The 115,343-nt window shown below is 35.0% G+C and carries 115 protein-coding genes, 1 riboswitch and 3 other annotated features (2 of these 119 only partly in view); of the genes, 90 read left to right on the top strand and 25 right to left on the bottom strand.

The window, feature by feature from the left end; translation table 11 throughout:
* Both CS937_RS12600 and CS937_RS12595 read left to right on the top strand, forming a co-directional pair.
* A protein-coding gene (locus CS937_RS12600) for a DUF948 domain-containing protein (protein WP_099158802.1) crosses the window boundary here: on the top strand, window positions 1-320 show its 3' portion. Its footprint begins 88 nt before the window's first position; 320 of the gene's 408 nt are visible here — the last part of the coding sequence; its start codon lies beyond the left edge, outside the window; the stop codon is at window positions 318-320.
* 22 nt (window positions 321-342) lie between these two features.
* The gene (locus CS937_RS12595; protein ID WP_099158801.1) at window positions 343-756 is read left to right on the top strand and encodes a YtxH domain-containing protein; all 414 of its coding nucleotides are present in this window, start codon (window positions 343-345) and stop codon (window positions 754-756) included.
* Between the two features lie 49 nt (window positions 757-805).
* Here CS937_RS12595 and CS937_RS12590 read toward each other — a convergent pair whose 3' ends face one another.
* A complete protein-coding gene (locus CS937_RS12590; RefSeq protein WP_099158800.1) occupies window positions 806-2,935 on the bottom strand; it encodes a cell division protein FtsA in 2,130 nt (709 codons plus the stop codon).
* Between the two features lie 301 nt (window positions 2,936-3,236).
* Here CS937_RS12590 and CS937_RS12585 point away from each other — a divergent pair, with 301 nt between their 5' ends.
* The 4 genes from CS937_RS12585 (at window position 3,237) to motS (ending at window position 7,086) form a co-directional block, all read left to right on the top strand.
* Entirely contained in the window at window positions 3,237-4,313 is a 1,077-nt protein-coding gene (locus CS937_RS12585) for a bifunctional 3-deoxy-7-phosphoheptulonate synthase/chorismate mutase (protein WP_099158799.1), read from the top strand.
* A 109-nt stretch (window positions 4,314-4,422) separates the two neighbouring features.
* Window positions 4,423-5,424 (top strand): catabolite control protein A, encoded by a 1,002-nt coding sequence (gene ccpA / locus CS937_RS12580; protein ID WP_099158798.1) that lies wholly within the window; start codon window positions 4,423-4,425, stop codon window positions 5,422-5,424.
* 74 nt (window positions 5,425-5,498) lie between these two features.
* Window positions 5,499-6,323, top strand: coding sequence for a flagellar motor protein MotP (gene motP, locus CS937_RS12575; RefSeq protein WP_099158797.1), 825 nt, complete (start codon window positions 5,499-5,501; stop codon window positions 6,321-6,323).
* Window positions 6,313-7,086, top strand: coding sequence for a flagellar motor protein MotS (motS, locus tag CS937_RS12570; RefSeq protein ID WP_099158796.1), 774 nt, complete (start codon window positions 6,313-6,315; stop codon window positions 7,084-7,086). The genes motP and motS overlap by 11 nt, the downstream gene beginning before the upstream one ends.
* A gap of 52 nt (window positions 7,087-7,138) precedes the next feature.
* Here motS and CS937_RS12565 read toward each other — a convergent pair whose 3' ends face one another.
* The 4 genes from CS937_RS12565 to CS937_RS12550 form a co-directional block, all read right to left on the bottom strand.
* Window positions 7,139-8,296, bottom strand: coding sequence for an acetoin utilization protein AcuC (locus CS937_RS12565; RefSeq protein WP_099158795.1), 1,158 nt, complete (start codon window positions 8,294-8,296; stop codon window positions 7,139-7,141).
* Window positions 8,293-8,943 carry an acetoin utilization AcuB family protein gene (locus CS937_RS12560; RefSeq protein WP_099158794.1) on the bottom strand — a complete coding sequence of 217 codons (651 nt, stop codon included), beginning with the start codon at window positions 8,941-8,943 and terminating at the stop codon, window positions 8,293-8,295. The genes CS937_RS12565 and CS937_RS12560 overlap by 4 nt, the downstream gene beginning before the upstream one ends.
* Complete coding sequence (locus CS937_RS12555) at window positions 8,943-9,596, bottom strand: GNAT family N-acetyltransferase (RefSeq protein WP_099158793.1); 654 nt, start codon at window positions 9,594-9,596, stop codon at window positions 8,943-8,945. The genes CS937_RS12560 and CS937_RS12555 overlap by 1 nt, the downstream gene beginning before the upstream one ends.
* A 152-nt stretch (window positions 9,597-9,748) precedes the next feature.
* The gene (locus CS937_RS12550; protein ID WP_099158792.1) at window positions 9,749-12,607 is read right to left on the bottom strand and encodes a transglycosylase domain-containing protein; all 2,859 of its coding nucleotides are present in this window, start codon (window positions 12,605-12,607) and stop codon (window positions 9,749-9,751) included.
* 154 nt (window positions 12,608-12,761) lie between these two features.
* Window positions 12,762-12,968 (top strand) — a binding site (T-box leader).
* A 58-nt stretch (window positions 12,969-13,026) separates the two neighbouring features.
* On the opposite strand from CS937_RS12550, the gene tyrS reads away from it, so the two are divergent.
* Complete coding sequence (tyrS, locus tag CS937_RS12545; protein ID WP_099158791.1) at window positions 13,027-14,298, top strand: tyrosine--tRNA ligase; 1,272 nt, start codon at window positions 13,027-13,029, stop codon at window positions 14,296-14,298.
* Window positions 14,299-14,795: 497 nt separating this feature from the next.
* Here the strand turns inward: tyrS and rpsD are convergent, their stop codons facing one another.
* Entirely contained in the window at window positions 14,796-15,398 is a 603-nt protein-coding gene (rpsD, locus tag CS937_RS12540; RefSeq protein ID WP_099158790.1) for a 30S ribosomal protein S4, read from the bottom strand.
* Window positions 15,399-15,778: 380 nt separating this feature from the next.
* Between rpsD and CS937_RS12535 the strand changes: the two genes are divergently transcribed.
* A complete protein-coding gene (locus CS937_RS12535; protein WP_099158789.1) occupies window positions 15,779-17,665 on the top strand; it encodes a sensor domain-containing diguanylate cyclase in 1,887 nt (628 codons plus the stop codon).
* Window positions 17,666-17,738: 73 nt separating this feature from the next.
* Here CS937_RS12535 and CS937_RS12530 read toward each other — a convergent pair whose 3' ends face one another.
* Window positions 17,739-18,221, bottom strand: a complete 483-nt coding sequence (locus CS937_RS12530; protein WP_099158788.1) for a GAF domain-containing protein — start codon at window positions 18,219-18,221, stop codon at window positions 17,739-17,741.
* Between the two features lie 115 nt (window positions 18,222-18,336).
* Here CS937_RS12530 and refZ point away from each other — a divergent pair, with 115 nt between their 5' ends.
* The 6 genes from refZ to CS937_RS12500 all read left to right on the top strand — a co-directional run bounded on the left by refZ (window position 18,337) and on the right by CS937_RS12500 (window position 23,900).
* Window positions 18,337-18,939, top strand: coding sequence for a forespore capture DNA-binding protein RefZ (gene refZ, locus CS937_RS12525; RefSeq protein WP_099158787.1), 603 nt, complete (start codon window positions 18,337-18,339; stop codon window positions 18,937-18,939).
* Between the two features lie 229 nt (window positions 18,940-19,168).
* The gene (gene ezrA / locus CS937_RS12520; protein ID WP_099158786.1) at window positions 19,169-20,860 is read left to right on the top strand and encodes a septation ring formation regulator EzrA; all 1,692 of its coding nucleotides are present in this window, start codon (window positions 19,169-19,171) and stop codon (window positions 20,858-20,860) included.
* 1 nt (window position 20,861) lies between these two features.
* Window positions 20,862-21,131, top strand: coding sequence for a hypothetical protein (locus CS937_RS12515; RefSeq protein WP_099158785.1), 270 nt, complete (start codon window positions 20,862-20,864; stop codon window positions 21,129-21,131).
* A gap of 103 nt (window positions 21,132-21,234) precedes the next feature.
* On the top strand, window positions 21,235-22,374 hold the full coding sequence (locus tag CS937_RS12510; protein ID WP_099158784.1) for a cysteine desulfurase family protein: 1,140 nt from the start codon (window positions 21,235-21,237) through the stop codon (window positions 22,372-22,374).
* A gap of 6 nt (window positions 22,375-22,380) precedes the next feature.
* Entirely contained in the window at window positions 22,381-23,583 is a 1,203-nt protein-coding gene (gene thiI / locus CS937_RS12505) for a tRNA uracil 4-sulfurtransferase ThiI (protein ID WP_099158783.1), read from the top strand.
* A gap of 116 nt (window positions 23,584-23,699) precedes the next feature.
* Window positions 23,700-23,900: an alpha/beta-type small acid-soluble spore protein gene (locus tag CS937_RS12500; protein ID WP_099158782.1), complete on the top strand. Its 201-nt coding sequence runs from the start codon at window positions 23,700-23,702 to the stop codon at window positions 23,898-23,900.
* A gap of 132 nt (window positions 23,901-24,032) precedes the next feature.
* Here CS937_RS12500 and CS937_RS12495 read toward each other — a convergent pair whose 3' ends face one another.
* Complete coding sequence (locus tag CS937_RS12495) at window positions 24,033-24,833, bottom strand: NAD kinase (RefSeq protein ID WP_099158781.1); 801 nt, start codon at window positions 24,831-24,833, stop codon at window positions 24,033-24,035.
* 244 nt (window positions 24,834-25,077) lie between these two features.
* On the opposite strand from CS937_RS12495, the gene CS937_RS12490 reads away from it, so the two are divergent.
* From CS937_RS12490 to CS937_RS12465, 6 genes are all read left to right on the top strand, one after another.
* Window positions 25,078-25,668: a DUF2953 domain-containing protein gene (locus tag CS937_RS12490; RefSeq protein WP_099158780.1), complete on the top strand. Its 591-nt coding sequence runs from the start codon at window positions 25,078-25,080 to the stop codon at window positions 25,666-25,668.
* Between the two features lie 15 nt (window positions 25,669-25,683).
* On the top strand, window positions 25,684-26,178 hold the full coding sequence (gene ytfJ / locus CS937_RS12485) for a GerW family sporulation protein (protein ID WP_099158779.1): 495 nt from the start codon (window positions 25,684-25,686) through the stop codon (window positions 26,176-26,178).
* Between the two features lie 115 nt (window positions 26,179-26,293).
* Window positions 26,294-26,794, top strand: coding sequence for a thiol peroxidase (gene tpx / locus CS937_RS12480; protein ID WP_099158778.1), 501 nt, complete (start codon window positions 26,294-26,296; stop codon window positions 26,792-26,794).
* A gap of 119 nt (window positions 26,795-26,913) precedes the next feature.
* Complete coding sequence (locus tag CS937_RS12475) at window positions 26,914-27,897, top strand: class I SAM-dependent methyltransferase (protein ID WP_099158777.1); 984 nt, start codon at window positions 26,914-26,916, stop codon at window positions 27,895-27,897.
* A gap of 13 nt (window positions 27,898-27,910) precedes the next feature.
* Window positions 27,911-29,095: an acetate kinase gene (locus CS937_RS12470; protein WP_099158870.1), complete on the top strand. Its 1,185-nt coding sequence runs from the start codon at window positions 27,911-27,913 to the stop codon at window positions 29,093-29,095.
* A gap of 67 nt (window positions 29,096-29,162) precedes the next feature.
* The gene (locus CS937_RS12465; RefSeq protein WP_099158776.1) at window positions 29,163-29,678 is read left to right on the top strand and encodes a MogA/MoaB family molybdenum cofactor biosynthesis protein; all 516 of its coding nucleotides are present in this window, start codon (window positions 29,163-29,165) and stop codon (window positions 29,676-29,678) included.
* Window positions 29,679-29,711: 33 nt separating this feature from the next.
* Here the strand turns inward: CS937_RS12465 and CS937_RS12460 are convergent, their stop codons facing one another.
* The gene (locus CS937_RS12460; RefSeq protein ID WP_099158775.1) at window positions 29,712-30,146 is read right to left on the bottom strand and encodes a universal stress protein; all 435 of its coding nucleotides are present in this window, start codon (window positions 30,144-30,146) and stop codon (window positions 29,712-29,714) included.
* Window positions 30,147-30,278: 132 nt separating this feature from the next.
* Between CS937_RS12460 and CS937_RS19505 the strand changes: the two genes are divergently transcribed.
* Window positions 30,279-30,431: a hypothetical protein gene (locus tag CS937_RS19505; protein WP_176555829.1), complete on the top strand. Its 153-nt coding sequence runs from the start codon at window positions 30,279-30,281 to the stop codon at window positions 30,429-30,431.
* A 138-nt stretch (window positions 30,432-30,569) separates the two neighbouring features.
* The gene (locus tag CS937_RS12455; RefSeq protein WP_099158774.1) at window positions 30,570-31,328 is read left to right on the top strand and encodes an SDR family oxidoreductase; all 759 of its coding nucleotides are present in this window, start codon (window positions 30,570-30,572) and stop codon (window positions 31,326-31,328) included.
* A 139-nt stretch (window positions 31,329-31,467) separates the two neighbouring features.
* Here CS937_RS12455 and CS937_RS12450 read toward each other — a convergent pair whose 3' ends face one another.
* Complete coding sequence (locus CS937_RS12450; RefSeq protein WP_099158773.1) at window positions 31,468-32,565, bottom strand: M24 family metallopeptidase; 1,098 nt, start codon at window positions 32,563-32,565, stop codon at window positions 31,468-31,470.
* Between the two features lie 162 nt (window positions 32,566-32,727).
* On the opposite strand from CS937_RS12450, the gene CS937_RS12445 reads away from it, so the two are divergent.
* The 6 genes from CS937_RS12445 to CS937_RS12420 all read left to right on the top strand — a co-directional run bounded on the left by CS937_RS12445 (window position 32,728) and on the right by CS937_RS12420 (window position 37,479).
* Window positions 32,728-33,237, top strand: a complete 510-nt coding sequence (locus CS937_RS12445; protein ID WP_099158772.1) for a DUF4178 domain-containing protein — start codon at window positions 32,728-32,730, stop codon at window positions 33,235-33,237.
* Between the two features lie 17 nt (window positions 33,238-33,254).
* A complete protein-coding gene (locus tag CS937_RS12440) occupies window positions 33,255-33,923 on the top strand; it encodes a PspA/IM30 family protein (protein WP_099158771.1) in 669 nt (222 codons plus the stop codon).
* 82 nt (window positions 33,924-34,005) lie between these two features.
* On the top strand, window positions 34,006-34,659 hold the full coding sequence (locus CS937_RS12435) for a DUF4247 domain-containing protein (RefSeq protein ID WP_099158770.1): 654 nt from the start codon (window positions 34,006-34,008) through the stop codon (window positions 34,657-34,659).
* Between the two features lie 15 nt (window positions 34,660-34,674).
* Window positions 34,675-35,070: a DUF350 domain-containing protein gene (locus tag CS937_RS12430; RefSeq protein WP_099158769.1), complete on the top strand. Its 396-nt coding sequence runs from the start codon at window positions 34,675-34,677 to the stop codon at window positions 35,068-35,070.
* Between the two features lie 105 nt (window positions 35,071-35,175).
* Window positions 35,176-36,726 (top strand): polyamine aminopropyltransferase, encoded by a 1,551-nt coding sequence (locus tag CS937_RS12425; RefSeq protein WP_099158768.1) that lies wholly within the window; start codon window positions 35,176-35,178, stop codon window positions 36,724-36,726.
* A gap of 72 nt (window positions 36,727-36,798) precedes the next feature.
* The gene (locus tag CS937_RS12420; protein ID WP_099158767.1) at window positions 36,799-37,479 is read left to right on the top strand and encodes a metal-dependent hydrolase; all 681 of its coding nucleotides are present in this window, start codon (window positions 36,799-36,801) and stop codon (window positions 37,477-37,479) included.
* A 42-nt stretch (window positions 37,480-37,521) separates the two neighbouring features.
* Here CS937_RS12420 and CS937_RS12415 read toward each other — a convergent pair whose 3' ends face one another.
* Complete coding sequence (locus CS937_RS12415) at window positions 37,522-38,481, bottom strand: PulJ/GspJ family protein (RefSeq protein ID WP_099158766.1); 960 nt, start codon at window positions 38,479-38,481, stop codon at window positions 37,522-37,524.
* A 62-nt stretch (window positions 38,482-38,543) separates the two neighbouring features.
* Between CS937_RS12415 and CS937_RS12410 the strand changes: the two genes are divergently transcribed.
* The 12 genes from CS937_RS12410 to CS937_RS12355 all read left to right on the top strand — a co-directional run bounded on the left by CS937_RS12410 (window position 38,544) and on the right by CS937_RS12355 (window position 48,435).
* On the top strand, window positions 38,544-38,966 hold the full coding sequence (locus tag CS937_RS12410; protein WP_176555828.1) for a type II secretion system protein: 423 nt from the start codon (window positions 38,544-38,546) through the stop codon (window positions 38,964-38,966).
* Window positions 38,963-39,451, top strand: coding sequence for a hypothetical protein (locus CS937_RS12405; RefSeq protein ID WP_099158764.1), 489 nt, complete (start codon window positions 38,963-38,965; stop codon window positions 39,449-39,451). The genes CS937_RS12410 and CS937_RS12405 overlap by 4 nt, the downstream gene beginning before the upstream one ends.
* The gene (locus CS937_RS12400; protein WP_099158763.1) at window positions 39,448-41,073 is read left to right on the top strand and encodes a GspE/PulE family protein; all 1,626 of its coding nucleotides are present in this window, start codon (window positions 39,448-39,450) and stop codon (window positions 41,071-41,073) included. Before CS937_RS12405 ends, CS937_RS12400 begins: the two co-directional genes overlap by 4 nt.
* An 11-nt stretch (window positions 41,074-41,084) precedes the next feature.
* Window positions 41,085-42,125, top strand: coding sequence for a type IV pilus twitching motility protein PilT (locus tag CS937_RS12395; protein WP_099158762.1), 1,041 nt, complete (start codon window positions 41,085-41,087; stop codon window positions 42,123-42,125).
* A gap of 3 nt (window positions 42,126-42,128) precedes the next feature.
* Window positions 42,129-43,328: a type II secretion system F family protein gene (locus CS937_RS12390; protein ID WP_099158761.1), complete on the top strand. Its 1,200-nt coding sequence runs from the start codon at window positions 42,129-42,131 to the stop codon at window positions 43,326-43,328.
* A gap of 45 nt (window positions 43,329-43,373) precedes the next feature.
* Window positions 43,374-43,457, top strand: a riboswitch (cyclic di-GMP riboswitch).
* Between the two features lie 38 nt (window positions 43,458-43,495).
* On the top strand, window positions 43,496-43,882 hold the full coding sequence (locus CS937_RS12385; protein WP_099158760.1) for a prepilin-type N-terminal cleavage/methylation domain-containing protein: 387 nt from the start codon (window positions 43,496-43,498) through the stop codon (window positions 43,880-43,882).
* Between the two features lie 90 nt (window positions 43,883-43,972).
* Complete coding sequence (locus CS937_RS12380) at window positions 43,973-44,728, top strand: prepilin peptidase (RefSeq protein ID WP_099158759.1); 756 nt, start codon at window positions 43,973-43,975, stop codon at window positions 44,726-44,728.
* 13 nt (window positions 44,729-44,741) lie between these two features.
* Complete coding sequence (pilM, locus tag CS937_RS12375) at window positions 44,742-45,650, top strand: type IV pilus biogenesis protein PilM (RefSeq protein ID WP_099158758.1); 909 nt, start codon at window positions 44,742-44,744, stop codon at window positions 45,648-45,650.
* Window positions 45,651-45,665: 15 nt separating this feature from the next.
* Window positions 45,666-46,199: a hypothetical protein gene (locus CS937_RS12370; RefSeq protein WP_099158757.1), complete on the top strand. Its 534-nt coding sequence runs from the start codon at window positions 45,666-45,668 to the stop codon at window positions 46,197-46,199.
* Complete coding sequence (locus CS937_RS12365; RefSeq protein ID WP_099158756.1) at window positions 46,192-46,725, top strand: hypothetical protein; 534 nt, start codon at window positions 46,192-46,194, stop codon at window positions 46,723-46,725. Before CS937_RS12370 ends, CS937_RS12365 begins: the two co-directional genes overlap by 8 nt.
* Before the next feature lie 104 nt (window positions 46,726-46,829).
* Entirely contained in the window at window positions 46,830-47,057 is a 228-nt protein-coding gene (locus tag CS937_RS12360) for a hypothetical protein (RefSeq protein ID WP_099158755.1), read from the top strand.
* Window positions 47,058-47,127: 70 nt separating this feature from the next.
* Window positions 47,128-48,435 carry a DRTGG domain-containing protein gene (locus CS937_RS12355; protein ID WP_099158869.1) on the top strand — a complete coding sequence of 436 codons (1,308 nt, stop codon included), beginning with the start codon at window positions 47,128-47,130 and terminating at the stop codon, window positions 48,433-48,435.
* Window positions 48,436-48,513: 78 nt separating this feature from the next.
* On the opposite strand, the gene CS937_RS12350 is transcribed toward CS937_RS12355, so the two are convergent.
* Window positions 48,514-48,810: a YtpI family protein gene (locus CS937_RS12350; protein ID WP_099158754.1), complete on the bottom strand. Its 297-nt coding sequence runs from the start codon at window positions 48,808-48,810 to the stop codon at window positions 48,514-48,516.
* Window positions 48,811-48,927: 117 nt separating this feature from the next.
* Between CS937_RS12350 and CS937_RS12345 the strand changes: the two genes are divergently transcribed.
* A complete protein-coding gene (locus CS937_RS12345; protein WP_099158753.1) occupies window positions 48,928-49,875 on the top strand; it encodes a DHH family phosphoesterase in 948 nt (315 codons plus the stop codon).
* 219 nt (window positions 49,876-50,094) lie between these two features.
* Here the strand turns inward: CS937_RS12345 and CS937_RS12340 are convergent, their stop codons facing one another.
* From CS937_RS12340 to ytrH, 3 genes are all read right to left on the bottom strand, one after another.
* Complete coding sequence (locus CS937_RS12340) at window positions 50,095-50,292, bottom strand: YtzJ family protein (RefSeq protein WP_099158752.1); 198 nt, start codon at window positions 50,290-50,292, stop codon at window positions 50,095-50,097.
* 130 nt (window positions 50,293-50,422) lie between these two features.
* Window positions 50,423-50,920 (bottom strand): sporulation membrane protein YtrI, encoded by a 498-nt coding sequence (ytrI, locus tag CS937_RS12335; RefSeq protein WP_099158751.1) that lies wholly within the window; start codon window positions 50,918-50,920, stop codon window positions 50,423-50,425.
* Window positions 50,920-51,249, bottom strand: a complete 330-nt coding sequence (ytrH, locus tag CS937_RS12330; protein ID WP_099158750.1) for a sporulation membrane protein YtrH — start codon at window positions 51,247-51,249, stop codon at window positions 50,920-50,922. The genes ytrI and ytrH overlap by 1 nt, the downstream gene beginning before the upstream one ends.
* A gap of 145 nt (window positions 51,250-51,394) precedes the next feature.
* Between ytrH and dnaE the strand changes: the two genes are divergently transcribed.
* The 8 genes from dnaE to CS937_RS12290 all read left to right on the top strand — a co-directional run bounded on the left by dnaE (window position 51,395) and on the right by CS937_RS12290 (window position 62,069).
* Window positions 51,395-54,748: a DNA polymerase III subunit alpha gene (gene dnaE / locus CS937_RS12325; RefSeq protein WP_099158868.1), complete on the top strand. Its 3,354-nt coding sequence runs from the start codon at window positions 51,395-51,397 to the stop codon at window positions 54,746-54,748.
* 119 nt (window positions 54,749-54,867) lie between these two features.
* Entirely contained in the window at window positions 54,868-56,106 is a 1,239-nt protein-coding gene (ystJ, locus tag CS937_RS12320; protein WP_281251896.1) for an NADP-dependent malic enzyme, read from the top strand.
* A gap of 23 nt (window positions 56,107-56,129) precedes the next feature.
* On the top strand, window positions 56,130-56,738 hold the full coding sequence (locus tag CS937_RS12315) for a FadR/GntR family transcriptional regulator (protein ID WP_245835749.1): 609 nt from the start codon (window positions 56,130-56,132) through the stop codon (window positions 56,736-56,738).
* Between the two features lie 156 nt (window positions 56,739-56,894).
* A complete protein-coding gene (accD, locus tag CS937_RS12310) occupies window positions 56,895-57,749 on the top strand; it encodes an acetyl-CoA carboxylase, carboxyltransferase subunit beta (RefSeq protein ID WP_099158748.1) in 855 nt (284 codons plus the stop codon).
* Window positions 57,746-58,702 carry an acetyl-CoA carboxylase carboxyl transferase subunit alpha gene (gene accA / locus CS937_RS12305; protein WP_099158747.1) on the top strand — a complete coding sequence of 319 codons (957 nt, stop codon included), beginning with the start codon at window positions 57,746-57,748 and terminating at the stop codon, window positions 58,700-58,702. Before accD ends, accA begins: the two co-directional genes overlap by 4 nt.
* 156 nt (window positions 58,703-58,858) lie before the next feature.
* Window positions 58,859-59,818 carry a 6-phosphofructokinase gene (gene pfkA, locus CS937_RS12300; protein ID WP_099158746.1) on the top strand — a complete coding sequence of 320 codons (960 nt, stop codon included), beginning with the start codon at window positions 58,859-58,861 and terminating at the stop codon, window positions 59,816-59,818.
* A gap of 31 nt (window positions 59,819-59,849) precedes the next feature.
* The gene (gene pyk, locus CS937_RS12295) at window positions 59,850-61,610 is read left to right on the top strand and encodes a pyruvate kinase (protein ID WP_099158745.1); all 1,761 of its coding nucleotides are present in this window, start codon (window positions 59,850-59,852) and stop codon (window positions 61,608-61,610) included.
* A 69-nt stretch (window positions 61,611-61,679) separates the two neighbouring features.
* Entirely contained in the window at window positions 61,680-62,069 is a 390-nt protein-coding gene (locus tag CS937_RS12290) for an FxsA family protein (RefSeq protein ID WP_099158744.1), read from the top strand.
* Between the two features lie 3 nt (window positions 62,070-62,072).
* On the opposite strand, the gene ytvI is transcribed toward CS937_RS12290, so the two are convergent.
* Window positions 62,073-63,179, bottom strand: coding sequence for a sporulation integral membrane protein YtvI (gene ytvI / locus CS937_RS12285; RefSeq protein WP_176555827.1), 1,107 nt, complete (start codon window positions 63,177-63,179; stop codon window positions 62,073-62,075).
* A gap of 333 nt (window positions 63,180-63,512) precedes the next feature.
* Between ytvI and citZ the strand changes: the two genes are divergently transcribed.
* The 22 genes from citZ to CS937_RS12175 all read left to right on the top strand — a co-directional run bounded on the left by citZ (window position 63,513) and on the right by CS937_RS12175 (window position 85,591).
* A complete protein-coding gene (citZ, locus tag CS937_RS12280; RefSeq protein WP_099158742.1) occupies window positions 63,513-64,631 on the top strand; it encodes a citrate synthase in 1,119 nt (372 codons plus the stop codon).
* Between the two features lie 312 nt (window positions 64,632-64,943).
* On the top strand, window positions 64,944-66,215 hold the full coding sequence (gene icd, locus CS937_RS12275) for an NADP-dependent isocitrate dehydrogenase (protein ID WP_099158741.1): 1,272 nt from the start codon (window positions 64,944-64,946) through the stop codon (window positions 66,213-66,215).
* Between the two features lie 349 nt (window positions 66,216-66,564).
* A complete protein-coding gene (gene mdh, locus CS937_RS12270; RefSeq protein WP_099158740.1) occupies window positions 66,565-67,503 on the top strand; it encodes a malate dehydrogenase in 939 nt (312 codons plus the stop codon).
* A gap of 128 nt (window positions 67,504-67,631) precedes the next feature.
* Complete coding sequence (locus CS937_RS12265) at window positions 67,632-68,108, top strand: MaoC family dehydratase (protein ID WP_099158739.1); 477 nt, start codon at window positions 67,632-67,634, stop codon at window positions 68,106-68,108.
* Window positions 68,109-68,251: 143 nt separating this feature from the next.
* Entirely contained in the window at window positions 68,252-68,944 is a 693-nt protein-coding gene (locus CS937_RS12260; protein WP_099158738.1) for a response regulator transcription factor, read from the top strand.
* Window positions 68,944-70,311: a two-component system histidine kinase PnpS gene (gene pnpS / locus CS937_RS12255; protein ID WP_099158737.1), complete on the top strand. Its 1,368-nt coding sequence runs from the start codon at window positions 68,944-68,946 to the stop codon at window positions 70,309-70,311. Before CS937_RS12260 ends, pnpS begins: the two co-directional genes overlap by 1 nt.
* A gap of 195 nt (window positions 70,312-70,506) precedes the next feature.
* Window positions 70,507-73,146, top strand: a complete 2,640-nt coding sequence (gene polA, locus CS937_RS12250) for a DNA polymerase I (protein WP_099158736.1) — start codon at window positions 70,507-70,509, stop codon at window positions 73,144-73,146.
* Window positions 73,147-73,188: 42 nt separating this feature from the next.
* On the top strand, window positions 73,189-74,016 hold the full coding sequence (gene mutM / locus CS937_RS12245; RefSeq protein ID WP_099158735.1) for a DNA-formamidopyrimidine glycosylase: 828 nt from the start codon (window positions 73,189-73,191) through the stop codon (window positions 74,014-74,016).
* A gap of 13 nt (window positions 74,017-74,029) precedes the next feature.
* Entirely contained in the window at window positions 74,030-74,629 is a 600-nt protein-coding gene (coaE, locus tag CS937_RS12240) for a dephospho-CoA kinase (protein ID WP_099158734.1), read from the top strand.
* 143 nt (window positions 74,630-74,772) lie between these two features.
* On the top strand, window positions 74,773-75,801 hold the full coding sequence (locus tag CS937_RS12235; RefSeq protein ID WP_099158733.1) for a glyceraldehyde-3-phosphate dehydrogenase: 1,029 nt from the start codon (window positions 74,773-74,775) through the stop codon (window positions 75,799-75,801).
* A gap of 218 nt (window positions 75,802-76,019) precedes the next feature.
* Window positions 76,020-76,397, top strand: coding sequence for an adenosylmethionine decarboxylase (gene speD, locus CS937_RS12230; RefSeq protein WP_099158732.1), 378 nt, complete (start codon window positions 76,020-76,022; stop codon window positions 76,395-76,397).
* 154 nt (window positions 76,398-76,551) lie between these two features.
* Entirely contained in the window at window positions 76,552-76,944 is a 393-nt protein-coding gene (locus CS937_RS12225) for a cytosolic protein (protein WP_099158731.1), read from the top strand.
* A 22-nt stretch (window positions 76,945-76,966) separates the two neighbouring features.
* Window positions 76,967-77,428 (top strand): transcriptional regulator NrdR, encoded by a 462-nt coding sequence (nrdR, locus tag CS937_RS12220; RefSeq protein ID WP_099158730.1) that lies wholly within the window; start codon window positions 76,967-76,969, stop codon window positions 77,426-77,428.
* A 98-nt stretch (window positions 77,429-77,526) separates the two neighbouring features.
* Window positions 77,527-78,876, top strand: coding sequence for a replication initiation and membrane attachment family protein (locus CS937_RS12215; protein WP_099158729.1), 1,350 nt, complete (start codon window positions 77,527-77,529; stop codon window positions 78,874-78,876).
* A 5-nt stretch (window positions 78,877-78,881) separates the two neighbouring features.
* On the top strand, window positions 78,882-79,814 hold the full coding sequence (gene dnaI / locus CS937_RS12210) for a primosomal protein DnaI (protein WP_099158728.1): 933 nt from the start codon (window positions 78,882-78,884) through the stop codon (window positions 79,812-79,814).
* Window positions 79,815-79,971: 157 nt separating this feature from the next.
* Window positions 79,972-80,823, top strand: coding sequence for a putative sporulation protein YtxC (ytxC, locus tag CS937_RS12205; protein WP_099158727.1), 852 nt, complete (start codon window positions 79,972-79,974; stop codon window positions 80,821-80,823).
* Window positions 80,824-80,879: 56 nt separating this feature from the next.
* Window positions 80,880-81,101: a binding site (T-box leader), on the top strand.
* A gap of 52 nt (window positions 81,102-81,153) precedes the next feature.
* The gene (gene thrS / locus CS937_RS12200; RefSeq protein WP_099158726.1) at window positions 81,154-83,100 is read left to right on the top strand and encodes a threonine--tRNA ligase; all 1,947 of its coding nucleotides are present in this window, start codon (window positions 81,154-81,156) and stop codon (window positions 83,098-83,100) included.
* Between the two features lie 147 nt (window positions 83,101-83,247).
* Window positions 83,248-83,373 (top strand) — a sequence feature (ribosomal protein L20 leader region).
* A gap of 80 nt (window positions 83,374-83,453) precedes the next feature.
* The gene (gene infC, locus CS937_RS12195; protein WP_099158725.1) at window positions 83,454-83,957 is read left to right on the top strand and encodes a translation initiation factor IF-3; all 504 of its coding nucleotides are present in this window, start codon (window positions 83,454-83,456) and stop codon (window positions 83,955-83,957) included.
* A 39-nt stretch (window positions 83,958-83,996) separates the two neighbouring features.
* Entirely contained in the window at window positions 83,997-84,191 is a 195-nt protein-coding gene (rpmI, locus tag CS937_RS12190) for a 50S ribosomal protein L35 (RefSeq protein WP_099158724.1), read from the top strand.
* A 63-nt stretch (window positions 84,192-84,254) separates the two neighbouring features.
* Window positions 84,255-84,611, top strand: a complete 357-nt coding sequence (gene rplT, locus CS937_RS12185) for a 50S ribosomal protein L20 (protein WP_099158723.1) — start codon at window positions 84,255-84,257, stop codon at window positions 84,609-84,611.
* 70 nt (window positions 84,612-84,681) lie between these two features.
* Complete coding sequence (locus CS937_RS12180; RefSeq protein WP_099158722.1) at window positions 84,682-84,954, top strand: DUF1294 domain-containing protein; 273 nt, start codon at window positions 84,682-84,684, stop codon at window positions 84,952-84,954.
* 64 nt (window positions 84,955-85,018) lie between these two features.
* Complete coding sequence (locus CS937_RS12175) at window positions 85,019-85,591, top strand: TVP38/TMEM64 family protein (protein WP_099158721.1); 573 nt, start codon at window positions 85,019-85,021, stop codon at window positions 85,589-85,591.
* A 60-nt stretch (window positions 85,592-85,651) separates the two neighbouring features.
* Here CS937_RS12175 and CS937_RS12170 read toward each other — a convergent pair whose 3' ends face one another.
* Window positions 85,652-86,047 carry an aminotransferase class IV gene (locus CS937_RS12170; protein ID WP_099158720.1) on the bottom strand — a complete coding sequence of 132 codons (396 nt, stop codon included), beginning with the start codon at window positions 86,045-86,047 and terminating at the stop codon, window positions 85,652-85,654.
* Window positions 86,048-86,153: 106 nt separating this feature from the next.
* Between CS937_RS12170 and CS937_RS12165 the strand changes: the two genes are divergently transcribed.
* A complete protein-coding gene (locus CS937_RS12165; RefSeq protein WP_099158719.1) occupies window positions 86,154-86,639 on the top strand; it encodes a dUTP diphosphatase in 486 nt (161 codons plus the stop codon).
* Between the two features lie 77 nt (window positions 86,640-86,716).
* A complete protein-coding gene (locus tag CS937_RS12160; protein ID WP_099158718.1) occupies window positions 86,717-87,802 on the top strand; it encodes a M42 family metallopeptidase in 1,086 nt (361 codons plus the stop codon).
* A gap of 283 nt (window positions 87,803-88,085) precedes the next feature.
* Here CS937_RS12160 and CS937_RS12155 read toward each other — a convergent pair whose 3' ends face one another.
* From CS937_RS12155 to sspI, 6 genes are all read right to left on the bottom strand, one after another.
* On the bottom strand, window positions 88,086-88,700 hold the full coding sequence (locus CS937_RS12155; RefSeq protein WP_099158717.1) for a lytic transglycosylase domain-containing protein: 615 nt from the start codon (window positions 88,698-88,700) through the stop codon (window positions 88,086-88,088).
* A 55-nt stretch (window positions 88,701-88,755) separates the two neighbouring features.
* Window positions 88,756-89,427: an ABC transporter ATP-binding protein gene (locus CS937_RS12150; RefSeq protein ID WP_099158716.1), complete on the bottom strand. Its 672-nt coding sequence runs from the start codon at window positions 89,425-89,427 to the stop codon at window positions 88,756-88,758.
* Window positions 89,420-90,541 carry an ABC transporter permease gene (locus tag CS937_RS12145; RefSeq protein ID WP_099158715.1) on the bottom strand — a complete coding sequence of 374 codons (1,122 nt, stop codon included), beginning with the start codon at window positions 90,539-90,541 and terminating at the stop codon, window positions 89,420-89,422. Before CS937_RS12145 ends, CS937_RS12150 begins: the two co-directional genes overlap by 8 nt.
* The gene (locus CS937_RS12140; RefSeq protein WP_099158714.1) at window positions 90,538-91,758 is read right to left on the bottom strand and encodes an ABC transporter permease; all 1,221 of its coding nucleotides are present in this window, start codon (window positions 91,756-91,758) and stop codon (window positions 90,538-90,540) included. Before CS937_RS12140 ends, CS937_RS12145 begins: the two co-directional genes overlap by 4 nt.
* Window positions 91,759-91,836: 78 nt before the next feature.
* Window positions 91,837-93,435, bottom strand: a complete 1,599-nt coding sequence (locus CS937_RS12135) for a flagellar basal body-associated FliL family protein (protein ID WP_099158713.1) — start codon at window positions 93,433-93,435, stop codon at window positions 91,837-91,839.
* 543 nt (window positions 93,436-93,978) lie between these two features.
* Window positions 93,979-94,203: a small acid-soluble spore protein SspI gene (gene sspI / locus CS937_RS12130; RefSeq protein ID WP_099158712.1), complete on the bottom strand. Its 225-nt coding sequence runs from the start codon at window positions 94,201-94,203 to the stop codon at window positions 93,979-93,981.
* A 98-nt stretch (window positions 94,204-94,301) separates the two neighbouring features.
* Here sspI and CS937_RS12125 point away from each other — a divergent pair, with 98 nt between their 5' ends.
* The 3 genes from CS937_RS12125 (at window position 94,302) to pheT (ending at window position 98,848) form a co-directional block, all read left to right on the top strand.
* Window positions 94,302-95,039, top strand: a complete 738-nt coding sequence (locus CS937_RS12125) for a TrmH family RNA methyltransferase (protein ID WP_099158711.1) — start codon at window positions 94,302-94,304, stop codon at window positions 95,037-95,039.
* A gap of 332 nt (window positions 95,040-95,371) precedes the next feature.
* Window positions 95,372-96,406 (top strand): phenylalanine--tRNA ligase subunit alpha, encoded by a 1,035-nt coding sequence (pheS, locus tag CS937_RS12120; protein WP_099158710.1) that lies wholly within the window; start codon window positions 95,372-95,374, stop codon window positions 96,404-96,406.
* Between the two features lie 15 nt (window positions 96,407-96,421).
* Window positions 96,422-98,848: a phenylalanine--tRNA ligase subunit beta gene (pheT, locus tag CS937_RS12115; RefSeq protein WP_099158709.1), complete on the top strand. Its 2,427-nt coding sequence runs from the start codon at window positions 96,422-96,424 to the stop codon at window positions 98,846-98,848.
* A gap of 44 nt (window positions 98,849-98,892) precedes the next feature.
* On the opposite strand, the gene rnhC is transcribed toward pheT, so the two are convergent.
* Window positions 98,893-99,831: a ribonuclease HIII gene (rnhC, locus tag CS937_RS12110; RefSeq protein ID WP_099158708.1), complete on the bottom strand. Its 939-nt coding sequence runs from the start codon at window positions 99,829-99,831 to the stop codon at window positions 98,893-98,895.
* Between the two features lie 134 nt (window positions 99,832-99,965).
* Between rnhC and zapA the strand changes: the two genes are divergently transcribed.
* The 12 genes from zapA (at window position 99,966) to uvrC (ending at window position 113,067) form a co-directional block, all read left to right on the top strand.
* Window positions 99,966-100,229 carry a cell division protein ZapA gene (gene zapA / locus CS937_RS12105; RefSeq protein ID WP_099158707.1) on the top strand — a complete coding sequence of 88 codons (264 nt, stop codon included), beginning with the start codon at window positions 99,966-99,968 and terminating at the stop codon, window positions 100,227-100,229.
* A gap of 3 nt (window positions 100,230-100,232) precedes the next feature.
* Window positions 100,233-100,787, top strand: a complete 555-nt coding sequence (locus tag CS937_RS12100) for a CvpA family protein (RefSeq protein ID WP_099158706.1) — start codon at window positions 100,233-100,235, stop codon at window positions 100,785-100,787.
* Between the two features lie 120 nt (window positions 100,788-100,907).
* Entirely contained in the window at window positions 100,908-102,626 is a 1,719-nt protein-coding gene (polX, locus tag CS937_RS12095) for a DNA polymerase/3'-5' exonuclease PolX (protein ID WP_099158705.1), read from the top strand.
* A gap of 25 nt (window positions 102,627-102,651) precedes the next feature.
* Window positions 102,652-104,994, top strand: a complete 2,343-nt coding sequence (locus tag CS937_RS12090; protein ID WP_099158704.1) for an endonuclease MutS2 — start codon at window positions 102,652-102,654, stop codon at window positions 104,992-104,994.
* A 35-nt stretch (window positions 104,995-105,029) separates the two neighbouring features.
* The gene (locus CS937_RS12085; protein WP_099158703.1) at window positions 105,030-105,437 is read left to right on the top strand and encodes a DUF350 domain-containing protein; all 408 of its coding nucleotides are present in this window, start codon (window positions 105,030-105,032) and stop codon (window positions 105,435-105,437) included.
* Window positions 105,438-105,616: 179 nt separating this feature from the next.
* On the top strand, window positions 105,617-107,314 hold the full coding sequence (locus CS937_RS12080; protein WP_099158702.1) for a long-chain-fatty-acid--CoA ligase: 1,698 nt from the start codon (window positions 105,617-105,619) through the stop codon (window positions 107,312-107,314).
* 129 nt (window positions 107,315-107,443) lie between these two features.
* A complete protein-coding gene (locus CS937_RS12075) occupies window positions 107,444-108,028 on the top strand; it encodes a fatty acid metabolism transcriptional regulator FadR (RefSeq protein ID WP_099158701.1) in 585 nt (194 codons plus the stop codon).
* Between the two features lie 56 nt (window positions 108,029-108,084).
* Complete coding sequence (locus CS937_RS12070; protein WP_099158700.1) at window positions 108,085-108,858, top strand: enoyl-CoA hydratase; 774 nt, start codon at window positions 108,085-108,087, stop codon at window positions 108,856-108,858.
* A gap of 33 nt (window positions 108,859-108,891) precedes the next feature.
* On the top strand, window positions 108,892-109,665 hold the full coding sequence (locus CS937_RS12065) for an electron transfer flavoprotein subunit beta/FixA family protein (RefSeq protein WP_099158699.1): 774 nt from the start codon (window positions 108,892-108,894) through the stop codon (window positions 109,663-109,665).
* A gap of 26 nt (window positions 109,666-109,691) precedes the next feature.
* Window positions 109,692-110,660: an electron transfer flavoprotein subunit alpha/FixB family protein gene (locus tag CS937_RS12060; protein ID WP_099158698.1), complete on the top strand. Its 969-nt coding sequence runs from the start codon at window positions 109,692-109,694 to the stop codon at window positions 110,658-110,660.
* Between the two features lie 150 nt (window positions 110,661-110,810).
* Window positions 110,811-111,125 (top strand): thioredoxin, encoded by a 315-nt coding sequence (gene trxA / locus CS937_RS12055; RefSeq protein ID WP_099158697.1) that lies wholly within the window; start codon window positions 110,811-110,813, stop codon window positions 111,123-111,125.
* Between the two features lie 163 nt (window positions 111,126-111,288).
* On the top strand, window positions 111,289-113,067 hold the full coding sequence (gene uvrC, locus CS937_RS12050) for an excinuclease ABC subunit UvrC (RefSeq protein ID WP_099158696.1): 1,779 nt from the start codon (window positions 111,289-111,291) through the stop codon (window positions 113,065-113,067).
* 55 nt (window positions 113,068-113,122) lie between these two features.
* Here uvrC and CS937_RS12045 read toward each other — a convergent pair whose 3' ends face one another.
* On the bottom strand, window positions 113,123-113,560 hold the full coding sequence (locus CS937_RS12045) for a YslB family protein (protein WP_099158695.1): 438 nt from the start codon (window positions 113,558-113,560) through the stop codon (window positions 113,123-113,125).
* Window positions 113,561-113,883: 323 nt separating this feature from the next.
* On the opposite strand from CS937_RS12045, the gene CS937_RS12040 reads away from it, so the two are divergent.
* Both CS937_RS12040 and sdhA read left to right on the top strand, forming a co-directional pair.
* Window positions 113,884-114,501: a succinate dehydrogenase cytochrome b558 subunit gene (locus CS937_RS12040; RefSeq protein WP_099158694.1), complete on the top strand. Its 618-nt coding sequence runs from the start codon at window positions 113,884-113,886 to the stop codon at window positions 114,499-114,501.
* A 27-nt stretch (window positions 114,502-114,528) separates the two neighbouring features.
* On the top strand, window positions 114,529-115,343 hold the beginning of the coding sequence (gene sdhA / locus CS937_RS12035) for a succinate dehydrogenase flavoprotein subunit (protein WP_099158693.1). Its footprint extends 937 nt past the window's final position; the window shows 815 of its 1,752 coding nt (coding positions 1-815); its start codon is at window positions 114,529-114,531; its stop codon lies beyond the right edge, outside the window.

The raw sequence follows: 115,343 nt of genomic DNA, 5'->3' as shown, positions 1-115,343 counted from the left end.
GTACACGTACGTTGAATAACGTAGCAAATACGCTTGAGGGTCTAGAAAAGCAAATGCAGGGCATTACAACAGAAACAACAGCATTACTAAATAAAACAAATAAGTTAGCTGAAGACATCAGTGAGAAATCTACAAAGTTGAATGGACTTTTTGATGGTGTAAAGGGTATAGGAGAAACAGTTAAGGAATTTAACCAGTCACTAAATCAAATTGCAACTAGCATCTCCAAATCAGCATCACAAAATCAGGACAAAGCTACACAAGCGGTAAAGTGGGGATCTGCAGTAGTTGATTTGTGGAAAAAGAAAAAGAATAAATAAAAATATTTGAGGAGGAATTGGAATGGGAAATCAACAAGATCAAAATATTAACAGTAAAGATTTTATAATTGGTACGTTAATTGGTGGAATTGTTGGAGCATCCGTGGCATTGTTATATGCACCAAAAGCTGGTAAAGAATTACGTGGGGACATTAACCAAGGCGCTTCTCAATTTAAAGATCGTGCAAATGAATGGAAAGACACTGCATTTGAAAAAGGTTCTGACTGGAAAGAGAAAGCATATGTGAAAGGCTCAGATTTTAAAAGTAAAGCATTAGACTCCGCAAAAAATGTTTCACAAAAAACACAGGGTTTAACCAAAACGGTACAAACAAAGTTACAGGAAAAAAGAAATAAGGAAGAGGAAGCACTTGAGGCAGCAGAAGAAGTTGCAGAGGCAATTGAAGAAGCATCAGATCAAGTAGAGAAAAAATAAGTCTATTAAGAGATACATAAAGGCTAGGGATTTGCATCCCTAGCCTTTACTAATCCCATATAATTTCTAAATCATCGCCATTGTGAATTGGCTCATAAAATGTTGTGGTTTGTTTATTATTATATAATTGAAATTTACCATTTGCATTTGATAGATCAAGATCAATATATCGAAAAACATCTTGAAAAATAAACGACTCTTGTGCTTCTTCTTTTATTTCTATACGATCATTTGGGTTAATTATAGTATCAAGGCTAATTTCAGTTTTATTTCTAAAGATATGGATACGCTGTTGTTTTATTACGACTGGCTTTTGATTAAACGTGACGTTAATTGTATCCCAATAGGTTTGATTAGCATAATTTACTATATCTTGTGCAGTTATTTTTGTAGCGCGTGATATATTCAATTGATCACCATGTTTTAGGACCTGATTTAAACTGGCTTCTTTATCGTTTAAGAATATATTCGTTTTGCCTTCATTGATTTTAATTTCTTTGTTATTCAAATAAACAATAAATGGTTTAATTGTATGCAATTTTTCGGAGCTCACTAATGTTAGAAAATCCTGAATCGTTTTAGGTTGTTTTATATCTATTATGTCATTATCTTTAACGATATAATCCTTATCCTTTCGATTATCATTTACGTAGAATTCCGGTTTTATCTTAACTGGATTACCATTGAAATAAACGGTAGATGATGGAATTTCACCAATCAGTTGATCAATTGTAATAGAAGGCTCTTCACCATCTATTCCTTTATCAATCGATATCACATCATCGTTATGAATGACAGTTTCAACACTTGCTCTTTTCTTGTTTAACGTAAGAGTAGGAGCCTTGCCATATCCTCCTGGTAATGTTACTTCTTTTCCGTTAACAGTTACTATTATAGCAATACCTGGTTTTCCATATAATTTATTAATTTCAATTCCAGCTTGTACTAAACAATCTCCAATAGTTAATTGTTTCATTTCGAACATGCGGATTACTTTGTGATTAACGGTGACACTTACATACTGAACTGGACTCTGTTTTGCTGCAATGGCAATACCAATTGGTGTTACATAGTCCGGACCTGTCGGCAGGTTTTCCGTTTTTGTTAGATTTTGTATTGCTTCAATTCCCCGTACTGCTACCCGGTTTTCCGGCAATTGTAATTTCTTAGCTACTGATTTTGTTATTTCAGGGGTTAAACTTCCACCACCGACAAGCATGACTGCTTTTGGAGGTTTAGAATTTAACATTATAATTTCTTCAGCTATCGCATCCGCCAATTTATCAATATGCAATCTAATATCATGAACTAATGTTTCATATGTGATGGTAGTTTCAAAGCCTAGTATATCCTGTACGATGTCTTCTCCGGCTTCAACGATCATTCGCTTAGTTTGTTCTGCCCTAGGAAAGTCTAATAAATATTGTTCACTTATTGCCTCTGTAATTTCGTCTCCTGCAATTGGGACCATGCCATAGGCTACAATTGTACCTTTATCTGTAATGGCAATATCACTCGTTCCAGCCCCTATGTCAACTAAAGCAACATTAAGCCTTCTCATGGACTCTGGAATTAACACATGGATAGCAGCAATAGGTTCTAGAGTCAATGCTTCCATTTCAAGATTAGCTCTATTTAGTGCAGCAAGTAGAGATTCCACAACTACTTTTGGCAAGAAAGTCGCTATGATTTCAACTGTTGCAGTGTCACCACTTTGATCAATAAGCGAACCAATTAATTCTCCATCAAGCTTATAGTGTAAAATAGAGTAACCAACACAATAGTAGTTTGTATAATCATTATTTTGTTCTTCAGAAGATAATTTTAGCTGAGCAGTTTGGACTGCACTCAATTCCAAATGCTTGATTGTGTCACTTTCCATAATAGGTTGTTGGTTTAAATCGATACTAGCCTCTGCTTGTGTTGTTTTTAAAGCTCGACCGGCTGCAGCTACACAAACAAATCGAAGCTCACCGTATGTTTCTTCTAGTGCAGCTTTTACCTCCTGGATTACCTCTGCAACTGCAACTACGTTATGTATCTGTCCATCAAGCATGGACCTTACCTTATGTTCTTTTGTATAAAAATCAACAATAGAAAATTTATCATTCTGTTTTTCTAGTATAATTCCAGTTACAGATCTGGTGCCAATATCCAATGCAAATACGCGATCTTCCATAATAAAAAGTTCCTTTCAAGAAAGAATATACTCATTATTATAAACTTTTTAATGACAAAGGGAAAATTTTTAGCTATAATGGTCTCTAATTATAAAAAAATATAGTATATTTTTTCTATAAGAGGGATGTTCAAAAAGTCACCAAGTGATAAGCGTTGAATCTCTTCGTTGGCTTGCTTCTCTGCTCCTTATGTACCTTCATGTACACTTCGGGGCTCGGAGCTACGCTGCCTTGATTTTCTCTTCTAATTTGGCAACTTTTTAAACACAACTATAATAAACTGTATTAGGGGGCGGAAAAATGAGTGAAATGGAACAATTACGGAAACAATTAGATGACGTAAATTTAGAATTACTAGAATTAATTAATCGTCGTGCTAAGCTTGTACAAGGAATTGGAAAGATTAAGAACAAACAGAGTATCAAACGATTTGACCCTGTTCGTGAGCGGGATATGCTTAATCAAATTACTGCACACAATGATGGCCCTTTCGAGAATTCAACAGTTGAACATATTTTTAAAGAGATTTTTAAAGCTAGTTTAGAATTACAAGAGGATGACCATCGAAAGGCATTGCTCGTTTCAAGAAAGAAGAAGCCGAATGACACTGTAATTGATATTAAAGGTGAAAAAGTTGGTGATGGTACGACAAGTTACGTTATGGGACCATGTGCGGTTGAAAGTTATGAACAGGTTGCCCAAGTAGCTCAAGCGGTTAAAAAACGTGGAATTAAATTACTTCGAGGTGGAGCATTTAAACCTAGAACCTCACCATATGATTTTCAAGGTCTGGGCCTTGAAGGATTACAAATATTAAAACGAGTAGCTGATGAATATGATTTAGCGGTTATCAGTGAAATTGTAAATCCAGCTGATATAGAACAGGCAATAGATTATGTAGATGTTATACAAATAGGTGCACGTAACATGCAGAATTTCGAATTGTTAAAAGCCGCTGGTGACGTTAATAAACCTGTATTATTAAAACGAGGATTATCTGCAACGATCTCTGAATTTATCAATGCAGCTGAATACATTATTTCCCGCGGTAATGGAAACATCATTTTATGTGAACGTGGTATCAGAACTTATGAAAAGGCGACACGAAATACACTTGATATCTCAGCAGTACCAATTTTAAAACAAGAAACGCATTTGCCGGTAATGGTTGATGTTACACATTCAACGGGACGCAGAGATTTATTACTACCAACTGCAAAAGCAGCACTTGCAATTGGTGCAGACGGGGTAATGGCTGAAGTGCATCCAGATCCTGCAGTTGCGCTTTCAGATTCGGCACAACAAATGGATATTCCATCGTTCAATTCATTTTTGGATGAATTATCTAAATACGCTACAATTGCTTCCCATTCATAAATTTTAAAGGCTGATCTACAATTGATCAGCCTTTATATTTTTTTAATGCTTGTTTTGTGGTAAAGTATGATATATAAAATAGTGCGCTGTACACGGGAGGTTAAGCAGAATGAATGTAACAATATATGATGTAGCAAGAGAAGCAAATGTATCAATGGCAACGGTGTCAAGGGTTGTCAATGGAAATCCAAATGTTAAACCAGTAACGCGTAAAAAAGTATTAGCTACAATTGAACGATTAGGATATCGCCCTAATGCTGTAGCAAGGGGACTAGCGAGTAAGAAAACAACAACGGTAGGTGCCATAATTCCAGATATTTCGAGTATCTTTTTCGCTGAGCTAGCGAGAGGTATTGAGGATATTGCGACAATGTACAAATATAATATTATTTTAAGTAATTCGGATCAAAACAAAGATAAAGAATTACAATTGATTAACACGATGCTGGAAAAACAAGTTGATGGTATTTTATTCATGGGTGGGAACGTTACAGAAGAGCATGTACAACAGTTTAAAAGTGCATCTGTTCCTGTAGTATTGGCAGCGACATATGATGATACAGATACCATTCCATCGGTGAATATTGATTATGAAGAAGCAGCATATGAAGCAACAAAGTTTTTACTTGATCAAGGCAATGAACATCCAGCATTTGTATCTGGACAAAATGATACCCTTATAAATAAGCAAAAATATGAAGGTTATCTAAGAGCAATGAACGAGGCTTCTGTCACATTAAATGAAGCGTATATAATTAAAGGTGATTATTCGTATGATTCAGGGCTAGAGGCGATGGAACAGCTATTAGCATTAAATGAAAAACCAACAGCTGTTTTTGTAGCTTCTGATGAAATGGCTCTTGGAGTTATTCATGGTGCACAGGACCAAGGCTATTCAGTCCCTGAAGATATTGAAGTGTTTGGTTTTGATAACACTAGACTTGCAACAATGGTACGGCCAACTTTGTCTACAATTGTACAGCCAATGTACGATATTGGGGCAGTTGCAATGCGGTTATTAACGAAATATATGAATAAGGAAGAAGTCTCAGAAAATAAGGTTGTCTTACCACATAGAATTATTGAAAGAAACTCAACAAAAATTAAATAATGTCGATATAAGAATAAATCATAGAGATAGATGTAATTTAATGATTTATGTATCTTAGTTTGGGGAGAGAGCGTATGAGAAAAAGAGATATATTAACTCCAATCGGCATTACTTTAGGATTCATCATGATTATGCTTGCAATTTTAACAAAAGGTGGTAGTCAAGGGGTCACTTCCTTTCTCGATGTTTCTTCCATCTTCATTGTAATTGGTGGGCTTGCTGCTTCATTGATGATCAATTTTAAAATGGAACAGATGAAATTGGCGTTGAAAGTGATCAAAGAAGCATTCCATAAAAATGATCAGGAGCTTCCTAGTCTTATTCGATTATTTGTTAAATTATCGGAACGAGCAAGACGTGAGGGAATCCTAGCTTTAGAAAATGAATTAGACGAAGTTGATGATACATTTATTAAAAAAGGTATTTTACTTGCGGTTGATGGAATAGAGCCTGAAGTAATTAATGATATTATGAATGCAGAAATTACTGCGATGGAGGATCGTCATTATAAAGGACGGGCAATCATCGAGAAGGCTGGTGAATACGCACCAGCATGGGGGATGATTGGAACACTAGTCGGTTTAGTTCTAATGTTAAATAATTTGCAAGATCCAACAACACTAGGACCTTCCATGGCAGTGGCATTACTAACCACACTTTATGGAACAGTACTTGCAAATTTGGTATTTATTCCGATGGCAAATAAGTTAGAGAGTAAAACGGAAGAAGAAATATTTATGAAACAGATTATTATAGAAGGTGTAATAGGCGTCCAATCGGGGCAAAACCCAAGAATTCTTGAGGAAAAACTAAGCGCATTTCTTTCCAATGAAACGAAAAACAAAGAAGAAGAAAATGAGGAAACCGCCTTTGCGGGGGAGAGCGTAAATGAAGCGTAGACCGATCAAACGAAAGAGGGATAAGGGCGCTCCTAAATGGATGGTTACCTATTCAGATATGGTAACATTAATTCTTGTCTTTTTTATTCTATTATTTTCAATGTCACAAATTGATCTAGTAAAGTTTGAAGCTATTTCTGAATCATTTCGTAATCGAATGATTTTTGACTTTAATCCATCACCAGTACCAATGGATAATCCAACCGAGAATACGAGCGATCAAGAGAGTAGGAAAAATTCTAATGAATTTGAAAGTACAAAGCAATTAAGTGATCGTGATGACAATGCAGGTGAAGAAGATTCGTTAAATAAATTAATGAACGACGTCGAAATATACTTAGATAAAAATAAATTAAATAACGTCATTTCTGCTAGCAGAAATGAACGAGGTGTTGTATTAGTTTTACAGGAATTAATTCTGTTTGATCCTGGTGAAGCAACCATACTTAAAAAAGGTGAACCGTTCTTGAATAAAATTGGTTCATTACTATCAAAAATACCAAACAGAATAAAAGTAGAAGGGCATACAGATAGTAAGCCGATGGAAAGCTTCAGGTATCCATCTAACTGGGAGTTATCAGGCGCCCGTGCAAGTAGTGTAGTCCGATATTTAGTGGACAAAAACGGTTTTGATGAGTCTAGGTTTACAATTGTTGGCTATAGTGATACAAAACCCTTGGTTCCTAATGACAGTCCTGAAAATATGAGCAAAAATAGACGAGTGGAAATTGTTATATTAGAAAATGATGAAGAAGTTAGCTAGTATAATAAAAGAGAGGGGAGTCTCATGATATGAGACTCCCTTTTATTGTTGATTATATTTTATTCTTCGTGTATTTCAATGCACTTAGTAGGATTTTGTAGTTTTTTTCACTAATTTCTGCTTTACGTGGAATTGTTGGTACTATATTCTCGGAGTCCTGCCATGTAGTTGGTAATGTTACTGGTGCTTTTTTCTGCCATTTGCTCAGCCAGGATTCTGGTATAGAACCCAGTTTTACATTACTATTTTTCATTACATTCCATATTTGCGACCAAGCTCGTGGAACAACTCGCCAGATGTCATAGCCACCCCCGCCTAATGCGACCCATTTTCCATCACAATATTGATGGGCTAATTCATGGGCAAGCTCGGGTATTCTTTGATAGATTTCCATTGTCCCACATAAATGTGTTAATGGATCGTGTGTGTGTGCATCCGCACCGTTTTGGGTTATGATAATATCTGGTTTATAAAAATCTGCAATTTCCTTGAAAGCGGATTCATATACTTGTATAAACGATTCGTCTTCCGTGAATGCATCAATAGGTAGGTTGAAGGAAAATCCATGACCTTCTTTAATCCCTCGTTCATTTACATTTCCCGTTCCTGGAAAAAGATATCTACCAGTCTCATGTATGGAGAATGTACAAACGTTTGGATCATCGTAGAAAGCCCACTGTACACCATCACCATGATGGGCATCTGTATCCACATATAAGACTCTTAAATTATATTTTTCACGTATATACTTAATAGCTACTGCACCATCATTATACACACAAAAGCCTGATGCTTTTCGTTTAAAGCCATGATGAAGACCACCACCTAGGTTAAGTGCATGTAATGAATTTCCTTGTAATACTGCATCCACAGCAGCGAGTGTTCCACCTACTAAGTAACTTGATGCTTCATGCATATTTTTAAAGATAGGTGTATCTTCTGTACCGAGTCCATACTCTAGGCCCTCTTCCTCAGACAAATTTCCAATACTTGCTTTTTTAACCGCGTTAATATATGCCTTGTCATGAAAAAGTGCTAGTTCTTCTTCAGTTGCCATCCTAGGTTCAATGATATCACTTACAGATAAAGTGTCTGATGCTTCTAATAATTCTTTTGCCAATAATACTCTTTTTTGGTTAAAGGGATGATCCGAATGAAAATGATAATTTAAAAATGCATCAGAAAAAACAAAAGAGGCTTTACAGGTCATGATTTTGGCCCCATTATATTATTTGGCCACATTAACTCATAACCCTCATCTCTTATATCTTGGATGACGGGCATTGGATTCATTGTCTGTATTCTGAAAACTAGAATTTTATAATTCGGATCATCATGATACGGATAAACTAAAACGGATGTAATATTTGTTTTTCGCTTGCCAAATATGGAAGCAACCTCAGGTAAAATACCAGGTTTATGAGGAACCTTAACCTCAATATGTGAGCTTTGTACATTAGTACCTGTTAATTGGATGAGCGTGTGCAGCATATCTTTCTCAGTAACAACGCCAATAAGTTTGTCATTACTTACAACAGGAAGGCAGGCAAATTCCTCTTCGTAAAAAATCCCGGCAATTTCTTCCACAAAATCTAATGGATGAACTGTAACAACTGGTGTGCTCATAATCGATTGAATTTCGTTTTGTAGTACATTTTGGTCTGTGTCTTTGCTAAAAATAGATGGACTTGCATCTCTAACGTCTCGATCTGAAACAATACCAATGACACTTCTATCAGAATTTATGATAGGGATATGTCTAATACGGTGTTCATGAAGTAACTGTAATGCCTCGGCTATCGTTGCTTTTGGTGATAGTGTAATGACACGAGTATTCATAATTTTTTCTACTTGCATTATAAACCCTCCCTCATGTTTCGATAGTTATGTCTTTGTAAAAAACGAAGCGTATCGAATTGTTTAATGGATTCCTTTGGTACATGTTCACCAATTCGTACCATCAAGCAGTTAGCTGGATGTGAAATAATCTCTGGATCATCAGTTGGTGCGGGTAAAAGACCACCGGCTGCCATCATTTTCTCCATGACTTTACGGTAATTCCAGATACTTAATTGTGTACCTTTTAAATCCCAATGCCAATAATATTCAGTAGAAATAATAATATAATTTTCCATGTAATCATCCATCATAGAAACCTGTAATAGTCCTGAAGCAATTTTTGCACCACGATATGCAGGAATAACTTCAACTGCACCCAATTCAATAAGGTCTTCCATATTAAATTTGGACCATCGTTCTAGAGGATCCGGGTGTAAATAGGTTACATAACCGATGATTGTCTCCTCTGTTCTAGCAATAATAATACGTCCCTCTGGAAAATCAGCAATGCTTTTAACAGCTTCAAATTGCTTATCAGCTGGACGAAAAGCAGTTAACTGTTCATGGAAATGATAGTTTTGTAATTCTAATGATGAAAGGGGACCTTCAATCTTGATTGGTCCATTTGCGGAATTCCGTGTTAATGAATGGTAGGTTTTGCTATGGTTCATTAATTCACCACCTATCGAGAGATTACCAATCGTTATATTTTTTATTATACAGGATAATAGATATTATTTTTAGTAAAAGACTGAAGAATACGAACGATAAAGGGTAGTGCTTGTCGCACTACCCTTTAGTATGATTCATTATTATTTTCCGTTTAAGATTGTTCCGAATCACCATTGTCAGGTTCATCTGGTTTGTTAGGTTTATCGTTATCTTTCTTAGGTTCGTCAGGTTTATCGTTGTCCGGGTTAGGTTTATCTACTGGTTTTGAAAAATCGCCGACCTTAACCTCTTTTGAAGCACCTGATTCTAATCCAAAATAATCTACTGCTTTGACGGTGTAAACTGCTTTGCCATCTGGTATTGAAAAACTAGTTTCTGTAGTGCTGCCAACAGCAGAGAATGAAGCTCCTGGTTTAGCTGCACGATATACCCGATATCCAATAACATCTTTACTTCCTGGTTTTTTCCATGTCAACTTACTTCCTGACGTCGATACAGATGTTGGAGCTTTAGGACTTTTCCCGTCATTCTTAATTGTTCCCCCAATGTCAGAACTTGGTACACTTATCTTCTCCCAGGCACTTCTGTTAGTACTTGGAAATAATTGTGTTATATCAGATAGTCTGTCATAACCGTTTCGCTTTAGGAATTCAGGGTTGAAAGTTAACCCATCTCCTCTTGTAAATTCTTTCGGAGTATTTGGTCCAGCTATGACTGCTTTACCATCAACCATTACATACGTACCTTCAATAAGACTGTCATCCGTTTTCGTTGGTACATATTTAGCATTGAATAAATCGGATGTCACTAAGCCCGCTTTTTTACATAAATCGGACGGTAGCATTCCAGAAATAGCACAATAACTCCGCGATACAATACCATCAGGACGTTCGAATTTAGAATTAGGTGCCATTAACTCTGGATTTATTTCAGTTGCTTTGTTAACAAGTTGTGCCCAAAGTTTTTGATTTCGTTGGCTGTAGCTTAAAGGATAATTGCTAAGTTTAAGACTCTTAGGTGTGTCATATCCCATCCAAGTCCCTAAAGTTACATTAGGGTTAATTCCTACAAACCAGGAGTCTTCCCAGTTTTGTGATGTACCTGATTTACCTGCCCAATCAACACTTTGATCTTTTATTTGTGATTGTAAGTAGGTAGCTGTTCCATATTCTATAACATCACGCAATACATCTACAGTTAGATATGCAGTCTGTGGTGAAAATACTTTAACTGGTTCTGATTTATGTTCATAAATCACATCACCATCATTGGTAGTAATTTTGTCAATCATATAGGCATCGATAAATTTACCTTTGTTTGCAAAGGTAGTATATGCATTAACGTTTTCCTCAACAGTTATACCATATTTTGGTCGTCCAAGTGCAAGCGATGGATTCGTATGATCTTCCTCTACTAATGATGTAATTCCCATTTTCTCTAAATACTCAGTAGCTGGGTCTTCGTTAATAATTTTCATATAAGTTTTTGCTGCTGGTATATTAAAGGACTCTGCCAGCGCTTTACGAGCAGATACTATACCATGATAATTTGACGTATAGTTACCAACGTCCCAAACACCACCAGAATATTTAATTCCTCCAGGTATATCGCCGATTGTTGACCCTGGTTGCATAGCTCCTTTTTCAAATGCCGGACCGTAATCAAGCAATGGTTTCATCGTACTACCATTGGAACGCTCACCTTGTGTAGCGTAATTAAAATCTTTAATATCATAACCACGACCACCGACAAAGCTAATTATCTTCCCAGTCTTATTCTCTATTAACATTCCAGCAACTTGAACAGGTTCCTTCCCATTGTCAGGGCCGTAATATTTATAGTCTTTAGCTATTTTTTGGAATGCATCATACGTTTTTTTATCAATGGTGGTATGAATTTTATATCCGTTTTGTCTTAAATTACGATCCGCTAGAATCATATATTCTTCGTTCAATTTCTCATCATTCTCGAGATCCTCTAGTGTATATCCGTCCTCTTTTGCTATTATTGCTGCAATCTTTTCTTTTGCTCGTTTTTCAATTTCTACTGTTAGATACGGATATTTTTCAAGAGGTGATTCCTTTGCTTCTGTAAAATCAGCTATAATATCATAATTAATTGCTTTTTCATATTCCTTTTTTGTAATATATTCTGCTTCGTACATTCGTTCAAGAACTGTTTTCATTCGATTAATCCCTGGCTGTAATCCTTCCTTACTTTTCAATCCACCACTGTTCACGAAAGGTGTGTAATAAGATGGACTTTGAGGTAGACCTGCCAAGTATGCAGCTTGAGGTAGATTAACGTCTTTAGCATCTATTCCAAAGATACCTTGAGCAGCGGTTTGAATACCAGCGATATTTTGACCTGAGGCATCACGACCGTATGGAATAATATTTAAATAAGCTTCGAGTATTTGATCTTTATCAAAAAATCGTTCTAGTCGAAGCGCTAAAAGAATCTCTTTTGCTTTACGCTCAAACGAAACCTCATTGGTTAAAATCTGGTTTTTAATAAGCTGCTGTGTTAATGTACTTCCGCCAGTTTTAATAGGAGCGTTTGTAGCCTCTTGAACTACTGCACGAATAATTGCCTTAGGAACAACACCATGATGCTCTTCAAAATTTCTGTCCTCTGTAGCAATAACGGCATTAAGCAGTGTTTCTGATACATCTTTTAGGTCAATTTCTTCTCTATGTATATCGGAACGAATATTCCCAATGTATTTATTCTCGGCAAAGTACAATTGTGACGTTTCCTCGTAATTGTAGATGTCTTTTTCCATGCTGGCATATGTTCTAACTGGTTCGTCTTTTACCAGGGAGGCGAAATATCCTGCACCGACACCGCCGGCAAAAAAGAATCCTATAACACCAACAATGATAAAAAATAATATAACATTCCAAAATACATCATACGAAATGCGCGAGGAACGTTGAATTTTTCCAGTGTTCCATAGTGATTTCAATTTCTGACCATATTTATGGAGCAATTGTTTAAAATCGTTCATATAATACCTCCTAAAATTCCATCTTATATTATAGCATATTCACTTTTTATGTAGTATAGAAAATAGTTATTTTTTGAAAATTTAGACCAAACTTCTATAGATAAATGTTGCATTTAGCTCACAGATATGATAGAAATAAATAATAATACTATATCTACATGCGTTGAAGGATCGAAGTAGTTGAGCAAATCACTATTATAGAGAGCTGGCGGTTGGTGAAAGCTAGTATATATTTGCTGACGAATTACAATCTTGGAGCTTTTTTCTTTATAGAAAAACGGTGAAGCCCACCGTTAACAACCCCAAAGTGGCATACATATGCAACAAGGGTGGTACCGCGAGTTAAAATCTCGTCCCTTTTTAGTCAAAAGGGACGAGATTTTTTGTTTTATTTAAAAAATTAAAAGGAGATAGAAGTAATGGAGATTTTAAATGATTTACAAAATCGAGGATTAATACACCAAACAACGGATTTTGAAGGATTAGAAAAACATTTACGTGATAATCAGGTAACATTATACGCTGGTTTCGATCCAACTGCTGACAGTTTACATATTGGCCATCTTGTTCCTGTGTTAATTTTAAAGAGATTTCAGCGAGCAGGACATCGACCAATTGCGTTAATCGGTGGTGGTACAGGAATGATAGGGGATCCAAGTGGCCGCTCAGCAGAACGCTCATTAAATGAAGCGGCTGTTGTTGAAGGGTTCAGTAATAAAATTAAACAACAATTAGCTAAGCTACTTGATTTTGATAATGGGGAGAATGCAGCCGTTGCTCGAAACAACCATGACTGGTTAGGAAGTATGACAGTTATAGACTTTTTACGTGATGCAGGAAAACACTTTGGAATTAACTATATGTTAGCGAAGGAATCTGTTTCAGCACGAATTGAACAAGGTATCTCCTTTACAGAATTTAGTTATATGATTTTACAATCACTTGATTTTCTAAAATTGTATGAACAGGAAAACTGTACACTTCAAATAGGTGGTAGTGACCAATGGGGAAATATTACTGCAGGGATGGAGTTAATTCGTAGATCTAGCGGGCAGGACGAGGAAGAAACAAAGGCTTACGGTTTAACAGTTCCGCTAATAACAAAAGCAGATGGTACAAAATTTGGTAAAACTGCCGGTGGTGCTGTATGGTTGGATTCGGAAAAAACATCTCCATATGAATTTTATCAGTTTTGGATTAATACGGATGACCGTGATGTAATAAAGTTTTTACATTACTTTACGTTCCTTGAACAAGAAGAGATGGAACAGTTACAATCGGAAGTGGAAAACCATCCTGAAAATCGGTTGGCGCAAAAACGTCTTGCGGAAGAGGTTACAAGAATAGTTCATAGCCAAGACGCAGTAGAACAAGCGCAAAAAATTTCAGCATCATTATTTAGTGGTGACTTAAAACAACTATCCGCAAGTGAAATCAAACAAGGGTTTAAAGATGTTCCAACGTACGATATGACCAAAGAAGATATCGGGCTAATAGACTTACTAGTTAATGCATCTATCTCATCATCAAAACGACAAGCGAGAGAAGATATTAAAAATGGTGCTATTTATATCAATGGTGAGAGAAACCAAGATATGCAATATACAATAAGTTCAGAAGATCGAATTGAAGATCAGTTTACAATCATTCGTCGTGGGAAGAAGAAATACTTTATGATTAGTTATAAGTAACAGCGATTCTCTCACAAGTAATATAAATAAGACACTCATGTGAGTGTCCTATTTATATTGGAATTGTATTATATTATCGAGATTATTGCCGCTTCCTTAATAAATAAAATAAATAGAATATCTTAAAAGGAGGTGAAAATATATCGTATAGAATATTTTGATACAATGTACGATTCGACTAATAAAAAGAAAGAAGGTTATTGTTACAGAGATGGGCGCGATCGCATGTCCAATAGAGATTGAATAGAAATATAGCTGGTTTAGATTGTGGTAAGAGAAGAGATACTTCATTGTTAACTGGATAGAACTAGTGCTTATTCTTTGTATCATTAAGCACAAGAATTGGGATTAAACTTGCGTCTTCCACCAAAACGTATGGCTTAAAAACTCATCTAAATGTGTTTCGATACGATACAAGAGACAGTTGTTTAAATCATAAAAATAGAAAAACCCTAGAACTCAACATTCTAGGGTTTTTCATAGTACTATAAAAATTATTAACGAGAGTAGAATTCAACAATAAGCGCTTCGTTGATTTCTGCTGGAAGTTCTGAACGTTCTGGGTAACGAGTGTAGCTACCTTCTAATTTATCTGCATCGAAAGATAGATATTCAGGTACGAAGTTATTTACTTCTAGAGCTTCCTTAACGATGTCTAGATTTTGTGATTTTTCACGTAAACTAATCACTTGACCTGGTTTTAAACGGTATGATGGGATATCAACACGTTTTCCGTCAACAGTCACGTGACCATGGTTTACAAGCTGACGTGCTTGTCTGCGAGTACGTGCTAAACCAAGACGGAATACTAAATTATCTAGACGTGATTCTAGTAAACCCATGAAATTTTCACCATGGATACCTTTCATTTTACCAGCTTGATCAAATAGGTTACGGAATTGACGTTCGTTCAACCCGTACATAAAGCGTAGTTTTTGTTTTTCTTGCTGTTGCAAGCCATATTCAGAAATTTTCTTGCGTTGGTTTGGTCCATGTTGACCAGGAGCGTAAGGACGTTTATCTAGTTCCTTACCAGTTCCAGTTAATGAAATGCCGAGACGACGTGATTTTTTCCATACTGATCCAGTAAATCGTGCCATTAGACATTTCCTCCTTTATTATTTTATTTGCATAAAATAGAAGACCGTGTTCCTGTACGTTGCTCATTTTGTTTTCATGTACCATCGCTCCAGCAGCAGAGAGTTACACGATACACCTCTCTTAATTAGAGGAACAAAATGATAACAATCGTCGGTTCACATAGGCTACCTTTTTATTTTACACAAAGCATAGTATATAATTTTTAACAACGGAAGTCAACACATATATGAATATAAACAACATGACTTTATAATTTATTTTTCATCTAATTATATAGGAAAAAACCTTCATTTCCTATATAATTAGATTAGAATTAGAAAAATTCACAAATTCATTAATAGAAAAATTAAATAATAGATCCTCATGAGAGGTGTATTAGATGGCAAGCCAAAAAAAATTAATAGAAAAATTAAGGAGTATCTTTTTTGAGCTAATTTCAGATGTAGCAACTTATTCTTATGATGAACTTCTCTTTATGCTTGCTCAGCAACTGAACAGTTTACTTCATACCAAACATGCGGCTATTTATGTTTACAACAATTGGGATAAAAAATATGAATTATCAACAAATGGTAAACACGGAGATGAACTATTGGATGAAATCATGTCACAATTTATCAATCAAAATCTCTCTTTTATCGAGAGAAATCAAATAGTTCAAGGGACAGTTAATTACAAAGAGACATATATTATTCCATTACAATTGGATAAGGAACTGGCTGGCTTTTTATTATTTTCTGTCGATAAGGATATCACAAAAGAACTAGTTGATTCGTTAAAATGTGAAATAGAACAATTTTTAAAAATAATTAATTATTATCAGGTGGGGAAGGATAATGAACGGAAAAGTAAGTTTTTATATGATTTAACGTCACATTTTTATTCTTCCATTAATAAAAATGACATACTTACAGAAACAACACGAACCCTCCGCAAGTTGTATCCAAGATTCACATTCTATATTCTGCTATCTCAAGATTACAAGGCTGATAGTACTTTGCCAGTTAAGGAGATTGAATATAGTGATGATGCGACTAAGCGAGTAAGTACACAAGCGTTTATCACGGGAGAAGTACAGCTTGAAGATCGCGTAAAAGAGAAAAAGTCGTGCTTATATGCACCACTAAGAGGAAATCAGGGCGTCTATGGCGTGATTCAATTTGTTGCACCACAAACGGTAGATTATTCTCAGGAGGAAATTGAATTTATAACGGAAATAGCAAATATAGTAGGAAAAGCTATTGAAAATGCAACATTATATCAACACTCAAGACATCTTGTTAAAGATTTGAAACGAATAAATGATGCTACACATCAATTGAATTCAAATTTAAAAATAGCTGAAATAACTGAAGTCATGCGACAACAAATAATGGATACATGTAACGCCACACAGGTTGGATTTATTTATAGTAATGAAGAATCAGATAAATTATTTGATGTTTTATCCGGTAGTACTGATTATTTTTACACCAAACAGGGACAAGCTTTTGCAGAATATCTCATTAATCAGATGAACACGGAGAAAGAAGCAATATTTTCAGGAGATTTATCTAAGGACTTCAATGGTCTGCCATATCGCTCCGTTATGGCAATTCCGATGTTACAATCTGCTAAAATCTATGGTGTGATAGTAATTATGCATGATGAATCTTATTACTTCTCCTTTGAAAATTTTAAATTAATGCAATCATTAATTCAGCACTCTACGTTAGCTCTAACCAATTCGATTTTAAAAGAGAAACTGGAAAATGCAGTTATCAAAGATTATTTAACTAAGCTATACTCAAGAAAATATTTAGATGAGAAAATACAATTGCATATGGAAACGGATGAAAAAGGGACGTTGATTTTGTTTGATATTGACGATTTTAAAATGGTAAACGATACATATGGACATCATGTTGGGGATGAAGTGATTATTCAAGTGGCCCAAATTATTACACTTCATTTAGGACAAAACGATATCCCAGCAAGGTGGGGTGGTGAAGAATTGGCCATCTATCTTCCAGATGTGTCAATTGATGATGGTGTCTTTTTGGCGAGTCAGATTCGAAAGCAAGTGGAAAACTTTACTAACCCTTTGATTACGCTTTCTTGTGGTGTATCTACATGGTCTGGTAAATCGAATGATTCGGTAAGAGACGTTTTTCTAAGAGCGGATAAAGCTTTATATGAAGCAAAAAAGATAGGTAAAAACTGTGTTGTGAAAGGGGAGTGGAATTCGCAGTTTTCTTTGACTGAAGAAAGCGCTCCAAATCAATAGTAATCAACCGATAAGCCAAGGAATATTTCAAGGCTTTTCGGTTGATTTAGTTTCGTCGCCTAGTTGTTCTGCTTTAGCTTAAGAATTTTTCTACTATTTTAGCGAACTTTTCAATGTAAATCTGATCTGTCTCATCAAATCTGTTTGTCATAGGGCTATCGATATCAAGTACACCATAGATTTCATCGTTGACAATAAGTGGGACAACAATTTCCGATCTACTTGCTCCATCACATGCTATATGACCGGGAAATTGCATGACGTCTGCAATTCGTTGGGTTTTACGTTCTTTAACGGCAGCCCCACAAACACCTTTTCCAAAAGGTATTCGAATACAGGCAGGTAATCCTTGAAATGGACCAAGAACTAATTCATCTTCTTTCCAAAGGTAAAAACCTACCCAGTTAACTTCATCTAAGAATTGATTCAATAAAGCTGATGCATTAGATATAATTGCTATAGCGTCTTTTTCTCCTTCAGATAAAGCTTCAAGCTGTTTTAGAACTAATTCATAATCCTTTTCTTTATTTCCGGAATAATTTTTAACTTGAAACATATACATTTTCCTTTCAATTGATGGATTTCGACATTCGCTTGCACTTATTGTCGAGAAGTAATTGCAGGATAATTACCTGCTTTGTCGTATTTGTGAAATAAGGAGTTGAAATACCATGAAAAAGAATCCGTCAAAACTAAAAGTAATGGATGCGGCATCTGCATTATTTTTTCAAAAAGGCTTCCATGGCACTTCTGTACGTGATATAGCCGAGAAAGCAGCTGTGAATGTGTCGTTGATCAGTTACTACTTTAATAGTAAACAAGGGTTGTTGGAATATGGTGTAACCCAATATTACGAAACATATCTTAAAGCGATTGAAGAAACATTGCAAAAAACTGAAAATGACACCGAGTTGGAAAGATTAAAAAAGTTAATAAACACCATTATACAGTACAAACAAATTAATCATCAATTTTCCTGTTTTATTCATCGTGAACTATCGCTTGATTCAGTTTTTGTGAGGGAAATGGCTGTTACATATATTGCTAAAGAAAATTACTATATTAGAGAAACTTTTTATGCCGTTTTAAAACCACAAAAACAGTTGGCAATGGATCGTGACTTTCTATTAATGCAACTAAAAGGAATGATTATTACTCCGTATGTATTACAGAATGAGTGGAAAAATCAAGTTGTTGGGGAGGAGTCCCATAAACTATTTGTGAAAAAATATGTTCATTCCATTAATAATTGGCTAGATTTTATTGTTCAGTAATTGATAAAGGTTGCATCTGGCGACCTTTTTTTATAAACGTATAAAAAAATTTGTCAAATCGTTAATTTATTTGATTTTTTTTAGCAAAAAATGTTGTTTACATGGTATCATAAGTATAATAATAACTGAATTGACGGATTTAATAGTTGTTTTTTTATTGATACCTGTCTTCAAGAGAGCATATTGTTAAAACATCCTCTTACACAGGAATAGAGTTAGGAGGCTTTATATGGCATATTTCATTGGAATAGTACTAGTAATTATAGCATTAATTATTGTTGGCCTTATATTGCGGAAGCGGATATATGATATTGTAGATCGGCTAGAAAGCTGGAAAATGGATATTATGAACCGTAATGTTGCATCGCAGATTTCCCAAATAAAAAGTTTAAATTTGTCTGGAGAAACACAGGAAAAATTTGAAACCTGGAAAGATCGTTGGGAATATATTGTGACAAGGGAATTGCCGGATATTGAGGAAGAATTATTTGATGCTGAGGAAGCTGCTGACCGTTATCGCTTCCAATCCGCTAAAAAAATATTGCGGAAAGCAGAACAAATATTGCAATCAATCGAAAATGATATTGAAAAAATGTTAGAGGAATTGGACCAGCTATTAGAGTCAGAAGAATCTAGCCGTATTGAAATCGAACAAATTCAACCAGATATTAAAGCATTGCGAAAGAAGTTATCACAAAATCGATATCAGTATGGTAAAGCAGAAGTACGTTTTGAAGTTGAAATTGATGAACTTGAGGAAAAGCTAGCTGAATATCATAATTTAACACAGTCTGGTGATTATTTTGATGCTCAAAAAGTTGTTGATGAATTGAAAGTTAATCTTGAAATCCTGCAGCAGCAAATTGAAGAATTTCCTGCTATTCTGAAAGCCTGTAAACATGATTTACCAGCCCAGTTAGATGACCTATTTACTGGATTGAAGGGGATGAAGGATGATGGCTATCGTGTGGAGCACCTAGGCTTTGAGAAAGAAATACATAATTATCAACGTCGCTTGTTAGATTGTGTTAATTCTTTAGAAAAAGGGGACACATCAGATTCTAAATCAATTATTTCAGAAGCTGAGGAAAGAATAAAAGAAATGTATCAACTCTTGGAGAAAGAAGCAATAGCAAAAAGCTATATGGAAACCAAGACTCCAAGCTATCGCATTTTATTAGACGAGCTGGGTACCAGCTTTGATGATACGAAGGTAGAGGTTGAACAATTAAAACAAGCATATTATTTTGAAGACAGTGATATGGAAAAATATTTATCATTAGATAAAACAATTACACAGCTTCAAAAGCAATTTAAGGAACTCTCCCATGATATGGAAAACGAAGATATGGCACATTCCGATTTACGTGTAATATTGGAGGGGGGCTTTCAACAGATAGAAGCCCTACAGCAGGAACATGAAGAATTTAAGAAACTTATTCATAACTTGCGTAAAGATGAACTAGAAGCAAAAGAAAAATTAACCGAAATGAAAAATCAGCTCTATAACACCATGAAAAAGTTAGACAAAAGCAATATTCCGGGTGTTCCAAACCATATATGGGATATGGCAGAGGCAGCTAACGAAAAAAATGTCCGTGTATTGAAGGCATTAGAAAAGCAACCATTGGATATTACAGAAGTACAGCATGCCTTAGCTGAAGCGCAAATAGCTGTAGATGATGCGATAGAAAAAACAGATATGATGCTTGATCAGGCTTATTTGACAGAACAAGTAATTCAATATGCAAATAGATATCGTAGTATGTATCCACTACTCGCGGCGAAATTAGCGGAATCGGAACGTTTATTTAGATCATATGAATATGAGGTTGCCCTTGAACAGGCCGCTAAAGCATTAGAAGAAATTGAGCCGGGTGCATTAAAACGTATTGAAGAAAACCAAGAGGTAATGAGTTAATATGTCCGTGAAAAAAATAAGCATTAGCATTCTATGTGCTTGTGTTTTGGGGTTATGGACCTTTGTTATTACATTATCTATACAACAGGATAAAGCAGTACCATTTGAAACACATCGATATTCAATTAAGGATTTTGTTGAAAAAGAAATTCCAAGTAAGCAATTGGTAAAGGTCAATAAACAAAGAAAAGTTATTGATTTAACACGTTTTACAGAGAATGATAATAAAGTTTCAATCGATGCCATATTAGCTTCATTAAACAAGGAATAGATAAAAGGCTGTCTTATGCAAAAGGGATATTACGATATCTTTTTCTTAAGTCAGCCTTGATTGTTTTAATTTATTGTAACAACATCAAGAGGAGATTAAACCAATGATTTATTTAGATAATAGTGCAACAACAAAACCACATCCGTCTGTTTTAAAAAGCTTTCAGCAGGCTTCTGAATCTTTTTTTGCTAATCCTTCTTCCATTCATCAATTAGGAGGAGAAGCAGAAAAATTATTATTAAAGGCGAAAGAGCAAGCAGCTGAGATTTTACACGTAAATAATAATGAAATCATTTTTACTTCTGGTGGTACAGAAGGAAATAATATGGCAATTAAAGGAATTGCATTTGCACATCAAGCACGTGGAAAGCACATAATTACATCGCAGATTGAACATCCGTCTGTAATGGAAGCTTGTGCAGCATTGGAAACATTAGGATTTGACATAACCTATTTACCAGTTGATGAAAATGGGGTAGTATCATTAGAGGATTTAACACAAGCTATACGAAATGATACTATTCTTATCAGCATCATGCATGTAAATAATGAAATTGGAACTATACAGCCTATCGAAAAGATAGGAGAAATTGCAAAAAGATATCCAAAACTCTTTTTTCATGTTGATCATGTTCAAGGGATAGGTAAAGTTCCATTGAAATTAAACAACAGTGGAATTGATCTGTGTACGATCTCAGGTCATAAGATTCACGGTCTTAAAGGTACAGGTATATTGTATGTTAATAATCGGACAAAGCTTTTCCCGTTATTTCATGGTGGAAATCAAGAGCAGGCAATCCGTTCAGGTACTGAAAATCTCGCTGGCTCTGTTGCAATGGTTAAAGCACTAAGATTAACTAAGGAGCGTCAAGCAAATGAAGCGAAAGAGCTTGCTGAATTAAAACGTTATCTCAGAGTTAGTTTGCAGAAAATAGTTGGTGTCAAAATTAATACGCCTGAAATAGCGGCACCACATATCATAAATATTTCTGTTCCTGGCTTGAAGCCTGAAGTGATTATTCATATACTAGGTGAACAAAATATATTCATCTCGACGAAATCTGCTTGTTCATCAAAACAAAAAGATGAAAGCAGGATTTTAGAAGCTTGTGGATTTTCTAAGGAACGTACAACATCTGCATTACGAATAAGTCTCTCATATGATACGACAAAAGAGGAAATCCAGACGTTTTTACAAGAGTTGGAAAAAGCATTAACACAATTAAAAGAAGTAATGGAGTAGATATAAATGCAATATGATCATATTTTAATTCGTTATGGTGAAATGGCCTTAAAAGGTAAAAATATTAAAAAGTTTATTGTCAAATTACAAGAAAATATTCGCCATAAATTAAAAGACTTTCCAGAAGTAAAAGTTAAACGTACACAGGGAAGAATGTTTGTCTTGTTACATGGACAAGATCCTGAACCTATTCTAGAACGGTGTAAAGATATTTTTGGAATTCAAAGTCTCAGTTTAGCAATAAAGGTTATAAATGAAGAGGAAAAGATTAAAGAAGCAGCATTGTTCGCATTGAACAATAGTGAACATGTTAAAACTTTTAAAGTCTCAGTAAAACGAATTAATAAGGATTTTCCAGTTCGTTCACAGGAAATGAACCAATTAGTCGGTGGCCATCTGCTTATTAATACGGAAGGGTATACAGTGGATGTTCATAATCCTGACCTTGAAGTTAAAATAGAAATCAGAAATGAGGCAACCTATATAACTTCTAGTGTGATTGCTGGATCAGGTGGCTTGCCTGTTGGAACATCTGGAAAATCATTGCTATTACTATCTGGAGGTATTGATAGTCCAGTAGCAGGATATTTAGCAATGAAGCGCGGTGTTGAGATTGAAGCTATTCATTTTCATTCACCACCATTCACTAGCGAAAGAGCAAAACAAAAAGTATTAGATTTAGCACAAAAATTGACTAAGTATGGGAACAGTATTAACGTTCACCTCGTTCCCTTTACAAAGTTACAACAACAAATTTTCAAAGACATGCCAGATGGGTACGCTATGACTGTTATGCGCCGAATAATGCTACGAATAAGTGAAACAGTTTGCCGAAATGAAGCTATATTGTCTATGACAAATGGAGAAAGCTTGGGCCAAGTTGCTAGTCAAACAATGGAAAGTATGAATGTAATCAATGAAGTTACCAACTATCCAATAATACGTCCGTTAGTTGCAATGGATAAAAATGATATTATAAAAATTTCCCGAAAAATAAATACGTATGATATTTCAATTCGTCCGTATGAAGACTGTTGTACAATATTTGTTCCAAAATCTCCGAAAACAAAGCCTAAACGAGACAAGGTAAATTACTTTGAATCACAAGTAGATTATTCTGAATTACTAAGAGAGGCAATTGAAGGTATTGAAGTAGTTAAATTAACAGATCAAAACGATTCAGTAAATGAGTTTGAGGATTTGCTTTAATGAATAGCATTATTCTTATAAAAAACTGGTCTAGCTAACAACAACTTCCAACTTGTTCTGTGTATTGTTTATCCCCTTGTTACACATTCTATAAGTACCAAGGAGGTGAGAACATCATGGCTTCTAATAATTCAAATCAATTAGTAGTGCCTGGTGCACAACAAGCATTAGATCAAATGAAAACGGAGATCGCGCAAGAGTTTGGCGTACAACTTGGTGCTGATACAACTTCTCGTGCAAACGGGTCTGTTGGAGGAGAAATCACAAAACGTTTAGTGACTACTGCACAACAACAATTTGGTGGTACTCCACAATAACAATAAAATAATTAACTGGCAAAACGGCTACCTCATATTGAGGTAGCCTTATTTCTTGATGTTTATTTTTTTTAATTAAGGTGCTTTACTCATATTTTTATATACAGCAACAAACTTTGCAAAAAGAACCTGTTATAAGAATGTTCGCTTTACTCGGTCCCAATAGGAATTATTTTTCAATTTTACCGTTTTTATAACCTTATCACTAAGTGTTACCGTAATAGTTTTAATGTTCTTAATAGGAAATGCTTCATTATCTAGACCAATGATTGGATAATCATTACCACTCTGAACAATATCCAAGGTTAATTTTCTATCATTGTTTAATACAAAGGACGAACCAAGAGTACGATACCGGTTGTTGTTTAATGACGCTAGTTCTGAAACTTGGAAGCATGGAATCTTGGGATCAATGACAGCACCATGCGTTGATTTATTGTATCCAGTACTTCCGGTCGGAGTTGCAACAATTAAGCCATCTCCACGAAATGTCTCAAAGTTCATATCATCAATTAGTACATCTATTACAATTGTTTTAATAATAGTTGATCGAATACTTACCTCATTTAAACATTCAAAAGATGATTCGTCGTTCACTTGAACGTTAATTACTGGAAAGCGTCGAACTTCCATTTCCTCATAAACCATTGTATGCAGCATTTCATCAAAATTGTCTAAATTGAAATCACAATATAACCCTGATTCATTTGAACGCGTTATTCCTGTGTATAAACAGTCCTGGCGAAATCCGGTTTTTCGAACAGCTTGTAAAAAGGTACCATCACCACCAATACTAACGATTATACTTGCATCATTTGGGTCATTTACAATTGTGAAATCATTTTTAATAGCTAAATCAAATAATTGCTGAAGTCTACTCTCTAATTCATTATCTTGTTGATAGTAAAAATATATGTTTTTACGATTAGGCATGTAATCACCTCGAGTTAAAAGATTCATTTCAATTTAAAGTAAAGGAAATATAAATTTCTAGCCCAATGAAATTTCGATAGAATAAGCCATGTCAAAAAACTAGTAACTGTACGCTTCAGACTTTTGTTTATTTTACCATTTAAAAATAGTTTTTCCTAACAAATAGGAATTATCGGATTGAAATTGGTAAATAGTAACAGAGTATAGAATATATCGTTTTCTTCTTAAATGGAGTTGATTTGAATTGTTTTGGATTATAGTAGGGGTTGTCTTACTTAGTATAGTATTGTGTTCAAAAATAAATATTAATTTTATATATACATACGAACAGGATAAACAGTTAATTATTATTCGTATGCGTTTTTATGGGATAAAGCTTCTAAACAAGGTTATTGATCTTGATGAAGTTGAAAATAAAGATTTATGGAAGAATCCATTTAGAGGGAAGACATTTTTGGAGAACTTAAAACAAGTTGACAATTTCGTTCACAGTATCATAGAAACTGTTGATACTTTTACCATGACAGCACGAATTTTTTTAAGAAGAATTCAAGTACATAAATTGGAATGGAATACGTTTTTTGGGACTGGGGATGCCAGTTCTACTGGGATTATTGCGGGTGGCATATGGGCGGTTAAAGGTTCTTTAATTGGATTTATAGACACTACGAGTCACTTATCCTGTAAACCGATTATGTCTGTTTCCCCTCATTTTCAACGGAAATATATTAATTCAAAATTTGATTGTATTGTATCAATAAGAATAGGGCAAGCTATGTACGCACTTATTAAAGTGATACGAAAATCATCACTGAAAAATGAAGTTTATATTTAAACAAGGAGGATCTTTATGAGTGAACATCCAATACAAGGTTTAATGACGACAGCAATGGAAAATTTAAAGGACATGATTGAAGTTAATACGATTATCGGTGATCCAGTGGAATCGCCTGATGGTAGCGTAATTATACCTGTTTCTAAGGTTGGATTCGGCTTTGCTGCTGGAGGTAGTGAATTTAGCGGAAAGAAAAAAGGTTCTGATAAAAGTGGCGATAGCGAAGATTCAGGATCAGGTATGCCGTTTGGTGGAGGTAGTGGTGGAGGTGTATCTATTACACCTGTTGCATTCTTAATTGTAAGTGCAAAAGGAATTAAAATGGTCCATCTTGATGAAAATACACATTTGTTTGAAAAAATGATCGATTTTGCTCCACAAGTAGTAGAAAAAGTTCAACAAATGATAAAGGAATCGGGTCAATCTAAGAAGTCTACGAAAAAGGACAAAGAACATAAAGAAAGTAAAAGTCATGAAGAAAAACCACAACAATCAATTTATGATATCTAATAAAATGTACACTGATTAATGGTATTTTTCAGGATAAATTAATGGACAGGTGATGGAATATTCTTCATAATATGGGTTGAGGATATTAACACACTATTTAGGAGGAATGATTGATTTGGCTAAAGTTACATTCCATCAAGACCCTGTTACACTTCTTGGTAACGAGATTAAAGTTGGCGATAATGCCCCGGACTTTACAGTATTATCAAATGATTTGCAAGAGGTTTCTTTAGATAAGTATGAAGGTAAAGTGAAGTTGATTAGTGTAGTACCATCTATTGATACAGGTGTGTGTGCAGAACAAACAAGACGTTTTAACGAAGAAGCGGATAAAATTGCAGGTGCTCATGTATTAACAATTAGCATGGATTTACCTTTTGCTCAAAAGCGCTGGTGTGCAGCAAACGGAATTAAAAATCTTGACACATTATCAGATCACCGTGATGCAGATTTTGGTGAAAAATATGGTGTTTTGATTCAAGAGTTACGTTTATTATCACGATCTATTTTCGTGGTTGATTCTAATAACAAGGTTACATATGTGGAATACGTTAACGAGGTAACCGATCATCCAGATTATGATAAAGCTCTAGAAGCGGCAAAGGCTGCTATTTAAAAATTATGTAAGTCCCTCTTGCTAATTTATCGGTAAGAGGGCTTTTTTTGTACATAAATAGTGAACATTTGGTACAATAGATAAGCTTGAAAAGGTAGGAACGGAGGCGATATTTATATATGGAAAATTCTAATGTTGAAAAACTATACAAATGGTTAGATCAAACAACTGAATCAATTCAACAGCATGATAACGAACCATATTTAGATAGTTTAGCAACTGCACTTGAATGTCTTTTTTATCATGATGTTTCAGAAGACATTGACGATATATTATCACAAAAAATACAGAACGCTTTAAAGGAAGTTGAACTCTCTTTATATCAGACAGTTGACATACGTAAGGCGATTCAGTTAGCAATCCTAAAAGGGATGAAAGATTCCACTCAGCAACAACATCTTATGACTCCTGAAACGGTTGCATTGTTAGTTAGTTATCTAGCTGAAAAACTCACCAAAGGCAAGGAAAAGGTTCGAATATTTGACCCTGCAAGCGGGACTGCGAATTTATTAACTTCTGTTGTCAATCACTTAAAACAGCCGACGGAGGCTTTTGGTAGTGAAATTGATCCAACACTTATTCGACTTTCGTTATTAAATGCAAATTTACAAAAAGTAAATGTGGATTTTTTCCATCAAGACAGTTTACGACCATTTTTAATGGATCCGGTTGACTTACTCGTTGCTGATTTACCAGTGGGTTATTATCCTGATGATATTCGGGCTAATGAATATGAACTAAAAGCAGATAGTGGGCATTCCTATTCACACCATTTGTTTATTGAGCAAAGTTTGAAATATACTGAGGACGGTGGCTACTTAATTTTTGTAATACCGGAATTTTTATTTGATAGTGACCAATCGGACAAACTTCATGAATTTCTACAGGAAAATGCACATATAATAGGTGTTCTGCGTTTGCCCGAAAGTGCTTTTAAATCAAAAAAGAATATCAAAAGTATTCTTGTTCTTCAGAAGAAAGGGGAACAAACTGCTACACCTAAGCAACCATTGCTCGTAAATCTTCCTTCGTTTAAAAACGCAAAAGCAATGGATGATATACTAAATCAAATGAATGAATGGTTTAGAGAATATTTTGATTGAGGGGATGATTGTGTTGCGTAATATATTGGCAATAAATGCCGGAAGTTCCTCCTTAAAATATCAATTGATTCAAATGCCAGAAGAAAAAGTATTGGCAAAGGGATTATTCGAACGGATTGGATTGGAAAAATCCATTTTTACGATAACGATTAACGGTGAGAAGGATAGTGTTGTTACGGAAATCCCTAACCATGAAACTGCCGTTAAATGGTTGTTAAAACGATTAAGAACTTCTGGTGTCATACAATCACTTGAAGAAATAAGTGCAATTGGTCACCGAATTGTCCATGGTGGAGAACGTTTTACGGACTCTGTAAGAATTTCAGATGAAGTTATACGTGAAATTGAAGAGGTATCGGAACTTGCACCACTTCATAATCCAGCTAATTTAACCGGCGTAATGGCATTCAAAGAAGTTTTGCCTAATGTACCTATGGTGGCTGTTTTTGATACTGCGTTTCATCAAACAATGCCTGAGAAGTCTTATTTGTATAGTTTACCGTACGAATACTACGAGGAATATGGAATTCGGAAATATGGGTTTCATGGCACATCACATAAGTATGTATCACAACGAGCAGCGGAACTACTAGATATTCCTCTTGGTCAATTACGTTTGATTTCTTGTCATTTAGGTAACGGAGCTAGTATTGCGGCAATTGAATATGGTAAATCAATTGATACGTCTATGGGTTTTACCCCACTTGCAGGGGTTACCATGGGTACTCGTTCCGGTAATATTGACCCTGCTCTAATCCCTTATATTATGGACAAGACTGGTAAATCTGCAGACGAAGTAATAAATGTCTTAAATAAAAAAAGTGGAATGCTAGCATTGTCAGGATTCTCAAGTGATTTACGTGATATTGAACAACAAGCTTCTGAAAATGAACGTGCAGAGTTAGCTTTAGATGTTTTTGCAGCACGTATTCACAAATATATTGGATCCTATGCTGCAAGGATGTCTGGTGTAGATGCGATTATTTTCACAGCGGGTGTTGGAGAAAATAGTGCTACGATTAGAGAAAAAGTGTTGACAGGGTTAGAGTTTATGGGAGTATATTGGGACCCTACCCTGAATCAAATTCGAGGGAAGGAAACATTTGTTAATTACCCACATTCACCTGTTAAAGTATTTGTTATTCCTACTAATGAAGAGGTCATGATCGCACGAGACACGGTAAGATTGACATCATGATTTATGAGAGGTTTTGATATGTAATATTCGTATCAAAACCTTTTTAATAATTGAAAGGTGGATGATTATGTCTGTTGAACAACATAAACGTAATTTGAAAACGTTAAGATGTATGGTTATAACCGTTAGTGATACAAGAACAGAAATAACAGATAAAAGTGGAAAGTTAATGATCGAGCTTTTAGAAAAATCGGGTCATTATGTTGAAATAAAGAAAATTATTCCTGATGAGCAAACCTCCATACAAAATATGATTGATGCTGGGTGTGACAATTCCGATATTGATGTCATTTTAATAAATGGAGGTACTGGAATTGCGTACCGGGATGTTACTATTGAAACGGTTAAAAATGTATTGGATAAAGAATTACCAGGGTTTGGCGAATTATTCCGGATGCTAAGCTACCAGGAGGATATTGGCTCTGCTGCGATATTATCAAGAGCAATAGCTGGTGTAAGTAACCATACAGCAATATTTTCAACTCCAGGATCAAGTGGAGCTGTGAAACTAGCGATGGAAAAATTAATACTTCCTGAACTTTCACATATTGTGCATGAAATTAAAAAAGATATATGTAAATAACGCCTTCTAATTTCGGAGGCGTTATTTATAGTTTTATCGAACAACGAGGACATCACAACTGGCATAACGGGTTATACTTTCTGATACGCTTCCGATTAAAAATCGCTCAACTGCACCCATTCCAGTAGCACCACAAATAATAAGATCTGCTTTATGTTTTTTGGCGATGTCTTTTGCAATCTTTACTTTTGGAGAGCCGTATTCTACAGCTTTTTTAATATTAATGACACCTGCAGCTTTCGCCTTTAATGAATATCCATCTAATAAGTCGGTTGCATAGTCTTCTGCTCGTTCTGCCAATGTACGATCATATGCTTCTGCAGTTGCAAATGTTCTTGAGTCAACGACATGGGCGAGAATTAATTTTGCTTCATTTCGTTTTGCAATATCTAACGATTTTTCAAATGCAATTTCTGATGCTTTTGATCCATCAACTGCAACAACAATATTTTTGTACTCAAAATCCATTTTACATCTCCCCCTTTTCTTTATAATACTATTTATATACCCTTTTTGCAGGTAGTGATAACAATAAATTACTTAAAATGGCAGAAGTAATGTGAATAATATGTGTGCATACTAAATGTGGAGGTGATATTTTTGGCTAAAAATGATAAACTTTTTGAAGATAAGCAAGGTATCGCGTCTGTACAAAACCAGCTGATTGAAAGTTATCAGAGTGGTGTTATTGAGGACAAAGAGAGTTTGTCCAATAACAGGAGTATTCACACGTATAATAATCAGAAAAACTAGTGGTTAATAATCCATCCTAATAGGGTGGATTATTTTCAGTTAGTCAAGTTGCTTCTTAATCCTAGTATATTATGGTATAATTCCATTCATGATTAACTGGTTCGCTTTTTTGTACAAAGACAAAAAGGAGGAGCAAAAATGGGGCATGCACTTATTACTGCAGGTACATCTGGATTAGGAAGAATGGTTACAGAAGCATTTGTTAAAGCAGGACATTATGTAACAACAACCTATCGAAGCAATTATGAAAAAGCAAAAGAAGTTATGGACGATTTAGCAGATTATCGTGAATTAATACATATTGTAAAAACAGACGTAACAGACAAGAAAGACATTGAAAATTTGGTGAGTGAAGCTGTAGAACATCATGGTGGAATCGACTTTCTTATTAATAATGCGGGGCCATTTGTTTTTGAAAGGAAAAAATTATTAGATTATACTGAAGATGAATGGCATGAAATGATGCGCGGAAACTTGGATGCTGCTTTTTATTTATTAAAGCTGACAATTCCATATATGAGAGAACAAAGGTTTGGAAGAATAATCAATTACGGATTTCAAGGTGCAAATAGTGCTTCAGGATGGTTATATCGTTCTGCATTTGCTACAGCAAAAAGTGGTCTAGTTTCATTGACAAAAACTGTTGCTTTTGAAGAAGCAGAATACCAAATTACATCAAATATGGTTTGCCCAGGTAATATTGTCGGAGAAATGAAGGAGTCAAGTATATCAGATAGTCGAAAATTTCATGATGAAGCTACTCCTATTGGACGATCAGGTACTGGAGAGGATATTGCCAGGACTATCATGTTTTTATGTGACAACGATTCTGATATGATTACAGGATCTATTTTTGAAATTACTGGTGGACTTGATGTAATTCATCGCTATCGTTAACGTTTTTTCGTCTAGCTGCTGAACCTCATTTAACAACGCCTTAATAGATAAAAAAGTTGTGGGAAGTGCTTATGGAAACTGCGGAATCTTTGTTGAGAAATAAAAATGGTACACCTTTTGAGTAGGCGTACCATTTTTTCTATTCAATAATTGTTAGCTCTTTAGGTGATTTTGTCAGTTGTTCAGGTCCTTTAGCTGTCATATAAATCATATCTTCAATTCGAACCCCTCCTGTGTTTGGAACATAAATTCCTGGTTCGATTGTGTAGCACATACCTTCTTGTAAGGCTAGCTCGTTCTTGCTATGCATGGAAGGATATTCGTGTGTTTCAATTCCTAATCCATGTCCAATTCGATGGGTAAAGTATTCACCGTAACCAGCTTGTTCGATATGATTCCGTGCTACCATATCAATTTTTCCTACAGGTGTACCTACTCGCGATGCTTCAATTGCTTTCTTCTCAGCATCAAGGACAGTGTTGTAAATTTGTCTCTGTTCATCAGTAATTGATTTATAAGCAACTGTTCTCGTGATGTCAGAACAATAACCCTCATATATGACACCGAGATCAAACAACATCAAGTCGCCTTTTTCAATTTTTTTCATCCCAGGATTTCCATGTGGTGACGCTGTTTTTGTACCAGATAATGCCATTGTGGAGAAAGACATACCCTGGATTCCTTGTTTTTTTAATTCGTATTCAATTTTTGCAATTATCTCTAACTCGCTGACTCCTTCTTGAATCGCTTTTATGCCTGTTTCAACTCCAAAATCGGCAAGACTTGCTGCTTGTTTTAGTAATGTGTATTCCTTTTTACTTTTTATTACGCGTAAATTAGCTAGCATATCTTGTGCATTATGAATGGTTGCCTGTGGTAAAATATGCTTAACATGATTGAAGCGTTCCAATGTAATATGATCGTGTTCGATTCCTAATGTTTGTGGAATCTTTCCAGCTTTTTTCAAAAATTTATCGAACAGCTCCCAAGGGTTTTCGTGATCACTGTAGCCAAGGATTTCAAATTCCCACCCAGCTTTTCTGGCGTCTTCAGATTCCATTGCTGGGAGAATCAATAATGGATCATTGAATTTACTTATGTATAAAGCAATTACCCTTTCGTGAGGATCTGTATAATAATTACTTAAATAATAAAAATTGGCTGTTGAAGTGACGAGCATACCATCTAAGTTACTGTCATTCATCTTTTCTAGTAGTGTTTCAAGTCGACTTGTCATTTTATCACCTCATAATCATAGAATAACCTCAGTATATCAAAAAAATATTTGGATTCCTAAAATCTAGTGTGTATAAAATTTCTTAATTTATTTTGAAACCTTTTGATAATATAATCGTATTACAAGATGTAAGTACCATTTAAGATGTAAAGAGGTGACGCAGTGGGACTGTTTGGAAATCTTTTTTCAAAGAAGCGGGATGATAAACCAGCACCAAAAGAGCGGACTGTTTTGTCAATTGAAATAGGTGACATTTTAACGTATGACCTAAGGGATTATGAAGTTGTTGGGAAAATTACTTATCGTGATGGCGGTTATGAATGGTACAGCTATCAATTATTAGAAGGACATGATACGATTTGGTTAGCTGCTGAAATGGATGATGAATTGGAACTAGGAATTTACAAAAAAATTCAACTTCCAGTAGATAATCCTTATCCGAAGGAAGTGACCTATGAAGGTAAAAAATATTTTCTCGAGGAACGAGGAACTGCTCGTGTAGTTGGAGAAGGCAGGAGTGCGAATCTACGTGGCGTGGAAACACGTTACGCAGATTATAGTGACGCAGAGGAAGAACACTTCTTAAGCTTTGAATCCTGGGGAACAGAAATTGAAGCAAGCTATGGTTATCCAATCGAAGCTTATGAAATAAAAATATTAGCTGGATCATAATTAGAGGAGGAAAAATAATGTTTAAATTTTTTAAACGCGTAACAACTGTGGTTGGTTCTGAATTAAATGCAATGTTAGATAAGGCAGAAGATCCTGTAAAAATGCTCGATCAATTTATGCGTGATATGGCGGAGGATATTCGTGAAGTAGAATCAGCTGTAGCAAAACAAATTGCAAATGAGAAAATGCTAAAACGAAAAGCTGATGATGCGCAAGCGATGGTTGACAAGAGACAAAAACAGGCTGAACAAGCAATTGAAGCAGGGAATGAAGATTTAGCGCGTCGTGCACTTCAAGATAAAAATGATCATGAAAGTCAAGCTAATGTATTAAAAGAATCATGGGAACGTGCTAAAGCTGATTCAGAGTTAGTCCGTAATAAGCTAGAAGAAATGAAAAAAGAATATCAAGAAATGAAATTGAAAAAAGATTCCTTGAAAGCACGTGCGGAATCTGCTAAAACAAGAACTAAAATGAATAGAACAATGTCCTCTATCGGCAGTGACAGTTCCAAACAAGGATTTGAGCGCATGGAAGAGAAAGTTATGCGTTTCGAAGCAGAAGCAGAAACTAGTGAAGATTTATCTCGTGCAAGCCGTACACTAGACGATGAATTCGAAGATTTAGAGAAAAACGATGTTGATGATGAATTGGCAGCATTAAAGAAAAAGATGGGTAAAGAATAAAAGCTTATCATATTAATAAAAGGGGCAGTACCCTATGGGTTGGCTGTCCCTCACTCATTCTAGAAAGAGAGGGGGTATTTGTTTGTTAAAAAAATGGAGTGTTTACATAGGCTTTGTATTAATTATGTTATTGATGACTGCTTGTTCATCCCCCTTTGATGACCGCGGTATGCAAGAGGATGTAACAATAACATCAGAGGATGTTCCAAAAGAACCAAGTAAAGAAGAACTTATTTCTAAAATAAAAGGCAACACTAGCAACGAAATAGATGACATTATTGAAGCAAATTTTACCTTGATGGATGTTGTGTCTGGTGAAGGGAACCAAAGTGCAGAGATTTATGCAACAAAAGTATTTGAATTATCAGAGTTAGCAACTGTACTGTCATCTAAAATGAAACCCGATAAGGTTAGTGAAGTTAAAGACAATCAACAAATCTTAGTTTATCCAGAACATTTTGTTACATTAAAGGTAAATGATGAAGATAATGATGTGTTATTAATTGAAGTTGCAGAGGACGAATTTGTACGACGCAATTATTCACCAAGCTTTTTACAAACGTATTTTGCATATAGGTTGTTAGATGACTTCCTTGATGTGGATGATTGGGGAAAGAAAAGAGCTAAAAAGTGTAAGTCAGGAAATTGTTACGGTGGATATACCGGTAGTGGTTATGGAACACATAAACGTGGTGATACTTCATTTAGAGGTGGCGGACCAGGTGCAGGAAAATAATAGGAGTGTGATAAAATGGGACCATTTTTAGCGACATTTGTTTATTTTGTTATATCTGTATTAATTGTTTTAATTGGTTTAGTAATTTTTGAGAATATGACAAGAAAATATAAAGATATGGAAGAAGTCAAAAAGGGTAATCAAGCTGTTGCGTTATCTATTGCGGGTAAAATAATCGGAATATGTATTGTTTTAGCATTTGCTATCTACAATAGCACGGCGATTTACGAAACGATCATCTGGGGTGCTTACGGTGTCGTACTTCAATTGATTGCTTATGTATTGTTTGATTTATTTACACGTTCATTCTCTGTTGAAGAGCAATTATTGAAAAATAACATTGCTGTTGGAACGATATCAATAGGAGTATCAATTGGTTTAGCATTTGTTATTGGTGCATCAATTACGTAACAGGAAACATAGTAGAGACTGAAAACAAATTATAGAAATGTAATGGAGCGGTCGGCAAATTTTGCTTGACCGCCTCGTTATTTTGAGAATGATGGAGTGGTAGAATTGGACGAGCTAGCCGTAAGAAAAAGTAAGTTGATTTATTGGGCATCTGGGATCGTTTCCATTTGTGGCATCATTTTTGAAGTGTTATTTGGGGCGTTAGGATCTTACATCTTAGGTGATGGTGTAAAGCAATACACGTTAACAATATCGTTGTTTTTAACAGGTATGGGAATTGGTGCTAGTATAAGCGAAAAAGTAATGAAAAATTTAATTATTACATTCATTTGGATTGAATTTGGTGTTGCAGTTATTGGTGGATTTTCTAGTTTTACAATGTTTGGTATTACTGCATTCGCACCAGAAGGAACGGATGCCTTTTATTTATATTTTATAACATTCTTGGTTGGGGCATTAACGGGTGTTGAATTACCGATTCTTATACGAAAAGCAAATGAAATCGGAGTAACGTTAAACCAAAGTACAGCTAGGGTTCTTTTCTCAGATTATGCGGGTGGACTAGTTGGTGGGCTATTATTTGTCTTTTTATTACGTCCACAATTTGGAATGGTAAAAACCGCATTTTTAGTTGGTTGTATTAATCTTGTAGTTGCTTTAACAGTGTTATGGCTGTTTCGAAAAGAGATAAAACGATTCAGAATACATGCTGTGTTTGGAGTGTTTATTGGAATTTTATTGGTAATTGGCTTGTTTTTTGGTGAGGAAATGGCGTTCTCGTTTGAACAGAAACTTTATAAAGATCCAATTACTTATATGGAACAAAGCAAGTATCAAAAAATTATTTTAACTCAAGATCAAGGGGATACAAGATTATTTTTAGATGGATCGTTACAACTTAGTTCAACAGACGAGTACAGATATCATGAAGTACTTGTTCATCCGACCATGGCTTTTGCATCTTCACATGACAATGTTTTGATTTTAGGCGGTGGAGATGGAGTAGCTGCTAAAGAAATCTTGAAATATGATGATGTCGGGCAGATAACACTTGTTGACCTTGATCCTGCAGTAGTTAAGTTGGCAAAAACCAACCGACAATTACTTCAATTAAATAAAGGATCATTAAAAAATGATAAAGTTAATGTAATTCATAAAGATGCTTTTAAATATCTGGAGAATACTGATGAATGGTTTGATGTTATCATTGTTGATTTACCAGATCCTAACAATGAAAGTTTGAACAAACTATACACAAAAGAATTCTACTCATTAGTTCGAAATCATTTACTACCAGACGGTGCAGCTATGATTCAATCTACAAGTCCTGTATTTGCTACACAAGTGTATTGGACAATTTCGGAAACAATAGAATCTACGGGAATGTACGTGGACAATCTTCATGTTGACGTACCAAGCTTTGGAAATTGGGGCTTTGTAATGGCAAGTAGAAAAGAAATTAATTTGGATACGATTGATATAGATGTTCCAACACGATTTCTATCAACAGATATGCTGCCAAGTCTAACCGATTTTGGCAAAGATGAAGATAATAAAATTATTAAAGAAAATGGAAAATATGTTGATTTAAAGCCAAATACATTAATTGATCCGAACCTTATTCAAATTTATGAAAATGCATGGAAAAACTATTGATCGGGTAAAGGAAATATGGAAACTCTATTGAATATATAGAGTAGAGTTAAACTATATAAAGGAGAGAATAAGATGAAACTATCATATCACGGACACTCGGTTGTCAGAATTGAAACAAACAATCATAAAGTATTAATCGACCCATTTATATCAGGAAATGAAGCATGTGATTTAGATGCAAACACAGTAGAAGCAGATGTTATTTTACTAACCCATGGTCATAATGATCACGTAGGGGATACAGTTGAAATAGCTAAGCGTAATAATGCGTTAGTTGTTGCACCAAATGAACTTGCAGTATACCTTGGATTCAAGGGGTTGAATACGCATCCAATGCATATTGGTGGTGCACATGAATTTGATTTTGGAAAGGTGAAATTTACGCAAGCTTTTCATGGTTCCTCGTATACGGAAGAAGATAATTCAATTGTTTATACTGGAATGCCTGGTGGGATATTGTTCACTGCTGAAGGAAAAACAATTTATCATGTAGGTGATACTGGATTATTTTCTGATTTAAAACTGATCGGTGACATGAATAATATTGATGTTGCATTTGTACCAATTGGTGATAATTTTACTATGGGACCTGAGGATGCATTAATAGCAACCGATTGGATTAATGCAAAAATAGTAGTTCCAGTGCATTACAATACATTTCCTGTAATTAAGCAGGATCCGGATCAGTTTGTTCGAAAGGTTAAAACTGGTGAGGGTAGAGTGATGGCGATTGGCGATGAGTTGTTGTTGTAAAGATGATGGAAGGAACATGGACTAGCCACCATGTTCCTTTTCTTATTTCTTACATGTAAGTTTTTTATTAGTAAAGGAAATTTCTTCATTATTACAAGTAGCATTTCCAAAAATAATAGCAGATGAAGTTGTGATTTCAGCCCCTTTTTTCATAGTGATGTTTTTATAGAAAATGGTTGATCCTCCAATATTTATTGAACTATTTTTTTTCATTTGCAGATCTTCTGTAAAATTAGCAGCGCCGCCAACCCTCATTAAACTATCTTTATTCATTAAAACAATTTGATTAAAGGCTACCGCTCCTGAGATGTCTATTTTAGCCGTTTGTGCCATCCATACTTTTTTTATGAAATGTGCCGATCCACCTACCTTCAATGTAACCCCATCATGTTGTAGAGATATTTTTCCTAATGTTGTCAATGCGCCAGTTACAATAAACGTATCATTTGGACATACACCTTTTCGTAGTTTTACGTCTTCAGAAATTGTAATACTTCCGTTAGTTTTACAGGGGAAATCCTGGTAATCATTGTCATCTGGTAATTCAGTATCATCGTTATTTGTTGACACAGTTAATACATGCGGTTTACTCGTACTAAAAGCTGTATTAAGAGCGAATTGATTACCGGTTTTATTCTTAAACTGTATATTTATTTTAATTGGCTTTGAATTATCTACATTTTGAATACAACCATTGGTAATTTTCAAATGATTATTCCCTTCAGGGTCCCCTCCATTAACAATAGTATAATTACTTATTGAGATATCTTCATTATGTATGCAAAGTTCAGTATTTTCATTATAGTACTGATTCCGTAGCTGACTGATTATTACGTTCACATCTTGACTCATTTCAATAGAATCACTGGTTTTTTGATTGTTTGCCGAAAAATGGACGATCAAGGTAGAAGAAAAGACGATTACAATGGCAAATAGTGTGATTGCTGCCAGCAATTCCACTAAAGTTATTCCTTTTTGACTTTGTAATACTTGAATCTTCATCTTTTACACATCCAATATCATGATATAATAGGTATAAAGTCATATATATGAGGTGTATTCTATTGTATAGTAAAAAGACAAAAAAGAATAGTCATGGATTCACCTTAATAGAAATTATTGCATCCATTGCACTATTAGGATTAATTGCTGCAGTTTTTTTGCCGATTCTTCCCCAAATGATGAATTGGTCAACACACACAGATAATGAATTAGTATCTAGTAACCTATTAAGTAGAGTTGCCAGTGAGGTGAAAACTGTAAATATAACTGAATTTTATGATGCAAAGATAAATAACTGCAGTCAAAATGAGGGTGAAGATAAATTTTTTAAAAAATATACATTAAATAATAGGGAATATAATGCAACATTAAGTTTATGTAAAGAAAATGAAGTGAATTTATATCGCACACATATAAAAATCTATACAACGAATGAAACATTGACCAGTGATTCATTTACATATATTTCTGAGGATACGTTATGAAAAAATTCAAAAATGAAACTGGCGCTGCGTTAGTTTTAACGATGTTGATAATTACAATATTCCTTATATTTGTAACAGTCCAAGTTACCCAAGCTGTTAACAGCACCAAACAAGTAACAACGATGGAAAAGAAAATTGATGCAGAACTGGTAGCCAAAATGGGTGTTGATTATTTTCAGCAGCTTATAGTAAATAATCAAACAGAACTTACATCAATTATAGATAATAATACAGACAACAAAAGATTATTGGAACAAGAGATAAACGGTTTTATTCACCAATTACGTTATGATGCACTAAACAACAAGCCGTTTGAAATAGACCGTAATAATAGAACCTTTGAAATAATAGATATTCATGTTGTTGTAAATAGGGATAACTCTTCAGTTACGGTAACGTTTGAAAGTATTGGGAAAGCTTTTGAAGCCAATAACACTGCAAAAGGTGAGGTAAAAATCAAAATTGAAAGCGGTGCAGGTGAATGAACACACGAAAGCGTTTAGGGGAAATGCTTCAGGATGCCGGTCTTGTTAATGAAGGTCAACTAAATGAAGCATTAAAAAATAAAAAAGAAGATCAAAAGCTTGGGGATGCTTTGCTTGAGCGTGGATTCATAACAGAGAAACAATTAATTGAGGTTCTTGAGTTTCAACTTGGTATACCACATGTTTCACTATACCGTTATCCAATTAACGATCGTGTACTCGGTTATGTTTCAAAGGAAATGGCGCAGGCAAGCTATATAATGCCGTTAAATATACAAGATAATACGTTATTAATAGCGATGAAGGACCCAATGGATTATTACATAATTGATGATCTTGAAATGGCAACAGGTCTTACTATTTCTCCAGTTATTGCAGCGAAAGATGATATTTTATATGCAATTAATAAATTTTACTTTAAAAACGATTCAGAACTCTTGGTAGAGAGCGCCAATGAAGAGGATGAGGCACCGGTTATTCGGATGCTTGATCAGCTTCTATCCACTGGAGTCCAATTAAAGGCTAGTGATATTCACATTGATCCTCAAGAATCAAGTGTCCATGTTCGCTACAGGATTGATGGAAGATTGCAGACGGAAAAGGTAGTCTCTAAACATATGCAAAACGCGTTAATTACCAGGATAAAAATATTGGCAGATATGGATATTACACAAACTAGACTTCCACAGGATGGAAGAATCAAATCTACAGTAGGTGTTACACCAGTAGATTTACGGATATCTTGTCTCCCAATTGTTCACGGTGAAAAAGTTGTTATTCGAATTTTAGATTTAAATAATGCATTGATACAGATAAGTGATCTAAACTTTTCAGAAGAAAACTTTAAAAAATATAAAAAATTAATTTCTCAACCATCGGGTCTTGTATTATTAACAGGTCCTACAGGGGCTGGGAAAACTTCTACATTGTATGCATCCATCAACCAATTAAATCGAGAAGATGTAAACATTATCACAGTTGAGGATCCTGTAGAGTATCAATTAGAAGGTATTAATCAGGTTCAGGTTAATAGTTCGATAGGTCTATCATTTGCCAACGGTTTACGTTCGATTCTACGACAGGATCCAAATGTTATTATGGTCGGAGAAATTCGTGATCAGGAAACTGCTGAGATTGCGATACGGGCTTCTTTGACTGGACATTTAGTGTTTAGCACTTTACATACAAATAGTGCAATTGATTCAATACCACGGTTAATTGATATGGGGATAGAGCCTTACTTAGTTGTATCTGGCTTATCTGGTATCATTGCACAACGTTTAGTACGTAAGGTTTGTCGTGACTGTAGAACAAAAAGAGAGCCATCGCAAATGGAAAAAGAAATATTTAAGAAACATGGTGTTAAGGTTGAAAATGTATATGTTGGAAAGGGATGTAGTAGCTGTCACCAGCAAGGCTATCGTGGAAGATTAGCTATACAAGAGTTACTAGTTATTGATGATACGATAAAAGGTATGCTTCTTAGCAATCAACCCCTAGCTACTATTCGCTCCTATGCAGAAAAACAGGGTATGTCATTTTTGATACAAGATGGGTTAGAAAAGGTTAACGCCGGATTAACGACGCTTGAGGAAATTTTACAAGTATCAATAAGTGTATAGGAGGCTTATCAGTGAAAGAACAATTTGATAAATGGTTAGCGCATGCCTACAAAATGAATGCTTCAGATGTGCATTTAACAATTGGAAAAGCTCCTGTATTTCGGATCAATGGCAATTTAGTTGAACAAGATGAGCAAAAACTTACGCCATCAATTACTAAAAATATTGTTAAGGCGGTAATCTCAGATGACCAATGGGGAATATTATTGGATAAGCGGGAACTAGATTTTTCATATGGGATAAGTGGTATATCAAGATTTCGTATTAATACGTTTTACCAACGTGGGGAACTATCACTTGCTATACGCATTGTTCCGACTAAAATACCATCAATTGAAGATCTGAATTTACCGCAAATCACCAAAAAAATTATTCATCAACAACAGGGTCTAGTGCTTGTAACTGGTCCAACGGGAAGTGGAAAAAGTACGACACTAGCATCTATGATTGACTATATGAATAAAACAATGCAAAAACATATTATTACACTTGAAGATCCGATTGAGTATATTCACAATCATGATCAATCCGTTATTGACCAACGTGAAATTGGATTTGACACAAATAGTTTTGTGAACGGATTAAGAGCTAGCTTACGACAGGATCCTGATGTGATATTAGTTGGAGAAATGCGCGATTTAGAAACAATTTCAACAGCTGTTACTGCCGCTGAAACGGGGCATCTAGTGTTAGGGACCTTGCATACAACTGATGCTGTTTCAACAGTCGAGCGTATGATTGATGTGTTCCCTGCCGAGCAGCAAACACAAATTCGTATTCAACTATCAACTGTTTTAAATGCAGTTATATCCCAACGTTTGGTTATTACGAAAGACAATATGGGACGACGTGTAGCAACTGAAGTTCTGGTAAATACACCAGCAGTAAAAAATTTAATTCGAAATGAAAAATTACATCAAGTGAAAAATGTGTTGCAAACGTCAAGAAATATAGGGATGCATACATTGGAGATGGATCTTAAACGGTTACTTCAAGAAGATAAAATTGCATTTGAAACTGCTTCTCCTTTTTTAGAGGAAGGGGGTTTATAACAAGTGAACTATCAATATAGTGGTAAACGGTTATCTGGTCAAAAAATAAAAGGAAAAATAGAAGCGGATTCTAAAGATGATGCCTTACAATCTTTAGAAAAAAAAGGATTGTATATTTTTGATATTACAGAAACAAAGCCATGGAACAAGGATATTCTTTTAAATAAACGAATAAAAAATAAAGAGTTTGTTATTTTTCTGAGGCAATATTCCACATTGATTCATGCAGGAATTTCAATATCAGCTGCAACAAAGACAATGATAAAGCAAACGAATAATTATGTACTAAGAAATGCATTAACGGATATTACTAAAAACTTGGAACAAGGACAATCGTTGTCAAAGTCAATGGAACGTCAGCCAAAAGTTTTCCCCTTATTATTAGTTAATATGACCCGTGCTGGTGAAGCAAGTGGAAAACTGAATGAAATATTAAGTCAAATGGCCGATTACTATGAAAAAGAATATCGAAACAAACAAAAAGTCCTTTCAGCTATGTTATATCCAAGTGTAGTTGGAGTAATTACGTTTTTACTAAGTATTTTTTTATTAGTATTTATCGTACCTCAATTTGTAAGTATGTTTAACTCATTTGGTGAGGAGATACCGGCATTTACGCAATTGATTCTAAGCGTAAGTGATATTGTTGCAGAATTTTGGTGGGTCTTTTTTATAGTAGTAATTTTATGTTTAGTACTCTATAAATATCTAATGCAATATAATTCGTTTCATTATCGTGTGGATGTAGTAAAAATGAAATTTCCTTTTCTTGGAATATTGGTCCATAAAGGGATTTTGGTTAGAATGACGCAAACAATGAGTATCCTAGTTAATAGTTCAGTACCCATTTTACAATCCATCGATATAACCGAGAAGGTTGTTGAAAACCGTGTTATTCAAGAGATTCTAGATCAAGCGCGGAAATCATTAGAAGTCGGAGAATCTATTACAAAGTCAATGAAAGACCATTGGGCATTTCCTGCTTTAGTTATTCAGATGATTCAAATTGGTGAAAAAACAGGTACATTAGACCATATGTTAAAGAAGGTAGCTGATTTTTATGAGCAGGAAGTGGAACAGTTATCTGAGAGAATTAAAACGTTAATTGAGCCACTAATGATCATTATACTTACAGGTATTATTGGTAGTATTATTGCTGCGGTAGTAATCCCAATGTTTTCTTTATTTGAAAAAATTCAGTAGAAAGTTATAGATTTTTGTTGAGTTAACGAGTATAATGTATATAGGAAAAAAGTAGGATATGATGATAGATTTTCTCTATTTGGGCACTTGGGAAATCTGGAGTAAGTAGTGCAACCGGTCGACTTAATTTACATAAATGAATAATTTATTTAAAGGTGGGGGTCTTTATGCTCGAACGGTTAAGAAAGGTGCTTAAAAAAGAAAAGGGATTTACATTGGTTGAGTTACTAGCGGTCATTGCTATATTAGCTATTATTGTTGCGATAGCAGTACCTACTATTGGAAATGTTGTTGGGGATTCGAAGGAAAAAGCTGATGAAGCAAATATTAAGCTGATAGAGAATGCTGGTAGATTGGCGGATGTGAGTGGAGAAGAATTGCCTCTTTCTGTTTCTGAATTAGTAACAAAAGGATATTTAGAAGAAATTCCAGAAGTTCCTAATGAAGACGGCAAAGTTTATTCTGGAAATGTAAAAAAAGAGAATGATAAAATTACTTATACAAAAGAAACTACTAAAGAATCTACTACAAAAGAACCTACTACAAAAGAATAATAGAATTATTAATCAATAGATAACGCCCTTGCAACAGTTGATTGCTGGGCGTTTATTAAATTTAATTTCACAAGAAAAAGGTGCCTACTAATGAATATAATAATGATTATATTTTTATTCCTTCTCGGCCTAACATTCGGCTCTTTCTTCAATGTTGTTGGCCTGCGTGTTCCTAAAAGGCTACCATTCACTAATGATCGTTCCATTTGTCCGCAATGCAATCATATTTTATCGTGGTTTGAGCTTATCCCTGTTTTGTCGTATCTTCTGCAGGGCGGTAAATGCCATCATTGCAAAGGAAAAATTTCCCTGATATACCCATTGGTTGAGCTATTAACAGGTTTTCTTTTTGCGTTAAGTTACGTTACGATTGGTTTAACTTCGGAATTAGTTATTGCTTTATTATTCGTATCAATGTTGATGATTCTATTCGTCTCTGATAGTAAATATATGATCATACCAGACAACGTACTATTATTTTTCCTGCCATTGTTCATTATCATCCGTTTTATGCAGCCGCTTGACCCATGGTGGTCGGCAATCTTAGGAGCAGTGATTGGGTTCGTTATCATTGCTTCTGTGATATTTATAAGCCGAGGAGGTATGGGTGCAGGTGATATGAAATTGTTTGGTGTTTTAGGCATTGTATTAGGGATTAAAAATGTTTTACTCGTATTTTTTCTTTCCTGTATGTTCGGTGCTATTGTTGGTATACTTCTGATTTTATTTAAAGTTATTGATCGTAAACAGCCAGTTCCGTTTGGTCCATATATAATAATTGCTGCCCTAGTAAGCTATTATTATGGTGATTCATTACTGGATTGGTACTTTAATTCATTTATGTAAGTAGGTGCAAAATATGAGATTGGTCAATAATGGTAGGGTGAACATCGTTATTACAAACCGTGTTCTACGTTATACATACCATAAAAATCCAACTAATGACGGTTTGATTACACATGGTGAGGTTGAATTGCCAAAAGACACGATTAAAGATGGAACGATTGTAAATAAGCTTGTTTTTACAGAAATAATGAAAAATCTTGTTCAACAACATAATTGGAAACGGAAAAGACTTAATTTTTGTGTACCTGATGATACAGTAGTTATCCGTCAATTAGAGATTCCAGCCTCCCTTTCAAAAGCAGAGGCATTAGGGTATATTCATACACAAATTGGTAATCGTTTTTATTTACCATTTCCTAATCCTGCAATTTCAATTGAATTTTTAGAAGTAGATGAAAAAAATAGAAACATCCTGCTGTATGCTTACCCTAAAGAAAAAATAGCAGCTTTTGAGGATGTATTTGCAGAATCCGGTCTTAAATCAGTAGTTGCAGACCTTACATCGCTATCTGTTTTTCGTTATTATTACATGCATAGGCAGGCTAAACATGAACATATCTTACACATTCATTGGAATCATGATGCTCTTGTGTTAACAGCTTTTAAACAGGATAAAGCGATTTTTACAAGATATATGAAAATAGTAACGAACGATGTGACATTAAATGCAGAAACAGCAAATCAAGTTATCAATGAATTTGTAATTGAAATTAATCGAATAGTTGATTTTTATCAGTTTTCTATTACTAAGGGTGAGGCAACGATAAATATGCTAGTATTGTCTGGCGATTTTCTATACTTGGATTCTGTTAAAACCGTACTTAGTAATACAGTAACACTTCCAATATACAGCTTTGAGGAAGAAGAATTAGCAAAAAAGTACGTTGATGTTCTTGGATTAGCATTGAAACAAGATGTGTGAAATGGGGAAATATAGATGAACACTGAAATTAATTTTCTAGAAAAACAACAACAAAAAATTATTGCCCCATTTATTCTTGGATTTATATTTGTTTTCTTGATGATTTTTGCTGTAGGGGTTGCATACATACAAAAAAGTCATTATACAGATAAAATCGATTCAGTAAATGAAAGGCTAGTACATAATGAAAATGCGCTAAAAAAATATGATTCACATATTGCGGAACACCAGCAAATGAAACATAATATTTTTGCTATACAATCAAGTGTAATACCGAATGTTGCATTATATCAGTATTTGCTTGCGTTATTACCAAATGAAAATCAATTAATACATTATCAACAAATAGAAAAAAATCAGGCTGTTATTGTTGCTGAATTTACGGGGATGCAGTTTGCAGCGGATTACGTATCAAAAATTTTAGAGCAAAATTTTACACTAGATACGCAATTAACGAATGTCAGTAAGACTGAGTCTGGTTACCAGGCAACTTTAACCATCGTTTTTGATAAAGATAAACTGGTAGAGGAGCTTGGTAATAATGATTAAGGATTGGTCAAAAAAGCATACGTTTATATTAGTTGGACTAATTGTTGCTGGTTTTATCGTTTATGGAATTTCATATGTAGTCATCATTAATCCCCTGAAAGCTGAGCTAAATGCAGTAGAAAAACAGGAAGACATGTATGATAAGCAATTGAACAAATTGGAAGAGCAATTGAATCGGAATTTAGAACAAGATGATAAAAATATAACAGTGCAACTACCAAAGCAAAAAGCACCTGATAATACGCTCCGTCATATTCAAAAATTAGCAACTTCATCTAATGTTATGATACTATCACTGCAATTTGTAGGGCTGGAAGGACAATCCGAGAAGGATTTACCAGTTGGTGTAAACAGTGACAATTATTCATTAGAAGCAACTGCTAATAATTTAGATGAAATGAATACTTTTTTAATTGCCATGCAAAACAGTGAAAATTTATTAACGATCGATACCATCAATTTGGATAAAAATAAAAACGATATAAATCTTACTGTAACATATACAACGTATTATACTGCCGATTAAAACAGGATAACTATTTATTAGGTTATCCTGTTTTGTTTACCTTCACATTTGTTCTTAAATAAGCTAAACTATCATATTTATTATAATAAAAGGAGGAATGATTCATGCGTCATTATGCAGTTTTACGTTTGTTGTTAGCATGTTTTTTCTTATATTTTGCCTGGCCACTTATTCCAGAAGCAACATCACAGATAGAAGTAATCTTTTGGGGTGTATGGTTAGTCTTATTTTTATTTGTGGTAGGAGCAAATTTTGCAACACTATTACGGATGACCACCTCCCCTGTAATGGAACAGGAACGTTCAAATCACAGACAAACGCTAAAATATTGAGGTTCTGGCAAATCAACTGTATAATAAAATCAACAAAATAGACTAGTACAGTTGAAAGTCGGTGATGAAGATGCCCACAAAACACGAACAAATTTTGCAACACATTTCATCTTTGGGGGTCGGAAATAAAATTTCGGTGAGACAAATTGCCAAAAATTTAAATGTTAGTGAAGGTACAGCATATCGAGCAATTAAAGAAGCTGAAAATCAAGGGTTAGTAAGTACAATAGAGCGTGTAGGGACAATTCGTATTGAACGTAAAAAGAAAGAGAACTTTGAACGACTAACTTTTGCAGAGGTAATTAATATTGTAGATGGACAAGTTCTAGGGGGACGTGCGGGATTACATAAAACGTTGAGTAAATTTGTGATTGGAGCCATGCAGCTTGATGCGATGATGCGGTATACGGAAGCGGATTCTCTATTAATAGTTGGTAACCGAATTAAGGCACATGAGTTAGCATTAAATGAAGGTGCAGCCGTTTTAATTACAGGTGGATTTGATACGGACGAACAGATGAAACGTTTAGCTGATGAAAAGCAATTACCTATCATATCTACAAGTTATGATACATTTACAGTTGCAGCAATGATTAACCGAGCAATCTATGATCAATTGATTAAAAAAGAGATTGTTTTCGTTGATGACATATCCACACCTTTTGATCAATCTTTCTATTTATATGCAAAGGACTCTTTGGAGCGGTGGTATGAGTTAAACGAATCTTCATTCCACACAAGGTTTCCAGTAGTGGATGAAAAGAATCGTGTTATAGGAATGGTGACGTCAAGAGATATTATTGGTAAAGATAGATCCATTTCAATTGAAAAAGTAATGACCAAAAATCCTGTCGTAGTCCAAGCGAAAACGTCCTTAGCCTATGTTGCACACATGATGGTTTGGGAAGGTATTGAGGTTGTTCCGGTAGTGGATCAGGCCTATACATTACAAGGGCTCGTGTCCAGGCAAGACGTATTAAAAGCATTGCAGCAAATGCAGCGCCAGCCACAAATTGGTGAAACTATTGACGATATAATTTCCGGAAACTTAGAAGCATTAGGGAACGATCAAAGCGTTTTTCAAGTGGAGGTAACCCCACAAATGACAAACCAATTAGGCACCCTATCAAACGGGGTGTTTACATCCTTGATGACAGAGGCGAGCAGCAGATTGCTATTACAAGTAAAAAAAGGTGATCTGGTAGTAGAAAATCTCACCGTTTATTTTATCAAGCCTGTACAAATTGAAAGCAAACTAATTATTAAACCGAAATTGTTAGAAGCAGGTAGAATTTATGCGAAGATAGATGTGGAAGTTTATAATGAGCGAAAATTAGTTGGGAAAGGCTTATTAATGGCCCAATTAATTGACCGATAATGCCTGAAATCTGGTTATAAAAAAAGGATATCTCAGGTGATAAGGATCAGACCCTATGTTTTGAGACATCCAACAAGCTTACGTATCTGGATTCAATCGTTTCCATTCATTACGGTAATGCTTTGTTTCTTTAAATCCGAGGTTAAGCTGCATAGCTCCTAGAATTAATAAGACAATACCAATGAAAAGGGAGAGTTTTGTTTCATAGAATATGTATTGATTGATAGCGAAAAAGAAAACAAAGCTACCAAGACATATTCGTGATTTTGCGTTAAAATAGCTTTGCGTTAATTTGTCTTTACTTCTCAATATAGCAACCTTGTAGTACACGTACAAAACAAGTGACAAGGTAATAATGATTGGTATAATAACCATATAATCTACTCCTGTATCTAAATTTCAATGGAACACTTATCTATTTTAGCTTGTTTTAAACGATTTTTCCAGAATAAAAGGTTGACGACTATCCTGTTATAGAATGGAGCTTTAAATATGTATATAGAAAAAATTTTACAATCCATAAAAGAATACGATACGATAATTATCCATCGTCACGTGCGTCCAGATCCAGATGCTTACGGATCGCAAGCTGGATTAAGAGAAATAATCAAACAAACATTTCCGGTGAAGAACGTATATGTTGTGGGTGAGGAGGATCCATCCTTAAATTTTTTAGTTCGAATGGATACAATTAACGACAGTACTTATAATGATGCACTTGTGATTGTATGTGATACAGCTAATGCAGCTCGAATTGATGATGATCGTTATAATAAAGGGGATAAGCTAATAAAAATTGACCACCATCCAAATGTTGATGAGTATGGCGATATCATGTGGGTAGATACAAGCGCAAGCTCAACTAGTGAAATGATTTATGAATTCTACATACATACAAAAGAAGCTGGATTCAAGATGAATGATGAGGCAGCCAGACTATTGTACGGAGGTATTGTAGGGGATACTGGAAGGTTCTTATTTCCAAGTACAACGACAAAGACGTTTCAATATGCTGCAGAGCTTGTAGCATACAATTTTGATCGTGTGCAGTTATATGATGGAATATATAGTATACAGGGCAATATAGCGAGGTTAAGAGGATACATTCTACAGAATTTCAAACTTACCGAATCCGGAATGAGTACAATCCGTTTAACGAAAGAAATTTTGAATGAGTACGATGTAAAGCCGATTGAAACGGGTCAATTAGTTGGGGTACTTGGAGATATTGAAGGAATAAAAGCATGGGTAATCTTTATTGAAGAAGATGATTTGATTCGTGTTCGATTACGCTCAAAAGGTCCTGTTGTAAATACAATTGCTGCAAAATATGATGGTGGTGGGCATCCAATGGCATCTGGCGCATCGGTATATACATGGGAAGAAACTGAACAAGTTATAAGCGATCTTGATGAAGCGTGCCGTTCCTTTATCAAATAAGAAAATGCTGATTTCTTAATAAGAAATCAGCATTTTATGTGAGATTTTATCCCGCCTTAACGGGCAGTAAATCCCCTCCACTTGAAGATTACAAAGAAATTAAAGGAAGATAAGTGGGTGTCAACTGCCCGTAAAGGTCCGATTATGTTCAACTAACATTCAGTGGGGGAGGAAAGGAAACCTCCACTGAATGAAGTTTCACTTTATAAAGCAAATAGTTCAACTACTTTTTTTCCCTTGAAGTGGAATAAACCAGCATCCTGCAGCGGTTTGATCACAATGTACATGTAAATCGTTCTTTTCAATATCTCTTTTTATTAAACGTATAAGCTCATCTGATTCGGCGTAGGCCGTTTGACCAACCTTAAGCTGGTTGATCTTTTCGTCTCTAATTCGTCTTTGATTCATGATCAACATATGAACTCCACTCCTTTCAACAAAAATAGTATATGAAAGTGTAAGTTAAAGTTACCTTGTATAATTTTATTTTATAAAATTTATTTCATTTTTGCTATAGATTTTTGAAAATTTCATAAAATGTTCACGTTTAGTTAGAGACCTCTGCCTCAACTTCTATTTTTACGTTTTTTGTTACGACCATTTTTTTTACTACGAAAGAATAGGTTAATTCATCAATCGAAATCTCCTTGTTTTCAATTGTTGATTCCAAAAGCTTATCACTATCGGCTATTGTTGAGACGCTCTGTCCAACAATTTGCTTTATTTCTTCTTTAATTAGTTCCTCTAATTGTTGTTTCATTAATAGATCCATATGTAGTTCTTCATCTTTATTATTTATAATATCGATTTCAATCTTTTCCACAGTCATTTCTTCTTTGGATTTTTCGTCCAAATCTTTTAATGCTTCATTCTGATTTTTTAGTTCAGTAATTTTTGACTGTAAATTAAGGTTTTCTCCAAACAATTTCTCATACATCGAACCGTACATATACATTACGATGCAATAAGCAATTACTGCTCCAATCAATGCTCCTACAAAGAACCTCTGCCAGCTTTCTTTTTTATGATATGGAGGGATATGCATTAGGTCACATCCTCTTGAATAAACCAACTAATTAAAACAATTGCCGTTTTAACTCCGCCCATAGCTGATAAAATAATTAATAGTTGTTTAAAGATATCAATTGCTTGACCATCCAAGCTTTTTTCAAATTCGGCAATGGTATCGAATGTTCCACCAATTGCAGCAACTATAGCCCATATTCGAAGGCTCTTTGCAATTCTTCCCATAGCTGTTAATGGTGCATCACCAGTTGCAAAAGAACCGATGCTTCCTATAATTGCTCCACCAATAATTACACCAAACGCAATGAAATAACAATGAATAAATGTTACAAAAAATCGTTCTTCCATAAAGTTTTCTCCCCTACGAGGTATTCTCCTTACATTGTATGTTTAGGGAGGACAAGATATGATGTACTGAGTTGGATTCTAATGAATGCATCCCTTTGATAGATTAGCTATAATAAGAGATAGAGAAACAGAAGGACGGGATAGTATGTCGTTTACACACTTGCAAGTTAGAAGTGGCTATAGTTTGATGAATAGTACAATTACGATAGATAAATTGGTGAAAAAAGCCAGCGAACGCCAATTCAACGCAATTGCTCTTACGGATGATCATGTATTGTATGGGGTAATTCCATTTTACAAAGCATGTACCGCCTATGGAATAAAGCCTATTATCGGAATGGTTGTTCATTTATCAGATGAAGATACCAATAATGAAACTTGTATTTTGTTAGCAAAAAATAATACAGGGTACGACCAACTTGTAAAATTAAGTACTCATATCCACATAAATAATATTGATGCGATAGGCAGGGAAGAGCTTAGTAGGTATACTTCAAATCTTATTGGTATTTTTCCTGCATATAATCAAACAATTGAATCATCGCTGCTGTCAGACGATCACAATAAGGTTTACGAATATAGTATTCGATGGAAAGAAATGTTTGCTGATAATGATTTCTATATTGGCATTCAAGACCATGGTTTAGTTAATGATGGGAAAATACAGGAATCGTTAAAATCATTTCACGATCATTATCAAATACCTGTTGTTGCTATTAATGATGTTCGTTACGTAAATGAGAATGATGACATAGCTTTTGACTGTTTAACGGCCATGAAGGAAGGAAAGCGTTGGACATTAGACCAGAAGAATTCATCTGTCAAACATCGACATTTACGATCAATTGACGAAATGAATAAATTGTTTCATTCATTTTGGCCAGCGGTTATCGAAGAAACGCAACGGATCCAGGAAAAGTGTGCTATAACTTTTGACTTTAATGAACGAATGCTTCCATCATACCCAGTTCCAGAGCATATGGATGCACATGAATACCTGGAAAAAATGTGCTGGAGCAAGATAGAACAAATAGATACCAAAATAACAAAAGAAGTATCTGATCGGTTGAAATACGAACTGGATGTTATTAAGTCCATGCAATTTAGTGACTATTTTTTAATCGTATGGGATTTTATTCAGTATGCAAAGGATAATAGCATTTTAGTTGGCCCTGGAAGAGGGTCTGCAGCAGGTTCACTGGTTGCTTATGTTCTCGGCATAACCGAAGTAGATCCAATTAAATTCGATTTATTATTTGAACGATTTTTAAATCCAGAGCGAATTACGATGCCTGATATTGATATTGACTTTTCTGATCATCGAAGGGATGAGGTGATTGAATATGTTAGGGATAAATATGGTCAGGAGCATGTGGCGCAAATCATTACATTTGGAACTTTTGCCACACGGTCCGTGCTTAGAGAATTGATTAAGACAATGGGCATCAATAAACAAGATGCTAATTTTATATTAAAAGAAATTCCTGTACAGGCACATAAATCGATTGTTGAATATGTAAGAGAATCGAATGAGTTAAAAGAATATATTATACAATCCGAGACACTAAAAACTTTATTCGCGGTGGCAACCAAGTTGGAAGGATTGCCAAGACATGTTTCAACACACGCAGCTGGTGTCGTTATTAGTGATAAGCCGCTCGTCGATCATGTTCCATTAACTATTGGTACGAATGAAACAAATCTAACCCAATTTTCAATGAACGATCTTGAAGCTATTGGATTGTTAAAAATTGACTTTTTGGGATTACGTAATTTAACATTGCAGGAAAAAATCATGAAAACAATCGGATTTACAACAGGCAAAAAATTATTGTTGAAGGACATACCTAAAAACGATGTAAAAACGTTTGATTTATTACAAAAAGGCAAAACAAATGGGGTATTTCAGTTAGAATCTCAAGGTATGAAGCAAGTATTAACAAGACTAAAACCAACTTCACTGGAGGATATTGTTGCTGTTAATGCTTTATATAGACCAGGTCCAATGGAATACATCCCAACTTATATTGCGAGGAAGCATGGTAGAGAAAAAGTAACATATCCACATCCTGATTTAGCACCGATTTTAGAGAGAACGTATGGAGTACTTGTCTACCAAGAGCAGATAATGCAAATTGCTAATAAATTTGCTGGATTTTCTTTAGGGAAGGCAGACATATTGAGAAGAGCCGTAAGTAAAAAACTAGAAGGGGTAATGGATGAACAAAGGGAAGCGTTTATTCAAGGTTGCTTGAAGCGGGGTTATAATCAACAAGTCGCTGATGAAATCTTTACATGGATTGTTAAATTTTCAAACTACGGATTCAATCGAAGTCATGCAGTTGCATATAGTATGATTTCATATCAGCTAGCTTATTTAAAAGCACATTATCCAGTCTGTTTTTTCGCAGAATTAATGAGCTCTTTTATTAATCAACAAGAAAAAATTCAGTTGTATATAAAAGAAGCAAAAGAGCTTGATATTACTGTGTACCCACCATCAATAAATAAAAGCTTCGGGAAATTTTCAGTCGAGAACAATGCTATTCGAATGGGGCTTTTATCGATTAAAGGAATTGGAAATCAAGTTGTTAAAGAGATTATAAAGGTAAGGAAAGCGGGACCATTTAAGAATATATTCAATTTTTGTCTTCGTGTTTCCTTAAAGATCATCAATCGACCAGTTTTGGAAAATCTGATCATGGCAGGTGCATTTGATGACACGTTCACAAACAGAGCTAGTTTACTAGCCTCCATCGATCAAGCGATTGAACAAGGTGAGCTATTTCGTGAATTTACAGACCAGCAATCCTTCTTTCAAGATCAACTGGATATAGAAGCAAATTATGTGGATATTGCTGACTTTAGCCTAATGAAAAAGTTAGTTGATGAGAAAGAGCTTCTTGGCATATATGTATCTAGCCATCCATTAAGGTCTTACCGAACATCATTAGAACAAAATGGATTTATCACGATGCTTGATGCCCGAAAAAATGTTGGTCAAAGGAATAATAAAAGTGCAGTAATCATTCAGTCTATTAAAAATATCCGCACAAAACGTGGAGACCCTATGGCATTTGTAACGATTGGGGATGAAACGGATGATATGGAAGCTGTTATATTCCCTGAATTATATCGAGAATCTCATCGTTTTTTAAGTGAGGAAACGATTGTTTTAGTTAAAGGTAAGATAGAATCAAGAAATAATCGAATTCAATGGCTGTTATCAGAGATTTCCATATTTGATGAAAAAGAATGGGAACAAAGTCAAAATCGACGGTTATTTATCAAAGTAACTGAACAGAAGAGTGAACATGCATTAAATAATGTGAAGCACATTAAAGATGACTATCCTGGAAGTACTTCGATCATTATGTATTATGAAGTAACAAAGAAAACGTACCAATTATCAAGTGATTTTTTAATAAATCCAAACCAATCATGTTTACAGGTTTTACGAAAACTTTTTGGTGAGAAAAACGTAGTATTAGAAAAATAGAACTGGATGGAATGCTTTACACACACTTGCCATCTGTTATAATTGAATAGTTAAGTAGAGGTGGTCTGACCACTTTATAAAAGAAGTTACTAAATACTGCCTAAAGGAGCGAATAAACTGTGTCTAATTTAAGGGACGAAGCACTACATATGCATAAAGTGAATAAAGGGAAACTAACGACACAATCCAAGGTACCAGTACGTAATGCCAAAGATTTAAGTTTAGCGTACTCACCTGGTGTGGCAGAGCCATGTAAAGAAATTTATGATCGTAAAGAAACAGTATATGACTATACAATGAAAGGCAATATGGTTGCTGTTGTAAGTGATGGATCGGCTGTTCTAGGGCTTGGTAATATTGGTCCAGAGGCAGCTTTACCTGTTATGGAAGGAAAGTCTGTTTTATTTAAAAGTTTTGCGGGTGTTGATTCATTCCCTATTTGTTTGGCAACCCATGAGGTCGATGAAATTGTCCAAACTGTAAAATTAATGGAGCCGACATTTGGTGGTGTAAATTTAGAAGATATTGCTGCTCCAAATTGTTTTATTATTGAGGAGAGGCTGAAAAAAGAGACAAATATACCTATATTTCATGATGATCAACATGGAACGGCAATTGTAACGATTGCTGGATTGATTAATGCTTTAAAATTAGTAGGCAAATCATTCTCGGATATTAAAGTAGTAGCGAACGGTGCTGGTGCAGCTGGAATCGCTATTATTAAGTTGCTATATAACTTCGGAGTACGTGATATGATTATGTGTGATTCAAAAGGGGCTATTTTTGAAGGTAGATCATACGGGATGAATGATGTGAAGGATAGAGTAGCAAAAATGACGAATAAGGACAAAAAAGAAGGTAAATTAGAAGAAGTGCTAGAAGGTGCAGATGTATTTATTGGTGTATCTGTTGGAGGACTGCTAACACAGGATATGGTCAAGCAAATGAACGATGATCCGATCATATTTGCGATGGCAAATCCTGATCCTGAAATTATGCCAGAAGATGCAAAAGCGGCTGGTGCAAAGGTTATTGGAACTGGGAGATCTGATTTTCCAAATCAGGTTAATAATGTGTTAGCTTTTCCTGGAATCTTCCGTGGTGCATTAGATGTACGTGCTACAAGAATTAATGAGAGAATGAAAATAGCTGCAGCTGAAGCAATTGCATCGTTAATCAGGGATGATGAGTTAAATGAAGATTATGTTATTCCTGCCCCGTTTGATTCTCGGGTTGCTCCTTTAGTAGCTTCTAGTGTTGCGAAAGCCGCTATGGAGTCTGGTGTGGCTAGAATTCAAGTTGATCCTAAAGAAATTGCTGAAAAAACTAGAAGCTTAACACAAATCAAAGCTGATTAAGGAGTGAATTTAGGCTAGTGTCGATGACGCCTAAACAAAAAGTATACCAGGAAGTACTGCACGAAATTCGCAAATTTATAGAGAATCATGATTTAGAACCAGGTGACAAACTACCATCTGAACGAGAATTATCAGAAAAACTGCAAGCAGGTAGATCCTCTATTCGAGAAGCTTTGCGAGCAATAGAATTGTTAGGATTAATTGAAACGAGGCATGGTGAAGGGACTTTCTTAAGTACCTATCGTTCTTACCAAACCGTTGACCTGTTAGCATCGTTTATATTGCAAGAAAATAAAACGAAAAATGATATTATACTGGTTAAAAGAATAATTGAAAAGGAAGCAGCAAAAATAGCTTTTTCCAGCTTAACCGAAAAAGAAATTGCTGAATTGGATGAAATAGTACAAAATCAAACTGCTGAGACGGCACAAATTCATCGTACGTTTTTCAATTGTTTAGTAAAAAAAACCGACAACCTCTTGCTTGCAAGAATTTGGATGTTGTTGGAAGAGTTCTCTAATACCATACAAGTACTTAATTTTCATAATGCATTTTATCGTGAACTTGTTTCGTTATATAAAGCAAAAGCGTATGATTTAATAGAACCTTTATTTCATAAGTATTCAAATTAGTTGAGAATTTGTTTTGCAATTATTATAATTTTTTATCTCGACTATTTTTGACACCTTTTTTATTTCATTATCGTTATAGTGAAATATAGTAATGTATAAATAATGAGTAGATGTACACATTTCTTGGTTCTGGTTTTTGAAAAAGGAGGAATTACCTTGCTTAAGTTTGGCAAGAAAAAGAAATATGCTTCCATTCCAAGTGAACAATCTAAATTGGATGTTCCAGAAGGATTAATGATGAAATGTAATGGATGTCATAAAATTTATTATCGTAAGGAAATGAAAAAGAATATATATGTCTGTCCAAACTGCGGATACCATCATCAATTAAATGCTCGTGAGCGAATTGAAAGTCTTTTTGACGAAGGTACCTTTAAAGAGTGGGACGAACAGCTTACCTCAAGTAATCCTTTAGAATTTCCTGGATATGAAGAAAAAATAGACAAGGATCGTAAGAAAACAGGATTGAATGAAGGTGTAGTAACAGGTAAAGGTATGATTGATGGACAGGAAACGGCTTTTAGTGTAATGGATGCTAGCTTTAGAATGGGGAGCATGGGTTCTGCAATGGGCGAAAAAATTGCACGGGCAATTGTAAATGCACAAAATGAATCGTTACCATTTATTATCTTCACTGCTTCTGGGGGGGCTAGAATGCAGGAAGGTGTATTAAGTTTAATGCAAATGACGAAGACGTCTGTCGCCATTAAACGGTTTAGTGAAGCAGGAGGGCTAATGATTTCTATTATGACCCATCCAACTACTGGTGGTGTTTCTGCTAGCTTTGCCTCGTTAGGTGATTATAATTTTGCAGAGCCGGGTGCTTTAATTGGTTTTGCGGGTCAACGTATAATCGAACAAACTATTCGAGAAAAGCTCCCTGATGATTTCCAAACAGCAGAATTTCTCTTAAAACATGGTCAATTAGATCAAGTAGTTAACCGTCATGATTTAAAACAACTTTTAACAACTTTACTTGAGATGCACAAGAAGGGCGGGGAACATGCGTGAAACAGGTTCTTGAGTTCGAAAAACCAATTGTAAATTTAAAAGAAAAAATTGCTGAATTGAAAAGTTTCACCAAAGACAGTGAAATAGATTTGTCCGAAGAAATTAATACACTGGAAAAAAGATTAGAATCACTTGAGGATGATATTTATAGTAATTTAAAGCCATGGGACCGTGTGCAAATGGCCAGGCATCAACAGCGACCTACTACTTTAGATTACATTCAAGAATTGTTTACGGACTTTATCGAATTTCATGGTGATCGGTTTTATGGTGACGATGAAGCAATTGTGTCCGGTATTGCTTATTATAAAGGCAATCCCATTACTGTTATTGGTCATCAACGCGGTAAAGACACAAAGGAAAATATTCGCAGGAACTTTGGAATGCCACATCCGGAAGGGTATCGTAAAGCATTGAGACATATGAGGCAGGCTGAGAAATTTAACCGACCTATTGTTTGCTTTATTGATACGAAAGGTGCATATCCAGGAAAGGCTGCTGAAGAACGTGGTCAAAGTGAAGCTATTGCAAGAAACCTAATGGAAATGGCAGGTCTTACAGTTCCAATCGTGTGTATTGTTATTGGTGAAGGTGGAAGTGGTGGAGCTTTAGCATTAGGTGTAGGAGACCACATTCATATGCTAGAAAACTCAACCTATTCTGTAATATCTCCAGAAGGCGCTGCTGCATTGTTGTGGAAGGATTCTAATCTGGCACAAAAAGCAGCAGAAACGATGAAAATTACATCCTATGATTTAAAAGAATTAGGCATAATAGATAGTATTATATCTGAACCCAAAGGTGGGGCACATCAAAATGTTAAAGAGCAGGCTGAAAATATGGACAAGGTTTTACAAAAATCATTAACTGCTCTATCAGCCTATTCAACGGATGAATTACTTGAAAAAAGATGGGAAAAATATAAGCAAATTGGTGATTATAAAGAGAATTAATGCTTTTCTAAGCAATGTAGATAGAGATTGACTTATTTGTCAATCTCTTGATTAATTTTAGGGTTAGCCAGGACATTAAACAATGGCAATCTATTGATATTTTAGCTCATAGAGATTATCTTTAAATAGAATGAAATGTTAAAGAAGGTGTTTAGTATGAGAAAAATTGGTGTTCTTACAAGTGGTGGAGACGCACCTGGTATGAATGCGGCTATAAGAGCAGTAGTTCGAAAAGCGATTTATCATGACCTTGAGGTTTATGGTATTAAAAATGGCTACCAAGGTCTTATTGAGGGTAATATAGAAAAGTTGGAAATTGGCTCTGTAGGGGATATTATCCAACGTGGAGGCACTATGTTACGTTCGGCAAGATGTGAAGAATTTAAAACAGATGAGGGACAACAAAAAGGAATTGAACAATTAAAAAAGCACGAAATTGAAGGATTAATTGTTATTGGTGGAGATGGTAGTTTTCGTGGTGCACAAAAATTAACAGAAAAGGGCTACCCATGTATAGGTGTTCCCGGTACCATTGATAATGATATTAATGGCACAGATTTTACGATCGGTTTTGATACGGCGTTAAACACGATCATAGAAGCTATCGATAAAATAAGAGATACTGCAACGTCACATGAACGTACATATATCATTGAAGTTATGGGACGAGATGCTGGAGATTTAGCGTTATGGGCAGGACTTGCCGATGGTGCAGAGAGTATTCTGATTCCGGAAAAAGCGGATGATTTTGATGATGTTATTTCACGTCTTAAACGAGGACATGAACGTGGTAAGAAACATAGTATTATTATTTTAGCTGAGGGAGTTGGCAGTGGTTTTTCTTATGGCCAACGAATTCAAGAAGCCACGAACTTAGAGACTCGCGTTACAGTCTTAGGATACATTCAACGCGGGGGCTCTCCAACGGCATCTGATCGTGTTCTAGCAAGTCGTTTAGGAGCAAAAGCGGTAGATCTATTACTTGAAGGAAAAGCAGGAAGAATGGTCGGTATTCAAAATAATAAAATTGTTGACCATAATATTACAGATATACTATCAAAGCAACATACAATTAATGATGATATGTATAAATTATCAAAAGAATTGTCTATATAATTTTGCTAGTATATGTAGGAGGAAAGTAGTAATGAGAAAAACAAAAATCGTTTGTACGATTGGTCCGGCTTCTGAATCAATCGGAAAACTTGAGAAATTAATTGAGTCAGGAATGAATGTTGCACGTTTAAATTTTTCCCATGGAGATTTTGACGAGCACGGACAACGTATTAAAAATATTCGAAAGGCTGCAGAGAATACTGGTAAAACAGTTGCAATTCTTTTAGATACAAAAGGTCCAGAAATAAGAACTGGGTCATTTAGAGATGGAGAGGCAGAATTAGTTCAAGGAAATGTCGTATATGTTTCAATGAATGAAGTAGAAGGAACAGCAGAACGTTTTTCTATAACTTATCCTGGACTAATTAACGACGTGCATGTAGGCTCAAAAATCTTACTCGATGATGGTCTTATAGAGCTTGAAGTGGTTGAAGTTGACCATACCAACAATGAACTTAAGACAAAAGCATTAAACTCTGGAATAATTAAAAACAAAAAAGGTGTCAACGTGCCAAATGTTCAAGTTAAATTACCTGGAATAACAGAGAAAGATGCGGCAGATATCGAATTTGGAATTGGACAAGGTATAGACTTCATAGCGGCATCATTTGTACGTAGACCATCAGATGTATTAGAGATAAAAGAATTACTTGAAAAAAATAATGCTACACATATTCAAATCATTCCTAAAATTGAAAATCAGGAAGGTGTAGACAATATAGATGATATCATTGAAGTAAGTGATGGCATAATGGTTGCACGTGGGGATTTGGGTGTAGAAATACCCGCAGAAGATGTTCCTCTCGTGCAAAAAGCATTAATACAAAAATGTAATACTGCTGGTAAACCAGTTATAACGGCAACACAAATGCTTGATTCGATGCAACGTAATCCACGTCCAACAAGAGCAGAAGCATCGGATGTTGCAAATGCTATTTTTGACGGTACGGATGCTATCATGTTATCTGGAGAGACTGCTGCAGGTAACTATCCTGTTGAATCGGTACAAACAATGAGTAACATTGCATTAAAAGCTGAAACAGCATTAGATCATAAAATGATTTTAACTAACCGTTCGAAGTCAGTTGATATGACCATTACGGATGCTATTAGTCAATCGGTTACACATACAGCTATGAACCTATCTGTTAGTGCAATAATTACACCGACTGAAAGTGGTCATACAGCGCGTATGATTTCTAAGTATCGTCCCAAAGCTCCAATTGTTGCTGTTACTTTTTCAGAGCGAGTAAATCGTCAGTTATCACTTGTTTGGGGAGTCCACGCTGCAATGGGTGGAAAGGCATTATCAACTGATGAAATGTTAGACATTGCTGTTGACCGCGGGCTAAGTACTGGTTTATTTGAACGCGGTAGCAGGGTTATTATTACAGCAGGTGTTCCTGTTGGTGAAAGCGGAACAACAAACTTGATGAAAGTACACGTTATTGGTGATGTTGTTGCCAAAGGACAAGGCATCGGAAGACGTAGCGCCTATGGAAAAGCTGTAATTGCAAAAAATGCAAAAGAGGCAATTGATAAGCTTGAGGAAGAAGATATTCTTGTAACATATGGTACCGATCGTGATATGATGCCTGCAATTGAAAAAGCTGGTGGCATTATTACTGAAGAAGGTGGATTGACTTCCCATGCCGCTGTAGTAGGATTAAGTCTTGGTATACCAGTAATTGTCGGCGTTAAAAATGTTTTAGATTTAATAAACGACCAAGAAGACATTACAATGGATTCAGCAAAAGGCGATATATATAAGGGACATGCGAGCGTTTTATAGATATCATGTTAAAAAATGAGGGGACTATTCCCTTCATTTTTTAGCATACAAAGGAAAGGGTGAGTTTGTATGCGTTGGTTATTACTTGCACTTTTTATAATTCCTGCACTGGAAATTGGCATCTTTGTCTGGGCTGGAGGTATTATAGGGCCTTGGTGGGTGATTGCTTTAATAATATTAACCGGTGTTGTTGGGATTACAATTGCCAAAAGACAAGGGATGGAGACATGGAATCGAGCAAGACAATCAATGAGTTACGGTCGTGTGCCTGCCTCTGAAATGGTGGATGGTATTTGTATTTTTGTTGGTGCAGTATTTTTATTTACACCCGGTTTTGTAACTGATTTAGTTGGTTTTATGCTGGTATTACCGGTGACACGACAGCCATTCAAATTATTAATACAAAAGTTTATTAAGCAATTGATGGATAAGGGAACGTTTGTATATCGAAAATGGTAATTGTCATCCTTTAATATAAAGCCAAAGCTGTTTAAATAGACCTGATTGATAAAATGCACTTAAAACGATTACCGAAATAGGTGCAATAATAAGCCCAAAAACCCCAAATAATTGCAATCCCAAAAATAGTACTATGAGTGCCAAGAGCGGATTTACCCCTATTGTACTTGACAAAATTTTTGGTTCAAGAATTTGACGTCCGATGATGATTATCATATAAAGTATGGAAATACCTATTGTTAATAAATAATTTCCTGAGATAAAAAGATATATAATCCAAGGTATAAAGATAATACCAGTACCAATATAAGGAAATAAGTCCACAATAGCCGCGATGATCGCAATTGTCAGCGCATGGTCCACTTGTAAAATTAGTAATCCAACAAAAATAGTTATAGCGGTGATCATAATAAGTATCAGTTGTGCTTTAAAGAAACCGAATAATGCTTTTTTAAGATGATTCCAAACATTTTTGCCTGAGTCATTGGCAATGGGAGGGATTGTCTTTTTTATCGAATGCTGTAGTTTATACCAATCTTTTGTAATAAAAAATGTTGCTAAAATAATAAGTGTCAGTATTGTCATTGAACTAGGCAGTAAGCTTATAACTGTAGGGATATTTAACAAAAGGTTTTGTAAAAAATCTGTGCCCGAAGCACCAATTTGGTCAATAAATTGTTCTATGTTTTCACTAATCGTTTCTTGCTGAGCTGGATTTAACGTATGAAATATAGATGTCAGCTTATGGTAGAAAGGCATAATATTTGTATTGATAAAATCCTCTACAAAGGTTACGAAAGTATGAAAGAAAATTGGTATTTTATTAGCTATATAGGTAGTTCCATGGATTAATTCACTAATAATAAGTATAATACTACCAACAATCAAACTAGAAACAGAAATCAAGACAAAAACGGTTGCTAATGTGCGTGGAATCTTTATTTTATTCTCAAGAAAGGTAGTAGCTGGATTTAATAGTAATGATAACAAAATGGCAATTAGAAATGGATAAAGATACATAACTGTTAACTTAAAAATAAGACCGAAAGAAATGATACTTATTAAAACGATAAAAAACCTTATAATTTGATGCAACGATTGCTTGTACAATTTATCCACCCCACAAGATACGCTTGTACTAATTACTTATGAATGTTGAAGTGGAAATAGACTAAAATGAATAATTTGATACAAACTAAAATTCAATGATACTAATTTCTTCATGCAATATTGTTAATTATTGATCTTTATCGAGTATTATAAGCGTGAAATTCGTCTTTTTGGAAAAAATATTGCTGAAATTAATCGCTTTCGATTCACTTTGGTTTCGGAATACTTTATAATTGTCCATGGGGATGACATTGTTATAAACTATTTAAAGGATGTTATCAATAATATTTCATTAATTATTTGAGCAAATTATAGAAAAGGAGAGGGTTTGTTATGACAACAACTAAAGGTCTTGAAGGGGTTGTAGCAACTCAATCGTCAATTAGTTCTATTATCGACGATCAACTTACATATGTTGGTTATAAAATTGATGATCTAGCGGAAAATTCAAGTTTTGAGGAAGTAATCTATTTACTATGGAATCAAAAACTTCCTACAAAATCAGAATTAGATGCTTTTAAAGCTGAACTTGCTGAAAACATGGCACTTCCAGATGCAGTTATTGATCATTTACGTTCATACGATCTATCCACTGTTCATCCAATGGCCGCACTTAGAACTGCTGTATCACTTTTAGGATTGTATGATGATGAAGCAGACGTGATGGAACAAGCTGCCAACAAAAGTAAAGCATTGCGTTTGCAAGCTAAAATCGCTACTATTGTTACATCGTTTGCACGTATTCGTAAAGGAAAAGATCCAGTTAAACCGAAGAAAGAATTAGGTTATGCTGCTAACTTTCTTTACATGCTAAACGGAGAGGAAGCAAAGGACATAGAAGTAGAGGCAATTAACAAAGCTTTAGTGTTACACGCTGATCATGAATTAAACGCTTCAACATTTACAGCACGTGTATGTGTTGCTACATTATCAGATGTTTATTCTGGTGTTACTGCTGCGATTGGCGCTTTAAAAGGCCCATTACACGGTGGTGCTAACGAACGAGTAATGAAAATGTTGACGGAAATTGGTGAAGAAGAAAATGCAATTCCATACATTAAAGAAAAACTAGAAAATAAAGAAAAAATTATGGGTATGGGTCATCGTGTATATCGAAATGGCGATCCACGAGCAAAACATTTAAAACGCATGTCAGAAGAATTAACGAAAATTACAGGGCAGTCAAAATGGTTCAACATGTCTGTGAAAATTGAAGAATATATCAAGGAAAATAAAGGCCTTCCAGCAAATGTTGATTTCTATTCAGCATCTGTATACCACAGTTTAGGAATTGATCATGATTTATTCACACCTATTTTTGCAACTAGTCGTGTATCTGGTTGGTTAGCTCATATTTTAGAACAATATGATAACAACCGCTTAATTCGTCCACGTGCAGAGTATATTGGACCAAAAACACAAGGTTACGTAGCAATAGAAGATCGTGGTTAATTAAACGATAAGCGCCTTACTGTGCTTAACATACCATTTGTAGCCGGTGTATGCCGGCTTTTATCACGTTTAGTATAAAATATCAGCGTGAATGGGAAGTATTGGAATTCCTGAGGGGGATAACTACCCGTAACGTTTGAAATTTTACCAATGCAAGCAGAAGGTTAGTTAAACTAATCAGGTTTGAGTATGTATAGTGGAAATATGTCAGTAGAACGGGTCAAACATTCAGTAGGAAAAGTCCGATACTGAATGAAATTTCACTTTATGATAAAATGTAATTTGTATGAAGATGACTAGGAGGTAATTTAAATGGCACAAGGAGAAAAAATTACAGTAGAAAATGGGAAAATGAATGTTCCAGATCGTCCGATTATCCCTTTTATTGAAGGAGATGGAACAGGTTCAGATATTTGGGCAGCTGCACGTAAAGTTATCGAAGCTGCAGTAGAAAAAGCTTACAATGGTACAAAAGCAATCGAGTGGACTGAAGTATATGCTGGTCAAAAAGCATTCGATAAGACAGGTGAATGGTTACCAAATGAAACACTTAAAACAATTGATGAATATAAAATTGCGATTAAGGGGCCACTTACAACTCCAATTGGCGGTGGAATTCGTTCGTTAAACGTAGCTTTACGTCAAGAATTAGATTTATTTACATGTCTACGTCCAGTACGTTATTTCAATGGTGTTCCATCACCAGTTAAACGTCCAGAGGATGTTGATATGGTTATTTTCCGTGAAAATACGGAAGATATCTATGCTGGTATCGAATGGCAAAAAGGAACACCAGAAGTGAAAAAAGTAATTGATTTCTTAAAAAATGAAATGGATGTACATAATATCCGCTTCCCAGAAACTTCTGGTATTGGTATAAAACCAGTTTCTGAAGAAGGTACAAAGCGTTTGGTACGTTCAAGCATTCAGTATGCAATTAACGAAGGACGTAAGAGTGTAACGCTTGTTCATAAAGGAAACATCATGAAATTTACAGAAGGTGCTTTCAAAGCATGGGGCTATGAAGTTGCAGAACAAGAATTCGGTGACAAAGTATTCACATGGGCTGAGTATGACCGCATTGTAGAGAAAGATGGTAAGGATGTAGCAAATAAAGCACAAGATGAAGCTGAAAAAGCAGGTAAAATCATTGTAAAAGATTCAATTGCCGATATTTTCCTACAACAAATTCTAACACGTCCAAATGAATTTGATGTTGTTGCAACAATGAACTTAAACGGTGATTACATTTCTGATGCATTAGCTGCACAAGTTGGTGGTATCGGAATTGCACCAGGAGCAAATATCAATTATGATACTGGACACGCAATTTTTGAAGCTACACATGGTACTGCACCTAAATATGCTGGGTTAGATAAAGTAAATCCATCTTCTGTAATACTTTCAGCAGTATTAATGCTTGAACATTTAGAGTGGAGAGAAGCTGCAGACTTAATTACAAAAGCAATGGATAAAACAATTGCTTCTAAAGTAGTTACGTATGATTTTGCTCGTTTAATGGATGGTGCAACTGAAGTTAAATGTTCTGAATTCGGTAATGAATTAATCAAAAATATGGATTAAAACTCAGAAAGTATAAACGCGTAGGTTAGCGGTGTATTGATTGAGCAGAACCGAATTGAGATAAAGAAACATGATAAACGTAAGTGAATCGATGTTGACTTATTGTAAGGACACATCGGTTAGCCTATAGGCTGCCGATAGTTGGAGCTTGATGAAATTTATATTATTGCCAATTTCATAGAGCAAAACTTTTTAATAACAAATGTGAAGTAGGCATGCTAGTGCTCTGAAAATTGTCTATTGACTACGTCTTGAGTCGCTAGCCGTGCTTAGCTATACTTGGCTGAATCTCTTGTTAAGTTATAATACTGCTAATTATAATTCACTTAATATTAGGAAGGGGATTAACATGGCTATAAAGCGAAACAAAATTTCTGTTATCGGTTCAGGTTTCACAGGGGCAACAACTGCATTGATGTTGGCACAAAAAGAACTTGGGGATGTCGTATTAGTAGATATTCCGAACATGGAAGATCCAACTAAAGGGAAAGCATTGGATATGCTTGAAGCGAGTCCAGTACAAGGTTTTGATGCCAATATAATTGGTACTGCTAATTATGAAGAAACAAAGGATTCTGATTTGGTTATTATCACTGCAGGGATTGCACGTAAACCAGGGATGAGTCGTGATGATTTAGTAAACACAAATGCTAAAATTATGAAATCTGTTGCTAAAGAAATAGCTAAGTATGCACCTGACAGTTATATTGTAGTATTATCAAATCCAGTAGATGCAATGACTTATACAGCATTTAAAGAATCTGGATTCCCTAAAGAACGTGTAATTGGTCAATCTGGTGTCTTAGATACTGCTCGCTTCCGTACATTTGTTGCACAAGAACTTAACCTTTCCGTAAAAGATGTTACAGGTTTTGTTCTAGGTGGACACGGTGATGATATGGTACCGTTAATTCGCTATTCATATGCAGGTGGAATACCACTAGAAAAATTGATTTCGAAAGATCGTTTAGATGCGATTGTTGCACGTACTCGTACAGGCGGTGGAGAAATCGTAGGCTTACTAGGAAACGGAAGTGCATATTACGCACCTGCTGCATCATTAACAGTAATGGCAGAAGCAATTCTTAAGGATCAACGTCGTGTTCTTCCAGCAATTGCATACCTCGAAGGAGAGTATGGTTACTCCGATATTTATCTAGGTGTACCGGTTGTGCTAGGCGGTAAAGGTATTGAAGAAATTATTGAACTTGACCTTACTGATGAAGAGAAAGCAGCATTAGATAAATCAGCAGCTTCTGTTAAAAACGTACTTGAAGTTTTAGAGTGATTGTAAGAAGTGAAAAGCTATCCTGATATACTAGGGTAGCTTTTTTATTTATCAATAATCACAATAGAAACAAGAACGTTTTTTTGTTATAATAGTAAGCGCTTACATAATTATTGGAGGTGAGTAAGTTGATCGACAAAAAGAGAAAGCTTGGCAAAAAAATACATGAACTACAGGTCGGAGACTCGTATACAACTTCTCATATTATTGAAGACAGAGATTTATTATTATACTTAGGCCTAACAAATGATGCTAATCCATTATACATTCAACATGATTATGCCTCACAAACACCCTATAATCGGCCAATCGTTCCATCTGTTATGTTATTTGGGATGGTTTCTTCAATTGTTTCCATGCATTTACCTGGCCCAGGTAGTCATATTGTTCAACACGAAATGAGGTTTAATAAGCCAGTTTATCATAGTTCAGAAGTGAAATTTACTAGTGAAATAATTGCTATTGACCTAGAAGAGCATCATGTAACATTATCGGTAATAGGGTTCAATGTAGAAGGAGAAGAGGTAATAAATGGCAAATTATTAGTATGTCCTGCATATAAGCCAGAATCAATTACAGCAAGTTCATTAGAGAATTTTTTCTGATTTTAGTGGGTTTCTCTTAATACAATCAAAATTTTAATTATTTTATATTGTAAATATTTCTTTACGTTCTATCTATTCACATAACCACTAGTTCATTGTAAGATAAATATATATCATAATGTACTTGGAAATGGGGATTTACGTTGAACAAAAAAATTCTTATTGTTGATGATGAAGCATCTATTGTTACATTATTAAAATTTAACGTTGAGCAAGCAGGGTTTGAGACAGATGTTGCATATGACGGTATAGAGGCAATTAATAAGGTCGAACAGAATGCATATGATCTCATAGTTCTTGATTTAATGCTGCCAGAAATGGACGGAATGGAAGTTTGTAAGGAATTGAGAAGTAATAAAATCGACACTCCAATCCTCATGTTAACGGCGAAGGGTGATGAGTTTGATAAGATTCTTGGGTTGGAATTAGGTGCTGATGATTACTTAACAAAACCATTCAGTCCTAAAGAGGTTGTTGCAAGAATCAAGGCTATCTTACGACGTACAACAAAAGAAAAAAATCCAAATCAGTCTTTTATTCGCATTTCAAGTCTTACTATTTTTCCAGAACGGTACGAAGCAGAAATGAATAATGAAACTTTAACCTTTACAAGAAAAGAGTTTGAACTATTATATTATCTTGCAAATCATAAGGGGAAAGTTTTATCAAGAGATCAATTGCTAAGTGCGGTATGGAATTATGACTTTGTTGGCGACACGAGAATTGTTGATGTGCATGTCAGTCACTTGCGCGAAAAGATAGAGCCTGATACGAAACATCCAATTTATATTAAAACTATCCGTGGTCTTGGTTACAAAATGGAGGAACCAATGTAATGCGATCGATATTTTATAAACCTCTTATTTCCTACATAATTGGCATTTTTCTACTAGTAATCATTACTGGATGCGTTTTAAGTCTGTTAACTTCTGAATATATAATCCTATTTTCAGTATTGTTTGTAGAATTTATTATATTAGTTCTAATCATGTTGCATGTTTTTGAAAAATATATGAATCCAGTAAAAATGGCCACCAAAACGGTTAATGAGCTTGTCAAAGGGAATTATCGTGCTCGAATTCACCATCCAGCAGTTGGTAGCGTTGGTGAATTGAACAGTAAAATAAATATATTAGCCCGAAATTTAAGCGAGCTCGCTATACAAGAACAAATGCAGGAAAAGCAATTAACCACAGTGATTGACAATACGCAAAGTGGACTCGTATTACTAGATGAAAAAGGATATATTCATCTAGTTAATCGTAAATTTATCTCCATTTTTGGTAAGACTTCTAAAGATTATATAGGATATCTCTATTACGATGTCTTAAATAATGAACAAATTCATCGAACAGTTCAACAAACCTTTCTTTATGAAGAAAATGTGAAGGAATCATTTACTCAAATGACAGACCTTGACAAAAAGTATATTGAAATAGTTGGAGCGCCTATATTTAATGAAAGGAAACTACTAAAAGGTGCTGTACTAGTTTTTTATGATATTACGGAATTGAAAAAACTTGAAATTATGAGGAAGGATTTTGTCGCAAATGTCTCCCATGAATTAAAAACTCCAATTACATCGATTAAAGGTTTTGCAGAAACGTTACTTGATGGTGCTATGGAAGACGATACGGCAAAAGAAAAATTCTTAAGAATCATTTATGAAGAAGGTAATCGACTTCAATTGTTAATAGAAGATTTATTAACATTGTCCAAATTAGAAAAAGATGAGTTTAGATTAAATATTACTGAAGTTAAAATTGAAGAATTACTTACCGATATCATTCCGATAATGAAGCATCAAGCAGATAAGAAGCATATACATTTATCAGTTATCCAAGATCCGGGATTATTGATTAGAGCTGATGAAGAAAGATTGAAGCAAGTGTTTATAAATTTGTTGGTGAATGCATTAATCTACACGTCTGAAGGTGGAGAGGTAACACTTAGTGTCAATGAGACAGATAATCATCTCCATTTATCCGTAGAGGATACGGGTATTGGTATACCAGAAGAAGCGATCCCGCGTATTTTTGAACGTTTCTACCGAGTTGATAAAGCTAGAAGCAGAAATACTGGGGGAACAGGTCTAGGTCTAGCAATTGTAAAACATATTGTTGAGGTTCATAATGGTAAAATTACAGTCGAAAGTGAGTTAAATAGAGGGACAACATTTCACGTATATTTACCAAAAAATTAATTTAGGTCAACTTTATTATTTGTTTTTCCAAACAGATAATGGAGTTGACCTTTTTAAAAGTGATTATCGAATAAAACTGATATAATAAGATGTAGTCAATATTTTTGATATTTTTTCTTTTAATTAATTAAAATGATAAAATGAGATAACTACTTAAATAATTACATAATAACATTTTAATAGAGGAGGCATATTGTGTCGAAAAAATTAGTCTTAATCGATGGAAATAGTATTATTTACCGTGCTTTTTTTGCTTTACCATTACTAAATAATGATAAAGGTGTATATACCAATGCCGTTTATGGATTTACAACGATGCTATTAAGAATTTTGGAGGATGAAAAGCCTTCACATATATTAGTGGCATTTGACGCGGGAAAAACGACATTTCGCCATCAAACCTATAAAGAATATAAAGGTGGCCGTCAAAAAACGCCGCCAGAGCTATCGGAACAGTTTCCTATTTTAAAAGAATTGCTAGATGCATTTAATATTCCCCATTATCAGCTTGACCAATATGAAGCAGATGACATCATTGGTACATTGGCAACGAAAGGTAACGAAGAAAAGTGGGATGTTACTGTTATTTCCGGTGACAAGGATTTATTGCAGCTTGTATCGGACAACGTAACTGTGAAATTAACGAGAAAAGGGATTAGTGATGTAGAATCGTATACACCAGATTACATGGTGGAAAAAATGGAAATTACACCAGAACAAATTATCGATTTAAAGGCTTTGATGGGTGATAACTCGGATAATATCCCAGGTGTACCAGGTGTTGGACAAAAGACAGCTACGAAATTGATTAAGCAATACCAAACAGTAGAAGCGGTATACAATCATATTGATGAAATTAGTGGTAAAAAGCTAAAAGAGAATCTCTCAACTCATAAAGATGATGCTTTCATGAGTAAGGACCTTGTAACGATAAATCGTCAGTCACCAATCGAGATAACGATCGATAATATTGTCTATGAAGGCTATGAGCAGAACAAGGTTAGCTCCATATTCAAGGATTTAGGATTTCAGTCGTTGTTAAGCAGGTTAACTGGTGAATCAGAAGATGAAATTGAGCAAAACGCATCACTAAAAGAGATCGATTTTACAATTTTGGACGAAGTAACACCAGATATCTTTACTGGAGAAGAATCTCTAGTGGTAGAAATGCTAAGTGATAGCTATCATCAAGCTCCAATTGAGGGGATCGCGATAGCAAATGAAAAGAAGGCATATTTTATCCCAACAGAGGTCGCTGTTAAATCAAAAGCATTTCGTGAATGGGCTGAGAATGCTAGTCAGAAAAAATATGTATTTGATGCCAAGAAAACACTGGTTGCCTTACTAAGACAGGACATTGAGATTAAAGGAATTACGTTTGATATGCTACTAGCTTCCTATTTACTTGATCCTTCTGAAAATCATCATGATATACCAGCAATTGGTCATCGTATGGGTAAAACAGATGTTTTATTTGATGAAGAGATTTATGGTAAGGGTGCCAAACTGAAGGTTCCTGAACAAGGAGTCTTATCAGAGCATATTGCTAGAAAGACAAGCCTTTTATATACAATAAAGGATAATATGGAAACAAATTTAAAAGAAAATGAGCAATATGAATTGTATAAAGAATTAGAAATGCCACTTGCGCTTATTCTTGGAGAAATGGAACATACTGGAGTTATGGTTAATGTAAACAGGTTAGAGGAAATGGGAGCTGAATTAAAACAACGATTAGACGAAATCGAAAAAGATGTCTATGAGCTTGCTGGTGAAAAGTTTAATTTAAATTCTCCTAAACAATTGGGACCAATTCTTTTCGATAAGCTGGAATTACCTGTAATCAAAAAAACAAAAACTGGTTATTCAACAGCTGCTGATGTATTGGAACAATTACAGGATGAGCATGAAATAATTCCAAAACTGCTTTTATACCGACAACTAGGCAAGCTTCAATCAACATATATTGAAGGCTTATTAAAGGTAGTAAACAAAGAGTCTAATAAAATTCATACGCGATTTAATCAAGCACTCACGCAAACTGGCCGATTAAGTTCTATTGATCCTAACCTACAGAACATTCCAATCCGTTTGGAAGAAGGGAGAAAAATCCGTCAAGCATTTGTTCCAACGAAAAAGGATTGGATTATGTTTGCAGCTGATTATTCGCAAATTGAATTGCGTGTGCTAGCACATATTGCAAAAGATAAAAAATTAATTGAGGCATTCCAGAATGATATGGATATTCATACACGTACTGCAATGGAAGTTTTTCATGTTGGAGAAGACGAAATAACCAGTAACATGCGGCGTCAGGCTAAGGCAGTCAATTTTGGAATCGTTTATGGAATTAGTGATTATGGGTTGTCACAAAGTTTAAGAATCACCCGAAAAGAAGCGAAAAAATTTATTGAACGCTATTTGGATAGTTATCCTGGTGTCAAAACATTTATGGATGAGGTTGTTCAAGAAGCGAAACACAAAGGCTATGTAACCACCTTAATGAACCGTAGACGATACTTACCAGACATTACGAGCAGGAATTTTAATAAGCGGAGCTTTGCTGAACGTACAGCCATGAACACACCAATTCAAGGAAGTGCAGCTGATATTATTAAAAAAGCAATGATAGACCTTCATGAAAAATTGATTGATGAGAAGCTTGAAGCCAGAATGCTGCTCCAAGTTCATGATGAGCTTATCCTTGAAGCACCGAAGGAAGAAATTGATAAGCTGAAACAGGTTGTCCCTGCTGTAATGGAAAATACAGTTGAACTTGACGTTCCACTTAAGGTTGACTATGAATACGGTGACAGCTGGTTTGATGCTAAGTAATACTAGTATACGCTGTGACAAGCTTGAAGGAGAATAGGAGACATGCCAGAATTACCAGAAGTTGAAACAATTAAAAATACACTTAAACAATTTGTATTAAATAAGACAATTGAAAAGGTAGATGTCTTTTGGCCAAACATTGTTAAAGTACCTGACGATGTAGAACAGTTTAAGCACATACTGCGTGGCCAAACCATTAGGGATATTAAACGTAAGGGGAAATTTCTGTTATTTCAATTAGATGATTTTGTTTTAGTATCACACTTACGCATGGAAGGAAAATATAGTGTTCATCAATCCTCAGAACCTGTGAAAAAACATACGCATGTCATTTTTGCATTCACAAATGGTGAAGAACTCAGGTATAATGATGTCCGGAAGTTTGGGACAATGCATGTTTTTAAAAAAGGAGAAGAACGAAAGGAAAAACCATTAATCCAATTGGGTCCTGACCCGTTTGATAAAGATTTTACCTTCTCTTACTTTTATGAGAAATTAAAAAAGACTGATCGTGTGATCAAGTCTGCATTATTAGATCAAACGATTGTTGCTGGACTCGGAAACATATATGTTGATGAAACATTATTTAAAGCAGGTGTTCATCCACTAAAAAAAGCGAGTAAATTGACAAAAAAAGAAGTTCAGGCTATTCAACGAGAAGCAATCGCAACATTGGCTAAGGCAGTTGAACAAGGTGGTACTACAATTCGTTCCTATGTAAATGGACAAGGTGATATGGGGATGTTTCAGCAGGAATTGTTTGTTTATGGCCAAGAAAATCAAGCGTGTAAAAATTGTGGGAAACCAATTGTAAAGATGAAAATTGGCGGGCGCGGAACGCATCTTTGTGTATCGTGTCAAAAATCCTAAGAGGAGTAATAGTATGGCACTAATAATTGGTTTAACTGGTAGTATTGCGAGTGGGAAAAGTACCGTTTCCCTAATGTTTGATGATTATAACATTCCAGTTGTTGATGCAGATAAAATTTCACGAGAGGTTGTAGCTCCTGGCGAAAAGGCATATGATCAAATAGTAAACACTTTTGGTCAACAAATATTGCGTGAAGATAAGACTATTAACAGGAAGAAACTAGGAGAAATTGTTTTTGCAGATGAGGCAAAGCGAAATCAACTAAATGAAATTGTTCATCCTGCTGTACGGGAGAAAATACTGAAACGAAGAGATGGATATGTAGAATCAGGGGCGACATGTGTTGTTTTGGATATTCCATTACTTTTTGAAAGTAAATTAACACATTTTGTTGATAAAACATTAGTTGTTTATGTTGATGAGTCTGTACAATTAAATCGCTTAATGGAACGGGATAAGTATACAGAAAATGAAGCATTACAGCGGATTAATGCTCAAATACCGATTCGTGAAAAGGCAAAATTGGCAGATGCTATTATTGACAATAATGGAACTAAATATCAATCATATGAACAACTAGAAAAATTATTACAAGAGTGGAATATTATTTGAGACATACTAAAAGAGCATGGATATAATTATCCATGCTCTTCATTTGACTCAAAAAAATATTTTAAAGCACTTTTCTCCAAAAATATGTTATACTAATTACAATAAAAAAGTTAATGAGTATAACATATTTAGGAGGAATATGAATGAATAAAACAAGAATTGCTATTAATGGATTTGGTCGTATAGGACGAATGGCGTTTCGCCAAGCGATTAAGGATGAACAATTAACGGTTGTGGCAATTAATGCGAACTATCCTCCAGAAACACTAGCACATTTAATTAAATATGATAGTGTCCATGGAATATTTGACGGAGAAGTGAAAGCGCTTCAGGATTCTATTGAAATAGATGGAAAAACAGTTTTGCTTGTAAATTCACGGGAGCCACAAAAACTTCCATGGAATGAACTTGAGATAGATATTGTTATGGAGGCAACAGGTAAATTTAATAGTAAAGAAGGAGCGGGATTGCATTTACAAGCAGGTGCAAGAAAAGTAATTATTACAGCACCTGGCAAACAAGTAGATCAAACAATTGTTATGGGTGTCAACGAAGAATTGTACAATCCAGTTACAGATCATGTGATTTCAAATGCATCGTGTACAACAAATTGTTTGGCCCCTGTTGTAAAAGTCTTGGATGAAAACTTTGGGATTGATAACGGATTAATGACAACCGTTCACGCATTCACAAACGATCAAAAAAATCTAGATAATCCACATAAGGATATGCGTAGGGCAAGAGGCTGCACACAATCAATTATTCCAACATCAACAGGGGCAGCCAAGGCGTTAGGCGAAGTAATGCCGCATTTAAATGGTAAATTACATGGAATGGCATTACGGGTACCTACTCCAAACGTATCGTTAGTTGACTTAGTTGTCGATGTTGAAAAATCAACTTCGATCAATGAAGTTAATCAAGCTTTTAAAAGAGCAGCAGAACATGAATTAAAGGGTATTGTGAAGTACAGTGAAGAACCACTTGTTTCGATTGATTATACGACAACTGATTTTTCAGCAATTGTAGATGGACTATCAACCATTGTCATTGGAGAAAATAAAATTAAAGTTTTGGCATGGTACGATAACGAATGGGGTTATTCTACCCGTGTAGTTGATTTGGCAAAGTACGTTGGGAATTATATGAAAACAAAGGTAAATGTTTCCTAAGATTTGTTTAATCCATCCCGCTGAAAAAACCTTTTTGCTTTTGTTGAAAAACATATTGCAAAAATAAACTAAACGGTTTATACTACTTTTTGAACTTCTAAAAAGTTTTAATAATCATCTACTTAAAGGGTTAGGACCTCTTTGGACTAACTTTCCCCCGTGGTAGTTAGAAGTGACAATAGAAGTATTTAATCTATATGTTTTGAGGGGGAATATAAATGGATACAATGGGCAGACATGTAATTGCTGAGTTATGGGACTGCAATATAGATAAACTAAACGATATGGGTTTAATTGAGCGAATATTTGTGAGTGCAGCATTAAAGGCTGGAGCGGAAGTAAGGGAGGTTGCCTTTCACAAATTTGCACCACATGGTGTAAGTGGCGTGGTAATTATTTCAGAATCACATTTGACTATTCATAGTTTTCCTGAACATGGGTATGCAAGCATTGACGTTTATACATGTGGTGAGATAATTGATCCAAATGTAGCAGCACAATATATTGCTGATTCTTTAGAAGCAAAAACCTATGAAAAAGTTGAAGTACCACGTGGCATGGGACCGGTAAAAGTCAATAAATTTCAAGTGTTATAAATAAAAGTTGTATGAATAGAGTTGATTATTTTCCATATGGAAGTAATCAACTCTATTTTTGATTAGTCGATTAGTCAAAAACATGTTAAAATAAATAGTAATATATTTATAAATACATATAGGATATAGGAATACTATTAATGGGGTGCGAGAGATGTCAGTAGGGAAAAAAATAGCAAAATATTTTAGTAATCATGCTGAAACAAGTGAAAATCATTGGGACCCAACATTGACTACACGCTATTATAAAACAACAAAAGATAAAGGTCTGAGTACATTAGAACAATTTTTTAGAAATTCACCTGAATATAAGTTGAATTCTACATCTAAGGAACACGGAGAATTAAGTGCAAATGTAAAGAAAGGTAAAAAGGCATTCATCGTAGCCACTGTCATTATGGTTCGTCCATATCAAACTGCAATTGATTTTTCGGTCACAACCGAATCAATGCTTCCATTCGATTTTGCACATAGTACGAGGCTTATTCAAAAGTTATACACAGAGCTTAACAAAGAATTAATGCTGATTGATACACAACCAATGTAGCATATGATTGGGGTTGAATTAGTTGAGATGCTCAAATTGCAATTATAAAAGCACAAAGGTTCTTGATTCACGACCAATTGAAGAGGGACGATCAATTCGTAGGAGACGAGAATGTGAACAATGTGGCTTTCGTTTCACCACCTTTGAACGGGTTGAAGAAGTTCCATTAATTGTAGTGAAAAAAGATGGAACAAGACAAGAATATAGTAGAGAGAAACTAATTCGAGGATTAATTAAGGCATGTGAAAAAAGACCAGTTCCGATTGAAAAAATTGAGGGAATTGCTTTAGATGTGGAAAAAGAACTTCGGAATTCTGGTGCTTCTGAAATAGAGAGTAAAGAAATTGGCGAAATGGTTATGGACAGACTTTCTGAAGTTGACGAAGTTGCCTATGTTCGGTTTGCTTCCGTTTATCGCCAATTCAAGGATATAAGTGTATTTTTAGATGAATTAAGGGAATTAATTAATACGGACAAAAAGTAAACTTGAAACTATAAATTTATTGAGGTTTACAATACAAATCAGTAAGACTTAAATATGCTGAGAAAATGTATTTTAGACAAAAGGGAAGGGTTAGTGTAATGAATGTAATAGGGAAAATATTGCCTATTGACGGCTACTATATTTTGCAAAAGGGAAACATGCCAGAAGGTTATGCAAAATCATTAACTCACCTTTACCAGCCGTTAATTGGTATAAACGCTGTTTCCTTATACCAAACTCTTTTGCATGAAAAAGAGTTGCAACAAGAGGCTACACCACAAACACATCACACATTAATGAATTATTTAAATTTGCCATTGGATGATATATACCGGGCTAGGGTGAAGCTTGAAGGAATCGGACTATTAAAAACATACGAAAATAAAACGGAGAAGAATGATGTCTATATGTATGAATTAATTAGCCCTTTTGCACCTAATGAGTTTTTTAAAGATGCTATGCTGACTCAATTACTTTATCATCATGTGGGACAGGCGAAATTTGAAGTATTAAAAAATTATTATGTGCAGAATCCCTCGTCCCAAAAAGGAATCAATATAACGTCTTCATTTAGTGATGTTTTTCAAACATTTCAACCACATTTGGAAGATGTAGAACCAATTGAATCGGATACGATAGATGAAACTGTAACTATAGATTTTTCGTGGATGCAGCAAATGTTAAAGCAACGCATGATACCCGAGAAGAAAATTTTAACCTTAGAAAATAAAAGAATACTTTCACAAATGATGGTATTGTATGATCTAGCGGCATATGAAGTTGAAAAAGCAGTATTATGGGCTTTGACAGCTGAAAACACGTTAGACATTGATGAGTTTAAAGATGCTTGCCATGATTTATTTAAAACCAAATATAATCAATCCGTTGTAAAATTAACCGATAGACAACAAAATACGGTGAAAAGGCAGACTGACTACAAGCCAACTTCTAAAGAAGAACAGTTAATAAACGAATTACAGACCATTTCACCGAAACAATTACTAGAAGATCTATCCAGTGGTAACAGGGCTTCTGAACAAGATTTAAGGGTTATTCGTGAGGTTATGACAAATCAAGGTTTACCATCACCAGTAATGAATGTGCTGATTCATTATGTGCTGTTACAATCAAACATGAAGCTTTCTAAGGCCTATTTAGAAAAAATTGCTAGTCATTGGTCACGGGCAAATTTAAAAACTGCTAAAGAGGCAATGGCGTTTGCCAAAACTGAAAAAAATCGCTATAAAAAAACAACTACTAACAAACAAAATAATTACAAGAAACCTGCTTCCCATGAAGTTGTACCAGAATGGTTTACAGAACGAAAAAAGAAACAACAGGATGCATCGAAGCAACCATCTGTTGACGCTGATAAAGAAAAAGAGGAAGTAGCAGCGCTCTTACGTGAATTCACTAGTAGTAACAAAAATAATCATTTGCAAGGATGATTTCAATGGAACCAATACAATCTACATTAAAAAAGTGGATGCAAAGTAATGAAAGTTTTAAAGACAAGTACGTAAAAATAAGAAAAGAAGTCCTAGAAGACCCTGAGATAAGTGAATTTATTTCATTAAATCCACAACTTACACAACAGGAAATAGATAAGAATCTTATTAAACTTTACGAATATAAAACTCAATCAAAACAATGCGATAAATGCTCATCATTAAATGGGTGTATCAATATGATTAAGGGCTATTCCCCCGTTTTAAAAACGGATAATAATGAAATTCATATTGTTTATGAAAAATGTCATAATAGAGTAGTTAATGAAAAACAGAAAAAGCAGCAAAATTTAATCCAAAGTCTATATATGCCTAAAGAGATACTTAAAGCATCAGTTGATGAATTTGACAATAATTCCACTAGAATTAATGCAATAAAGCAAACAATAACCTTTTTAAACGATGCAAAATTATCACTTCCAGCAAAAGGGATTTATTTCCATGGACCATTTGGGGTTGGAAAAACATATTTTCTAGGTGCTATTGCAAATGAATTGAAAAAAATAAATATATCATCGATGCTCATTTATATGCCTGAATTTGTTCGAGAAATGAAGGGATCAATCAAAGATGACTCTATTAATGAAAAAATAGATTATTTTAAGAAAACCGACGTGCTTATGTTGGATGATATTGGAGCGGAAACACAATCTGCCTGGTTCCGGGATGAAATTCTGGGATCTATTTTACAGTACCGAATGATGGAGCGTTTGCCTGTATTCTTCACTTCAAATTACAGTTTAGAACAATTGGAAATTCAGTTGTCAACATCAAATCGTGGTGGTGTTGAAACCGTAAAAGCAGGTCGAATTATAGAACGAATAAAACAAGTCAGTAATGAGGTCTCCATGACTGGGGAAAATAGACGAGATGTCTAAATCGAACTAACATTTTGGTACACTCCTTAATGTTAGTTTTTTTATTATCACATTAACCTACATCCTAATATAGTTACTAGTTTTTATGGTTTATACATTTTTTTTCGTATTTGTCCATATAATGTAACAGTTTGGTCTTGGGTGAGGGTGATGTTTGTTGCTGGAGGTATATTTTGGTTCTGATAAGGAAGTAATTACTTTTTGTGAGCATTTGTTTCGTTATAACAAACAAATTGAACTACATTGGAAAACAGATAAAGATTGGGGGAATCAACTGCAACTTGACTATAATTTGCCTGATAATGAAACGTTGGAAACAATCGCACAATCAATGGTCGATGTATTTAAATTGCATCGGTTAACAGACATGATCAAAAACATTATTAAAGATTATTATTACTATTCAAACACAGATGAGATGGAACGCATTATGGATTTAACAAATTGGATATTTTCTGGTGAAGATGATGATAGTCTACAAGTTAGAAAAAACCAGGATCCAAGTCAATTGTTATTATCACTATTCATTGCTAATATTAAAAACACTTCAACAATCCATTATGATTCGATTGTGAAGTTCCGTCTAAAGGTATTTAAAGATCAGTTAATTCATTATGTAGGACTTGCAATAGATGAATTTAAACGTGAAGAGGATCATCAAGCTTTTGTAAACACGTTGCGTGATTATATCGCAAAAAAAGAATCTGGCTTTAATGTTATTCATGTATTACAGGGAAGTACGTTTTCCTTTTTTAGAGACAATGGAAAACGTTTTTCTAAAATGGAATTGCGTATGATAATGCAGCAAGAGCCTCTCTATATTGTTGGGTTGGATGAAAATGAATTAAATTTAGCACCTTTAGTTGCGATGGCACCAAAAAAAATAAAGATTTATGGGGATCATCCATCGGAACCAAAAACATTAACAGTTATTAATGTTTTTGAGGAAAAAGTTGAGTTTGAACCTTATCATAAATTTCCATTTCCATTTTATTTAAATAATAAATAACAAAGGCTTGATTTTCTTTTAATCAAAAGCTATAATACGATTTATATCAAATTTTTATTGAAGTAATGATAAGGACATAATCATTTGATGCTTGTGTAGAAAAGAGAAGGAAGTCATGGCTGGAAGCTTCCGTATACAAACAAATGATTACCACCTTTGAACTCTGCTATTGAAACCATACAGTAAGTAGTAGCGTATCATCTGCGTTAAAGATTAATGAAGCCGTAAACTTTTACGGGAATTAGGGTGGAACCACGTGACCAACGCTCGTCCCTTTGCATATGTGCAGAGGGATGGGCGTTTTTTAATTTAAAGAAGGAGTGAGGTACATTGGCAGCAGAAATTTCAATTGAATTTCCAGACGGAGCTAAAAAGCCATTCCCGGTTGGAACCACTGGAGAAAATATAGCAGGCTCGATTTCTTCTGGTTTAAAGAAGCAGGCATTGGCAATAAAACTGGACGGTGAGCTTTTAGATTTGCGCAGGGAGTTAACTGAAGGCGGAAAAATTGAGATCATTACGTATAAGAATCAAGAAGGAATAGAGATTGTTCGTCATTCAACAGCACATTTGATGGCACAAGCAATTAAACGCCTATATAAAAATGTGAAATTTGGTGTGGGTCCTGTTATAGAAGAAGGTTTTTATTATGATATGGATTTGGAACAATCGATAACACCTGACGACCTTCCAAAGATCGAAAAAGAAATGAAACGAATTGTTGATGAAAACTTAGAAATAGAGCGTATTGAAGTTTCACGTCAAGAAGCTAAAGATATGTTCGGTGAAATTGGTGACGATCTTAAGCTTGAATTAATAGATGCCATTCCTGAGGACGAACAGGTGACAATCTACAAGCAAGGAGAATTTTTTGATTTATGCCGTGGTGTCCATGTACCATCTACAAGCAAACTCAAAGCGTTTAAATTGTTGAGTATTTCAGGGGCATATTGGCGTGGGGATAGCAATAATCAGCAGTTACAGCGAATTTATGGAACGGCCTTTGAAAAACAAAGCCAAGTGGAAGAATACTTACGCATATTAGATGAACGAAAAGAGCGTGATCATCGTAAGCTTGGTAAGGAACTTGATATATTTACTGTTTCCCAAAAAGTAGGGCAAGGACTTCCGTTGTGGTTGCCAAAAGGTGCCACAATACGTCGTATCATTGAACGTTACATTGTCGATTTAGAAGAACGTTTAGGTTACAACCATGTATATACACCAGTTTTAGGTAGTGTGGATTTGTATAAAACAAGCGGGCATTTAGACCACTATGAAGACGATATGTTCCCAAGAATGAAAATGGATAATGAAGAATTAGTATTACGTCCGATGAATTGTCCGCACCATATGATGGTTTATAAAAATCAGTTGTACAGCTATCGTAACCTTCCTGTACGTATTGCTGAGTTAGGAACAATGCACCGATATGAAATGTCAGGAGCTTTAGCAGGGTTACAACGTGTTCGTGCGATGACATTAAATGATGCTCATATTTTTGCTAGACCTGATCAACTAAAGGATGAATTTATCCGTGTAGTTAAACTTGTTCAACAAGTTTATAAGGACTTTGGAATCGATGAATATTATTTCCGACTTTCGTATCGTGATCCTGAAGACAAAGAGAAATATATCGATAACGATGAAATGTGGGAAAAAGCACAGGCAATGCTAAAGGAAACAATGGAAGATATGAACGTTGACTATGTGGAAGAAGAAGGGGAAGCTGCGTTTTACGGTCCTAAACTAGATGTACAAGTGAAAACAGCACTAGGAAAAGATGAAACATTGTCAACAGTGCAGATTGACTATCAGGCAGCAGAGCGCTTTGACCTATCATATATTGGTGAGGATGGCAAAGAGCATAGGCCAGTTATTATTCACCGTGGTGTTGTGTCAACAATGGAACGCTTTGTAGCATTTTTATTGGAAGAATACAAAGGGGCATTTCCAGCTTGGCTAGCACCTGTTCAGGTCAAAGTAATACCAGTATCTCCGCAAGTACATTTAGATTATGCGAAGGATGTTGCTGATAAACTTAGACTTAACGGGATTCGTGTCGAAGTGGATGAACGGGATGAAAAAATCGGTTATAAAATTCGAGAAGCACAAACTCAAAAAGTTCCATTCTCATTAGTGCTTGGTGATAATGAAATAGAGGAAAATGCTGTAAACGTAAGAAGATATGGCGAAAAGCAATCTGAAACAATAGCATATGGAGACTTTGAACAGATAATTTCAAAGGAAATTGCTGAAAGAACATTGCGGAAATAATATCATTCCGCGGGACCTGTCCCCCATTGTATTAACAAATTGATACGTTAGTATAAGGGGGAAGGCTCAATACAATGATAGTAATAGCTTGTTGACAGGCTGGAAGATACATGTTATTCTATATGAGTTGAATAAAACTTAATGATCTGAGACAAGAAGAAGCACCCGCTTCTCACCTGATCGACGCGTATTGCTGTTGACTGGTTTATAACTCTTTAATAGACTATTGGAGACGTGTGGGTGCATACTTTGTACCGACACTTTTTTAATGAATAATATAACTTGTCAATGACGGATCAGCAAACACTTTATGAATAAAATTTTGGAGGTGGCTGGCTATTAGTAAAGATAATATGAATGTTAATGAAAAAATTCGTGCTAGAGAAGTACGTTTGATTGATTCAAATGGTGATCAGCTTGGAGTGAAATCCCGCAACGAAGCATTGGATATTGCTCAAACTAGAAACTTAGACTTAGTTTTAGTTGCTCCTAATGCTAAACCACCTGTATGTCGAATCATGGACTACGGGAAATATCGCTTTGAACAACAGAAAAAAGAAAAAGAAGCACGTAAGAAACAAAAAATTATTAACGTGAAGGAAGTACGCTTCACACCAGGAATTGGCGAGCATGATTTTAATACTAAACTAAAAAATGCTAAAAAGTTCCTTGAAAATGGTGATAAAGTGAAAGCGTCGGTTCGCTTTCGCGGTCGTGCGATTACGCATAAGGAGCTTGGACAGGACGTTTTGGAACGTTTGGCTAAAGAAGTACAAGATATTTCGACTATTGAATCCAAACCCAAAATGGAAGGTCGTAATATGTTTATGATGCTTGCTCCATTGAACGAAAAATAATTTTAATAATTTATTCATGCTTACAAGGAGGAAATCAACATGCCTAAAATGAAAACCCATAAAGGTTCTCAAAAACGCTTTAAAAGAACTGGTTCTGGAAAATTGAAACGCTCACACGCGTACACTAGCCATATGTTTGCACATAAATCACAAAAACAAAAACGTAAATTACGTAAATCTGCATTAGTATCTGCAGGGGATTACAAACGAATCAAAGCAATGCTTCCTAAATAATAGGAAACTAACAAAAAATTAATGGAATATACAGATTTTGATTTGTATTAGGAGGGAATTAATATGCCACGTGTAAAAGGTGGAACAGTTACGCGCAGACGTCGTAAACGCGTACTTAAACTAGCAAAAGGTTATTATGGTTCAAAGAGAACTTTATTTAAAACAGCAAAACAACAAGTAATGAAATCAGGTCAGTACGCTTACCGTGACCGCAGACAGAAAAAACGTGATTTTCGTAAACTTTGGATTACTCGTATTAATGCTGCAGCACGTATGCAAGATATTTCATACAGCAAGTTAATGCATGGTTTAAAAGTTGCAGGTATTGAAGTGAACCGTAAAATGTTGTCAGATCTTGCTATTAATGATGAAAAAGCATTTGCACAATTAGCAGATAAAGCAAAAGCAGCACTTAAATAAAATAATTTGAATTAATAAAGGTCAAATCCTTACGATAAACGGATTTGACCTTTTAATTTGGGAGGAAAAAATGGACGAAATCATAATTTGGTGGTACATAATTGGCATCAATATTGTTGGGTTTTTATTGATGGGGATAGATAAGCAAAAAGCTAAGAAACATATTTGGCGAATTTCTGAGAAAACGTTGTGGATTACCGCAATAATAGGTGGGGCTCTTGGATCATTTTTAGGTATGAAGTCATTCCGCCATAAAACCAAACACACGCTCTTTCGGATAGGAATGCCGTTATTAACGATTCTTCAACTTGTAACTTATGTATATATTTCTTTCTTGTCATAAAGGCTCGTCTTATGTCATATACATGTACTATTAGAAACTAGTAAGATTCTAAAGGGGGTTAGTTATGGAGCTGTTTGGTAATTATCTCATGACGATTATCGAAACAGGCGGATTATTTGCTCCGATCTTATTTATTAGCTTTCACTTACTTAGACCATTATTCTTTCTCCCTGTTGTGTTTATTTGCATATCTGGTGGAATTTTGTTTGGGGCTGTAGCTGGGACAGTTTATTCAATTATTGGCATCACATTATCTAGCATTATTTTTTATGGAATCATTCGTTTCATGCCAAAGACTTTTAACAGATTGGTAAGTATGAAAAAGAAAATTATAGGTAAACACTCCCAATTTACAACATCACAAATTGCCGTATTACGACTTGTGCCATTTATTCACTTTCATTTACTATCATTGTGCTTGATTCAGATTTCAGAAGGATTTAAGGATTACACAAAATCATCGTTGCTATCCAATATTCCATTAGCATTTGTATACACTTCAATAGGTAAATGGATTTCTAATTTGTCCCCTTTATATATCTTCGTATTTTTAATCGCCTTATTACCGCTTATTTATTTGTTAAGGAAAAAGGAAATAATTATTAAATGGCAAGATTTTTTTCAAGTAGGTACTTAGTAGGCTCACCCTTGTATGGGTGAGCCTTTTCATTTAATAGACTGGTATCTTAGGAAACGTTTACTCTTTAATCGGCGTAATTATTAATTTGTTTATCGGGTACTTCCATTCAACTTTTGCGTAGGGATAGCGAATTAAGAGTTCTTTCTCCAAAAAGTATAAATCGTCCCTTGTAATTCCTTGTAATTCGTTAGACTCAGGAGTATATACGTGAATATTCACTACCTCGAATGAATCTTCAGTAGTGCCAACATATTTTTCTCCTTCAAATAAACAACCTTTATAGACAAATTGTAAATTTTTTTTACTGTTTTGCAATTCGTCTAGTAAAAAGAATTCGTCACTTTCTTTTGCAATCCTTAACTTCCGCATAGGGTTTCGATAGTATTGGTAAACCGTATATATAAGGAGAGCTATTGCAATGAAAATTAAAAACCGAAATAAAATTATAATCATATTAACCGTCTCCCTAATTGTTATTAACCTCTTGTACGTTTCAGAAGTCTTTAGGTTTCATTTATTATGATACAATTATAATAATACGTGAAAAGGGGTAATCTATATGGACTGGTCGAATTTATTTTCGATGCAAAAACAATTGGATAAGTATATTGAGACAAAGCAAGATGTAACAGGGAAAGATTTATTCGAAGAAAAGTATCTTGCATTGCTAGTTGAATTAGGAGAACTTGCTAATGAAACGCGCTGTTTTAAATTTTGGAGTACAAAACCTAAAAGTGACCAGGATGTAATTTTAGCAGAATACGTTGATGGAATTCATTTTATTTTGTCCTTAGGGTTAGATAAAGGATTTAACTATCAAACCAAAACTCTTCACACTCCTAAATGCACGGAAACAGAGCAATTCAACCTTGTTTTCGAAATGTGTGTTGCTTTTAAAAATGAACCAACGCAAACAAATTATGAAAAAATAGTTGAACGTTATTTACAGCTTGGAAATTTACTCGGATTTGATGAAAATGATATTTATAGGGCATACGTTAAAAAAAATGAAATTAATTATGAACGTCAAGATGGAGGCTATTAAAGTAGAATTATTTTGTTATTTCTAACTATAAAGTTATAATAGTTAATGTATTAGGAAAAAAAGGAGGATTTGTACATATGGAAAAATTAGATGAAACACTTACAATGCTTAAAGATTTAACAGACGCTAAAGGAATTCCTGGTAATGAAAAAGAAGCAAGAGATGTAATGGAGGGCTATATTAAACCATACGCAGATGAGGTTTATACAGATAATTTAGGAAGCTTAATAGCTAAAAAAACCGGAGACGAAAATGGTCCTAAAATAATGGTTGCCGGCCATTTAGATGAAGTGGGCTTTATGGTGACACGAATTGATGATAAAGGGTTTGTTTATTTCCAAACTGTTGGTGGCTGGTGGAGCCAAGTAATGCTGGCTCAACGTGTAACAATTATGGCCAGCAAGGGCAATGTTACGGGTATTATTGGGTCAAAGCCACCACATATTCTTTCTGCAGAAGCTCGTAAAAAACCAGTAGAAATTAAAGATATGTTTATTGATATCGGTGCATCAAGTAAAGAAGAGGCACAGGAATTTGGAGTCCGTCCAGGAGATTCGATCGTTCCATACTTTGAATTTACTCAGTTAAAAAATGAAAAAATGTTATTAGCAAAAGCGTGGGATAACCGTATTGGTTGTGCGATTGCAATTGAAGTTTTAAAACAATTGAAAGGTGAAAACCATCCAAACATTGTATATGGTGTTGGTACAATTCAGGAAGAGGTAGGTCTGCGTGGGGCTCGTACGTCAGCGCATGCGATTAAACCTGATATTGGATTTGGTGTTGATGTAGGTATCGCTGGTGATATGCCTGGCGTATCTGATCATGAGGCTGATAGTAAACTCGGAAAGGGACCACAAATCGTATTATATGATGCGTCCATGGTTTCTCATAAAGGAGTACGAGATTTGATTGTTGATACCGCAGATGAGCATAATATTCCATATCAATATGCGTCCATGGCAGGTGGTGGAACAGATTCTGGTTCGATTCATCTAACTGCTAACGGTGTTCCATCTTTGTCTATTACTGTTGCAACACGCTACATTCATTCACATGCAGCAATTTTACACCGTGATGACTTCGAAAATGCGGTAAAATTGATTGTTGAAGCAATTAAGAAATTGGACAGTGAAAAAGTGAAAGAAATCTTTTTGGCCTAACCTAAAGGATCCGCAGATACATTATCTGCGGATCCTTTTTAAATGAATGTTATTTTTTAAAAGATTTCCGCTCTGGGAAGTGGAGTCTCTGTACTCCTACGGGAAAGCGAAGACGCTGAGACCCCACAGGGAGCGGTCTTTGCGAGCGAGGAGGTTCAGTGCGAGCCCGTGGAAAGCGTAGTATTTTCCTGTAGCGGTCGCAGGACGTCAAACAAGATTTTAAGTTATGTCGCAGTTTCTATAAACTACGAAGTTAAAAAGCAACAAAATTTACAAAATGAGCCTATGCGAAATAGGAATTCATTACTTTTTTTACGTAATTTTGTGTTTCCTCAAAGGGAGGAATCCCTTGATATTTATCAACGTTTCCAGGACCAGCGTTGTAGGCAGCTAAGGAAAGTTCGATATTGCCGTTATATCGATCGAGCATTTGACTAAGATATTTTGTTCCACCTTCAATATTTTGCGAAGGATCATATGGGTTTGTTACTCCAAGACCTCTTGCTGTAGTAGGCATTAGCTGCATTAAGCCTTGTGCACCTGAACTACTCTTAGCAAAAGCATTAAAGTTAGATTCTGTTTTAATCACAGAGTGAATTAGTTTAGGATCAATACCATACTTTTCGGCAGTATCCGTGATGAATGAATTAAACTGATTTACTGTAGCTGAACCAGTCTCAATAGGAATTGATGAAAATGAATTGATCAATGATAATGGTTGATTATTTTGCGGGGCAATTCCATTATTTTGTATGGTTGCATTATTAATTTTTTCCTGTAACAATTGTTTAAACGCTACATCTACAATAGGGGAGTTATACGAAAATGAATTATTCTTTGATGTTAAAATTGACATTGCCTGATATTGAATCATTGTCTGTAAATCTCTTATTTCCATAAACGCTTTCCCCCTTAGTATATATTTTTATTTTAGCCTAAAACTAATAGTCTTTCTATAGTAATATCGGATTTTTTCCAGAATCCTGTAGCACTTTATAATAAAATGGATCTTTTCCAATACAGTATATCCGGTCACACAAACTAATGATTTCATCCATGTCATGTGATGTATATAGAATCATTGTCCCATTATTTTTGGCTTGTGCCTGTAGGTAAGCACCAATTTCTTTCCGTGATTTCAAATCTATTCCTACGGTTGGTTCATCCAGTAGTAATAAAATTGGATCGTGGATAAGGCTGATCGCTATATTTAATTTCCGTTTCATTCCACCTGACAGTGTATATACTGGTTCCTTCCACTTTTCAAGCTTCATTTCAAGGCAAAGCTCCCTTAGTTGCTTGTTCGTTTTGTTTTTCCAGGATAACTTTTCAAAAAAGGTCATATTCTCTTCGACGGTGAACTCTTCCCAAAGTGCGATATCTTGAGGGACAAAACCAATTAACTTACGAACATTTTTCGTATTTCGTTGATAAGGTAAGCTATTTAATGCAATAGTCCCTGCTGATGGCTGGGAAAGGGTTGCTAGAATTTTTAACATGGTAGATTTACCTGCACCATTTTCACCAACGAGCCCAACAATTTCACCTGGATTTACAGTAAAGGAGATGTCAATTAGAATATTGTTTTTACGATAGCTTTTGGATAAGGATTCGATACTAAGCATTGATTTTCTCCTTTCTTATATACCCTAAAATTGATACTAAAATAACGATGAATAACCAAGGATTAGTAAATTGTCCAGCAAGAAACGGCTGAATAGGGTTTAATGACCCCATCCATGGCCATCTTTCCGTAATTCCTGTTGTAGGAAGAATTGCCCCACTGCTAATAGCAATTAGTAGTGTAATAGCAAACGAAAGTGTGTAAAACAAAAATGTCTGTTTACATCTATTTGCTATTATATAAGCAGCAATAGTGATCAAAATTCTGAAGGAGACTACACTCCAAATATGTTTACTAACATCAAACATCATGTTAACGACACATAAGGTTACTAAATCGATGAAAAATAATAGGCAACCGTAAAGTAAGATATTTCCTAGCATATAGTGTTTTATTGAAACCCGCAGGAATGGAAAGCGTTGAATGACACTTGCTCGTTTTTCTTTAATAACCCAATCAAACAATAGTAATGTTGATAATATACTAAAGACTGCCCACAATCCCCAAATGCTGAACAATTGGGTTTCATTATGCTCTCTAATAGGGGTGTTTGAAAATGAAAAAGCAGTATTAAGTAAATTTTTATCATTTTGTATCTCTTTACTTTTTTTCTCAATTTGATTCCATGAAAATTGCTTATTTGTTGGATAGCGCTTTGTAAGCTCTTGCACAACGTAAGCCGCTTTAGATCTTCCGGTTTCCTGTTGAACATAAGAAATAATCATTTCTTTGACAGGGGTATAAGCAAACGATAAATCGGAACGGTAACTTGTAACTAGCTGGTTACGATTACCGTTTCGAAGTTCTTCTTCATAACCATCCTTAATAATAAAAACGCTATCTAGATCATGTTTTTTTAATTTGTACAGCGCCTCGTCCTCATCAAGTTCAAATACCCGTATAAAGGGTGTTTCTTTAATTTTATGGTAGAGTTCCATTGCGGCATTCGTTTGTTCTTCCAATGTTAAGCCAACTGGAACCTTTGTATCATCTTGAATAATATTCGTTACCGATGTAATACCTACAGTAGCTATTAGTGGAAATAGTAACCAAATAAGTAAACTAAACCAATGTTTCTTCCAATGGATTAAACGCGTTTTTAGAATACCCTTCATGTAAAAACACGCTCCTTCCAAATAGATATACCTAGCAAAACAAATAAGCCAGATAGAGCAATTAATGTAAGTGGTAGATAATCAACATAAAATCGTGCATTTAAAACGATTTCCTGTAGCCAATGGTACGCTTGATTTCCAAAGCTATACGGCAGAAGCTTTTGTATGTAAATTGGGAAATATAATGTTGGTATGATTGCACCACTTAATAATAATACAAAACCAGTAAATATGGTTTGAATTAACAAACGTAGCTTTTGTCCATTAAAAAGTACTTCGATTATTGCAATGCTTTCAAGAAAAATCCAACTATATAATAACGTAATAAATGCGATACGAAGGTAATTTTCAGTATATAAGGTAATTTCTACAATATTCTGTAAAGCAAAAAAAGCAAATGTTGAAAACAAAAGTGTAGTAATAAGTGTTGTAATCGCTTTTGCAAGTATCTGTTGGATAGCTGTTACTCCATATAAACGCATGCGATATTTCATACGGGTCTCATCATCCCTCGTTAAGAAGGAGTGAAAAGCAAATAACCAAATAGTGATGATGACAAACCAACTTGCCAATCCATAATAATGAACAGGAGAACTTGTGGCTTTATTTGCAACTTCTTCTTCATCGATTATTTTGTCTTTACCAATAGTGTAGAGGAAAAAACTTGTAAATTGATCAAAAACTAATTTATTTCGTGTTTCTTTATCAATCGGTAATTGCTTGGCAAAATAATTTATTGTTAATATATTCGCTTGTGCTCCACGTATATGTCTGGCAACGCTGTCTAAAAGTTCCTTGATTAAATAACCTTCAGTCTGTTTATTTGGATTTCCTGTAATTTGTAATGTTACCGATTCACCGTGATACAGGTCTTTTGTAAAGCCCTTTGGAAATGTTATGTATGCACTAAGCTTGTCTTTAATTTTTTCTGCGGCATCTTTTTTAGATAGATTACTAATGTGAATAAAGCTTCCGAGCTGTGATGATTCTTCAATCAGTTCTACAACCAGTTTTGTTTCTTCAGATTGATCTAAATCTACCAATCCAACTTGAATGGGCTCTTCTTTATCAGGTGAAAAAAATGAAATAACAATAACTGCAGTAAGCGCCACAATAATTATTGGAAAAAGTAAAAGAAGAGGAAGTGATAACCACTTCCTCTGTAGTTTCTTACAATCATTTCGGATAAATAGAAATAGATGTTTTATGAAAGTCATGTAACCACTTCCTTGCTAGTAAAGCAAACTATAATTGAATGGTTTAGGATATCTTAATTGTTGCCTCCGCTTTTGACTTTAAAAGCCAATTTGGCTCCCTGCACCTGTGATGCCCATTAACCATTGTTGGAACTGCGGGGTAGCTTCCGTTTCTATATATTGCATTATTTCGTTCATTGACATGCTACCAAGGTCTTTAACATTTGATTCACTTGGTGCATCCACTTTCTTAATTGTTTTTGCATCTTTTGCTACATGGAGACTAAACATATCCTGTGAAATGTTTGGTGCTTCTATAGAAAAAGTATTCTCTGAATTCATTTGATCGTTTTCATAGGTTGCTTCCCCCGACCAAGTTAGGCTACCATTGTTAACTTGATCATTATAAGAAAATACCCGTTCAAATTCACGATTATTATCATCTAATGTTTCGGTACCTTCATATGAAAGTTCAAAATCGCCAGCTGTTAGTTTAATAGAGTCATCTGCCTTATTGTCTTCCCATGTAAGATCACCAGCGACTGTCATTGTTTCTTTATTTACAGAGTCACCAACACTAAACTCATAGTCGAATTTTTGCTCAGTATCACTTAACAAATGTGTACCTTTCACTGTTAATGTACCAAGTTCCTCATTCGTTGGTCCCATGCTTATACTAAAGTCACGTTTTACAATAAGATCATTACTCACCCATATGATTGATGTTAATCCATTTGGGATTTTAAAATCTTTTAGTCCTTTTATTGCATCATCTATTGAACTATCAAACTCTTCTATCATTTGATCAATATCTAATGCCATCGGATTTGCCATACCAGTTGTAGGCATTCCAAACTGTTGTAATTCCATTTGTTCTTTAATAATTTCTTTCAATCGTTTATCATCTTTCATTTTTTCTAAAATGGTAACGATAAGATCTTTTACTTGTTTTTCTGAAAGATGAAACGTAATTTTCTCAGTTTCCACATTTTTGGTATCTACTTTTACTGTTTCTTTTGTTGTTTCAAACGCATCATCAGGGAGTTTATCATAAATCATTGTTATATATTCTTCTTTGAAATATTGTCTATCCTCTTTAGATAAAGTCCCTTCCATTGCTTCGAAAACAGTATTAAAGTCTATTTCTTCTTCCCCATTAAATGTTGTCGGATCAATTTCTTTTAATAACTTTCCTAAATCTTTATCGTTAACTTGAAGTGTTTCTTTAAGAAATGGCAGTCCAAGCATAACTTTATCAGCAGTCATGTAAAAGTTGATATCACCTAATTCCATTTCGCCAAAGCTTGCTTTGATATCAGATGCAATCTGCTTTTCTTTTCGATCCATTTGAGTAGTTAATGTTATAGTTGAATTATTAATAATTGCTTGAGGACTCATCATGCCAAATCCACTGCCAGGAATGTTTGCTTCTGCAGATAGCTCTAACGATGTTTCAGTAGGATTCTTTTCTGTGTGTTCAAGCCATTTAACCTCTGGCTCATAACGTTCTTTAACCCTGTCAACCATAAAATCAATTGTGTTTTTTTCTGCTGAGAAATACTGTGCCTTAGCAGATTTTGTTAGTAGAACATAAGCGGATACACTTCCACCGATGACTAATAACGCTATAACGATAATTACAATAAACTTTTTAGAAAGCCCTTTCTTCTTGCCTGTTTCATTAAATGTTTCAGTCATATTTCTTTTTCCCCTCTCTCCGTAAACCTTATAACTATATGTATTATTAAGAATTTCTCTTAATAACATCAACTACCTAAAATAAATATATATCACGCTTAAAAAAATAGTCAAATGGTTCTATAACATTGTATAAATCAGATAATATATATTGCCTATTTATATCTTGAAACTAGGATAAAAGAGTAGTGTTTTATACCTTGTAAATTGTAATTAAATGGAATGTAATTAAGTTATATGATTAATGATAAGGGGTAATAAAGAAATTAACAGGACTAAATAATTATTTTTGAAAAAGCTTGTTTTCTAGAAGATTGTTGCTTTTTACACGCTAAACCTCCTGTGGGAAAACGAAGGACGATGATACCCACAGTGAGTGATTTTCTCATGAGGAGGCTCATCGCGAGCTCACGGAAAGTGAAATGTATTTCCGAAACGATAGCTCAAGCATAAATTTATGTCTATAAATAGTAACAAAAACTATGCGGAAAGATCCTTAAAAAAAGATAGATGCTTAAAATGAGCATCTATCTTTCATTGTGATTATCCGGCTGCTGATGCTTGTTTTACCCCTTGTTCTAGTGCATCAATCATATCTTGTTTATCTTGTTCGTCAGACTGTTTCCAAATTAATTCGAATAGAACTCCTAATCCCGGTAGCATTTTCTCTTCACCATTTTGAATGGCGTCAACAATCGTTGCTTCCAGTTGCTCTTGATCATTTGTAGCAATATTTGATAATATTGCCTTTCGCAAATTTAAATCCAATCATTTCACCCCTTATGTTATTTTAACTATAGTTAGTTTGACCGACAATGGATGAAATATGTATGATTAGGTCAGATTATAATTAAGGATGCGATATAATGATAACCTCTGTGCAAAATGAAAAGGTAAAGTCGTGGAATAAATTGAAGAAGAAAAAGGACCGCTTGTATACGGGGACTTTTTTAATTGAAGGATTTCATTTAATTGAGGAAGTACATACAAGTAACTGGAATATTAATGAAATTATTTTACAAGAAGGTATAGATGCACCAGACTATAGCAAGCATTATCCGGTAACTGTTGTAAGTACAAACGTTTTTAAAAACATTTCTAATACAAGATCACCTCAAGGCATTGCTGCAATTGTGCAAGTGAAACAGATGAAATGGAAAGACTTTCAAAATGTCTTACTTGTCGACGCATTACAAGACCCTGGTAATTTAGGGACAATAATACGAACTGCAGTGGCGGCAGGATTTGACGCTATTATTTTAGGAGAAAACACAGTTGATATGTATAATGATAAAGTAATCCGTTCTACACAAGGGACTTTATTTCATATTCCGATTTTTCAAGAAGATTTGTTGAAAAAAATCCCAGAATTGAAATGTGATGGTTTTACAATATGTGCTTCTGCATTGAAGGATGCCACGTTGTTTTCGGAAGCAGTTATTGACGGCAAAATCGCATTAATTGTTGGAAATGAAGGTGCAGGGATTAGTGAAGAAATTTTAGCGTTAGCAGACACAGTGATGAAGATTCCAATTAAGGGTAAAGCAGAATCGTTAAATGTTAGTGTTGCTGCTGGAATTTTAATGTACCATTTAACAAGGTAACTGTTGCATCCTGAGCATATTTTTTCTATAATAAAAGAAATTTGAATGAAATTGCTATGAAAGAGCGGATTAACAAAAATAAAAGCGATTAAGGGAGGAAGTGCCCTGGACTGTAAGCATTTCTATCGCCATAATTGTTAATTTTTCACTCTGGAGCTGACACTTGGACCTTAATCTAAGAGAGTGAGTAAAGGTGTTCCGGATCTTGTCCGTTATCAAGCTTAAGTTGGATACAGCATTTATGTGTCAACAAGGGTGGTACCGCGAATACAAAGCCTCGTCCCTTTTTAGTGGACTAGGCTTTTTTTGTATTTTATTAAGGAGGCTTTATTATGAAGGAACAGTTAGAAGCAATTCAAGCAGAAGCTCTAGAACGTGTTGCGGAAACAAGTCAAATTAAAGAGCTTCAAGCAATTCGTGTTGCGTATTTAGGGAAAAAAGGATCGCTGACCGGTGTTTTAAGAGGAATGGGTAAGTTGTCCAAGGAAGAACGTCCAATTGTTGGCGAAATTGCAAACAGAGTAAGAGAATCGATAACACAAGCAATTGACCAAAAGAATGAGAGACTTGAGGAACAAGCGTTAGAAAAACAACTGGAGAAAGAAGCAATTGATGTTACTCTTCCAGGGCGTCCGATTCAGGTTGGAGGACCACATTTATTAACAAAAATTGTTGAAGAAATTGAAGATTTATTTATCGGAATGGGGTTCGAGGTTAGAGAAGGTCCTGAAGTTGAAACAGATTATTTTAACTTTGAAGCATTAAATTTACCAAAAGATCACCCTGCAAGGGATATGCAGGATTCATTTTACATTACGAATGAATTACTCCTAAGAACACATACATCACCTGTTCAGGCACGGACGATGCGTGAGTATGATGGTAATAAACCTGTAAAAATGATATGTCCAGGTAAGGTTTATCGTCGTGATACAGATGATGCGACACATTCACATCAGTTTACACAAATTGAAGGGCTTTATGTAGATAAAGATGTTCGAATGAGTGATTTGAAGGGGATTTTAGACGTATTCGCTAAAAAGATGTTTGGGGCTGATCGTGAAATCCGCTTACGCCCAAGTTTTTTCCCATTCACCGAACCATCTGTTGAAATGGACATTTCATGTAAAGTATGTAATGGAGAAGGTTGTTCTGTATGTAAAGGAACAGGCTGGATTGAAATTTTAGGAGCTGGTATGGTACATCCTAAAGTGTTGGAAATGGCTGGTTATGACTCAAGTGTTTATACTGGTTTCGCTTTTGGAATGGGTCCAGACCGTATAGCGATGCTTAAATATGGCATTGATGATATCCGCCAGTTCTACACCAATGATCGACGGTTCTTAAAACAATATCATAATGCATAAGGAGTGAATTTGAACGTGTTAGTATCATTAAATTGGTTAAAAAATTATGTTGATATAGGAACAATTACACCAGAGCAACTTGCCGAAAAGATTACGAAAAGTGGTATTGAAGTAGAAGGAATTGAGTATGTTGCAGAGACGAGTAAAGACGTTGTCGTGGGGTATGTGAAGGAATGTGAAAAACATCCCAATGCTGACAAACTAAATTTATGTCAGGTCGATGTTGGTGATGAAATTTTACAAATTGTCTGTGGTGCGCCCAATATACAGCAAGGGCAAAAAGTTGCAGTAGCAAAACCAGGTGCAGTACTTCCTGGTAACTTTAAGATTAAAAAGGTAAAACTTCGTGGAATTGAATCTAATGGAATGATTTGTTCATTACAGGAACTTGGAATTCAAGATAAATATGTACCAAAAGATATAGCTGATGGAATATTTGTTTTCCCTCAAGATGTGACCGTTGGTGAAGATGTAACTGCTTTATTGAATTTAAATGATGCTATTTTGGAATTGGGGTTAACACCCAATCGCGCAGATTGCTTAAGTATGCTTGGGGTAGCATATGAAGTTGCTGCAATTTTAGACAAACCAATCAATTTGCCTGAAGAAAAAGTTATAACTAGTGGAGAGGATACACATGATTTTGTATCCGTAAGTGTTGCAAACGCGGAATTGAATCCGTATTATGGTGCATTTATGATTAAAGATGTTCAAGTCAAACCGTCTCCATTGTGGATGCGAAATCACTTAATAGCTGCTGGTATACGTCCAATAAATAATATAGTGGATATTACAAACTATGTATTACTTGAGTATGGTCAGCCATTACATGCATTTGATTATGATCGTTTACAATCCAACGAAATTGTTGTAAGACGTGCTGATGAAAATGAAACGATTGTTACACTAGATGACCAGGAACGTAACTTAACTCGTGAACATTTAGTTATCACGAATGGTAGGGAACCAGTAGCAATTGCAGGTGTTATGGGTGGAGCTAATACAGAAGTGGTAAATGATACAACAACGATATTATTAGAAGCAGCATATTTTGCTCCAACATCGGTAAGAAAAGCTGTTAAAGATACTGGTTTACGCAGTGAATCAAGCACACGTTTTGAAAAAGGTGTTGATCCAAATCGCGTTAACCGTGCCGGTGTTAGAGCGTGTCAGCTGTTTGAGCAATATGCTGATGGAACTGTTTTAAGTAATGCCGTTGTTTTTGACAAATTAGATCGTTCTGAGAAAGAAGTGGACGTTAACACTTCAGAGATCAATAATCGACTAGGCACGAATATTACTACTGAAGAAATTGGCCATATTTTGGCTAAACTTCGCTTTCAATATGAAAAAAATGGTGATGAATTTAATGTGAAAATTCCTACAAGACGTGGAGACATTACCATTTTTGAAGATATGCTTGAGGAAGTAGCACGAATATATGGGTATGATAATTTACCGTATACATTACCAAATGGGGTATCACAAGCAGGCGCCTTAACCGAACGTCAGCAGCTAAAGCGACAAGTGAAAAACTTCATGCAGGGCGTTGGATTGATGGAAACAATCTCCTATTCCTTAACGCGTCAGGATTACGTTACGAAATTAATAAGCCCTGAAATTAATAAAAGTAATCCAGTACCTGTACGGTTGGCAATGCCAATGAGTGAGGATCATAAATATTTACGCTTAAGCATTTTACCTGAATTATTGCATACTGTTTCCTATAATCGCGCAAGAAACCAAACTAGTATTTCATATTATGAACTTGGATCAATTTTTACTTCACAGGAAGAAATACTAACCAAGCAGCCTAATGAACAATTACGTTTATCTGGAGTATTGTCAGGCCTATGGACTGAACATGAGTGGCAGCAAGAAAAGAAAGCAGTTGATTTTTATGTGGTGAAAGGTCTCGTAGAAGGTTTATTTAACTTTTTAGAAATCCCTGTTACTTTCGAGCAAACTAAATTAACGGATATGCACCCAGGAAGATGTGCAACAGTTTCTATTGGTGATCAAGTAATTGGATTTATCGGTCAAGTTCATCCTAAACTAGAAAAAGCAATGGATTTAAATGAAACATATGTTTTTGATATCAATATGGAAACCGTTCTAGAGTTGTATGACAATGTGCCAAGGTATTATCAGATACCTAAATATCCGTCGACTACAAGAGATATCGCATTTGTATTAGATAGAACTGTTCTTGCAGGAGATGTTAAGAAAGTTATTGAAGAAACAGGTGCACCGTTAGTAAAAGATATTCAAATATTTGATGTATATATGGGTGAACATTTACAAGAGGATAAAAAATCGATTGCTTACAGATTGCTTTATCAAGATCCTGAAAGAACTTTGAAGGATGAAGAAGTAGAGGAATCGTATCAAACAATTATCGCTGCTGTTAATGACAAGTTTAACGCATATGTTCGATCATAATTAAAAGGAATAACGAAGAAGGAGTTCTCCGTTATTCCTTTTTTCTATAAATATTTTTCCGCTTTTGTTGTATTAACAAAATGTGTTTTTGCGCATGTATTTAAGATGTCCTTACCTTTTTCGTTCATTATTTTTGCAATTGCCTTGTCGACATGATTTGAAGCACCCTTAGGTAAGGTGATTTTTAGTTTGTCAGATAACTCATCCATTTCGTTTAGAAAGCTTGTTCGTGCAATAATTGATGCTGCAGCTACGGCTATCGAATAGCTTTCTGCTTTTGTCATGAAATAAGTCTTATTTGCAATTTTTGCTTTTTCACTGGCAATATATTTGTTATAAAGACTTGGCTCGCAAAATTGATCAATTAATATCCCTTCATATGAGGAATTTATCTTTTGTAATACATTGTTAATTGTGTGATGATGTAACATTGCTTTCATTTTGCCTTGGGACCAACCACTGGCTTTTAATGCGTTGTATTTTTCATTTCGTAATACAAGAAGTGAATAGGTAATGTCTTGGTTTAGAATTTTTTTTGATAGTTTTTTAATGGTTGTGTCCGTTAGATTTTTTGAATCCTGAACACCAATTTGCTTTAGTGCTGCTATTTGATCTTCTTTAACATACACACAAGCAACAGTTATTGGACCGAAATAATCTCCAGTTCCCGCTTCATCTGATCCTATATGAGAATGACCAAATAACGTTTTAGGTGGTGAATATGGATGCTTAGCATTAGTAGCTTGCCTGGAATTTGATTTACCTGATAATGCTGAAATGCTATCTGATACCCATTTATTCGCTTCTAATTCTGGTGCTTTGCCTTGAAAAAGCACTTTTCCAGACCGATAAGCAGTTATTACTGCATTTGTTGTTTTCGCTCTAAAAATAGCGCCTTGTGGTGTATTTGTGGCAGAACTTGCATAATGACGCTGCATTTCCTCGATTGTTACTAATGGTATTACGTGAACACTTTGTGGCATGTTAATCTCTCCAATCAGTTACATATATACACTATAGCAAAGGATTAATCATTAATAAAAGGTTATTCTTTAGTTTCCTAAATGTAATCTTCATGTTAATATAAAGTGAACCATTTTATTAAGGGGGTAACCGTGTGACCCAGTACGATAAAACACGAATAACGGTCGATATACATAACAGATCCTATACAATAGTTGGGACTGAGCCTGCACACCATGTACGCTTAGTGGCAAGTTTAGTTGATCAAAAGATGCATGAAATTCAAGAGATGAACAAAAATCTGGATACGACAAAACTAGCTGTTTTAACAGCTGTTAATACAATGAATGACTATTTAAAATTAAAAGAAGAATATGCGAAATTGCTTGGTTCAATAAATCAGAAAGAGGATAAATAAAGTATGATTGATTTTATATTAGTACTGCTATTAATTTTTGGCTGTTTAATTGGTTTAAAACGAGGTTTCATTTTACAGGTTTTTCATTTAGTAGGGTTTATCGTAGCGTTTATTGTAGCTGCTATTTACTATGATGAACTAGCATCAAATCTAGCTCTTTGGATTCCTTATCCGGAATTGTCAGGCGAGAGTTCATGGGCAGCTTTTCTACAATCACTGCCACTTGAAAATGCTTTTTATAATGCTATAGCATTTGCGATTATCTTTTTTGCTGTAAAAATTGTTTTGCAAATTATCGCCTCGATGCTTGATTTTGTTGCTGAATTGCCAATATTACATTCTATAAATAAAATTCTTGGCGCTGTGTTAGGATTTATAGAAGTTTATTTATTGATTTTTATCATTCTATACATTATGGCTTTGACGCCTGTATCAGGTATCCAATCTTGGATTAATGATTCATCTGTTGCATTATTTATTATTGAACATACTCCGATATTTTCCGAACAAATTAAAGATTTATGGTTTACGAATATAGAAAGTTTGTTTGATTTCTAACAAGAATTTTTTTAAGAGGCTGATTCTATTTAGTAGGGTATGCATTTGTATCTCGTGTACAATAGATATATCCAAATTGGATCAGTCTCTTTTGGTATTATGATAAGTAGGTGAACAAAAATGGCAAAAAATAAAAAAGATGTATTAAAGTTACTAGATAAGATTGCTGTGTACTTGGAGCTTAAAGGGGAAAACCCTTTTAAAATATCTGCATATAGAAAAGCGGCACAGGCACTGGAACGTGATGATCGATCATTAGATGAAATTGATGACTTTACTAAAATAAAAGGAATTGGCAAAGGAACAAGTGCAGTAATTGAAGAATATTTACAAAATGATTCATCAGAAACTTTTAACCAGCTAGAAAAAGAGGTACCTAAAGGATTAATTCCACTGCTTAATCTACCAGGTCTTGGTGGAAAGAAGCTGGCGAAATTGTATCAGGAGCTTGATGTGACAGACGCGGAATCGTTAAAAGAAGCATGTGAAAGTGGTAGTGTTGAGAATCTTGCTGGGTTTGGTAAAAAATCAGCTGAAAAGGTTTTGAAGGCTTTAGAAGAAGTAGATAAAAGACCTGAGCGATTACCAATAGCTATTATGCTTCCAATAGCAGAGCAAATTGAAGAATTTTTAAAAGGAATTCCAACAATTGAAAGGTTTTCTCGTGCTGGAAGTCTACGTAGAATGCGAGAAACAATAAAAGATCTTGATTTTATAATCGCGACTTCAAAAGCTTCTGATGTTCGTGATGCTTTACTGGAAATGGAAAATATTAAAGCTGTCATTGCTAGTGGAGAAACAAAGGTATCGATTACGTTAGAAAATATTTATGATATTAATATAGACTTTCGTATAGTTGAACTAAAGGAGTTTGCCTCAACTCTTCATCACTTTACCGGTTCAAAGGAACATAATGTTGCAATGAGACAGTTAGCTAAATCACGTGGTGAAAAGATTAATGAATATGGAATTGAATTAGAAGAAACAGAAGAAATAGTAACATTTGAGAACGAAACACAATTCTTTGATCATTTTGGATTACAATTTATCCCGCCAGAGGTTAGGGAAAATACAGGTGAAATTGAGGCATATACTGATACAATGGATTTAGTGGAGTTAAAGGATATTCGTAGTGATTTGCATATGCACACAACATGGAGTGATGGTGGTCAGTCATTAGAAGAAATGGTTAATCAAGCACGTAAAAAGGGTTATGATTATATTACGATTACCGATCATTCAAAATATTTACGTGTTGCAAATGGGTTAAATGAAACAAAACTCCGAAAACAACGGGAAGAAATTGAGAAGTTGAATGAAAAATATAATGATATTCATATTTTTGCCGGGGTAGAAATGGACATTTTACCTGATGGTACGTTAGATTTTGATAACCAATTTTTACAGGAAATGGATTTTGTTATTGGGGCAATTCATTCTAGCTTTGGGCAACCAAAAGAAAAAATCATGTCCAGAATATATGCTGCCTTAGAATGCCCATACGTGTCACTTATTGCTCACCCTACTGGTAGACTTATTGGAAGGCGTAACGGGTATGCTATTGATATTGAAAAATTGATTGAGCGCGCGAATGAAACGGGAACGGCATTGGAAATTAATGCAAATCCTAATCGGCTAGATTTATCTTCGGAATGGGTTAGAATTGCGCAAGATAATGGTGTGAAAATGGCGATTAACACGGATGCACATAGTTATCAAATGTTGGACCATATGGAATATGGCGTTGGTGTTGCAAGACGTGGGTGGTTACAAAAAGAAACTGTTCTAAATACATGGTCAAAAGAGAAATTTTTTGAGTTTGTAAACCATAAGAGATAGTAGAGAACAAAAGGGGTAAGTAGGTATGAACGAACGTATTTTACGAGTACTTGAATTTAATAAAATACTTGAACAATTAACGAATCAAGCTGCAACGACATTAGGGAAGGATTTAACATCTAAACTTAAACCATCTACTGATTTAGCGGAGGTTAGAAATTTACAAAAAGAAACAGATGAAGCTGCGCAACTTTTGCGGTTGAATGAAGAAGTTCCACTTGGGGGGATCTTTGACATTCGAGCGAGTATTAAACGAAGTGTGATTGGTGGGGTTTTAAGTACCGAGGAATGCTTAGATATAGCGAATACAATTTATGGTGGCAGACAGGTTAAAGATTTTATAGAAAAAAAAGAAGAAGATTTGCCGATTTTAAAAGAACTTGTGAAGCGTATTACACTTTTACGTGAACTTGAAACTCAAATAAAAAGCTGTATTGACGACCATGGTCATGTAATGGATAGCGCGTCTGTAAAACTGCGTAGTATCAGATCCTCGATTCGTACGAATGAGAGTAGAGTTCGTGATAAACTGGATAATTATACAAAATCAAATAGTAATATGCTTTCAGATGCAATTATTACGATTCGCAACGATCGTTATGTACTTCCAGTAAAACAGGAATATCGAGGTTCCATCGGTGGAATTGTTCACGATCAATCTGCCTCTGGTGCCACTTTATTTATGGAACCAAAAGCTGTTGTGGATCTTAATAACCAACTTCAAGAAGCAAGAATGAAAGAAAAGCAGGAAATTGATCGTATTTTACGCGAATTAAGTGAACATATTGCGCAATCAGAATCTTATTTAACTGAAAATGTTATGGTATTAGCACAAATAGATTTTATGTTTGCTCGTGCTAAATTAGGAAAGACCATGAAAGCGGCTATGCCTAAAATGAATGATCAGGGAATTATCAAGATGAAACAGGCGCGTCATCCATTGATACCAGTAAGTGAAGTTGTTGCAAATGATGTGGAGATTGGTGAGACATATACTTCAATTGTTATTACAGGTCCAAATACGGGTGGTAAAACGGTAACACTGAAAATGATTGGACTGTGTACGTTAATGGCACAATCTGGATTACAAATTCCCGCATTTGATGGCTGTGAAATGGCTATCTTTGAGCATGTATTTGCAGATATCGGTGATGAACAATCCATTGAACAAAATTTAAGTACATTCTCTTCACATATGACAAACATTGTAAATATCATTCAACAAGTAGATGATAAAACGTTAGTATTATTTGATGAGCTAGGGGCCGGTACAGATCCTCAAGAAGGGGCAGCCTTGGCAATGGCTATTTTAGATGAGGTTGTGTCGAGAAATGCACGAGTAATTGCTACGACGCACTATCCTGAGTTAAAAGCATATGGGTACAATCGAGAGAACGTCATTAACGCTTCTGTTGAATTTGATATAGAAACATTACAGCCGACTTACCGTTTGTTAATTGGTATTCCAGGAAGAAGTAACGCTTTTGAAATATCTAAACGTTTAGGGTTAAATAATTCAATAATTGATCAAGCAAAAAGCCATATTGGTGTGGATTCTACAAGTGTTGAAAATATGATTGCCTCTTTAGAACAATCTCAAATACAAGCAGAAAAGGAATATCAGGAAGCATACGAGAATTTATTGGCTAGTGAAAAATTACGAGATGATATTAAAAGACAGTGGCATCAATTTGAACAAAAACGTGAAGAGCTTTATAAAAAGGCGGAAGAAAAAGCTGAAAAAGCATTACAAAATGCAAGAGAAGAAGCAGAATTAATAATCGATGAAATTCGAAATATGAAGTCTTCTGTAGCATTAAAAGAGCATGAATGGATTGAAGCTAAAAAAATGCTAGAAGACGCTAAGCCAAATCTTTCTTCCAAGCAACAAAGAAAGGAACATAATGATAATAAGTCAGCTAAAGAATTACATGCCGGTGATGAGATTAAATTGCTCACTGTTAACCAAAATGGCACTGTTCTAGAGAAGGTGAACGACAATGAATACCTTGTTCAAGTTGGTATTATGAAGGTTAAAGTAAAGCGCAATGATTTGCAGGCTATAGGTAAGAAAAAACAAGTTATTGAAAAACCTTTAACAACTGTAAAAGGGTCAAATTATCATGTTAGTACTGAACTTGATTTGCGCGGAGAACGATTTGAAGAAGCCTTACTTAAATTGGAGAAATACCTAGATGATGCATTGCTTGCTGGTTATCCAAAAGTATCGATTATTCATGGGAAAGGTACTGGAGCATTACGTACAGGTGTAAAAGAATTTGCTAAAAAGCACCCAAGAATATCAACCTACCGTACTGGATCTATGGGTGAAGGCGGAAGTGGCGTGACCATTTTAGAATTGAAATAAAACTTGTATTACTTGGGGAAACGGGGGGCTCAAAAATGAGTGGTTTTTGGGAAAATGTTTTTGTAGAAACGGCTGCACGGTATAGTGTTGTAATTCTTTGCACCGTTGTATTTTTAGCCATATTCGAACTTGTAACGTCCTACAAAAATTGGAAGCAAATTAAGCAGGGGAATTTTGCTGTGGCGATGGCAACTGGTGGGAAATTATTTGGTATTGCAACTATATTCCGCTATTCAATCGAACATAATGATACACTTTTACAGAGTATTGGATGGGGCGTTTTTGGATTCATCTTATTATTATTAGGTTATTTTATTTTTGAATTTTTAACACCAACAATAAAAGTTGATGAAGAGATTGGCAGGGGAAATAATGCAGTAGGCTTTATTTCCATGTTAATTTCAGTAGGATTAGCATTTATAATTGGGGCAAGTATAGGATAAGGGGAGAAACAATTGGAGACATTAGCAAAGGTATTAATTGTAATTGCAATCATTTTTGTAGTTGTTGGAGTATTTTATTTAATCTAAAGCATATTTTTTATAAATAGATATTTAAAGTTTCAAAAAATATAAATTAATCGGTATAATGGAAATAAACTAGTGAAAAGGGAGGAAAAATAATGGGGAATGAAAAACGTTGGCATACACATTATCCAGATGAAATACCAACAAGTATTTTGTACGATGAGAAACCGCTGCAAGCCTTTCTTGAAGAAAGTGCTAAGCGTTACCCAGAAAAGAAAGCGCTTCATTTTATGGGTAAAGAAGTTTCTTTTTCCGAGGTTTACAGGCTGGCTAAGAAAATGGCTAGCTATTTGCAATCTTTAGGCTTGCAAAAAGGTGATCGTGTTGCTGTGATGCTGCCAAACTGTCCACAATCTGTTATTAGTTATTATGGTGCATTAATGGCAGGAGCTACAGTAGTTCAAACGAATCCTTTGTACAAAGAACGTGAACTTGAATTCCAGCTTAATGATTCAGGTGCCAGCTTTATTATTTGTTTGGATATATTATTACCACGCGTTACGAATGTAAGAAGTAATACACCATTAAAGCATACAATCGTAACCGGAATAAAAGACTATTTGCCATTTCCAAAAAATCTTGTTTATCCATTTATACAAAAAAAGCAGTATAATATGGTCGTAAAAGTTGAACAAACGGATGATACGCATGTATGGAACAAAATAATGGAGAATGCGTCCGAATCTTACAAAGAAATTGAAGTGAAACCAAAAGAAGACATTGCATTACTCCAATATACAGGTGGAACTACGGGTTTTCCAAAAGGAGTAATGTTAACGCATTTCAACCTTGTTTCAAACGTTCAAATGTGTCAAGCATGGTTGTATAAGTCAAAGGAGGGCAAAGAAACAGTATTAGGTGTTTTACCTTTTTTCCATGTTTATGGAATGACGACAGTAATGAATATGTCCATAATGAATGGATCCAAGATGGTACTACTACCAAAGTTTGATGCTGAGGAAGTTTTAAAAACAATTCAAAAACAACGACCTACTTTGTTTCCTGGAGCACCAACGATTTATGTAGGATTACTGAATCATCCAAATCTTAAAAAATTTGACCTATCATCTATTGAAGCATGTATTAGTGGTTCGGCACCATTACCGATAGAAGTACAAGAGCAATTTGAAAAAGTTACTGAAGGAAAACTAGTGGAAGGGTATGGATTAACTGAATCCTCCCCAGTCACACATTCAAATTTTGTGTGGACCAATCGTGTAAACGGAAGTATCGGTGTACCATGGCCAGATACAGATTCTAAAATTTTTCGTATGGAAACGTTAGAAGAAGCAGATATTGGAGAAGTTGGAGAAGTTGCTGTTAAAGGTCCACAGGTAATGAAAGGTTACTGGAATAACTCAGAAGAAACAGATAAGGTTTTAAAGGATGGCTGGTTGTTTACAGGTGATCTTGGATATATGAATGAGGACGGATACTTTTATATAGTTGATCGAAAAAAAGATATGATTATAGCCGGTGGATACAATATTTACCCCAGAGAGGTAGAAGAAGTACTTTATGAACATGAAGGTGTTCAAGAGGCTGTTGTTGCCGGGGTACCTGATGCATATCGAGGTGAAACAGTAAAGGCATATGTAGTGCTTAAATCTGGAAGCAAGCTTGACGAAAAGGAATTGAATAAATATTGCCGGAAACATCTTGCGGCATATAAAGTACCACGATTATATGAATTCCGCAATGAATTACCAAAAACAGCAGTAGGTAAAATTTTACGCAGACAGTTAGTTAATGAAGAAAAAGAGAAGATTCAAGAAAACTCTACTACAATTTGAGCGAAAAGCTCGATTTTTGGACAGTAATGTACAAGCAATATATTGACACGATCTAAATGAATCGGTACAATATAAATATGAATGATTATTCATTCAGTTGTTGCAAAGGTAAGTACTAAGGAGATTGACATGAAAAAAAATAAACCAAAGTATAAACAGATAATTGATGCAGCAGTAGAGGTTATTGCTGAAAATGGATACCATGCTTCACAAGTTTCTAAAATTGCTAAAAAAGCTGGAGTAGCGGATGGAACGATATACTTATATTTCGCAAATAAAGAAGATATTCTTGTTTCGTTGTTTGAAGAAAAAATGGGTCAATTTGTTGAACAAATTACGAACAGTATTAATCAAAAACGAAGTGCCAGCGAAAAATTGCTTACATTGATTGAAATGCATTTTCGTCAATTAGCCAAGGATCATCAATTAGCAATAGTGACTCAATTGGAGCTAAGACAGTCAAATAAAGATTTACGATTAAAGATTAATAGTGTCTTAAAACCATATTTAGCTACTATTGACGATATTATTAATGAAGGTGTGGAAGAAAATATATTTCGCAATGATTTAAATCTTCCTCTTGTGAGACAGATGATTTTTGGCACCTTAGATGAAACAGTAACAAACTGGGTGATGAAGGAGCAAAAATATGATTTAATAGAGCAGGCTTCTGGGGTCCATGGGTTAATAATAAATGGTCTTTCCGTTAAATAAGAAGAATGCAAATCAATGCAAATTTCTGTTATTATGTTAAAAAGGAGGATTGAACATTGGGTACGATAGCATACGAATCAACTAATCACATAGCAACATTAACAATTAAAAGCCCTCCGGCAAATGCGCTGTCCAGTGCATTGTTGAAGGATATTGCTGAAAAGCTTGATGAAATTGAGAAGGATGGGACAATTAAAGCAATCATTTTAAAAGGTGAAGGTAAATTTTTCTCAGCAGGGGCAGATATAAAGGAATTTACATCATTACAGAATGCTTCTGATTATGAATCGTTATCACGTGAAGGACAAAAATTGTTTGATCGGATTGAGTATTTTTCAATTCCTGTTATTGCTGTTATTCACGGGGCTGTTTTAGGTGGTGGATTAGAATTGGCAATGGCCTGTCATATCCGTATTGTAACAGAAAACACTAAAATGGGATTGCCGGAGCTTTCGTTAGGAATTATACCTGGGTTTGCAGGTACTCAACGTTTGCCACAATATGTAGGTACTGCAAAGGCTTATGAAATGATTCTAACTGGTGAGCCTATTAGTGGTAGAGAAGCTCATAAATTAGGTTTAGCTAATCATGTATTTGAAGAGGAAACTGTATTTACAGAAGCTATGAAACTAGCAGAAAAGATAGCTTCGAAAAGTAAGCCAACAATCAATCGTATAATGAAATTAATTCCATATGCAAAAGCGGAACATTTTGCAGAAGGGTCAAAAATGGAGGCGAAGGCCTTTGGTGAAATATTTGGATCCGAAGATGCAAAAGAAGGAATACAAGCGTTTATTGAAAAACGTAAACCCAACTTCCAAGATAAATAGATTATAATTGTTATTACTAAAGGAGGATATCACATGAACATTTATGTTTTGTTAAAAAAGACATTTGATACAGAAGAAAAAATTGCTGTAACAAACGGTCAAATTGAAGATGATGGTGCTGAATTCATCATTAATCCTTATGATGAATATGCAGTAGAAGAAGCGATCAAGCAACGTGATGAACACGGTGGAGAAGTTACTGTTGTTACAGTTGGTGATGAAGACTCTGAAAAACAATTGCGTACTGCATTAGCAATGGGTGCTGATAAAGCTGTTTTAATCAATACAGAAGATGATCTTGAAGAAGGGGATCAGTTTACAACAGCAAAGATTTTGACAGCGTATTTTGAAGAGAAAGAAGTAGATTTAATTTTAGCAGGTAATGTAGCGATTGATGAAGCGAGTGGGCAAGTAGGTCCAAGACTAGCAGAACGTTTAGGAATCCCTTATGTAACAACAATTACTAGTTTAAAAATTGATGGAGAAACAGTTAACATTGATAAAGATGTTGAAGGTGATATTGAAAAAATAGAAACAAGTCTTCCAGTACTGTTGACATGTCAACAAGGATTGAATGAACCAAGATACCCTTCACTTCCAGGTATTATGAAAGCGAAGAAGAAACCGTTGGAAGAATTGGAAATTGATGACCTTGATTTAGACGAAGATGATCTAGAACCAAAAACAAAAACTGTTGATATATTTTTACCGCCGGAAAAAGAAGCAGGGAAAGTACTTGAAGGCGAATTGCAGGATCAAGTTCAAGAATTAGTTTCACTATTAAAAAATGAAGCAAAAGTACTTTAAACCGAGCATAGAAAGGAGAAACTCGAATGAGCAAACTACTAGTTATAGGTGAAACAAGAGATGGTTCATTACGTAATGTTACATTTGAAGCAATTGCTGCAGCAAAAAAAGTAAGTTCAGACGGAGAAATCGTTGGGGTTTTATGTGGAGACGGGGAATTGGAAGCACAAGCAAATGAAATGGTATATTATGGTGCAGATCGTATTATCACAATTAAACACGATGATTTGAAAACGTATACATCAGAAGGTTACGGTCAAGCAGTTATGGCTGTGATTAATGATGAATCACCGGATACCATTGTTATGGGGCACACTGCTATTGGGAAGGATTTAACACCAAAACTTGCAAGTAAAATAGAATCTGGTTTGATTTCAGATGCAACTGACATTGAAGTGGACGGTGATAAGGTTGTATTTACAAGACCTATTTACTCTGGTAAAGCATTTGAAAAGAAGTTAATTACTAGTGACGTTACGTTTGTTACAATTCGTCCCAACAATATCGCTGCACTTGACCGTGATGAAACACGTTTAGGTGAAGTAACATCTAAAGAAGTAGATGTTACAGATATACGTACTGTTATTAAAGATGTTATTAGAAAGGTGTCAGAGGGTGTTGATTTATCAGAAGCGAAAGTAATTGTTGCTGGTGGACGTGGTGTAAAAAGTGAAGATGGGTTTAAACCATTACAAGAGTTAGCGAATCTTTTAGGTGGTGCTGTTGGAGCATCACGCGGTGCGTGTGACGCTGAATACTGTGATTATTCCTTGCAAATTGGTCAAACTGGTAAAGTTGTTACACCAGATCTTTACATAGCATGTGGTATCTCCGGTGCTATTCAACATTTGGCTGGTATGTCAAATTCAAAAGTAATTGTTGCAATTAACAAAGATCCTGAAGCAAACATTTTCAATGTTGCTGATTATGGTATTGTTGGCGATTTATTTGAAGTTATACCAATGTTGATTGAAGAAATTAAGAAAGTGAAATAAGCTAAAGAGATAAAATAAAACCGTCCCTAGGGGCGGTTTTATTCACTTTTAAATATAAATCTGAAATGAATAAGCAAACTATTAGCAAGGAAATACTATCGATGATATACTCTAAAAAGAGTTAAATGTAAGACTTGAGGAGGAAATTCAATGGCAATTGTTAACGTGACGGATCAAAATTTTACTAAAGAAACAGCTGAAGGATTAGTGCTAGCTGATTTTTGGGCTCCTTGGTGTGGGCCATGTAAAATGATTGCTCCAGTTTTAGAAGAAATTGATGGTGAAATGGAAGATAAAGTTCAAATAGTTAAGCTTGATGTAGATGAAAATCAGGAGACAGCAGGAAAATTTGGTGTAATGAGCATTCCAACTTTATTACTTTTTAAAGATGGAAATGTTGTTGATCAAGTTATTGGTTTCCAACCAAAAGAAGCGCTTGTTGAATTAATTAACAAACACGCTTAAAAGAGTGTATAATTGTATAATGTACAAAGAGTAGATCCCTTGTTGACCTTATGTGACAAGGGATTATCTTTTACTTTACAAGTACAAAAGCGGCAGTTACCTGTTAGTGATGTATAGACTGCGCCCGCGTAAAGTGGGTGATTTAAAAGGAATGAACATATACATGAATCAAACAATTAAAGAAAAATTAGCTGTTCTACCAGCTCAACCAGGTTGCTATTTGATGAAAGATAAACATAAAACCATCATTTATGTAGGTAAATCTAAAATGTTAAAAAATAGAGTAAGGTCCTACTTTACAGGTGCTAATGATAGAAAGACACAGCGTTTGGTACAAGAAATAGTTGATTTTGAATATATTGTAACTTCATCTGAAATTGAGGCACTTATTTTAGAAATGAATTTGATTAAGAAATACGATCCTAAATATAATGTCATGTTAAAAGATGATAAAACGTACCCCTATTTAAAAATAACTGCAGAAAGACATCCGCGACTTTTGATTACTCGAAATGTAAGAAAAGACAAGGGGAAATATTTTGGACCCTATCCGAATGTTATCGCTGCAAGGGAAACAAAGAAACTTCTTGATCGGATGTATCCATTAAGAAAATGTAATAATCCACCGGGACGTGTTTGCCTTTACTATCATATGGGTCAGTGTTTAGCTTGCGGTCAAAATCCAGCTACTGAAGAAACATATAAAGAAATTGTACAAAACATTACTTCTTTTCTAAATGGTGGCCATAAAGAAATTAAAAACGATTTAAAGCAAAAAATGCTTGATGCAAGTGAAAAATTAGATTTCGAACGCGCTAAAGAAATGCGTGATCAAATCCAGTATATTGAGTCAATAATGGAACAACAAAAAATGACACTTAAAGATCGAGTGAATAGAGATATATTTGGATATAGCTATGATAAAGGATGGATGTGTATTCAAGTTTTCTTTGTTAGACAAGGAAAATTAATTGAAAGAGATGTATCTATTTTTCCGTTTTTTGATGATCCGGAAGAAACATTTGTAAGTTATATTGGCAGATTTTATTTGCATCAGCATCATCCAAAACCAAAACAGGTTCTAGTACCGGTTGGAGTCGATGTAGATTTATTAACGACGTTATTAGAAATGGATGTTCATGTCCCGTTTCGTGGCAGGAAAAAAGAACTAGTAGAATTAGCAATGGAAAACGCTTCTATTGCTCTAAATGAGAAATTTTCTTTAATAGAACGTGATGAGGAAAGAACGATAAAAGCGGTAGAGCAGCTAGGAGAAAAGTTAAACATTGAAATGCCACATCGTATTGAGGCTTTTGATAATTCGAATATTCAAGGAACAGACCCTGTATCAGCTATGGTTGTTTTCATTGATGGACGTTCCAATAAAAAGGAATACCGTAAATATAAAATAAAAGATGTTCTGGGACCTGATGACTATGAAACAATGCGTGAAGTTATCAGGAGGCGTTATACTCGAGTATTGAAAGAGCAGTTGCCACTACCAGATTTAATTATTGTAGACGGTGGTAAGGGGCAAATGAATGCAGCGCTCGATGTATTGGAAAATGAACTGGGGTTAGATATTCCATTGTGTGGTTTAGCAAAGGATGATAAGCACAAAACTAGTGAGTTATTGTATGGAGTTCCCCCTGAGATTATCCCGCTATCACGGAAATCACAAGAATTTTATCTAGTACAACGTATTCAAGATGAAGTGCATAGATTTGCTATCACTTTTCACAGACAATTACGCGGGAAGAATTTGTTTCAATCTGAATTGGATAAAATACCTGGAGTAGGAGAAAAACGGAGAAGGTTATTGTTGACTCATTTTAAATCAATAGAAGAGATAAAGAATACGTCATTATCAACTATAACAAGGCTAGGTATTCCTAAAAACATCGCAGAACTTATTATCGATCATTTGAATTCAAAAAAGTAAAAAGTAATGTTCTTTAACCGTTAAAGAACATTACTTTTTTTCTATTCCTGATTTGCTAAGCTGTATAAATCACCGTAAATTCAACCTGGAGAATTTTTTTGTTAACTTCTTCCATACATTCGCATGATGCTTCATTGATTATTTGTATAGATTCAGCCAAAAATCCAGCTTCCAATCGAAACTCTGATTCGAATGGAGCATTTAAACGATTTGCGACTGAATCGGCCATTAAATGAAAAATAATTTCCTTTCTTTTTTTCTTGACTAATTCTAGTTTTCCCCAACCTAATTTATCAAAAATAAAATAGATGTCTTCTATAGTCTTGATATCTAGTTTTCTAGCAAGATTTCTGCCCATAAAATATAAAAGTGTATTTGCTTCCGTCCCTAATATTTCGGGTAGACTATAATAACGTAGTAAATCATAACCAGCACCGGAACTTTGTAGTTTATCGAGTGATGTTAGTGGGACTAAAACCTGATTTTTTGACATCGATGTCATCCTTTCTAACTGAACCAATTCAACGAAAACGGTAAATTCATTTAAATAGATTACTAGTATTATTATCTATATAAATGAGCGGTTGTGCAAGGATGCTTTTTAATTTTATGGACAAAATATGCAGATTGCCTTATATAAAAATTTTAGAGTCCTTTTCTTGACGCTTATAAAGGTAAGAAGTACAATAAAACGTGTCACAAATTGTACATTTTTAGGCAGTAAAGGGGAATACCTATAATGACGCAATCTTTATTGTTTAGAAACCCGTGCAAATAACAAAATAATATTACATAATCTGAGGGGGGTAACACTTAATGGAACATCGCGAATTTGGGTATCGCAGGCTACACTCACTGTTAGGAGTAATTCCGATTGGTGTTTTTTTGATTCAGCATTTGATTATAAATCATTTTGCTGTATATGGTGAAGAAAGCTTTAATAATGCAGCAGGGTTTGTAGAAAGCTTACCATTCTTGATTGTATTGGAAGTAGTAATTATTTATCTTCCAATTTTATTCCATGCAATACTGGGTGTCTATATTGTATTTGTAACAAAGAATAATTCTACAAAATACGGTTATTTCCGAAACTGGATGTTTTATTTACAACGCGTAACCGGTATTATTACGTTAATATTTATTGCATGGCATGTTTGGGAAACTCGTATACAAATTGGTTTAGGTAACGAAGAACTGAATTATGGATTAATGGAAAGTATTCTGTCCACTCCTGTAATGTTTTGGTTCTATATTGTGGGTGTTATATCTACTACATTCCACTTCTCAAATGGTTTATGGAGCTTTTTAGTGTCATGGGGATTCACTCAATCACCAAGATCTCAAAAGGTAGCTACATACGCAACGTTAATCGTATTTTTAGCACTTAGCTATATCGGTGTAAGAGCATTAATACAATTTGCTTACGGAATTTAATAATGAATAAGGGAGTGAGTATTTCTCATGAGTAATCGTAAAGTGGTTGTTGTTGGAGGCGGGCTAGCTGGTCTTATGGCAACAATTAAAGCAGCTGAAGCAGGTGTTAATGTAGACCTGTTTTCCATTGTGCCTGTAAAACGTTCTCACTCTGTATGTGCCCAGGGTGGTATAAATGGTGCAGTAAATACAAAGGGTGAAGGAGATTCACCTTGGCAACATTTTGATGACACAGTTTATGGCGGGGACTTTTTAGCAAACCAACCGCCTGTAAAAGCAATGTGTGAAGCAGCGCCTGGTATAATCAACATGCTAGATCGCATGGGTGTTATGTTCAACCGTACGCCCGAAGGTTTATTAGATTTCCGTCGTTTTGGTGGTACGGCCGTACACCGTACAGCATATGCGGGGGCAACAACAGGTCAGCAGTTATTATATGCACTAGATGAACAAGTTCGTCGTTATGAAGTGGATGGCCTGGTAACGAAATATGAAAACTGGGAATTCCTTGGAGCTGTCCTTGATGATGAAGGTGTTGGTAAAGGAATTGTTGCTCAAGATATTAAGACGCATGAAATAAGATCTTTTCCATCAGATGCAACGATAATGGCTACTGGCGGACCAGGAATTATATTTGGTAAATCTACCAATTCAATGATTAATACAGGGTCTGCAGCAAGTATTTTGTATCAACAAGGTGCAAAATATGCAAATGGAGAATTTATTCAAATTCATCCGACAGCAATACCGGGTGATGATAAATTACGTTTAATGAGTGAATCAGCACGTGGTGAAGGTGGACGTGTTTGGACGTACAAAGATGGGGAGCCGTGGTACTTCCT

The organism is Virgibacillus ndiopensis, assembly GCF_900187325.1.
Taxonomy (GTDB): Bacteria; Bacillota; Bacilli; order Bacillales; family Amphibacillaceae; genus Virgibacillus_E; species Virgibacillus_E ndiopensis.
The sequence above is the reverse complement of the archived record's forward strand: the minus strand, read 5'-3'. Positions and strand labels throughout refer to the sequence as shown.

Bases quoted from the DNA above. Each gene is read 5' to 3' on its own strand.
- CS937_RS12595 (WP_099158801.1), top strand. From the start codon at position 343: ATGGGAAATCAACAAGATCAAAATATTAACAGTAAAGATTTTATAATT.
- CS937_RS12590 (WP_099158800.1), bottom strand. From the start codon at position 2,935: ATGGAAGATCGCGTATTTGCATTGGATATTGGCACCAGATCTGTAACT.
- CS937_RS12585 (WP_099158799.1), top strand. From the start codon at position 3,237: ATGAGTGAAATGGAACAATTACGGAAACAATTAGATGACGTAAATTTA.
- ccpA (WP_099158798.1), top strand. From the start codon at position 4,423: ATGAATGTAACAATATATGATGTAGCAAGAGAAGCAAATGTATCAATG.
- motP (WP_099158797.1), top strand. From the start codon at position 5,499: ATGAGAAAAAGAGATATATTAACTCCAATCGGCATTACTTTAGGATTC.
- motS (WP_099158796.1), top strand. From the start codon at position 6,313: ATGAAGCGTAGACCGATCAAACGAAAGAGGGATAAGGGCGCTCCTAAA.
- CS937_RS12565 (WP_099158795.1), bottom strand. From the start codon at position 8,296: ATGACCTGTAAAGCCTCTTTTGTTTTTTCTGATGCATTTTTAAATTAT.
- CS937_RS12560 (WP_099158794.1), bottom strand. From the start codon at position 8,943: ATGCAAGTAGAAAAAATTATGAATACTCGTGTCATTACACTATCACCA.
- CS937_RS12555 (WP_099158793.1), bottom strand. From the start codon at position 9,596: ATGAACCATAGCAAAACCTACCATTCATTAACACGGAATTCCGCAAAT.
- CS937_RS12550 (WP_099158792.1), bottom strand. From the start codon at position 12,607: ATGAACGATTTTAAACAATTGCTCCATAAATATGGTCAGAAATTGAAA.
- tyrS (WP_099158791.1), top strand. From the start codon at position 13,027: ATGGAGATTTTAAATGATTTACAAAATCGAGGATTAATACACCAAACA.
- rpsD (WP_099158790.1), bottom strand. From the start codon at position 15,398: ATGGCACGATTTACTGGATCAGTATGGAAAAAATCACGTCGTCTCGGC.
- CS937_RS12535 (WP_099158789.1), top strand. From the start codon at position 15,779: ATGGCAAGCCAAAAAAAATTAATAGAAAAATTAAGGAGTATCTTTTTT.
- CS937_RS12530 (WP_099158788.1), bottom strand. From the start codon at position 18,221: ATGTTTCAAGTTAAAAATTATTCCGGAAATAAAGAAAAGGATTATGAA.
- refZ (WP_099158787.1), top strand. From the start codon at position 18,337: ATGAAAAAGAATCCGTCAAAACTAAAAGTAATGGATGCGGCATCTGCA.
- ezrA (WP_099158786.1), top strand. From the start codon at position 19,169: ATGGCATATTTCATTGGAATAGTACTAGTAATTATAGCATTAATTATT.
- CS937_RS12515 (WP_099158785.1), top strand. From the start codon at position 20,862: ATGTCCGTGAAAAAAATAAGCATTAGCATTCTATGTGCTTGTGTTTTG.
- CS937_RS12510 (WP_099158784.1), top strand. From the start codon at position 21,235: ATGATTTATTTAGATAATAGTGCAACAACAAAACCACATCCGTCTGTT.
- thiI (WP_099158783.1), top strand. From the start codon at position 22,381: ATGCAATATGATCATATTTTAATTCGTTATGGTGAAATGGCCTTAAAA.
- CS937_RS12500 (WP_099158782.1), top strand. From the start codon at position 23,700: ATGGCTTCTAATAATTCAAATCAATTAGTAGTGCCTGGTGCACAACAA.
- CS937_RS12495 (WP_099158781.1), bottom strand. From the start codon at position 24,833: ATGCCTAATCGTAAAAACATATATTTTTACTATCAACAAGATAATGAA.
- ytfJ (WP_099158779.1), top strand. From the start codon at position 25,684: ATGAGTGAACATCCAATACAAGGTTTAATGACGACAGCAATGGAAAAT.
- CS937_RS12475 (WP_099158777.1), top strand. From the start codon at position 26,914: ATGGAAAATTCTAATGTTGAAAAACTATACAAATGGTTAGATCAAACA.
- CS937_RS12465 (WP_099158776.1), top strand. From the start codon at position 29,163: ATGTCTGTTGAACAACATAAACGTAATTTGAAAACGTTAAGATGTATG.
- CS937_RS12460 (WP_099158775.1), bottom strand. From the start codon at position 30,146: ATGGATTTTGAGTACAAAAATATTGTTGTTGCAGTTGATGGATCAAAA.
- CS937_RS12455 (WP_099158774.1), top strand. From the start codon at position 30,570: ATGGGGCATGCACTTATTACTGCAGGTACATCTGGATTAGGAAGAATG.
- CS937_RS12450 (WP_099158773.1), bottom strand. From the start codon at position 32,565: ATGACAAGTCGACTTGAAACACTACTAGAAAAGATGAATGACAGTAAC.
- CS937_RS12440 (WP_099158771.1), top strand. From the start codon at position 33,255: ATGTTTAAATTTTTTAAACGCGTAACAACTGTGGTTGGTTCTGAATTA.
- CS937_RS12430 (WP_099158769.1), top strand. From the start codon at position 34,675: ATGGGACCATTTTTAGCGACATTTGTTTATTTTGTTATATCTGTATTA.
- CS937_RS12420 (WP_099158767.1), top strand. From the start codon at position 36,799: ATGAAACTATCATATCACGGACACTCGGTTGTCAGAATTGAAACAAAC.
- CS937_RS12415 (WP_099158766.1), bottom strand. From the start codon at position 38,481: ATGAAGATTCAAGTATTACAAAGTCAAAAAGGAATAACTTTAGTGGAA.
- CS937_RS12405 (WP_099158764.1), top strand. From the start codon at position 38,963: ATGAAAAAATTCAAAAATGAAACTGGCGCTGCGTTAGTTTTAACGATG.
- CS937_RS12400 (WP_099158763.1), top strand. From the start codon at position 39,448: ATGAACACACGAAAGCGTTTAGGGGAAATGCTTCAGGATGCCGGTCTT.
- CS937_RS12385 (WP_099158760.1), top strand. From the start codon at position 43,496: ATGCTCGAACGGTTAAGAAAGGTGCTTAAAAAAGAAAAGGGATTTACA.
- CS937_RS12380 (WP_099158759.1), top strand. From the start codon at position 43,973: ATGAATATAATAATGATTATATTTTTATTCCTTCTCGGCCTAACATTC.
- pilM (WP_099158758.1), top strand. From the start codon at position 44,742: ATGAGATTGGTCAATAATGGTAGGGTGAACATCGTTATTACAAACCGT.
- CS937_RS12370 (WP_099158757.1), top strand. From the start codon at position 45,666: ATGAACACTGAAATTAATTTTCTAGAAAAACAACAACAAAAAATTATT.
- CS937_RS12365 (WP_099158756.1), top strand. From the start codon at position 46,192: ATGATTAAGGATTGGTCAAAAAAGCATACGTTTATATTAGTTGGACTA.
- CS937_RS12360 (WP_099158755.1), top strand. From the start codon at position 46,830: ATGCGTCATTATGCAGTTTTACGTTTGTTGTTAGCATGTTTTTTCTTA.
- CS937_RS12355 (WP_099158869.1), top strand. From the start codon at position 47,128: ATGCCCACAAAACACGAACAAATTTTGCAACACATTTCATCTTTGGGG.
- CS937_RS12350 (WP_099158754.1), bottom strand. From the start codon at position 48,810: ATGGTTATTATACCAATCATTATTACCTTGTCACTTGTTTTGTACGTG.
- CS937_RS12345 (WP_099158753.1), top strand. From the start codon at position 48,928: ATGTATATAGAAAAAATTTTACAATCCATAAAAGAATACGATACGATA.
- CS937_RS12340 (WP_099158752.1), bottom strand. From the start codon at position 50,292: ATGTTGATCATGAATCAAAGACGAATTAGAGACGAAAAGATCAACCAG.
- ytrI (WP_099158751.1), bottom strand. From the start codon at position 50,920: ATGCATATCCCTCCATATCATAAAAAAGAAAGCTGGCAGAGGTTCTTT.
- ytrH (WP_099158750.1), bottom strand. From the start codon at position 51,249: ATGGAAGAACGATTTTTTGTAACATTTATTCATTGTTATTTCATTGCG.
- dnaE (WP_099158868.1), top strand. From the start codon at position 51,395: ATGTCGTTTACACACTTGCAAGTTAGAAGTGGCTATAGTTTGATGAAT.
- CS937_RS12315 (WP_245835749.1), top strand. From the start codon at position 56,130: ATGACGCCTAAACAAAAAGTATACCAGGAAGTACTGCACGAAATTCGC.
- pfkA (WP_099158746.1), top strand. From the start codon at position 58,859: ATGAGAAAAATTGGTGTTCTTACAAGTGGTGGAGACGCACCTGGTATG.
- pyk (WP_099158745.1), top strand. From the start codon at position 59,850: ATGAGAAAAACAAAAATCGTTTGTACGATTGGTCCGGCTTCTGAATCA.
- CS937_RS12290 (WP_099158744.1), top strand. From the start codon at position 61,680: ATGCGTTGGTTATTACTTGCACTTTTTATAATTCCTGCACTGGAAATT.
- citZ (WP_099158742.1), top strand. From the start codon at position 63,513: ATGACAACAACTAAAGGTCTTGAAGGGGTTGTAGCAACTCAATCGTCA.
- icd (WP_099158741.1), top strand. From the start codon at position 64,944: ATGGCACAAGGAGAAAAAATTACAGTAGAAAATGGGAAAATGAATGTT.
- mdh (WP_099158740.1), top strand. From the start codon at position 66,565: ATGGCTATAAAGCGAAACAAAATTTCTGTTATCGGTTCAGGTTTCACA.
- pnpS (WP_099158737.1), top strand. From the start codon at position 68,944: ATGCGATCGATATTTTATAAACCTCTTATTTCCTACATAATTGGCATT.
- mutM (WP_099158735.1), top strand. From the start codon at position 73,189: ATGCCAGAATTACCAGAAGTTGAAACAATTAAAAATACACTTAAACAA.
- coaE (WP_099158734.1), top strand. From the start codon at position 74,030: ATGGCACTAATAATTGGTTTAACTGGTAGTATTGCGAGTGGGAAAAGT.
- CS937_RS12235 (WP_099158733.1), top strand. From the start codon at position 74,773: ATGAATAAAACAAGAATTGCTATTAATGGATTTGGTCGTATAGGACGA.
- speD (WP_099158732.1), top strand. From the start codon at position 76,020: ATGGATACAATGGGCAGACATGTAATTGCTGAGTTATGGGACTGCAAT.
- CS937_RS12225 (WP_099158731.1), top strand. From the start codon at position 76,552: ATGTCAGTAGGGAAAAAAATAGCAAAATATTTTAGTAATCATGCTGAA.
- CS937_RS12215 (WP_099158729.1), top strand. From the start codon at position 77,527: ATGAATGTAATAGGGAAAATATTGCCTATTGACGGCTACTATATTTTG.
- dnaI (WP_099158728.1), top strand. From the start codon at position 78,882: ATGGAACCAATACAATCTACATTAAAAAAGTGGATGCAAAGTAATGAA.
- infC (WP_099158725.1), top strand. From the start codon at position 83,454: ATGAATGTTAATGAAAAAATTCGTGCTAGAGAAGTACGTTTGATTGAT.
- rpmI (WP_099158724.1), top strand. From the start codon at position 83,997: ATGCCTAAAATGAAAACCCATAAAGGTTCTCAAAAACGCTTTAAAAGA.
- rplT (WP_099158723.1), top strand. From the start codon at position 84,255: ATGCCACGTGTAAAAGGTGGAACAGTTACGCGCAGACGTCGTAAACGC.
- CS937_RS12180 (WP_099158722.1), top strand. From the start codon at position 84,682: ATGGACGAAATCATAATTTGGTGGTACATAATTGGCATCAATATTGTT.
- CS937_RS12175 (WP_099158721.1), top strand. From the start codon at position 85,019: ATGGAGCTGTTTGGTAATTATCTCATGACGATTATCGAAACAGGCGGA.
- CS937_RS12170 (WP_099158720.1), bottom strand. From the start codon at position 86,047: ATGATTATAATTTTATTTCGGTTTTTAATTTTCATTGCAATAGCTCTC.
- CS937_RS12165 (WP_099158719.1), top strand. From the start codon at position 86,154: ATGGACTGGTCGAATTTATTTTCGATGCAAAAACAATTGGATAAGTAT.
- CS937_RS12160 (WP_099158718.1), top strand. From the start codon at position 86,717: ATGGAAAAATTAGATGAAACACTTACAATGCTTAAAGATTTAACAGAC.
- CS937_RS12155 (WP_099158717.1), bottom strand. From the start codon at position 88,700: ATGGAAATAAGAGATTTACAGACAATGATTCAATATCAGGCAATGTCA.
- CS937_RS12150 (WP_099158716.1), bottom strand. From the start codon at position 89,427: ATGCTTAGTATCGAATCCTTATCCAAAAGCTATCGTAAAAACAATATT.
- CS937_RS12145 (WP_099158715.1), bottom strand. From the start codon at position 90,541: ATGAAGGGTATTCTAAAAACGCGTTTAATCCATTGGAAGAAACATTGG.
- CS937_RS12140 (WP_099158714.1), bottom strand. From the start codon at position 91,758: ATGACTTTCATAAAACATCTATTTCTATTTATCCGAAATGATTGTAAG.
- CS937_RS12135 (WP_099158713.1), bottom strand. From the start codon at position 93,435: ATGACTGAAACATTTAATGAAACAGGCAAGAAGAAAGGGCTTTCTAAA.
- CS937_RS12125 (WP_099158711.1), top strand. From the start codon at position 94,302: ATGATAACCTCTGTGCAAAATGAAAAGGTAAAGTCGTGGAATAAATTG.
- pheS (WP_099158710.1), top strand. From the start codon at position 95,372: ATGAAGGAACAGTTAGAAGCAATTCAAGCAGAAGCTCTAGAACGTGTT.
- rnhC (WP_099158708.1), bottom strand. From the start codon at position 99,831: ATGCCACAAAGTGTTCACGTAATACCATTAGTAACAATCGAGGAAATG.
- CS937_RS12100 (WP_099158706.1), top strand. From the start codon at position 100,233: ATGATTGATTTTATATTAGTACTGCTATTAATTTTTGGCTGTTTAATT.
- polX (WP_099158705.1), top strand. From the start codon at position 100,908: ATGGCAAAAAATAAAAAAGATGTATTAAAGTTACTAGATAAGATTGCT.
- CS937_RS12090 (WP_099158704.1), top strand. From the start codon at position 102,652: ATGAACGAACGTATTTTACGAGTACTTGAATTTAATAAAATACTTGAA.
- CS937_RS12085 (WP_099158703.1), top strand. From the start codon at position 105,030: ATGAGTGGTTTTTGGGAAAATGTTTTTGTAGAAACGGCTGCACGGTAT.
- CS937_RS12080 (WP_099158702.1), top strand. From the start codon at position 105,617: ATGGGGAATGAAAAACGTTGGCATACACATTATCCAGATGAAATACCA.
- CS937_RS12075 (WP_099158701.1), top strand. From the start codon at position 107,444: ATGAAAAAAAATAAACCAAAGTATAAACAGATAATTGATGCAGCAGTA.
- CS937_RS12065 (WP_099158699.1), top strand. From the start codon at position 108,892: ATGAACATTTATGTTTTGTTAAAAAAGACATTTGATACAGAAGAAAAA.
- CS937_RS12060 (WP_099158698.1), top strand. From the start codon at position 109,692: ATGAGCAAACTACTAGTTATAGGTGAAACAAGAGATGGTTCATTACGT.
- trxA (WP_099158697.1), top strand. From the start codon at position 110,811: ATGGCAATTGTTAACGTGACGGATCAAAATTTTACTAAAGAAACAGCT.
- uvrC (WP_099158696.1), top strand. From the start codon at position 111,289: ATGAATCAAACAATTAAAGAAAAATTAGCTGTTCTACCAGCTCAACCA.
- CS937_RS12045 (WP_099158695.1), bottom strand. From the start codon at position 113,560: ATGTCAAAAAATCAGGTTTTAGTCCCACTAACATCACTCGATAAACTA.
- CS937_RS12040 (WP_099158694.1), top strand. From the start codon at position 113,884: ATGGAACATCGCGAATTTGGGTATCGCAGGCTACACTCACTGTTAGGA.